This is a genomic window from Micrococcus sp. UYEF5 (assembly GCF_040546065.1).
Classification (GTDB): domain Bacteria; phylum Actinomycetota; class Actinomycetes; order Actinomycetales; family Micrococcaceae; genus Micrococcus; species Micrococcus luteus.
The window spans coordinates 1-111,555 of the sequence record NZ_JBEPNB010000006.1; the positions used below are offsets into that span (position 1 = coordinate 1).

The following is a 111,555-nucleotide window of genomic DNA, read 5'->3' on the forward strand; positions in this document are numbered from 1 at the left end:
GCTCTCCCGCCCGGGCGGCGACGCCCGCGCGGTGTGCTCGACGCTGTTCCCCCGGGCGGGGCCCCCCCCCCCCCCCCCCCCGCCCCCCCCCCCGGGGGGCCCCCCCCCCCCCCCGGCCCCCCCCCCCCCCCGGGGGCCCCCCCCCCCCGGGGGGGCCCCCCCCCCCCGCGCCCCCCCCCACCACTCTGTGTGTGGAGGGGGCGGCCTGCGGGTCGGGTCGGTTGGCCCCGGCTCAGGCCGCCAGGTCCACGTCCTTCGTCTCCTTCATGAACAGGCCGGTCAGGCCGGTGAGGCCGCCGACCACCATGAGGTAGATCGGGAACGCGCTGGTCCACCCCTGCGCCGTCAGCCACGTGATCAGGTACGGCGCCGTGCCGCCGAAGATCGCGGTGGCCAGTGAGAGCATGGTGGCCACGCCCTTGGCGCGCACCGCCGTGGGCAGCGCCTCGGACCAGACGGCGCCGTTGACGCCGAACAGCAGCGCCACCGCCAGCAGGGCGATGGTCTGCACGAGCAGGAACGAGGCGAAGGTGCCGTCCAGCATGCCGAACAGCGGGAACGGCAGCACCACGAAGAGCAGGCCGAAGGCGATGACCAGCGGACGGCGGCCGACCCGGTCGCCCAGCAGGCCCGCCCCGAGGATGGCGACCAGGAAGATCACCTGGGCCACGAGCGAGGCCGAGAGGGTGGTGGACTTGTCCATCTGATGGGCCACCTGCGCGTGCGTGGGCAGGTAGATCAGCCACGTGTAGAACATCAGGGAGCCGCCCGCGGAGACCAGGAAGATCGTCAGCAGGCCGCGCCACACCGCACCCGGCTCCCGGCGGGGGGCGTCGTCGGCGGTGGGCACCACCTGCTGCGCCGCCGTGAAGTGCTCCGACTCCGTCAGGCTCCGTCGCAGGTACAGCGCGTAGAGGCCGAGGACGCCGCCGATGCCGAACGCCACGCGCCAGCCCCAGGACGCCACCTGCTCGTGGGAGAGCAGCGTGTTGACGGCCAGGCCCACGAGTGTCGCCAGGATCGTGCCCACCACCACGGACACCCACGACGTCGCCCCGAACAGCCCGCGCCGGCCCTGCGGCGCCCGCTCCACGAGGTAGGTCACGGAGGTGCCCATCTCGCCGCCGTGCGCCAGGCCCTGCAGCAGACGGGCGATGACGAGGATCACCGAGGCGAGGACGCCCACCGTGCCGTAGGTGGGGGTGAAGGCGATGATCAGGCTGCCGAGCGCGGTGATCATCATCGCCGCGAAGAGGCTGCGCTTGCGGCCCACCCGGTCCGCGTAGGCGCCGAACACGTAGCCGCCGATGGGGCGGGCGACGAAGCCCACCGCGAAGACGGCCAGGGTGGCGAGCAGCTCGGAGGTGGGGTTGTCCGCGTGGAAGATCTGCGCCGCGAAGACCGGGGCGAAGATCGTGTAGACGTTCCAGTCGTACCACTCCAGCGCGTTGCCGAAGTTCACGGCCAGCATGTCCTTCAGGCTCCGGGGGCGGGCCCCGGGCACGGGAGCGGGCCGGGCCGCACCGGTGGCCGCGGTGCTCATGACCGCCCCTCGAGGCCGGCCTGGGCATCGCCGTCGGCGCCGGGCACCCGCATCTCGAAGGTCTCCCGCACCACGGTGTAGTCGAAGTAGCCCAGGCGGGCGATCGGCTGGATGCGCGGGATGTCGAGGCGGCCGTCGGAGGTGATGACGTCGTCGTCGATGTGGATGGTGTCCACGTGGGCGAAGACCACGTCGATGGTGCCGACGTTCGAGTCGCCCTTGATGCGGTGCGTCGAGTGGTAGCGGCACTCGAAGCGCACGGGGGACTCGGCGACCATCGGGATGGGGTGGTTGTCCGCGTAGACCTTGGTGACGCCGTGCTCCGCGATGCTGTCCCACTCGCTCTCGCCCGGCTCCAGGGCCATGGCGGAGACGTTGACGGCCTCGCGCAGGTCGTAGGTGGCCATGTTCCACACGAACCAGCCGGTCTGCTCCGCGTTGAGGACGGTGTCCTTGCGGCGTCCGTCCGGGTACTGGTTCGCGGAGAACATCACCATGGGCGGGTCGAAGGTGAGGTTCTGCCACTGGCTGTAGGGGGCGATGTTCTCCCGGCCGTCCGTGCTCACGGAGGACAGCCAGCCGATGGGCCGCGGCACGGTGGAGCTCTTGAAGGGGGAGAAGGGCAGGGGGTTGGCCTCGTGCTGCGGGCGGTACTTCACGGGTCCTCCATGTGATGCCGGTAACAGGATGTGGGCCACGCTACGCCGCATATTCCGGATATATCAAGGGGGTGCGGGAAGATGACTGCCTAGGCTGGGCCCATGAACAAGTCGGAGGAGGCCTACGCCCGCCTGACGCAGAAGATCGAGACCGGGGAGCTGCCACCGGGCGCCATCCTCAGCGAGGCGGCCCTCATCGACGCCGCCGAGACGGGGCGCACGCCCCTGCGCGAGGCCGTGCAACGCCTCATCCGAGACCACTGGCTCCTGGCCGGTGGGGGACGTGGCCTGCAGGTGCCCCCGATCTCCGTGGACGACCAGCTGGAGAGGCTGGAGGTGCGGCGGTCGCTCGAGGCGCTGGCCGTGGGACTGGCCTGCGCACGGGCGGACGAGGAGCAGCTGGCCGCCGTCGCAGCCCACGTGCGGCACCTGCGCACGGTGGAGGACCTGCCGGCGTACGTCGCCGCCGTCGGGCGCTCGCACGAACTCCTGCGCACGATCGCGAACAACCGCTATCTCGCCGATTCCCTGGTCCCGCTCCAGGGGCTGTGCCGCCGGTTCTGGCTCGCCACCACGAAGGGCCTGCCCGACGAGGTCGAACGCGGCCGGGCGTTCTACGTCCCGGCGCTGGAGGCGGTGACCCGGAGGGACTCGGCAGGAGCCCGGGCCGGGGTGCTGGCCCTGCACGACTTCCTGGCACGCTCGGCACTGGACTACGCCGCCCGACGCGCGGCCCACGGCAGCGCCGAGCCCCCGGCCCCGTGGGCGGAGGGACGCTGACGCCCGCGGCCCCCCGCGCCGGAAGGGACCCCCGGCCCGCTCAGGCCAGCAGCGACGCGTCCGTCCGGTGACGGCTGACGATCGTGTGGATCAGCCGGGCCGCGGCCTTCGCCGTGCGGCCGTCCACGTCCAGGGCGGGGTTGAGCTCCACGACGTCGGCCAGGGCCAGCTTCCCGGACTGGGTGGCCTCCAGCGCGCACGCGTGGATCACCTCGTACGGCACGCCGAAGCCGGCCGGTGCGCTCACCCCCGGGGCGACGGCGGCCGGCAGCACATCCAGGTCGATCGTCAGGTAGAGCACGTCCACCGCGTTGATGAACGAGCGCACCCAGCGGCGGACGCCGGTGACGTCGGCGGTCTGGGCCTGCTCGTCGGTCACCCACGTGACCCCGCGTTCGCGCGCGGTGTCGAACAGGGCCCGGGTGTTGTTGGCCTCGCTGATGCCCACCACCGCGTAGGAGAGCTGATGCTCCGCCCCCTCGGCGTCCCGCAGCGCCTGCAGGAACGGGGTGCCGGAGCTGGGCCGCGGCGCCTCGCGCAGGTCGAAGTGCGCGTCCAGGTTGAGGATGCCCACGCGCGTGCCCGCGCCCACGCGCGTGGAGCCGGTCAGGCCCGTGATCGAGGCGTAGGCGGTCTCGTGTCCGCCGCCGAGCACCACGGCCAGGTCGTGGGCGTTCAGCAGCCCGCTGACCACCGTGCCCAGCTCGGCCTGGCCCGCCTCGAGCTCGCCCGGGGCGTCGTCGTCGCCGCGGTCCACGGACACGTCGCCCGCGTCCACGAGCGCGCCCGTGCCCTCGAGGTACGCGAGCGAGGCGAGCGCACCGCGCAGCGCCTCCGGGCCGTCCTCGGCGCCCACGCGGCCGTGGTTCCGGCGCACGCCCTCGTCCGAGGCGAAGCCGACGAGCGCCGTGGACCGCGCGCCCGACGTCGGAGCGCCGGCACCGGGGTGGCGCTGCGTCGTCGTGGGCTCGCCGCGGCCGTCGGCGGGGCGGACGACCTGGTGCCAGCGCAGGTGCTCGGGGGTGTCGCCGTCGGTGCGGCCGGTCCAGGCGGGGGAGAGGGACGAGGAGGGGAGCTCGGAGGTCATGGGCCCATCCCACGCCATCGACGGGCGGGTGCGCAACGAGGGCCGGACGACGCCCGACACGGGGCGTCGTCCGCCTAGCGGTCCAGTTCCTGGCGCCGCGAGCTGATCACGCCGGTGACGAAGCCGGCGAGGTTGAGCCCGCCGTGGAAGCGGGCGTGCTCGATCTTCACACAGCGGTCCATCACGACCTCCAGGCCCGCGGCCTCGGCCTGACGCGCGGCGTCCTCGTTCCAGATGCCCAGCTGCAGCCACACGGTCCGGGCGCCCACGCGGGCGGCGTCCGCCACCACCTCGGGGGCGTCGGAGGACTTGCGGAACACCTCCACGAGGTCCGGGGTGACGGGCAGGTCGTCCAGCGAGGCGTACACGCGGTGGCCGAGGATCTCCTTGCCGGCCGCGGCGAGCACGGGATTGACGAAGTAGACGTCGTACGTGGTCGAGCTCAGCAGGTACGTGGCCACGAAGTACGACGCACGGGCCGGCTTGTCCGAGGCGCCGACGATCGCGATCGACCGGGTGCGCCGCAGGATCGCCAGGCGCTCGGGGGCGCCGGGGCCGGTCCAGGTGCGCTCGGGGTGGGCGGTGCTCATGGCTCAGGCCTCCTGCTCTGCGGGAACGACGGCGCCGTCGCGGGTGCGGCCGGTGGCCTCGGTCAGGGCCTGGTCCAGGTCCCAGAGGATGTCCTCGAGGTCCTCGATGCCCACCGAGATGCGGATGAGGTCCGCCGGGATGCCCGCGGCCACGAGCTGCTCGGCGGTGAGCTGCTGATGGGTCGTCGTGGCGGGGTGCAGCACCAGCGTCTTCGCGTCGCCGATGTTGGCCAGGTGGGAGGCCAGCTGCAGCGCGGAGATGAAGCGCGACGCCGTCGCACGCCCGGCCTCCGGACCGGAGGCGCCGTCGTCGGTGTCCGTGGCCGCCGGGGCCACGCCGAAGCTGAACACCGAGCCGACGCCCCGGGGCAGCAGCTGCTGCGCGCGGGCGTGGTGCGGGTGGTCGGGCAGGCCGGCGTAGCGGACCCAGGAGACACGCGGGTCCTCGTCCAGCCACTGCGCCACGGCCTGCGCATTCGCCAGGTGGGCGTCCATGCGCGGGGCCAGCGTCTCGACGCCGAGCAGCAGCTGGAACGCCGACTGGGGGGCCAGCGACGGGCCGAAGTCGCGCAGCTGCTCCGAGCGGAGCTTGGTGAGGAAGCCGTACTCGCCGAAGTTGCCCCACCAGGAGACGCCGCCGTACGAGGGCACGGGCTCGGTCATCGACGGGAACTTGCCGTTGTCCCATGGGAAGCGGCCGGACTCCACCACGACGCCGCCGAGCGTGGTGCCCTGCCCGCCGAGGAACTTCGTGGCCGAATGGATGACGATGTCCGCGCCGTGCTCGATCGGCCGGATCAGGTAGGGCGGGGTGAGGGTCGCGTCCACGACGAGCGGCACGCCGTGCCGGTGGGCGACGTCGGCCAGGCCCGGCAGGTCCACGACGTCACCGGAGGGGTTGGCGACGATCTCCGTGTAGACGGCCTTGGTGTTGGGCTGGATGGCGGCCTCGAAGTCCGCGGCCTCGGTGGAGTCCACGAACGTGGTCTCGACGCCGAACCGGCGCAGGGAGACGTCCAGCTGGGTGATCGTGCCGCCGTACAGCTTGGAGGACGCCACGATGTGGTCGCCGGCCCCGGCGAGGGCCGCGAAGGTGACGAACTCGGCGGCCATGCCGGACGCCGTCGCGACGGCGCCGATGCCACCCTCCAGCGTGGCGACGCGCTCCTCGAAGGCGGCGACCGTGGGGTTGCCGATCCGCGAGTAGATGTTGCCGTACTTCTGCAGCGCGAAGAGGTTCGCGGCGTCCTCGGCGGACTCGAACACGAAGGAGCTGGTCTGGTGGATCGGCACCGCGCGGGAGCCGTGGACGGCGTCCGGGACGGCGCCCGCGTGCAGCGCCTGGGTGCGGAAGCCGAACTCGTGGTCAGCCACGGGGGTCCTTTCGATGGAGGCTTCGGGACAGTCCGCCCCATTGTCCCGGGCGAGGCGCGCCGGGGGCAGGGTGGGCACGTCGCAGAGCGTCACGCGGCGCAGGCCGGTGCCGTGCAACGCGGGTTGAGTTATCACCGGTTACGCGGGCCTGGACCCGTGACAACTCAACCCGCGTTGGACGGGACCCGTGACAACTCAACCCGTGTTGGCCGCGGGGGCGGATCAGCGCGTGCGGGCGAGCCGACGCCGGACCAGCCCCACGATCCGCCCGAACCCAGCGCGCTGGTCCTCCCAGGTGCAGCGCAGGGTCGTCCATTCCCGCTCGAGGCAGTACGCGTCCCGACGGGCGTCCCTCGCCTGCTGCTGAGCCGTGCGGTGGCCGGCGCCGTCGTACTGGAGGGCCAGGCGCGCCGCCCGGTACCCGAGGTCCACGACGGGCGAGGCCGGGTCGGCCGGGTCGACAGCGACCTGCAGCTCCGGCTCCGGCAGCCCGGCCCGGATCAGCGCGAGCCGGAGGAAGGTCTCGGGCGGGGAGTCGGCCCCGACGCGCACCTCGGCCAGCGCGGCACGTGCGAGACGGACACCCGGCCGGCCACGGCAGCGGGCGAGCACCTCCGACAGCCCGGGCACGGTGGCCACGGGGTGCGCCCGGCCCGTCGGCGTCCACGGCGGACACACCAGGTGGTCGCCGGCCGCGATGAGCCAGTCCACCTCGTGGGGGCGGAGCATCCCGGCGAGGTCGAACCAGGTGCGCGCCGCCGTCGTGACGCGCTGGCCGTCGGGAAGCTCGAGCACGTGGTCGGAGGGCAGTCGCACCCGGTGGCTGACGACGCCGCCCAGGTCGGTCCGGTGCGTGCGCGCGGACCGGTCGAAGGTCAGGTGCAGTCCGGCTGGCCGCGTGAGGCGGGGCGGCAGCGGCAGTCCGTGCCAGAGGGCGGCAGAGACGTGGGAGACCACCCCGCCCGTGAGGCGGACCAGCGCGGCCGCGCCGTCCGGGGCGCACGGGTCGGGGATGCCCGCGGTGTGCACGCCGCGGCAGATCCGGGCGAGGTCTGCCGCGAGGGTGCGGCGCCACGGCAGGCCGGCGGCGTGCAGCTCGGCCGTCGTGAAGGCGCCCGCGGCGAGGGTGGACGGCAGGGGCGTGCGCGCGGTCATGGGGTGAGCCTGCCGCCCCCGGGCCCTGCGACGGACCGGACCGACGCGCCCTGGGGAGGGCCGCCGTCGTCGTGGTGGCTGTGCAGGAGCGGCCGACCCGCCGGTCATGGTGGCACCGGCGCGACGCGGGTTGAGTTATCACGGGTGCAAGCCGCCTGGACCCGTGATAACTCAACCAGCGTTGCAGGGGGGAGCGGCCGGCCCGTCGGTCACGGCGTGCGGTCCACGGACACCAGCTCCACGTCCTCGAGCCGCCCGTCCCGCACCACCGCGCGCATCAGCGTGCACACCGGCTGCCGCCGCCGGTCCGTGCAGGAGCCGGGGTTGAGCAGCCGCAGCCCCGGGTTCGCGGTCTCCGGCCCGGCCACGGTGTCCCACGGGATATGGCTGTGCCCGAAGACCAGCACGTCCGCGTCCGGGAACGCCGCGGCCATGCGGCGCTCGCGGCCGGCCGCCGGGCCCGTCTCGTGGACCATCGCGATCCGCACCCCGCCGATCTCCACGCGCGCCACCTCGGGCAGCCGCGCCCGCAGCCCCGGCCCGTCGTTGTTGCCCCACACGCCCACCAGCCGGGCGGCCCGTGCGTCGAGGTCGTCGAGCACGTCCTCGGTCACCCAGTCGCCGGCGTGGAGCACGACGTCGGCCCGCGCCACCTCGGCCCGCACCTGCGCGGGCAGGGCACGGGCACGCCGCGGGATGTGGGTGTCGGCGATCAGGAGCAGGCGGACGGCGACGTCGTCGGGCACGGTCCGCCTCACCGCGCGGCGAACGCGCTGAGCCAGAGCGCCAGCGGCAAGCCGACGATGAACACGGCCACGAATCCGCGCACCAGCCACCGGCCCGCCGGGGTGGCGAGGTTGACCGTCACACCCACGCCGTAGCCGGGGCGTTTGGCGGGGAAGACGGCCGGGTCCTCGGGGTCGCGCTTGAGCCCCAGGGGCGTCCACACCTCGTCCTCGGCGCGTTCCGCGGCCGTGGGCCGGTACCCGAGCTCCGCCGCGACGCGGTCCGACCAGCGCGTCCACCGCTGAATGCCGGCCCGCATCGTCGGGAAGATGCCCACCATGAGCACGGTCAGCGTGAGGGGCAGGACCCACCACGGCATTGCCCACGCCCCGGCGGCGAGCACCTCGACCGTCGTCGGGACCAGCACCAGCACGATGAGCACGCACGACCACCCGAGGCACTCCTGGACCCCGCGGTGCACCCCCGCCTGGCGCACGCGCCGCCACGGGGACAGCCCCGGATCCGTGGGGACGAGGACGGTGACCATCGCGGAGACCAGGGCCAGGAACCCCGTCACGCCGAGGCCGATCAGCGGCCCCGTCGCCACCGTGCCGAACGAGGCGTCCTCCCACGCATCCGGCCGCCCGTCGACGCCCCAGTGCGTGGGCACCCGCTCCGGCAGGCCCGGCAGGGCGACGAGGGCCCACCCCAGCAGCGCCAGGCACAGTGCGGCCGCGAGCAGGAACGGCAGCCCCGGACGCAGCCGGCCACGGCGCAGGGCGGCGCACTCGGCGGCGGGGACGTCGTCGGGAGTGGGACGGGACGGGTGGGGCATCGACCCAGGCTAGCCTCGGCCCCCGCCCGCCACACCCGGTGACCGGCTCGTCCAGACGGCGGCCGCGCACGCCGCGATCACCAGCAGCATCCCCGCCAGGTCCAGCGGGGTGAGCTCCTGCCCGCGCACGGCCCACGCGGTCAGCGCCGCTGCGATCGGCGAGAGGCACGTCAGCAGGGAGAACAGCGCGGTCGGCATGCGGCGCAGCACCTGCAGGTCGATCCCGTACGGCACCGCCGTGGACAGCAGCGCCACGGCCAGTCCGACGCCCAGCACCACGGGGGAGAGCAGGGCCGCCCCCGCCGTCGTGACGCCGACCGGCAGCGCGACGAGGGACCCGGCGGCCGTCGCCAGGGCCAGCCCCTGCACCCCCGGCAGGTGGAGCCCCGCGCGCCGCGAGAGCAGGATGTACCCCGCCCAGCACGCCGCCGCGGCCAGCGCGAGCGCCACCCCCACCGGGTCCAGCCCCGCCCCGCCGATCCCGCCGTCCGCGCTGAACCCCTCCCGGCCGAGCACCCCGATCCCGACGAGCGCGAGGGCGGCCCACGCCGCCGACCGCCACGACGGCCGCGCCGCCACGGACAGCGCCAGCGGCCCGAGCACCTCGAACGTCACGGCCACGCCCTGCGGGATCCGCGCGAAGGCCTCGTAGATGGTCAGGTTCATGCCGGTCATGGCCGCCCCCAGCCCGACGACGGCGGCCCACCCCCGGGGGCCCAGGCCGGCGAGGGCGGCGCGGCTCGGCCGGGTGACGAGCAGCAGCACGGCCGCGGAGAACACCACGCGCAGGGCGACCATCGCGGATGCGCCGACGTCGTCGAACAGCAGGCCCGCCACGGACGCGCCGAGCTGCTGGCTCAGCAGCGAGAGCAGGACGAGCAGGACGAGACGCACGGGCTCAGCCTAGGGGCGCGCCGCGCCACCCCGGCCCCAGCCGGCGCCCTCCCCGCGCCCGGCCCGCCGAATGTGACCGCGGCCGGCACACGGCCCCGGCGCCGCTCCTAGCGTGGGCCTCCACACGACCCAGCGACCCCCACGACCCGCGGCACCGCGCCCGGCGGGGTGCCCGCCTCCGGACCGAGGAGATCGACATGCCGCTCACCGACCCGACGGACGCGTCCGCGCCGCCCGCCGCCGTGCCCACCCCGCTCGGCACCGTCCCCCCGTTCGTGCGCCCCGCCGACCTGCCCCGCGACCTGGCCGGCCTGCGCCGGCACTTCGCCCCGGTGTTCGCACGGATCGCCGACGGCTCCCGCGAGCGCGACCGCCGCCGGATCCTCCCGTTCGAGGAGGTCCGCGCCCTCAACGAGGCCGGCTTCGCCACGCTGCGGGTCCCCGCGGAGGCCGGCGGGCCCGGTGTGGACGTGCGGACCGCCGTCGCCCTGCTGATCGATCTGGCGGAGGCGGACGCGAACGTCGCGCACCTCTACCGCTCGCACCTGGGCTTCCTCGACTCCCTCCGCTTCCAGCCCGCCGCCGTCCGCGAGCGCTGGCATGCCCGGATCCTGGCCGGCGCCACGGTCGGCAACGCGTCCACCGAGAAGGGCGGCAACGCGCTGGGCACGCTCAACACGGTCCTCACCCCGGCGCCCGTGGGCGACGGACCGTGGACCCTGACCGGCACCAAGTTCTACGCGACCGGCTCGATCTTCTCCTCGCACACGCGCGTCTCGGCCGCCCAGACCGACGCGGACGGGCGCCCGGCTCCGGGCCGGCGCTTCGCCGTCGTGCCGGTGGAGGCCCCGGGCGTGCGGCTGGACGACGACTGGGACGGCTTCGGCCAGCGCCTGACCGGCACGGGCACCGCGGTGTTCGACGGCGTCGCCGTGCCGCCGCAGGACGTGCTCGACCGTGTGCCCGGCAGTGCCGAGGCCGTCTACGAGGCGGCGTGGTTCCAGCTCATCCTGCTCGCGGTCCTCGCCGGGATCGCCCGGGCGGCCCGCCGGGACGCCGCCGACGCCGTGGCCGCCCGCGTGCGCACCTTCAACACGGGTCTGGGCCTGCCGTTCCGGGAGGACCCGCTGATCCAGGAGGCCGTCGGACGGATCGCGGCCAAGGCGTTCACGGCCGAGGCCGCGGTGCTCTCGGCGGCGGACGCCCTGGACGCGGCGCTCGCGGATCACGACGCCGGCCGCACCGGCTCCGGCGCCCCCGAGGAGGTGCCCGCCTCCTTCACGTGGGCCGAGCTGGCGGTGGAGCACGCCCAGGTGACCGTCCCGGAGCTGGCCCTGGGCGCCGCCCAGGAGCTGTTCCTCACCGGCGGGGCCTCCGCCACGAGCACCGCCAAGGGCCTGGACCGGCACTGGCGCAACGCGCAGACCGTGGCCACGCACAACCCCATCGCGTTCCGGGCCCGGGCGATCGGCGACTACTGGATCAACGGCACCGTGCCCGAGGGCCTCAACGCGATCGGTGACGCCCCGGCCGCCTCCGCGCCCGTCGGTGCCGACGCCCCCGGGGAGGCCGCCCGATGAGCTCCCTGCGCACCCACCGTCGCCGGGCCGCGCTCGGATCGTTCATCGGCACCACCATCGAGTGGTACGACTTCTACCTCTACGGCCTGGCCGCCGCGCTCGTGTTCAACGTGCAGTTCTTCCCCGGTCAGACCGCGTTCGGGGCGACCCTCGCCTCGTTCGCCACGCTCGCCGTCGGCGTCGTGCTGCGCCCGCTGGGCGGGATCGTGGCCGGCCACTTCGGGGACCGTGTGGGCCGCAAGGCCCTGCTGGTCATCTCGCTGCTGCTGATGGGCGGCGCCTCGATGCTCATCGGCGTCCTGCCCACGTTCGCCCAGGCGGGCTGGTGGGCGGTGGCCGGGCTCGTGCTGCTGCGCTGCCTGCAGGGTGTCTCGGCCGGCATGGAGTGGGGCGGGGCCGCCCTGATGTCCGTGGAGCACGCCCCCGCGGGCCGGCGCGGCCTGTTCGGCTCGTTCACGCAGGTCGGCTCCTCGGCCGGCATGCTCCTGGCCACCGGCGCGTTCTCCCTGGTCAAGCTCGTCACCACCGACGAGCAGTTCGCCGCGTTCGGCTGGCGCCTGCCGTTCCTCGCCTCGGGCCTGCTCGTGGTGGTCGGCCTGGCCATCCGCCTCGGCGTCGAGGACTCGGTGGAGTTCCGCGTGCACCGGGAGGCGGGGACCGTCAGCCGCGCGCCCGTCGTCGAGCTGCTGCGCCATCACGCCCGCCCCGTGCTCGTCACCGCCGGCCTCCGTCTGGGTCAGAACGGCCTCTACTACCTCGTCACCGCGTACCTGGTGAGCTACCTCGTGCTCCGCGGCGCCGACGACGGCGTCCTCGTCTCCGCCATCATGGTCGCCTCGGCCATCGGGCTGCTGAGCACCCCCTTCTGGGGCGCGGTCTCGGATCGCGTGGGCCGTGCCCGGGTGTCCCGGGCCGGGTACGCGCTCACGGCGGTGGCGGGCTGGGTGCTGTTCGCCGTCGTGGACGCGGGCGCGCTGGCGGTGCTGCCGCTCGTCGTCGTGCTGGTGATCAACGTGGCCCACGACAGCGTCTACGGTCCGCAGGCCGCGTGGTTCGCCGAGCAGTTCCCGGTGCGCGTGCGGTACTCGGGCGTGAACCTGGGCTATCAGCTCGGCACGGTGGTGGGCGGCGGGTTCGCCCCGTTCATCGCGGCGCTGCTGTACGAGGTCGGCGGCCACACGCCGTGGCTGATCGCCGCGTACCTGACGCTGCTGGCCACGCTCTCGCTGATCGCCACGCGCTTCGCCCGCGACCCCGTGGCCCGCCCCGAGACGGACCTCGTGGCCGACGACGCCGCCATCCTGGCCGCACAGGCGGACGGGCCGGCCGCCGTCGTGCCGGCCGACCATGCCCCCGTGACCCTGGAGACCCGATGACCGCGACCCCCGCCCCCACCCCGTTCATCCTCAGCGCGTTCGACATGGTGACGCCCGTGCACCAGTCGCCCGGGCTGTGGCGGCACCCCGAGTCCCGCGCCCACGAGTTCGACCGGCTGTCCTTCTGGACGGACCTGGCCCGCACCGTGGAGGAGGGCGGGTTCACCGCCGTGTTCCTCGCGGACATCCTCGGGCTCTACGACGTGCACGGCGGCGGCGTGGACGCCACGGTGCGCGGCGGCGTGCAGTGGCCGCTGCTGGACCCGTTCACGGTGGTCTCGGCGATGGCCGCCGTCACCGAGCGGGTGGGCTTCGGCGTCACCGCGTCCGTCACCTACGAGCAGCCCTACCTGCTGGCGCGCACGCTGACCTCGCTGGACCACTTCACGGACGGGCGCATCGCATGGAACGTGGTGACCGGCTACCAGGACTCGGCCGCACGCAACCTCGGCCTGGACCGGCAGCCCGGCCACGACGAGCGCTACGACCGGGCCGACGCCTACCTCGACGCCATGTACCGCCAGTTCGAGGGGTCCGTGGAGCGGACCGCCGTCGTGGCGGACCGCGAGTCCGGGGTGTTCGCGGACCCGGCGAAGGTGCACCCGATCGGCGTGGAGGGCCCGCACGTGCGCCTGCCCGGCGTCGCGCTCGCGCACCCCGGGCCGCAGGGCACCCCGTTCCTGTTCCAGGCCGGCGCGTCCTCGCGGGGGCGACGGTTCGCGCTCGAGCATGCGGAGGCGGTCTTCTACATCGGCCCGACGACGGCGCACGTGCGGCGGTTCGTCGAGCAGACCCGCGAGGGCCTGCGGGAGACCGGCCGCCCCGAGGACGCGATCCGCGTGCTGGCGATGGTGACCGTCGTCGTCGCGGACACGGACGAGGAGGCGCAGGCGCGGCTGGCCGCGTACCACCAGCACGTGGACGTCGAGTCCGCGCTCGCGCTGTTCGGCGGCTGGACGGGGGTGGACCTGTCCGGCCTGGACCCGGACGCCGAGCTGGAGCACGTGGAGAGCGAGGCCTCCCGGACGGCGCTGGCCGCGTTCACCACCCAGTCGCCGGACCGCCGCTGGACGGTGCGCGAGGTGGCGGAGTTCGTGAGCGTGGGCGGGCGAGGGCCGGTGATCGTGGGGTCCCCGGCCACCGTGGCGGACGAGCTCGAGCGCTGGCACCGCGAGACCGGCGTGGACGGCTTCAACATCTCCGCGGCCGTGCGCCCGACGGACCTCGAGCGGTTCGCCCGGCTCGTGAGCCCCGAGCTGCGGCGGCGCGGCGTGCTGCGTGAGCCCGAGGCGGGGCGGACCCTGCGCGAGAACGTGGCCGGCGCGGGACCGCTGCTGCCCGAGGACCACCGGGGGGCCCGGTTCCGCTGACCCCGAGGCCGCGGAAAACGTCACGCTGACGTGCGCTAATCCGCCTCGTCGTGGGAGAGTGGGGGACGCGCGCCCGCGCAGAACCCGCCCCGACCCCAGGAGGCCCGCATGGCCCGGCCCCAGACCGTCCTCACCGTGGTGGCCGCCCGTCGGCTCACCCCGCACCTCGTGCGCCTGACCCTCGGCGGCGAGCAGTTCGACGCCGTCCATGCCCGCTGGGCGGAGAAGGGCGCCACGGACCCTTACGTGAAGCTGCTCTTCGCCGACCCCGCGCTCGGCCTCGAACCCCCGTACGACCTGGACGCCCTCCGCGAGCGCCTCGCCCCGGAGCAGCTGCCGGTCCGCCGCACCTACACGGTGCGTCGCATGGACGCGGCCGCCCGCACCATGGACGTCGACTTCGTGGTCCACGGCGCGGACGACGACGGCGCCGCCCTCGGGCACGACGGCGGCCTGGCCGGGGCGTGGGCGGCGTCCGAGCCGGTGGGGCAGCAGGTCGCGTTCCTGGGTCCCGGCGGCGCCTACCGGCACGACCCCACCGCCGACTGGCACCTGCTCGCCGGTGATGAGGCCGCCCTGCCGGCGATCGCCGCCGCCCTCGAGGACCTCGCCGCCACGGACGCCGCGGCAGCCGGCGTCGCGCTGATCGAGGTGACCGACGCCCGGGACGAGGTGCCCCTGACCGCGCCGGCCGGCGTCGAGGTGCGCTGGCTGCACCGCGGCGGCCCCTTCACCCCGGAGACGACGCGGTTCGCCGCCGCCGTCGAGGACGCGGCGTGGCGGGACGGACGGGTGCACGCGTTCGTGCACGGCGAGCGGGAGCAGGTCAAGCGCGTCCGGGCGTACCTCACGGACGTGCGCGGTGTGGACCGGCGGCAGCTGTCGGTGAGCGCGTACTGGGCCTACGGCCGCGCCGAGGACGTGTTCCAGGCGGAGAAGCAGACCCCGGCGGGGCAGATCTTCGAGGACGGCACCACCGGCGGCTGACCTGCACAGGATCGGCACAACCGCAGCCTCGCTGTCCTTTAGGGCATGACGGGCCAGGGGTGGCGTGAGAGGGTCGACGGGACATCGTCCGGCGGTCCCCGGCCGCCGGCACGTCCGCACCTCTGTGAAGGAGTCCCCATGAAGACGCCCGCACGCCTCGCCGCCGGCATGCTCGCCGCCTCCGGTCTGCTGCTCACCGGCTGCGCCTCCGACCCGACGCTGGACGAGAGCTGGCCCGAGGTCCGCCAGAAGGTCGTGGATGCCGAGAGCCTGCGCCTGAGGATGGAGGGCACCGCCGCCGACAAGGAGGAGGACAAGGACGACGCGTCGGCCTCGGCGTCGCCCTCCGCCTCCCTGGGCACGGACGCCATCCAGTCCGCGAACGTGGACCTCGCCGGCGCCACCGACGACTCCCACCTCAAGGGCACCATGAACATGGACATGGGGGCGGCCACCATGGCCATCGAGGTCCTGCGCCGGGACGCCGACGTGTTCTTCAAGCTCCAGGCCGACGGTGACGACCTGCCCCAGGAGATGGGCATGTTCTCCACCCTCGTGGGCGACCGCTGGATCAAGACGAGCGCCGATCAGGCCGCGCAGATGGACATCTCACTGGAGGAGATCATGTCCGACCTCGAGGAGGACATGCCCGCCGCGGACGCCTTCGACGGCAAGGACCTGAAGGCCGAGGAGGTGGAGCTCGAGGGCAGGAAGTACCTCAAGTACGCGCTGCCCGAGGAGCACCACGAGTTCGGCCGGACGATGCTGATCGACCCGGAGAGCACGACCCTCTACCGTCTCGAGGACGTGAACTCGGAGGACGAGGACGTGGACGCGAACGCCACCTTCACCGAGTGGAACGCGGTCGAGGCGCCCGAGGCCCCCGCCTCGGAGGACGTCTTCGACCTGACCGAGCTGCAGGAGCTGGCCGGCTGACCCGCTGCGCGATCCAGGTGGGCCGGCGGGGCGCCACGGCATGATGTCCTCATGGACCGCACCGCCCCCACTCCGCCCGTGAACGCCCTCGCCCAGGACCTGCCGGAGGACATCGCCCGGGAGGCGATCGCCTTCCGCCGCCTCCTCCACGGGCATCCGGAGCTGGACCTGCACCTGCCCCGCACTCAGGCCGCCGTCCTCGAGCGGCTCGAGGCCCTGCGCGCTGAGGCGGGGGAGGATGCCGCCACCGGCCGCCCCGCGCTGGAGACGGGCGTCGGCCGGGCGCTGAGTTCCGTCGTCGTGGTGCTGCGCGGCGGGGCCCCGCTGCCGGAGGGGGCCCGGCGGCCGGTCGTGCTGCTGCGGGGGGACATGGACGCCCTGCCCGTCACGGAGGAGACTGGGCTGGAGTACGCCCCCTCGGTGCCGGGCACCATGCACGCCTGCGGCCACGACCTGCACACCGCCGGCCTCTACGGCGCGCTGGCCTGGCTGGTGCGCCGTCGCGGGGAGCTCACCGCCGACGTGGTGGCCATGTTCCAGCCCGGGGAGGAGACCGGCGGCGGCGCCCTGCACATGATCCAGGAGGGGCTGCTGGAGGCGGCCGGGCGGTCGGTGGACGCCGCCTACGCGATCCATGTCTCCTCGGGCACATACCCGCGCGGCGTCCTGCTCAGCCGCCCGGGGGCGATCCAGGCCGGCTGCGACGACCTGGTGGTGACGGTGCACGGTCGAGGCGGGCACGGCTCCGTGCCGCACCTCGCCCAGGATCCGGTGCCCGTGGCCGCCGAGATGGTGCTGGCGCTGCAGTCCGTGGTCACCCGGCAGTTCGACGCCTTCGACCCGGTGGTCGCGACCGTCGGGCACCTGAGCGCCGGCACGGCGGCCAACATCATCCCGGACAGCGCCACCCTCGCCTTCACCCTGCGGACCTTCTCCGCGCCCGCCCGAGCCCGGCTGCTCTCGGCCGTGGAGCGCATGGTGCACGGGATCGCCGCGGCGCACGGCATGAGCGCACAGGTCCGGACGGACTGCGCGTTCCCGGTGACGGCCAACGACGCGGACGCGGTGGCCTTCGTCCGCCGGACCGTGGAGGACCTCTACGGGGCCGACGCCTACCGGGAGCTGCCCGAGCCCGAGCCCGGCAGCGAGGACTTCTCCGAGGTCCTCCAGCGGGTGCCCGGCGCCTACGTCCTGCTCGGGGCGGTCCCGGAGGGCGTGGACCCGGACGAGGCCCCGGTCAACCACTCCCCGCAGGCCGTGTTCGACGACGCCGTGGTGCCGCGGGCCGCTCAGGTGCTGGCCGAGCTGGCGCTGCGGACGGCGCCGGTGCCGGCGTCCTGAGCGCGGCGGCGGGCCCGGAGCACCTCGGCGATCTGCCCGACGCACGGCTCGTTCTGCAGGCTCGTGGTGTCCCCGAGCGCGGTGCCCTGGTGCAGCTGCGTCAGCAGCCGCCGCATGATCTTGCCCGAGCGGGTCTTGGGCACGTCGGGGACGAAGACCACCTCGGCGGGCTTGGCCACCGGCCCGATCACCCGCCCCACGTGCCGCCGCAGCTCCTCGGCGCGGTCGGCGGCGGAGGCGCCGGGGCCGTCGTCGCCGGCCAGCCAGCCCTCGTGCGCCACGACGAAGGCGACGGCGGCGTGCCCGGTGGTCTCGTGCGGCACGGGGCACACCCCCGCCTCGATCACCTCCGGGTGCGCCACGAGGGCGGACTCGATCTCGATGGTGCTCAGCCGGTGCCCGGAGATGTTGATGACGTCGTCCACGCGCCCGAGGATCCAGACGTCGCCGTCCTCGTCCCGCTTGGCGCCGTCGCCGGCGAGGAACCAGCCCGCCTCGCCCTGGTCCGCGTAGTCCTCCCAGTACGAGTGGAAGTAGCGGGCCGGGTTCTGCCACACGGTCCGGGCCATCGACGGCGAGGTGCGGGTGACCACGATCCGACCCTGCAGGCCCTCGGGCGTGGGGGCGCCGTCGTCGTCGACCACGGCCACGTCCACCCCCGGCAGGGGCCGGGAGCCGCAGCCCGGCTTGAAGGCCGTGTCCGTGGGGCGCGGGGAGAGCACGGTGGCGCCCGTCTCGGACTGCCACCACGTGTCCACCATCGGCAGGTCCGGGGTGTCCCGGCCGATCTGGGTCCGCGCCCACGTCCAGGCCTCCGGGTTCACGGCCTCGCCCACGGTCCCGATCAGGCGGATCGAGGACAGGTCCGGGCCGCCGTCCGCGTGCGCCGGGATCCCGTCCGGATGCCAGCCCTTGAGCGAGCGGATCAGGGTGGGCGCCGTGTAGTAGCTCGTCACCCGGTAGCGCTCGATCACCTCGAAGTGCCGGCCCGGGTGCGGGGCGTTCGGCACGCCCTCGTAGATCACCTGCGTGACCCCGTTCGAGAGCGGACCGTAGATCTCGTAGGTGTGCGCGGTGACCCAGGCCAGGTCCGCGGTGCACCAGTGGACGTCGTCGTCGCGCCGTGCCGGGTCCGGGTGGGAGAACAGGAAGTCGTGCGTCCACGAGGCCGCGGCGAGGTACCCGCCGGAGGTGTGCACGAGCCCCTTGGGCTGTCCCGTGGTGCCGGAGGTGTACATGATGAACAGCGGGTGCTCCGCGTCGAAGGCGCGCGGGGTGTGGGTGTCCGGCTGGCGGTCCACGACGTCGTGCCACCACAGGTCCCGGCCCTCGGTCCACGGGATGTCCCGGTGGCCCGTGCGGTCCAGGACGAGGACGTGCTCGATCGCGTTGTCCCCGGACACGGCCTCGTCCGCGTTGGCCTTCACGGGGACGGCGGCACCGCGGCGGAACTGGCCGTCGGTGGTGACGAGCAGCTTGGCGCCCGTGTCCTCGACGCGGAACCGCAGCGCCTCCGCCGAGAACCCACCGAACACGAGCGAGTGCACGGCGCCGATCCGCGCGCACGCCAGCGTGATGACGATCGTCTCGACGAGCACGGGCAGGTACACGACGACGCGGTCGCCCGCCTCGATGCCCAGCTCCTCGAGGGCGTTCGCGGCCTGGGCGACCTCGCGCTGCAGCTGTGCGTAGGTGACGGCGCGGCGGTCGCCGGGCTCGCCCTCGAAGTACAGGGCGACCTTCTCCCCGCGCCCCGCCGCCACGTGCCGGTCCACGCAGTTCACGGCCACGTTCAGGGTGCCGTCCTCGTACCAGCGGATCTCCGGGCCGCGCTCGGCGGCCGGGTCCGGGGCGGTGAGGGAGCGCGTCCGGGTGAAGGGCCGCTCCCAGCTCAGACGTCGGCCGGCCGCCTCCCAGAACGCGAGCCGGTCCGACTCGGCCACCGGGCGGCCGTCGCCGCGCCCGCCGTGCAGCCGGTCCGCCGGGCGGCCGGGGTGGACGTCCGGGTCGGCGGCGTCGACGAGCGCCTGCGGGAGGGGGCCGGGCAGCGTGGCGAGGGCCGCGGCGGGCACGCCGTCGTTCGGTCCGCGGACGGCCCCGGAGGCGCCCTCCTCGGCCGGGTCGGGGCGGGCGGGGTCCTCGGTGGGCGTCATGGGCGGCGGTTCCTCCTGGTCGGCGGGTCCGACCAGGGTAGGGACGCCGACGACGACGCCGCGCCCGCCGTCGTCACCGGCGGTCATGCTCGGCCCGCCGGATCCCCGCGCGCGCCCGGCGCGGGCCAGGGCGACGGCGGCCGGTGTGGACCCCGTCCCACGGCCGGGGCGTCCCGGCCGCCGGGCCGCCCGCGCGTGTCAGAGTAGGTCCATGACCACCTACGCCACCCTCGCCGCCCGGTACGCCGACGCCTTCGACTCCGTCGCCCACGGCGAGCGGGCCCGCGAGGCGGGCCGGCACCTGCCGTTCGCCGCCCTCGGGGAGCTGCAGGCCGCCGGGTTCGGCAAGGTCGGCGTCCCCGTGGACGCGGGCGGCGAGGGCGGCGGCAGCGAGACCGTGCTGCGCCTGCTCATGGACCTGGCCGCCCGGGATGTGAACACCGCGCACGTCTGGCGCTCCCACCTCGTGTTCATCGCCACGGCCATGGACCAGGCGCCCGCCCGCCGGGAGCGGTGGCTGCGGCACATCGTGGCGGGGGACTGGGCCGGCTCCGCGCTGGCCGAACGCGCCGGCGGGGCCGCGCCGGGCCGTGCCGCCACCCTGGCCAGCCGGGACGAGGGCGGCACCTGGGTCGTGCGGGGGCAGAAGTACTACGCGACCGGCTCGGCGTTCGCCACGTGGACCGCCGCGACCGTGGGCATCGAGGGGGCGGACCTCGTCTCGCGCCGGAACTCGAAGCGGGCCGGGGGTGCGGTCCGCGAGCCGGACCGAGCCGTCGCCGTCGTGCGCGTGCGTCAGCCGCGCGTGGGCATCAAGGACGACTGGGACGGGTTCGGCCAGCGCCTGACCGCCACCGGGTCCGTGGTGCTCGACGACGCCGCGGCCGAGGAGCTGCTCGAGGTGCCGCGGCAGGACGGGCCCGTGCCCGTGCTCATGGAGGCGACCCTGCTGGCGCTGCAGGCCGGGATCGGCCGGGCGGCGCTCACGGAGGGCACGCAGCTGCTGCGGCAGCGGCGCCGCACCTTCAACACCGGCACGGCCGCGCTGCCCAAGGACGACCCCCAGCTCCTCGAGATCATGGGGCAGCTGGCCGGGCGGCAGGCCGCGGCCGAGCTGATGGTGCGCGAGGTCGGGCGTCTGCTCGACGAGGGGGAGGACGGCGCCCACGGGGCCGGCCCGGCGGAGGCCGACGTCGCGGCGGCGTCCGCCGAGGCGATGGCGGCCGCGTACCGGGCCCAGGCCGTGGTGCCGGAGGCCGTCCTCGAGGTGTGCACCCGCATCTTCGACACGCTCGGCGCGTCGGCGACGTCGGCCACGCTGCGCCTCGACCGGCACTGGCGCAACGCCCGCACCCTCGCCACCCACGACCCGGCGGCGTTCAAGGTGCGCATGGCCGGCGACTGGCTCGTGAACGGCACCCCGCCGACCGCCTACACGTCGGCCGGCGAGGTCCCCGAGGGGGACTGACCCGACGACCGGGCGGCCGGACGTGCCGGGCTCAGGCCCAGCGGCGCAGGGCCCGGCGCTCCAGCAGGCCGAGCAGCCAGTCGGTGAGCTTGCCGAGCACGGCGAGCAGGATGATCGCCAGGATCAGGCGGTCCGTGCGTCCGTTGTTCTGCGAGTCGGTGAGCAGGAAGCCCAGGCCCATCGAGGAGGCGATCAGCTCCGCGGCCACCAGGAACAGCCAGGCCTGGGCCAGGGCCAGCCGCAGGCCGGAGAACACGGCCGGCACCACGGCGGGCAGCTGCACCGTCCGCAGCAGGGACAGCCCGTGGTAGCCGAAGGCCCGACCGGCCTCCACCAGGTGCGGGTCCACATGGCGCAGGGCGGCGTAGACGGTGGTGAACACCGGGAAGAACGCGCCGATCGCGATGAGGGTGACCTTGGACTCCTCGCCGATCTGCATCCACAGGATCAGCAGCGGCACCCAGGCCAGCGAGGGCACCGCGCGCAGCGCCCCGATCAGCGGGGCGAACAGCGCGTCCGCCCACCGGGACAGCCCGAGCGCGGACCCCACGGCCAGCCCGAGTGCGGCGCCGAGCAGGAAGCCCAGCAGCACGCGCTGGGTGGAGATCCCCACGTGCAGCCACAGGTCGCCCCGCTCCAGCAGGTTGACGCCGGCGCTCAGCACCGCGCCGGGGGAGGGCAGCTGCACCGCGGAGAGCAGCCCGGCGGCCGTCACCGCCCACCACAGCATCAGGAGGACAGCGGGCGCGGCCAGCCCCACCACCGCCCGGGCGCCGGGCCGGTCCAGCACCCGGGGCCGCTGCCGTCGGCGCGCCCCTGTGTCGCCGTCGTCGTGACCCGACCGCTCGCGCGCCTCGGGGCCCGTCGTCGCGGCGGGGGTGGTCAGGGCGGTGCTCATCGGATGGCCTCCTCGGCGAAACGGGTGTCCAGGATGCTCGCCAGCGCGGCGTCCACCTGGTGCTGGTAGTCGACGGACCCGGTGCCGACCAGGATCCGTCCGACCCCCGTCAGGGCGTCGAGCAGCTCCTGGCCCGGCACGGGGCTGACGTCCGCGTTGGTGCGTTCGAGGATCACGGTGCGGGCGACGTCGGGAGAGATCTTCGCGGCCTCGGCCAGGATCCCGACGGTCTCGTCCGGGTGCTCGAGCGCCCAGGCGCGGGCGCGTTCGTACGTGTCCAGGACGGTCTGGGCGGTCTCCGGGTCCTCCTCGAGGAAGGACTCCGTGGCGTTGAGGACGGAGAACGTGTTCAGGGCGAGGTCCCGGTACAGGAAGCGGGCGCCCTCGGCCTCGGCCTTCGCCATGATCGGGTCGAGCCCGGACCACGCGGCCACCGATCCGCCGGCGAGGGCGGCGCGGCCGTCGGCGTGCTGCAGGTTCTGGATCTCGACGTCGGCCGGGTCCACCCCGGCGGCCTCGAGCGCCTGCACGGCGAAGAAGTACGGGTCCGTCCCGCGCGTGGCGGCCACCGTGCGGCCCGCGAGCTGGGCGACGTCCGTGATGTCCGAGCCGGGCGGGACCATGAGCGCGGACCACTCCGGTCGCGAGGCGACGCCCACGATGCGCGTGGGGGCTCCGTTGGCCCGGTTCAGCAGCGCGGCCGAGCCGGCCGTCGACCCGATGTCCACGGAATTCGAGCGCAGGAGCTCGTTGGCCTTGTTGGAGCCGGCGGAGAACACCCAGTTCACCCGGACGCCGCGGGGCGCGAGCGTCTCCTCCAGCCATCCCTGGTGGCGGATCACGAGGGAGAGCGGGTTGTAGGTGGCGTAGTCGATGCTCAGCGTGTCCGGACCGTTCACCGGCCCGGTCGTCGCCTCACCCTGCAGGACGCATCCGCTCAGGCCCAGGGGCAGGGACGCGGCCAGCAGGCCGAGCGCCGTGCGACGGGTCAGGCGTGCGGAGCCGGCGCCGCTCATCGGGCGTGGCTCTCGACGCCGAGGCCCTCGAGGAGCTCGGCGCGCAGCCGGGCCAGGCGGACGTCCGCGCGGTCGCGGGGACGGGCCCCCGGCACGTCCACGATCCGCCCCACGGTCGCTCCGGGGCGGGCCCCGCCGTCGGGCGCGGGGACGTCACGGGCGAGCAGCAGCACGCGGTCGGCGAGCTGCAGGGCCTCCTCCACGTCATGGGTGATGAGCAGGACGGTGGTGCCGGTGGCGGCGTGCACGTCCAGCAGCAGGTCCTGCATCTTCAGGCGCGTCAGGGCGTCGAGGGCGCCGAAGGGCTCGTCGAGCAGCAGCACGCCGGGGCGGCGCGCCAGGGCGCGGGCGAGCGAGGCCCGCTGGGCCATGCCGCCGGAGACCTCCCGGGGGCGGTGCTCCGCGAAGGGCGCGAGGCCCACGAGCTCGAGCAGCTCCTGCACGCGGTCCCGGCCCGCGGCGCGGTCCAGCTCCCGGGGCAGGCCGAGTTCCACGTTGCGGCGCAGGGTGCGCCAGGGCAGCAGGCGCGGCTCCTGGAAGCCGACGGCGGTGCGCTCGTCGTAGGGTCGCACGGGCGAGCCGTCGATCAGCAGCTCTCCGTCGAAGTCCGGGTCCAGGCCGGCCACGGCGCGCAGCAGCGTGGACTTGCCGCAGCCGGAGGCGCCGATCACGGCGAGCACCTCGCCGGGCGCCACGGTCAGGTCCACGTCGCGCAGGACGACGCGTGGTCCGTCCGCGGTGGGGAACGTGCGCCCGACGCCGCGGAAGACGACGTCGAGGCTGTGGCGGTCCTCGTCCCGGACCGGGGTGGAGGCGGTGGCACGGGAAGGCGCGTGCACGCTCATGGAGGGCTCCCATCGTCGCTTCGTCGTCGGTGTCGGACGGATACGGATGCCAGTAGACCACCGCGGGCCCGGTCGGCCGCGCGGTCGCCCGGCCGCCGGCGCCGGAGGGTCACACGGGCGTCACACCGGGGGCGCCGGGCCCCGCGCCGATCCCGCGCCGAGCCGGCGCCGAGCCAGCGCCGAGCCAGACGTTTCGGTCGTCTCCGTAGGGTGGAGGCAGCAGATTTCTCTGGCTCAGCGCTGGGGTGTCACTGGCTCAGCGCTGGGACGTCACTGGCTCAGCGCTGGGGTGCCGCTGGGCTGCCGCAGGGCCGCCACCCGCGGACGTGTCCTCCGTCACGGTCAGGGCATGTCACGAACCGGGCGCCGCACGCGTGGCCGGGCCCGGCGGGGCCGTCATGAACCCCTGGGCCGGACCGGCTTCCACCGCCGGCCGCGTCGGCGTTGCATGGTGCGGAACCGTCGCCCGCCCGGCCGCGCCCCTGCGACCGGGCGGCCCTGGAAAGGAGACCCATGAGCACCGCCGAGAACGCCGGGGCCGGAGCACCCACCCGCCCGGACGAGCACCGCGAGATCCTCTTCAACGCATTCGACATGAACTGCGTCGCCCACCAGTCCCCGGGTCTCTGGCGTCACCCCGACGACCACGCCCGGGACTACAACACCCTGGGCTACTGGACGCACCTGGCGCAGACGCTGGAGAAGGGCCTGTTCGACGGCCTGTTCATCGCCGACGTCCTCGGCCCGTACTCCGTGTACGGCGGCACCTCCGAGGCCGCCATCAGGACCGGCGCGCAGACCCCCGTGAACGACCCGTTCCTGCTCGTCTCCGCGATGGCCGCGGTCACCGAGCACCTCGGCTTCGGCGTCACCGCCGGCACCGCCTACGAGCACCCCTACCCGTTCGCCCGCCGCCTCGCCACGCTCGACCACCTCACGGGCGGCCGCGTGGGCTGGAACGTGGTCACCGGCTACCTGCCCTCCGCCGCCCAGAACATGGGCCAGGACGACCAGATGGAGCACGACGAGCGCTACGAGCACGCCGACGAGTACCTCGACGTCGTCTACAAGCTCCTCGAGGGCTCGTGGGAGGACGACGCCGTCGTCTACGACAAGGAGTCCGGCGTGTTCGCGGACCCGGCCAAGGTCCACGACATCGCCCACCAGGGCCGGTACTTCACCGTGCCCGGCCACGCCGTCACCGAGCCGTCCGTGCAGCGCACCCCCGTGATCTACCAGGCCGGCGCCTCGACGCGCGGCCGCGCCTTCGCCGGCAAGCACGCCGAGGCCGTGTTCATCAACTCCCCCACGAAGGAGCTGGCGGCCGCCACCGTGAAGAAGATCCGCCAGGCCCTGGTGGACGCCGGCCGTGACCCGTACGACGTGAAGATCTTCGCGATGCAGACGGTCGTCACCGGGGCCACCGACGAGGACGCGCGAGCCAAGTACGACGACCTGGCGCAGTACGTGGACCCGCTGGGCGGCCTCGTGCTCATGTCCGGCTGGATGGGCATCGACCTGTCCCAGTACGACCTGGACGAGCCGATCGGGGACGTGAAGTCGAACGCCATCCAGTCCACCGTGGAGACCTTCCAGAAGGCCTCCGGCACGGACGAGGAGTGGACCGTGCGCAAGCTCGCCGAGTGGGTGGGCATCGGCGGCTTCGGCCCCGTGATCGTGGGCGGCGGCGAGTCCGCGGCCCGCCAGCTCGTCGAGTGGGCCGACGAGACCGACGTGGACGGCTTCAACCTCGCCTACCACATCACCCCGGGCACCTTCGAGGACGTCGTGGAGTTCGTGGTGCCGGAGCTGCAGAAGCTCGGCCGCTACAAGACCGCGTACACGGACGGCACGCTGCGCCACAAGCTCTTCGGCCGCGGCGACCACCTGCCGCAGAACCACCACGGCGCATCCTTCGCCCTGCGCCGCCGGTAGGGTGACGCCAGTGGCCGCGGCGCCCTGCCTCGGCCGGCAGCAGCCCCAGGAGGAGAACATGCAGCGCAGACGTGCCGTCCGCGCGGCCGGGCTCGGCGTCGTGGGCGCCCTGGCCCTGGCCGGGTGCGCATCCGAGCCGCAGTCGGCGGGGGAGGCCTGGCATCAGGCCCGCACCCAGTTGGACGAGGCCGAGACCGTCCGACTCGAGACCGCCTACACCACCGGCCGTCAGGGCCCGCAGTCGGTCCGCTGGGACATCGCCGGCCGGCTCGACGGCGGCGACGCCGAGTCGAAAGGCGTCATGCAGGTCGGCCGCGACTCGCACATCACCATGGAGTCCCGCCAGGTCGGCGAGGACGTCTTCGTGCGGGTCGACGTGGACGGGTCCGACGTCCCGGACGACGTCCAGATGATGTACTCCGACCCACAGTGGCGCCGGGCCTCGGCCGGCGAGGGGCAGGAGCCGCCCCTGAAGTCCCTCCTCGACCAGGTGGGCCTCCCCGCGGCGGACGCCCTCGACGGCGCCCAGGTGCGCGCCGAGGAGGTCGACTGGGACGGCGGCACGGCCTACCGCTACGCCGTGCCCGAGGAGGTCGCCGACGCCGCAATGGTCGAGGGCGACGCCACCCGGGTGCACTCCTTCACGGTGGACGACGACGGCGAGCTGGTCGCGCTCACCGTCGACGACGGCCGGGCCACCCAGCAGTACGCCCTGAGCGACTGGAACCAGATCGAGCCGGCCGAGGCGCCGGAGGAGGTGGCCGAGTGAGGCAGCGCCAGACCCAGACCCGCCGCACCCGACGCGGCCTGTCCCTCGCCGCCCTCGGGGCGGCCGCCCTGCTGCTGACCGGCTGCGCCTCGGGCGACGACGCCCCCGGCGCCTGGGACCGTGCCCGCACCCAGCTCGAGGAGGCCGACTCCGTCCGCATGGTCACCGAGCTGCGGTCCGAGGCCCCGAGCAACGGGCGCGCGGTCCCGGACTCGGTGGACATCTCCGGTCCCGTGGACGGCTCGTCCATGCGGTACGTGTCCGTGTACCAGGACGACGGCCTGATCACCCGGGACGAGTCCCGGATCGTGGACGGCACCGCGTACTCCCGGTTCACGGTGGAGCGCGCCGGCACGAGCGGTGAGGACCGCCCCGCCTATGCGGAGCGCTGGACCGCCACCCCGTACGAGAGCGATCCCAGCGCCACCGGCATGGGCGCGATGGTGAGCTCGCTGCTGGGCTCCCTGCCGGAGTCGGGCGGCCTGGACGACGTCGAGGCGGACGCGGACGGCATCCGCCGCAGCGGTCAGGATGCGATCCGCTACGTGCTGGACGAGCCCGTCTCGGGCCCGCAGGAGGGCGTGGAGCTGACCGCGTTCACGGTGTCCAAGGAGGACGGCCGCCTGCTCACCGTGGAGACCGAGTCCGCCGGCACGAAGGCCGTGGTGACCCTCTCCGAGATGGGCGGGGTGGATCCGGTGCAGGCCCCGCCGGCCGACGAGGTCCTGAAGCAGGACGGCTGACCCGGCCCACGGCGACGGCGGCCCGCCTCCCCTCGGGGAGGCGGGCCGCCGTGTCTGCGCGGGTCAGCGCGTCAGCGGACCCTCGTCACCCAGCGGGGTGGACGGGTCCGAGATGGTGTCCGGCTCGGCACCGTGGCGGGCCGCCGAGGTGATGTTGTCGTTGTTGGACTCGGTCACGCGATCTTCGCGGACGTCGTTCTTCTTGTCGTTGCCCTGCATGGCATCCTCCACCTTCGTCGTGGCCTTCTGCACCGGATCGGACTTCTTCACCTCAGCGAACTTCTGCTGGGCGGTCTCCTGGACCTGGCCGACCTTCTCCTGGGTCTTGGGGTCGTTCCAGAGCTTCTGGGCGTTCTGGGTCATCTTCTCGAGGTTCTTGCGGCCCTCGGCGGAGCCGAGCAGGTAGCCGAGTGCGGCGCCGAGGCCCAGGGTGATGAGGCGCATGGGTGGTCTCCTTCATGTGTCGGGACCGCGCCGACCCTCTTGGACGGGCCGGGCGGCGCGCTGGCGCGCTGTCCTGGGATCACTCTGGTCATCGGAGCCCGCCGCGTCAACGACTGAGGCGCACGGCCACGACGATGGCGAGCACCACTCCCGTGCCCGCGACGACGGCCGAGCCCGAGAGCACGGCGTCTCCCGCGTGCGTCGGGACGGGGTCGTTCTCGCCGGTGAGGAGGGCCTCTTCCCGGTCGAGCCCCTCGACGGCGCCCAGGCCGCGGGGCGGGGAGGCTCGCGGGAGGGGTGTGTACACGATGAATCTACGGTGCGGACCTTCTTCAATTCTGACGAGCCCCCGAAACACGACGAGCCCCACTGCGCAGGGCTCGTGGTCGGAGGGGGAGGAAAGTCTTCTGCAACGGATCGGTCGCGGCGTCGGTAGTCCTGGTGTGAGCGCATTCGGCGCCTCGCCCCGCCTGCCCCGCAGGACCCTCGACGAACAGGAACGACACCATGCGCACGTCCCTCCCGGCCGCCGTCACCGCCGCCATCGGCATCGCCGTCCTCGCCCCCCTGTCCGCCGCCGCCATGGACGCCCCGTCCGGCGCCGAGCTCTCCGTGCTGCACGCCGTGCCCGAGACCCCCGTGGACGTCTACGTGAACGGTGCCCTCACCCTGGACAACTTCGAGCCCGGCGACCTCGCCGGTCCCCTGGAGCTCGCCGCCGGCGACTACGAGGTCGCCATCACCGCCGCGGACGCCATGGATGACTCCGCCCCGATCCTCGGTCCCGTCACCCTCACCCTCGCCGACGGCGGCGACTACACCGCCGCCGCCCACCTCGACGCCGCCGGCACGCCCACGGTGACCGCGTTCGAGAACGACACGAGCGCCGTCGCCGCCGGCGAGGGCCGCCTCACCGTGCGTCACATCGCCGCCGCCCCGGCCGTGGACGTCTGGGCCGGCGAGGACGTCGTCGTGCCCGGCCTGGAGAACCCGGACGAGGCCTCCCTCGAGGTGCCCGCCGGCACCGTCTCCGCCGCCGTGTCCGTGGCCGGCACCACCGACCCCGTGATTGGCCCCGCCGACGTCGAGGTCAAGGACGGCGTCACCACGATCGCCTACGCCTGGGGCTCCGCCGCCGACGGCACCCTCGCGCTGGCCACCCAGGAGGTCGCCGCCGACCACAGCGCGCCGGGCTCCGTCCCCGCGGGCATCGACGTCGCCCCCGCCCAGGACTCCACCGGGATGCTGGCCGCCGTCGGCGCCGGTGCGGCCGCCCTGGTCGCCGGCGCCGTCCTCATGGCCCGCCGCCGGGCGGCCCGTGCGTGATGAGGCCTGCGGGCGGGGTCCCTCCCGCCCGGAGATGGGGACCGTCGGCCGTGTGCCGGCGGTCCTCGCCCTCGCCGCCGTCGTCCTCACCGGCTGCGCGCCGTCGGCGGCGGTCTCCTCCCTCCCGTCCGAGCAGGGGCGAGGCTCCGTCGTCGCGATGACGCCGGGTCCCGCGGCGGGGACGGGAACCCCACCGGCCGCAACCCCCTCCGCGGCTCCGGTCGTCCCCGGGCGGACGCCGTCGTCGGGGATCGCCGTCCGGCGCGCCACCCAGAGCCCATCGGACGACGCCAGGATCCCCGTGCGCGTGGACTATCCGGCCATCGGGGCCACGCTGAGCGTGGTCTCGGTCGGGGTCACGGAGGACGGGGCGATGGAGTTGCCCGACGACAGCTCCGTCGGCGGCTGGTACCGCCACGGCTCGGCCCCCGGGGATCCTGAGGGGACGGCGGTGATCGCCTCCCATTCGGGTTCACCGCGCAATCCCGTGGGGGCCCTCTACGGGCTGCGGCAGGCCGCGGTCGGCGACGAGGTCACCGTCACGGATGCGGCGGGGACCGCCCGGCGCTATCGGGTGGCCTCCACCCAGAGTCTGGGGAAGGGCGAGCTGGACCTGTCCCCGTACTTCCGCCGGGACGGCGCCGCCGAGCTCGTCCTCATCACCTGCGGCGGCGAATGGCTGCCGGACGAGCGGGACTACACGGAGAACATCGTGACCATCGCCACTCCCGTCGAGGGCTGACCGGTAGCCTGTCGGAAGGTCTGGCCTGAATCGGGCCGCGCCGCGCCGACGCAGCACACCGCGGGAGAGGAGTCCCATGTTTGAGGACGACGGGCTCGACCGCCGCTTCGCCGCGGGGGAGGCCGTCGCCGTGCGCGAGGCGTACGAGCGCCACGGTCGCCTGGTCTTCTCCCTGTGTCTCGCCGCGCTGCGCAGCCGGGAGGACGCCGAGGACGCCGCCCAGCAGGTGTTCACGCGGGCGTGGCGCTCGCGGGACACCTACGATCCCGCCCGGCCGCTCGGCGGGTGGCTGACGGGCATCACCCGTCGCGTCATCGCCGACATGTTCGCCGGCCGTGCTCGTGAGGCGCGGAAGATGGAGGCGGAGGTCGTCCACCTCCCCCGCGCCGAGGGCGCGGAGGACGCGGTCAGCGACACCGTGGTGGCCGCCGTCGTCGTGCATGACGCCCTCGCCCTGTTGGGTCCGCCCCAGGACGAGGTGCTGCGCCTCGCCTTCCTGGAGGACCTGGCGCACCAGCAGATCGCCGAGCGCCTCGACATGCCGCTCGGCACCGTACGTTCCCACATCCATCGCGGCCTGGCCGCACTGAGAAGACGTCTGGAGGCCGCCGATGCCCGAGCGTGAGCATCCCCGCGGCCGACAGTCCGCGGAGGAGATCTCCGACCTCGCCGTCCGGCTGCACGAGCGCGTGCGCGACGGCGGCCCGCTCGCCGTGCCCGCCGACGTCGCGGCGTCGCTCCATCCGGAGGACGCGGCCGAGCTGGAGGCCATCCTGCGTGTGCTGGCCGCCCTCGACGGCCCCGCCCCGGACCTGGCCGACCCACCGCCGCACCTGTGGGGGCGGATCGCCGCTGAGCTGGGACCCGAGACGGAGGCCGTGGCTCACGACGGGCTATTGCAGGGGGAGGCCACGGGCGAGGATGTCGCGCCCGACGGCGTCGCGACCGTCCGTCCGATCGGCTCGGGTCCGTCCGCCGCCCGCGGCCGCTGGTGGCCGGTCGCCGCGGCGACGACCTCATCGGCACCGCCGTCATGGCGTCCGTGACCACCGACGGATCGCCGGCCCGCGCGGAGATGACGCGTGCCGCCGACGGGGAGATGCACCTGGCCGTGCATGTGCCCCAGGTGCCCGCCCCCGAGGACGGCTACCTGGAGGTCTGGATCCGCGACGAGGCCGCCAGCCGCATGATCTCGCTGGGCACGGTGACCCGCCAGGACACGACACTGACCGTCCCGGAGGGCGTCGACCTGGCGTCCTACCCCGTGCTGGACGTCTCGCATGAGCACTTCGACGGCGACCCGTCCCACTCGACGCTCTCCCTGTGGGTCGGTGAGATGCACCGGACCACCTGACGAGCCCTGAGATACGACGAGCCCTGCGCAGTGGGGCCTATCGGTACTGGATAGGCACCACTGCGCAGGGCTCGTCGCTTCTGTCCCAGGCTCAGCCGAAGTGCTTCGGCAGGGTGGCCTCCCAGGCCTCGCGCAGCTCCGCGATCGGCAGGGTGAAGGCGTCCTGGACCTCGAGGGCCGCGGAGTCGGCGTCCACCACGCCGATGCGCACGGCCGCGTAGCCGCGGGCCGTGGTCATGTCCGTGAACCGGACCTCCTCGGTGCGGGGCACGGCCACGACGGCGCGCGCCTGCGTCTCGGAGAACAGTGCGGTGAACAGGTCCACGCCGTCGCGGCGCAGCACCTCGTCCAGCACCACGCGGGCGCCCACGCCGAAGCGCAGCACCATCTCGGACAGGGTGGCCGCGAGGCCGCCGCCGGAGACGTCGTGGGCGGCGTCGATCATGCCGTCCCGGGACATGTTGACCAGCAGCTCGCCGAGCAGGCGCTCCTTCTTCAGGTCGACCTTCGGGGGCAGGCCGCCGAGGTGGCCGCGCAGGCGCGCGAACTCGGAGCCGTCCAGCTCGTCCGCGGTCTCGCCGAGCAGGTAGATCGCCTGGCCGTCGGCATCCGGGGCGAAGCCGGACGGGGTGCGGCGCAGGACGTCGTCGAGCTGGCCGAGCACCGCCACCGTGGGGGTGGGGTGGATCGGGGTGCTGCCCGTCTGGTTGTACAGGGACACGTTGCCGCCGGTCACCGGGATGCCGAGGGTCTGGCAGCCGTCCGCCAGGCCGCGCACGGCCTCCGCGAACTGCCACATCACGTCCGGGTCCTCGGGGGAGCCGAAGTTCAGGCAGTCGGAGACGGCCAGGGGCACGGCCCCGGCGGTGGTGACGTTGCGGTACGCCTCGGCCAGGGAGGCCTGCGCGCCCGTGTACGGGTCCAGGTAGGTGAACCGGTCGTTGCAGTCCGTGGCCAGGGCCACGCCCATGCCGGTCTCCTCGTCCACGCGCACCACACCCGCGTCGTCCGGGGCCGCCAGGGCGGTGTTGCCGCGGACGTAGCGGTCGTACTGGCGGGTGATCCAGGAGGTGTCCGCCAGGTTCGGGGAGCTCATCAGCTCCACGACGGCGGCGCGCAGCTCCTCGCCCGTGGCGGGCAGGTCCTGACCGGCCTCGGAGGAGCGGAACGTGTCCGCCTGGAGCTCGTCCTGCCAGGCCGGACGCGCGTACGGGCGCTCGTAGACCGGGCCGTCGTGGGCCACGGTGCGCGGGTCCACGTCGACGATGACCTCGCCGTCCCAGGTGATGATCAGGCGGCCGTCACCGGTGACCTCGCCCAGCCAGGAGTACTCGACGTCCCACTTGGCCATGACGGCCTCGAACGCGGCGACGTTCTCCGGCGTCACCACGGCCATCATGCGCTCCTGCGACTCGGACATGAGGATCTCGCCCGGGGTCAGCGTGGAGTCGCGCAGCAGCACGTCCGTCAGCTCCACGCGCATGCCGCCCTCGCCGTTGGAGGCGAGCTCGGAGGTGGCGCAGGAGATGCCGGCGGCGCCGAGGTCCTGGATGCCCTCCACGAGGGAGTCGCGGAACAGCTCGAGGCAGCACTCGATGAGCACCTTCTCGGAGAAGGGGTCGCCGACCTGCACCGAGGGGCGCTTGGCGGGCTTGCCGTCGCCGTCGAAGGACTCGGAGGCCAGCACGGAGGCGCCGCCGATGCCGTCACCGCCGGTGCGGGCACCGAACAGGACCACCTTGTTGCCCACGCCGGAGGCGTTGGCCAGGCGCAGGTCCTCGTGCTTGAGCACGCCCACGGCGAGGGCGTTGACGAGCGGGTTGCCCTGGTAGACCGGGTCGAAGCGGGTCTCGCCGCCGATGTTCGGCAGGCCCAGGGAGTTGCCGTAGCCGCCGATGCCGGCCACCACGCCGTGGAACACGCGGGCGGTGTCCGGGTGGTCGATCGCGCCGAAGCGCAGCGGGTCCATCACGGCCACCGGGCGGGCGCCCATGGAGATGATGTCGCGCACGATGCCGCCGATGCCCGTGGCCGCGCCCTGGTAGGGCTCCACGTAGGAGGGCGAGTTGTGGGACTCGACCTTGAACGTCACGGCCCAGCCGTCACCGAGGTCGGTCACGCCGGCGTTCTCGCCGATGCCCACCATCATGTGCTGCTTCATCTCGTCGGTGAGCTTCTCGCCGAACTGGCGCAGGTGCACCTTCGAGGACTTGTACGAGCAGTGCTCGGACCACATGACCGAGTACATGGCCAGCTCGGCCGCGGTGGGGCGGCGGCCGAGGATCTTCTTGATCTCGGCGTACTCGTTCTCCTTCAGGCCCAGCTCGGCCCAGGGCTGCTCGACGTCCGGCGTCGCCTGCGCGTCCGCGACCGTCTCGATGTTGAACTGCTGGCTCATGCATGGCCTCCACGGCTGGCGAGGGTGGTCAGGACGGAGGTGAAGAAGCCGAGGCCGTCCACGCCGGAGCGGGGGCCGGCGGCGGTGTCCGGGCCGAAGCCCGTCTCCACGGCGTGCTCCGGGTGCGGCATCAGGCCGACGACGTTGCCGGCCGGGTTCGCGATGCCCGCGATGTCCCGGCGCGAGCCGTTCGGGTTCCAGCCCTGATAGCGGAACACCACGCGGCCCTCGGCCTCGAGGGCGTCGAGGGTCGTCTCGTCCGCCACGTACTGGCCGTCCTGGTTCTTCAGGGGCACGGTGATGGTCTGACCCTGCTCGAAGTCGCGGGTCCACACGGTGTCCGCGCTCTCCACGACCAGCTCCTGGTCGCGGCAGATGAAGTGCAGGTGGTCGTTCTTGACCATCGAGCCCGGCAGCAGGTGCGACTCGGTGAGGATCTGGAAGCCGTTGCAGATGCCGAGCACCGGCAGGCCGTCCGCGTCGCCCTCGGGGCCGCCGGCCGCCGTCGCCACCGCGTCCATCATGGGGGCGAAGCGCGCGATCGCGCCGGCGCGCAGGTAGTCGCCGTAGGAGAAGCCGCCCGGGATCACGACGGCGTCCACGCCGGCGAGCGTCCGCTGCGGGTCCGCGTCGGCGTGCCACAGGGAGACGGGCTCGGCGCCGGCGAGGCGGACGGCGCGCAGCGCGTCCACGTCGTCCAGGGTGCCGGGGAAGGTGATGACGCCGATGCGCGCGCCGCTGAGCGGCGTCGTCGGCGTCGAGTAGTCGCCGATGAGGGGGAGCTCGGTCATCGGGCGCCCTCGGCCTCGTCCAGGACGGCCACGTTCACGACGTCCTCGATGACGGGGTTGGACAGCATCTCCTCGGCGGCCGTGCGCGCCTGGGCGAGGATCTCGTCGGTGACCTCGCCCTCCACGGTGAGCTCGAAGCGCTTGCCCTGGCGGACCTGGCTGAACTCGGTGAAGCCGAGGCGGGGCAGGGCCCCGTTGATCGCCTTGCCCTGCGGATCGAGGATCTCGGGCTTGGGCATGACGTCGACGACGATGATGGGCATGAACACGCTCCTGGGTGCGGGACGATGCCGCGGAGCAGGACGGTGTAGATGCCGTCTCACGCCCGGCCCGGGGCGCTCCGCGTGCTTGCCCGTCCAGTCTACTCGGCCGCCTGGACGCGGGATCGTGGGTGTGATGGGGGCGGCACGCGGCAGCCGGCCCGGCGTAGCCTGGCGGCATGAGACCTCAGCAGACCCGTGTGTCCCCGCTCGGCCGACGTCGGCCGATCAGCCCGCTCGGCCCCGCGCTGCTCGCCGCGGCGGCCGGCGTCGTGCTGACGGGAGTGCGCCGCATCACGGCCCGGTCCGCCCGGCGTCGCGCGACCGGGCGCCCGCGCCGGTGAGCCGTCCCGAGCCCTGCCCCTGCGGGTCCGGAGCCGGGCTCGCGGCGTGCTGCGGTCGCCTGCACGCGCGTTTCGCCCAGGACGGCGCCCTGACCGCGCCCACCGCCGAGGCGCTCATGCGCTCCCGGTACACGGCGTTCGCGCGGCTGGGCGAGGCCGGGACGGCAGAGGCGCGGGCGATGGCCGACTATCTCGCCGCGACCTGGGTTCCCGAGCACCGGCCCACCGCGGCCGAGCTGCTGCCGACCGAGGGGGAACAGGCGCCGCGGTTCACCCGCCTGGCGGTGCTGGACGTGCGGGACGGCGGGCCGTTCCAGGACGCCGGGACCGTGGAGTTCGTGGCCGTCGGCACGGGGGCCGAGGGGCGGTTCCGACTCCATGAGGTCAGCCGGTTCCGCCGTGAGGACGGGATCTGGCGCTACGTTAACGGTGACGTGCGCTGAGGCCGGGGCGGCGCGTCGGCCGGCGGTGACGCGTCAGAAGGCGGAGAAGATCCCGGCGCCCACGCTGAGGACCAGGCCCAGGATGGCGATCCACGCCACCAGGGTGACGATCGGGCGGGGGCGACGCGGGGCGTCGTCGTGCCAGTCCACGCCCTCCAGCTCCGGAGGGGTGCGCAGCTCTCGATCCATGACCCCAGCCTCTCATGCCCCACGCCGCCCCGGGCCCAACGCGGGTTGACTTGTCACGGGTGCTGGGCGCCCGGACCCGCGACAACTCAACCCGCGTTGCCGTCCGGGGTGAACAGGTCCTCGATCCGCCGCCCGAACACGGCCGCCAGGCGGAAGGCGAGCGGGAGCGAGGGGTCGTAGCGGCCCTTCTCGAGAGAGATGACGGTCTGCCGGGAGACGCCGAGCTCGTCGGCGAGCCGCTGCTGCGACCAGCCGAGGCGGGCACGCTCGTCGGGGATGGTGTTCTCCACGGCTCAGCCCCGGCGCTTCTGGAGCGCGTAGCGGACGGCCACCGAGGCGCCCGCGAAGAGGAGCAGCCCGGCGCCCACGAGGGGGAGGCTGGGCTGCCACCCCGCCAGGGCGACGACGAACGTGCCCAGGCCCAGCACCACGAGCAGGTCGCCGAACGCGCCGGACTGCGCCTTCTCGAGCCACCGGCCTTCGATGGTCTCCTCGGTGTCCCGGACGGCGCCGCGCAGGGTGGTGCGGTCCACGAGGAACAGCCAGGCGAGGGCTGCGCCGACCGGGAGCGCCGACGCCGCCATGACCGCGCCCGTGACCGCCGGGAAGCGGGGACCGGCGTCGCCCTGGCTCGAGGCCAGACCGTAGGACGCGGCCCCGATCAGCAGGGCGATGACGACGCCGGCCACGAGGCTGACGAGGATCAGTCGCCCGGACCCGCCGCCCAGACGGGCGGAGCGGCCCCAGCGGGGGCGGCGGTCGCGGGCGAGGTCGGTGGTGGTGTGCGGCGTGGTGGCCATGGCGGTCCCTCCGGGGCGGGGCCGGGGTTTGTCCCCGTCGTGTGAAGCAAGCTTGACAGTAAAGAGAGTTTGACGTCAAGTCTGCTTGACGGTGGCCCGACAGGGCGGCGGCGGAGCTGGGCCTCGCCGTGGACGCCTCCACCGCCGCCCACGATGCTGGCCGCATGGCCTTCGAGGTGCACCCGCTCACCGCCGACCGCTTCGACGACTTCGCGCACGTCGTCAACCCGAACCGCCGCGCCACGCACTGCTGGTGCCTGTCCCCCCGGCTCTCAGCGCCGCAGAGGCACGCGCCCGGCGACCCCCGCGAGGACACCATGCGGGCGCTCGCTGCGGGGGAGCCTGCGCCCGGCGTCGTCGGTACTCGGACGGCGAGCCCGTCGCGTGGTGCAGCATCAGCCCGCGCAGCGCGATCCCGCGGCTCGTGATGCGACACATCCGCGGGTGACCCGGCCCTCCGCCGTCCGTCCGCCCGTCCGGCCAACGCGGGTTGACTTGTCGCGGGTCTGGGCGGTGAATACCCGTGACAAGTCAACCCGCCTTGCCCGGGGTGCCGCGCCCTTGGCTCGCGTGGAGTCGTCCCCGCCCGCCCCGGCCCGTTCCTGAGGAGCCGCCATGTCCCTCCGTCTCTCTCACACCACGTGGGACGCGCTGGACCCCCACGCCATCGCCGAGTTCTGGCGCGCGCTGCTCGGCTGGGAGGTCGACGAGCCTCACCTCTACCGCCCGGGGTCGGACGAGTGCTCACTCGTCGGCCCTGACGGGCAGGTCGTCCTCTTCTTCCGCGTCCCGGACGCCAAGCGCGTGAAGAACCGCGCCCACATGGACCTGCGCGCGGCCGCCGGCTCGACGCGCGACGCCGAGATCGAGCGGGCGCTCGCCCTCGGCGCCGCGATGGTCGACGACCGCCGCGTCGACCTCGGCTGGGCCGTCCTCGCCGACCCCGAGGGCAACGAGTTCTGCATCCTCGACGGCTGAGCCGACCCCACGACGGCCCGGCGTCTCCGCGGGGGAGTCGCCGGGCCGTCGGGGCGGACCGGGTACCGGGTGCCCGGGCCGTCCGCGGCGGCGGTGGTGTGGCGGGAGTGGTTCGTGGTCATGGGGCCCTCCTGTGGTCGATGCCCTGGGCCGGTGGCCCGGCCCGCCTCGGAGGCTCTGTGGGGGCCGTCCGACCGGACGTTGTGAAGCAAGCTTGACAGTCAAGTGACCTTGTCGTCAAGGGAGCTTGACGCCGGGGCCCGCGCGAACTCCTCCCACGTCGTGGGCGGGGTCAGCCCGAGCCAGGCAGGCTCGAGACGGAACCCGAGGGCCGCGTTCATCCGCAGGGACGCCGCGTTGGACTCGGCGCCGCCGGTTCCCCACTCGCGCCCACCGCGGGCATGGGTCGCCAGGACGGTCGCCGCCTTGACGGCCTTCGCCACGCCACGGTTCTCGTGCTCGGCCGCGACCGCGGTGCGGTCGACCTCCCACCGGGCAGGGGAGCGGAACGTCAGGGTGAATCCGATGAGCACGCCTCCCTCGAAGGCCCCCACGGCGAGCCCCTCTGGGGTGGACAGTCGGGCCTCGAGGTCGTCCGGCAGCGGCTCGTGACGGGAGCCGTCGGTGTGCGGGAATCGGGGAGCCGCTTCCTCGTCGAGGGCGCGCAGGGCAGGCAGGTCGACGGCGGTCAGTCTCCGCACCTCGATTCCCCGCGCTTCGGCCGCCGCGATGTGGCCACGGTAGGGCGCCAGGTCGGCGTCGTCGTCGAGGTGGAGGCGCGCGCCCCAGGAGCGGGATCGCACGCTCCACCCGGCGTCGAGCAGCGCAGCGGCCTCGGCCGAGTCTTCGCGGTGCACGCGGGCGTCCGCCCGTGGGTCGGTCACGGGGGTGAGCATCGAGCACGGGATGTGCCCGGAGGCGGCCCCGCCCGGATAGACGTGCGGGAACTCGGCCGAGTGGGGATCGGAGGGGTCTCCCGGCTCGCGCCGCACCCGCAGGCCGGCCCCCGCCAGTTCGTCCTCGTCCAGGCCGCAGACGAACGCGTCCGGCCGGTCCGGGTAGATCGCCGCGCCGACGACTCCTACCTGGGCGGCGTCGTCGGAGGCGTGGAGGAAGCCGACGTCGTCGATCGAGGCGCCGCGCGTCGACGCCGTGTAGCGGCCGGTGCGACGCGCGGCGGCCCAGTCCTCCGGGAGGGTGATGTGCAGGATCATGGCGCGAGGCTATCGGCCTCGGCGTCGACGCCACCCCTCCGGCTGCCCATCGCGGGTTGAGTTATCGGGGGTGTGGGGCGGCGGCACCCGCGACAACCCAACCAGCGTTGCAGGGCCGCCCCGGGCGCGACGACGGCCCGGCGTCTCCGCGGGGGAGTCGCCGGGCCGTCGGGGGCGAGCCGGGTGCCGGGGTGCCCGGGCCGTCAGTCCTCCAGGAAGGCCTCGACGTCCGGGGTCACCGCGCGGGAGTCGATCAGCTGACGCTCGATCGCGTCGTGGGTGATCCGGTTGGCCTCGCGCACGGCGTCGGTGCGCATCGAGATCTTGATGTCGCCCTTGTGCGTCGGGGTCCCGGCCACCTGGACCGGCTGGGTCTCGAGCGGCAGCGGGACGGCGTCGCACAGCGACTTCTCGGCCGGCTGGGCGCCGGTCAGGAAGTAGTCACGGATGGGCGCGTCCACGCACTCGGTGCGGTACGGGAACAGGCCGTGGGTGCCCTCGTTGTCCACGGAGATCAGGGACGTGTTGCGCAGCACGCCGGCGGCGCGGTGGCCGCCCTCGTACGGGGTCGCCGCGTCCAGCTCGGACTGCACGATCACGGTGTTCGGGGCGCCCTTGCCACCGGGCTGGGCGGGCATGGAGGTCTGGGCGGGCCAGTACATGCACTCCGACGGGCCCATCAGCACACCGATCCACGGGGCCTTGCGGCCGAGGTCGTCCACCCACGAGGTCCAGTATCCCTGCGAGGTGTTCCACTGGCCGTCCTGGCAGCGGATCGCCGAGAACGCGCCCTCGAAGGTGACGGCGTCACCGGCCTGGGTGGCGGCGACGAGCTGCTCGCGCTCGCCCACGGTCTCCAGGCCGCGGGCGGCGAAGCGGTCGAAGGAGTCGCGCTCCTCGGCCGGCAGCGACGCACGGGCCTCGGCCAGGATGCGCTCGATCTGGGTGCGCTGCCCCGCGGGGTCCGTGGCCGCGGCCTCGGACTCCATGATGCGGATGTAGGCGGCGATGACGGACCCGGCGTCGAGGTACTGGGACGTGTCGTACATGGCCGGCAGCAGGAACGAGCCGGCGACGATCATGCCGAGCTGGGTGCGGGTGCCGCCCACGTCCTCCCAGCGCTGCCGGATCTGCATCGGGTCGTCCCCGAGGCCGAAGATCTCGTCGTGCCGGGCCACGTAGGGGAGCATCGCGTCCTGGAACTGGCGGTCGCGGGAGCGCGGCTGCAGGTCCCAGGTGGTCTGGAGCCCGTCGCGGGAGATGTCGACGGCGGAGTCCAGCAGGAACCGGTGCGCGTGCTGGGGGAAGACGCGCTGGTACCAGCTGCCCAGCCACGTGCCGTACGAGTAGCCGATGTAGGAGGTCTTCTCCTCGCCCAGGACGGCGCGGATGAAGTCCATGTCGTACACGGTCTGCTCGGTGGTGATGTACGGGGTGAGCTCGTTCTCGAGGCAGGCGTCGACCTGGGCCTTCGTGTCCTGCCACACGTCGTGCTCGGGGTTCGGCGTGTAGGTGCACTCCAGGGCGGTGGACTGGCCCACGCCGCGGGGGTCGAAGCCGATGAAGTCGTACTGTTCCGCGAGCTCCGGGGCGCGCTCGGCCATGGCGGGGCCCCAGGGCAGGCCGGAGCCGCCCGGGCCGCCGGGGTTGACCAGCGCGATGCCCTGGCGGTCGGGGTTGCCCTTCGAGGTCTCGGTCTTGGCCACGCGCAGGGTGATGGTGTGGCCGTCCTCGGGGTTCTTCCAGTCCCGCGGCACCGTGACGTCGGAGCACGCGGTGCCGGGGATCGCGTTGAACCGGGCGTTGAGGCTCTCGCTGCCGAAGTCGCAGGCCTCCCAGTCCAGCGTCTGGCCCACGAGGTGCGGCGCGAGCGCGGCGGCGTCGTTGACCTTGTTGCCGCGCGTGGCGGAGAGGTCGTTGGAGCGGGCCTGGCCCTGCGATGCGGACCCGTTGCCGTTGCCGTTGCCGGTGCCCGGCGCGGAGAGCGCGGGGGCGGCGGCCGCGACGGCGAGCGAGACGGCCGCGACGGCGGCGGCGAGCGTGGTGCGGCGGCGAGCTGGAACGGTTCTGGTCACGTCAGGTCCTCGAGTCGTTCGGCGCGGAGAGGGCCGGGGCGGTCACCGGATGACGCGAGTGATGCGCCTCACAGCCTGTAGAGCGGCCATCCTAATCATGGACGTGCGCTGGAAGTCCACTCGGCGTCCGGCCCGGTCCCAGGGGCCGCCCCCACGGCCTCGTCCAGCACCGCCAGCAGCCGCACCCGCAGCGCCTGCCCCCGCTCGGCGAACTCGCGCTGCCGCCGCGCGTACTCGGCACGCCCGGTCGGCTCCTCGATCCGCACGGCCGCGTAGCCGCCGCACCCGTCGGAGAGGTCGTCCACCCCGGTCAGGTCGTACGGCGAGGCCTCCATGTCCAGCCGGCGGATGTCCCACGCGAGGTCGAAGCAGTCCGCGAGCAGGCCCGAGGCGACCACCGGCACCAGCTTGTACGCCCACTTGTACAGGTCCATCCCCGCGTGCAGGCAGCCGGGCTGTTCCATCTCCCGCATCCCGGCGCGCGTGGGCAGGACGCCGTCGTCGCCCTCGTTGCGGTCGCGGGCCTCGGGCGCGAAGAACCGGAACGCGTCGAAGTGCGTGCACCGGATCCGCGAGCCCTCCACCACCGCGTCCGTCCCCTCGGCCCCGAGCCGCAGCGGCAGCTGGGAGTGCCGCACCCCGTGCACGTCCGAGCGGTACGCCATCGCCCACTCGTGCAGCCCGAAGCAGCCCAGGCGCGGCGCCCGCTCCGCCGTGCGCGCGAGCAGTTCCCGGGTGAACGCCACCCCCGACGCGCGGTCGGCCAGCACCGCCGCCACGTCCACCAGCCAGCCGCCCACCGGGTGGCCGTCGACGACGGCGCCCGGCACCTCACCGGCCTCGACGCGCCGGTAGTGCTTCCATTCGGCCCGCGGGGTCGTGCCCAGCTCGGCCGCCTCGGCGCGAGCCGCGGCGCCGTCGTCGTCCGCGAGGAGGACCCCCGGCCCGGGGTGCCAGCGCTGCAGCGCGGCGGGGGAGTGCGTGTAGTAGCCGAAGAGGAAGTCCTGCACCGGGTGCTTCTCGCCGCGCATTCGCAGGGCCACCAGCGGGTCCGTGCGTCGGGCGATGCGCTCGCGGTGCGCCCGCGCGTGGGCCCGCCACACGTCGGCGGGCAGGGCGACGACGGCGGTCGGCGGGGGCGCGGGGGCGGTGCGTGGCTCGGGCATGGCCCCACCATCCTCCCCCGTGGCGCTCCTCGGGAGCGAGCGGGTCCGCGACGCCGACGCGGGGAGCGCACTCCGGCGGCCCCAATTCGACGGTCCTGGACGTTGCCTGGCAAAGATCTGGTCAAACGCCCTACCGGACGGTAGATTGCACATGTCTCGCTGTGGTGCCCATCACATGGGCGCCGATCTCCCCGTCCCCCGGCGTCATCCCCGCCGGCGTGCCACGGGTGAGAGCTGGGCGGACCTTGATGAGAAAGGCGGAGGCAATGCCTCAGAACCCCACCCCTGCCCGGCGCCGTCGGGCCCTGGCCGCGGCCGTCGCCGGCGCGAGCCTCGTGGCCGCTCCCGCGCTCGCGGTGTCGGCCACCGCCGTCGAACTGCCCGACGGCAGCACCGTCTCCAGCCCGCAGGGCGAGGTGCAGGTCCAGCAGCAGTTCGAGGACGGCCGCTACTTCGTGGTCCTGAAGGACCAGCCGTCGGTGACCGCCCCCGAGGCCGGCGCCGTTCCGGGCGCCGCCCCGAAGGCGAAGTTCGACCCCTCGCACCCGCGCGTGAAGAACTACGAGGCCAAGCTCCAGCGCCAGCAGGCGAAGGTCGCGAAGACCCACGGCGCCAAGGCCGAGATCTCCTTCCAGCGCGCCGTGAACGCGTTCGTCGCCGAGCTGACCGCCGAGGAGGCCCAGGCGATCGCGAAGGACCCGGCCGTGCTCGGCGTCGCACCGGACGAGCAGGTGGCCCCGGACTACAGCTCCACCGAATTCCTCGGCCTGCCCGGCAAGAAGGGCACCTGGAAGTCCGTGTACGGCAAGGCCGAGAACGCGGGCAAGGGCGTGGTGGTCGGCGTCATCGACTCCGGCATCCACCCGGACAACCCGTTCATCGACGGTCAGCCCGTCCAGCCGCTCAAGGGCAAGGCCAAGGTCGGCGTGCCGTACCGCACCGCGGACGGCCAGATCGCCGTGCTCAAGGCGGACGGCACCACCGCCACGGCCGAGTGCGAGACCGGCCCGGACTTCCCGGCGTCGTCGTGCGACTCCAAGCTGATCGGCGCCTACGCCTTCTCCGACGACTTCGAGCGCTTCGTCCCGGTGGACGAGCGGGCCCCGGAGGAGCGCATCTCCCCGCTGGGCGTGTTCTCCCACGGCACCCACGTGGCCACCACCATCCTCGGCAACACCGGGGTGGAGCAGACCATCGACGACGACTCCTTCGGCGAGGGCGCGGGCGTGGCCCCGGCCGCCCACCTGATCTCCTACAAGATCTGCTGGGAGGACACCGACCCGAACACCGGCGGCTGCTACACCTCCGCCTCCGTGGCCGCCGTCGAGCAGGCCATCGAGAACAACGTGGACGTGCTGAACTACTCGATCTCCGGCTCCAACACCTCGATCGTGGACCCGGTGGCCATGGCCTTCAAGTCCGCCGCCGAGGCCGGCATCTTCGTGGCCGCCTCCGGCGGCAACTCCGGCCCCGGCCCGAACACCGTGAACCACGGCTCCCCGTGGCTGACCACCGTGGCCGCGGAGACGTTCTCCAACGAGCTCACCGCCACCGTGCAGTTCTCCGACGGCACGCAGCTCCGGGGCGCCTCCTCGGCCCGCACCGGCGTGGGCCCGGCCGAGGTCATCCACGCGTCCGAGGTCGCCGCCGGCGACGCCGAGGCCGCGCGTCTCTGCCTGCCCGGCGGGCTCACCGAGGAGGCCGCCGGCAAGATCGTGCTCTGCGAGCGCGGCGGGAACGCCCGCACCGAGAAGTCGCAGGTGGTGGAGGAGGCCGGCGGCGTCGGCATGATCCTCGTGAACACCCCGTCCGGCTCGCTGGACGCGGACATCCACGCGGTGCCGACCGTGCACATGAACGACAACGGCGTGATCGAGAAGGTGAAGTCCTCCGACCTCACCGCCACGATCGTCCCGGGCGACACCACCGGCCTGCCGGAGGACCCGCTGCCCCAGATCGCCGGCTTCTCCTCCCGCGGCCCGGCCAACGCCGTGAACCAGGAGCTCCTGAAGCCCGACCTCGCCGCCCCCGGTGTGAACGTGATCGCCGGCGTCTCCCCGCTGGACCCCGACTACCACGGCAACACGTTCGGCCTGATGTCCGGCACGTCCATGGCCTCGCCGAACCTGGCCGGCATGGCCACGCTGCTGATCGGCAAGTACCCGGCCTGGTCCCCGATGGCCGTGAAGTCCGCCCTCATGACCACCGCCGGCGACGTGTACAACGCCGACGGCACCGTGAACACGGACAACTTCGCCACGGGTGCCGGCTCCGCCGATCCGGCCGCCGCCGCCCGTCCGGGCCTGGTCTACGACTCCGGCAAGGAGCAGTGGGACGCGCTGCTGCGCGGCGACATCGCCGGCCGTGACGTGAACGTCCCGTCCCTGGCGATCCCCGACGTCGTCGGCTCGGCCACCGTGACCCGCACCGTGACCGCCCTGGAGAACGGCCGCTGGCGGTTCTCTGCGAACGTGCCCGGCTTCGAGGTGACCGCCTCCCCGGCCGTGCTGGACCTGAAGGCCGGCCAGTCCGCCGACGTCGAGCTGACCGTCACCCGCACCGACGCCGCCGTGAACACCTGGACCCACGGCTCCATGTCCTGGACCACCGCCAAGGGCAAGGCCGTCCCGGAGGTGACCTCCCCGGTCACCGTGAAGGCGAAGTCCGCGACCGTCACCTCCGCCGTCGAGGGCTCCGGCGCCACCGGCTCCGCCGACGTGGAGATCACCCCCGGCGTGACCGGTGAGCTGACCCCGCAGGTCCTGGGCCTGGGCAAGGTGGACTCCACCGTGGCCGCCGCCACCGCGAGCAACTCGCTCGAGTCCAGCGCACTGGCCGTGTCCACGGTGACCGTGGAGGAGGGCACCCAGTCCCTGGTGGCCTCGATCAACGCGGGCGCCGCCGGCGCCGACTGGGACCTGTACGTGATCACCCCCGAGGGCAAGCAGCTCTCCCGGGCGACCGCGGACGAGTCCGAGACGCTGACGATCGCCGACCCCGCCCCGGGCGCCTACACCGTGGTCGGCCACCTGTACGCGGCCAACGGCGGCAAGGACACCGGCACCCTCGAGACGCTCAAGCTGCGCGAGGACGCGGGCAACCTCACGGTCTCCCCGAACCCGGTGCCCGTGACCTCGGGCAAGGCCACCGAGGCGACCCTCTCCTGGTCCGGCCTGACCTCGGGCACCTGGAAGGGCCTCGTCACCTGGGACGCGGGCATCACGACCGACGTGACCGTCCAGGTCCCGTGACCGCCGACCCCCTCCGTCCTCGCTGACGGAACGGGAGGAACCGCCCGCACGACGCCGGCCCCGCACCTTCACGCTGAAGGTGCGGGGCCGGCGTCGTTGGTGGGTGGGGCAGCGGCGGGTGCGGCGTCAGCGGCCGGTGCCGCCGTAGACCGTGGCCTCCTCCTCGGCGTCGAGGCCGAAGGCGGCGTGCACGGCGCGGACGGCGTCGTCGAGCTTGCTCTCGGCGGTGACCACGGAGATGCGGATCTCCGAGGTGGAGATGAGGTCCACGTTCACGCCGGCGTCGGCGAGGGCCTTGAAGAAGGTGGCGGAGACGCCCGGGTTGGAGCGCATGCCCGCGCCGATCAGCGAGAGCTTGCCGATCTCCGGGTCCGAGACGATGTCCTGGAAGCCGATCCGGTCCTGGGCGGCGCGCAGGGCGGCCATGGCGTCCTTGCCCTCCACGATCGGCAGGGTGAAGGAGATGTCCGTGCGACCCGAGCCCTCGCGGGAGATGTTCTGCACGATCATGTCGATGTTCACGTTGGACACGGCGATCACGCGGAAGATCTCGGCGGCCTTGCCGGGCACGTCGGGGACGCCGACGATCGTGACCTTGCCCTCGGAGCGGTCGTGGGCGACGCCGGAGACGATGGGCTGTTCCATGGGAGCGCCTTCCTGAAGGGTGATGGTGTCGTTCGGGTCGGGCATGATCCAGGTGCCCTCATGGTCGGAGAAGGAGGAGCGCACGTGCAGCGGCACGCCGAAGCGGCGCGCGTACTCCACGGAGCGCAGGTGCAGCACCTTGGATCCGGAGGCCGCCATCTCGAGGGTCTCCTCGGAGGAGAGCTCGGTGAGCTTGCGGGCGGTCGGCACGACGCGCGGGTCGGCCGAGTAGACGCCGTCCACGTCCGTGTAGATCTCGCACACGTCCGCGCCGAGCGCGGCGGCGAGGGCGACGGCCGTGGTGTCCGAGCCGCCGCGGCCCATGGTGGTGATGTCCTTGGACTCGGGGCTCATGCCCTGGAACCCGGCCACGATGGCCACGCGGCCGGCGTCGAGGGCCTCCTGCACGCGGTGGGGGTTGACCTTGACGATCCGGGCCCGGCCGTACGAGGTGTCCGTCAGCATGCCGGCCTGGGAGCCGGTGTAGGAGCGGGCCTCGACGCCCTCGGCGTGGATCGCCATCGCCAGCAGGGACATGGAGATGCGCTCGCCGGCCGAGAGCAGGATGTCCATCTCGCGCGCGGGCGCGTCCTGCGTGAGCTCGGCGGCGAGGTCGAGCAGCTCGTCCGTGGTGTCGCCCATGGCCGAGACCACGACGCACACGCGGTTCCCGGCCCGGACCGTGTTCGCGACGCGGCGGGCCACGCGCTGGATGCCGGCGGCGTCGGCCACGGAGGAGCCGCCGAACTTCTGGACGATGAGACTCATGGGTCGCTCCGGACGGGGTCGAGGGTCGGTTCGGGCCAAGTCTAGGGGCGCGCACCCGCGCGGGTCCGCCAGGTGAACCCCTGTTCCGGATGCTGGACCCGGCGCCCGCGGCCGGCCATGACGACGGCGCCCGCGGCCCCGCCTGCGACCCCGGTCGGGCTGGGATCGGCGCCGGGATCATCCCCCGGGTGGATCCGCGTCCGTGCACGGCGCGGCAAGGATGGGGCCATGACCGCTCCAGCACCCCCGCCCGCCTCACCCGTCCTGGGGGTGGCCGCCCACGACGGGATCGTGGCCCACGGCCTCGCCCGCTCGTTCGGCGCCGTCCATGCGGTGCGGGACGTCTCCCTCACCGTGCCCACCGGCTCCGTGACGGCCCTCGTCGGCCCGAACGGCTCGGGCAAGACCACGCTCCTGCTGATCCTGGCCACCCTGCTGCGCCCGGACGCCGGCGCCGTGTCCGTGGCCGGGGTGGACGCGGTGCGCGAGCCCGTCGAGGCCCGGCGGCGGCTCGGCTGGATGCCCGACACCCTGGGTGTGTGGGAGGAGCTGACCTGCCACGACATCCTCGCCAGCCTGGGCCGGCTCTACGGCATGGGGAAGGCGGAGGCGTCGGCACGCGCGGACGAGCAGCTCGCGTGGGTCGAGCTCACGGAGTTCGCCCACCGGCCCGCCCGCGTGCTCTCCCGCGGCCAGCAGCAGCGCCTGTCCCTGGCTCGGGCCACCGTGCACCGGCCCTCCGTCCTGCTCCTGGACGAACCCGCCAACGGCCTCGACCCGGCCGCCCGCATCCGGCTGCGGGACGACCTGCGCGCCATGGCCGCAGCCGGCACCGCCGTGCTCGTCTCCTCCCACGTGCTCGCCGAGCTCGAGGAGATGTCCGACCGCGCCGTGTTCCTCCATGAGGGCGCCACGGTGGCCACCCAGGAGTTCCGCGCCGCCGACGACCTCGCCCGCCCCTACCGGATCGCCGGACCCGATCCGACGGCCCGGGACACCCTCGTCCGCGCCCTCGAGACCCGCGGCCTGACCGTCACCGCGGCCACCGGCGCCGGCGCGGGCCAGCGTCGGGACGGCGTCGTGGTGCAGCTGCGGGGCGAGGCCGCCGCGGCCGCGCTGCTCGCGGACCTCGTGCGCGAGGGTGTGCTCGTCAGCCACTTCGCCCCGGAGGGCTCCCGCCTCGAGAACGCCTACCTGGGCCTCCATCTGGAGGGCCCCCGCACCGAAGGAGACCGGCCGTGAGCACCGCCGTCGCGACCTCGATCCACGACCGCCGCCCGCCGCAGCCGCAGCCGGGGGGACGCCTCGGCGCGGCCCAGGCCGTGGCCACCGTGGTGGGCATGGAACTGCGTCAGCGGCTGCGCTCGCGCGGCTGGTACGTGCTGTTGGGCGTCTTCTTCGTGGTGGTGGGGGCGGTGACCCTCGGCGCCCTCGGGCTGCGAAGCCTGGGCATGACGGAGATGGAGGCGTCCGGCCTGGAGCCGGAGCTGGCGGAGCAGCAGATGCGCGCCCTGGGGCGGACGCTCTTCGACGGCGTCCTGCTCTTCGTCCTCACCCTCTCGCTGCTGGTCTCGCCCGCCCTGGCGGCCAACGCGATCTCGGGCGACCGTGCCGGCGGCACCCTGGCCATCACCCAGGTCACCCTGCTGCGGACCGGGCACCTGATGGCGGGCAAGTGGCTGGCCGCGTGGATCGCCTCCGCCGCGTTCCTCGCGGCCGCGCTGCCGTGGCTCGCGGTCGCGGCCGTGGTGGGGCGCGTGTCCCCGTGGGCCGTGCTGGTGGGGCTCGTGATGATCCTCGTGGAGTTCGGCATGATCGCGGGGATCGGCGTCGCCGTGTCGGCGATCACCGGGCGCACGCTGTTCGCCGTCGTGGTGACGTACCTGATCGTGGCGGCGCTGACGATCGGCACCCTGGTGGCCTTCGGGCTGTCCCTGCAGTTCCTGCAGACCGAGGTGCGGGCCAACGACGCCGAGTACGGCTCCATGACGGCGGAGCCGTTCACCGAGGCGGAGCTCGAGAAGATGACCCCGGAGGAGGAGGAGCAGGCCTGGGCCGAGTGGGAGGCGACGCACCCGGAGCTGTACGACGGGATCGCCGACCGGTGCGTCGGCCCGGTGACCACCCGGACGATCCCCGACCCGCGGCGCAGCGGATGGCTGCTCGCGGCGAACCCCTACGCCGTCCTCGCGGATGCCTCCCCCTGGGAGGGCGGGCTCCTCGAGAACGGGACCCGGGCGGATCCCGGGCCGCTCAACCTGCTGTCCGTGGGCCTGCGCTGGACCCAGCGCGACCCCGTCCGGGACGTCGAGTGCCTCGACGGCGAGCTGCGCGGTCTCGACAGCACCGGCGTGCCGGACCGGCAGGGCACCTGGCCGGTGTGGCCGCTCGGTCTGGCGATGCAGGGTGTGCTGGTGGCCGGGCTGGGCTGGTGGGGGCACCGTCGCCTGGACACCCCGGCCGGGCGGCTGCCCGCCGGCACGCGCGTGGCCTGAGCCGGGCCGGCGTCGGGCGGGACCTGCTCGACGCCGGCCGGTGTCAGCCGCTGATCAGGCGGCGGCCCTCGAAGGCACGGCCGAGGGTGACCTCGTCCGCGTACTCGAGGTCCCCGCCGACGGGCAGACCGGAGGCCAGACGCGTGACGCGGATGCCCGTGGCGCCGAGGAGCCGGCCGAGGTAGGTGGCCGTGGCCTCGCCCTCGAGGTTGGGATCCGTGGCGAGGATGACCTCCTGCACGGCCTCGTCCTGCAGCCGGGTGAGCAGCTCGCGGACGTGCAGCTGCTCGGGGCCGATGCCGGCGATCGGATTGATGGCGCCGCCGAGCACGTGGTAGCGGCCCTGGAAGGCGCGGGTGCGCTCCATGGCCATGACGTCCTGCGACTCCTCGACCACGCAGATCTGGGAGCGGTCCCGGCGCTCATCCCGGCAGAGCGAGCACACCTCGTCCTCGGACACGTTGAAGCAGACCGAGCACAGCCGCACCCTGTCCTTGACCGTGCGGATGGCGTCCGCCAGCCGCAGCATGTCCTCCCGGTCCGCCTCCAGCATGTGGAAGGCGATGCGCTGGGCGGACTTCGGCCCGATGCCCGGCAGGCGGCCGAGCTCGTCGATCAGGTCCTGCACCGCGCCCTGGTACATCCGTCTCCCTCGTCCGATGGTGCGTCTCGTGGTCCGTGCGCCCCGACGCGGCGCCGTGGTCCGGCGCCGCGTCCATCATGCCCGCGGCCCCGGACGGCGTACGGGCGCGTTCGCCTCAGGCGTCGTTGGGGCGTTCCTCGAGCAGACGGCCGCCGAGCACCCGTTCGACGACGGCTCGGCCCACGAGGCCCGAGTCCTCGAGCGGGACGTCGTCGTCGCTGGCGACCTCGTCCTCCCACCCCACACCGGACGTCGCCGGGGCGGCGGGGCCGGTGTCGGCGGGCCGGGTCGGGCCGCGGCCCTGGGCGGCCTCGCGGGCGGCGTGGATGGCCGCGGCCCGCGCGTCCAACGAGGGCGGCGCCGAGGCTCCCCCGGCGGGCTCGACGTCGGCGGGGCGCGCCCCGAGCGAGGCCGCGCTCGGCCGGCCCCCGGCGGGGGAGCCCGGCGAGGCGTCCGGGTCGGGGCCACCGGGAGCGCCGGGGCCGCCGCTCGAGCCCGCGTTCACCGGAGGCTCGAGGGGCCCACCGGCCCGCAGCCGCTCCATGAGCCGCGGGTACATGCTCGCCGGATGGCCCGAACCCGGGAAGTCCGAACCGGTCGGGCCGGCAGCCGCGCGCGGCGCGGCGTCTGCGTCGTCGGCGGGCACGCCCGGGTCAGGGGTCGCGTCGGCCGTGGGCGAGCCCGTGGGGCGCCGCTCCTCGTCCGAGGACGGGCCGGCGCCCGAGGCGGCCGGGTGGAGATCGCGTCGCTCCGTGGCCGCTGCGTCGTCGTCCGGGGCGGGCGACGGCGTGGCAGGCCGGGCGGAGTCACCGTCCGCGGCCGCGCCCGCGCCGTCGTCGAAGCCGGCGGGACGGGTCGCGCCGAAGCGCTTCGCGAACTCGGCGCGCAGCTCCGCCTCCGGACGGGCGAACACGGGGATCGAGTGCTCCTCCTCGCGGACCAGCGGCCCCGGGTCGTAGGCCCGACGGACCTCCTCGGCGCTCGGCTCGCTCTCGCCGGGGGTCGGGGCGTCGGGCTGGACCGGGGAGTCCTGGCCGGCGTCCGGCGCGGCGCCGCCGGGGGCCGGTGCGGCCTGCGGCGGCGCGCCCCAGTCCTCGACCGACGGCACGGGGCCGTCCCAGCCGGCGGCGCCGACGGGCCGCTCCTCGGCGTCCCGGGCCGGCGGGGTCCAGCCCTCGGGGCCGTCCGAGTCGTCCTGCTCCGCGTCCGGGTCGAACGCGGGCAGCGAGTCCCACGGGTCCTCCTCGGGCGGGGGAGCGTCGTCCCAGGCGGGCGGCTCCTCGTCCGGGCCGCCCCAGCCGTCCGCCGGCGGGGCGGGGGCGGGCGTCGTCGACGACGTCGGCGCCGGCCCCCAGGAGGTGGCGGGAGCCGCGGGCGTCCAGGCGGGGGACGGCTCCGGCGTCTGACGCTGCTGCGTGGCCCGGGGCGGAGCGGCCGGCGGCGCCGGATCGTCCTCCGCGGTGGAGGGTGCGGCGGAGCGCGGCGGGGTGGGGCGGGAGGACTCCGGCTCGCGTGGGGCCTGCCCCGGTGCCGGAGCGGGCCGGTTCGGCTGCGCCGTCGGTCGGTCGGGCCGGCCCTGCTGCGGGGCCGGACGCTCAGGCCGGTCCGTCCGCGCCGGGCCGGCCGGGCGAGCGCCGGACTGTGCGCGGGCGTCCCCGGTCGGCGCGTCCCCACCGAGGATCAGATCGAGCCGCGGGCGGATGCCGAGCACCTGGTGGACGGCCTCGCCGAGCACGCGGTCACCGCCCCGGCCGAGCAGCGACTGGCGGGGCCCGTCCTGCTGGAAGCCGATCGTCAGCAACGAGCCGTCGTAGCCCGCGACGCTCGCGTTGTCCTTCACCAGCATCCACACCAGGCGTGAGGCGTCCTCGAGGGCCGTGAGGATGTCCGGCCAGGCCCGGCGGATCATCTCCACCTGGCTCGCCGCCGGGGCGGGCGTGGGGCTCGACGGCGCGGCCGTCTCCTCCGGCCCGTGGGCGGGGGCCGGCGCGGCACCGGTGCGCTCCTGGGCATGGGACCGGCCCTCAGGCTCGGGCCGGCCCTCAGGCTCGGGGCGGCTCCCGGCCTCCGGGCGGCGCGTGTCCCCGGAAGGGGCCCCGACCTCAGCCGGTTCGGGCCGCTTGGGCTGCGGCGCCTGCTGCGGACGCTCGGACCCCGTGGCCCCGGCGGCGGCGTCCCCCTCCGGCGCCTCTGCCACGGACTGCGGGGCAGGCGGCGTCCAGCGCTCCGGCGGGGCGGTGGACGCGGTCGGCGCGGGCTCCTCCGGCCGCCGCATGGCGGCCCGGGCGAGCGCGGCACCGGTCAGAGTGCCGGAGCCCTCCGCGTTCTCGGCCGATCCGCCGCCGTCCGCGGCGGGCGTGCCGGACCGGGCCGGCGTCGTCGTGCCCTCGGAGGCGCCGTCCTCGATGGGCGCGGCGCCACCGAGCTCGAGGCGCCGTTCGAGGGCCTCGAGGCGGGCGGCCAGGCCGCGGTGCGTCTCGTCCGAGGCAGGCAGCAGCAGGCGCGCCATGAGCAGCTCGAGGTGCAGGCGGGGACTGGTGGCCCCCACCATGTCCGTCAGCGCGAGGTTGGTGATGTCCGCGAGGCGGGAGAGCTCCGCGCGGGAGAGCTGCGCGGCCTGCGCCGACAGACGCCGCACCTGGTCCTCCGGCATGCCGTGCAGGATCGCCCCGGCCTCCTCCGGCAGGGCACGGGCGATCACGAGGTCGCGGAAGCGGTCCAGCAGGTCCTCGACGAAGCGGCGCGGGTCCTGGCCGGACTGCACCACGCGGTCCACCACGCGGAACACGGTGGGGGTGTCGTCCGCGGCGACGGCGTCGATCACGTCGTCCAGCAGGGCTTCCGGGGTGAAGCCGAGCAGGCTCACCGCGAGCTCGTACGAGACCTGGCCCTCCTGGGCGCCCGCGATCAGCTGGTCCAGCACGGAGAGCGTGTCACGCACCGAGCCCGTGCCGGCGCGCACCACGAGCGGCAGCACGCCCTTCTCCACGGACACGCCCTCCTCCGCGCACAGCTGCTCGAGGTAGGCGATGAGCGGCTCCGGCGGCACGAGCCGGAACGGGTAGTGGTGGGTGCGGGAGCGGATGGTCCCGATGACCTTCTCCGGCTCCGTGGTGGCGAAGATGAACTTCAGGTGCTCCGGCGGCTCCTCCACGATCTTGAGCAGCGCGTTGAACCCCGCCGCGGTGACCATGTGCGCCTCGTCGATGATGAGGATCTTGTAGCGGTCCCGGACCGGGGCGAACGTGGCCCGCTCGCGCAGGCCGCGGGCGTCCTCCACACCGCCGTGCGAGGCCGCGTCGATCTCCAGCACGTCCAGCGAGCCCGGCCCGCCGGTGGCCAGGTCCCGGCACGAGTCGCACTCGCCGCACGGCGTGGGCGTGGGGCCCTGGGCGCAGTTCAGGCAGCGCGCGAGGATGCGGGCGGACGTGGTCTTGCCGCAGCCTCGCGGGCCGGAGAAGAGGTAGGCGTGGTTCACGCGGTCCTTCGCCAGTGCGGTGCGCAGCGGGACCGTGACATGGTCCTGCCCGATCACGTCCTCGAAACGGTCCGGGCGGTAGCGGCGATACAGGGCGGTGCTCACCCTCGAAAGCCTATCCGGCGGGCGGACGGGCTAAGGGAGCCGGGGAATGCGCACGCCCGCCGGCCCGTTCCCTGGCCCATGACCACCACGCACATGCACACCGACGCCGAGGACACGATCCACCCCACGCAGCCGGCCCCGGACGCGGGACCGCTGAGTCAGGCCGAGATCGACCGCCTCTTCGCGGACCGCCACACGACGCAGCTCTTCTCGGACGAGCCCGTCGACCTCGCGCTGATCGAGCGGGCCTACGCGGACCTCCGCTGGGCGCCGACCGCCATGAACAACCAGCCGCTGCGGCTCGACGTCGTGGACAGCCCCGAGGCCCGCGCCCGCCTGGCTCCGCTGATGATCGAGTTCAACCGGGAGAAGACGGAGCGCGCCCCGCTCACGCTGATCGCCTCCTACGACCTCGACTGGCACCGCCACATGGGCCACCTCGCCCCGTTCCGGGAGGGCTTCGAGGAGGATGCCGAGGGCAAGCCGGGCATGCGCGAGGGGATGGGCCGCACGAACGCGCTCATCCAGGTGGGCTACCTGCTCGTGGCCTTGCGCGCCCACGGGCTCGAGGTCGGCCCCATGGCCGGGTTCGACGCCGCCGCCGTGGACGCCGAGTTCCATGCGGACCGTGCCTGGAAGTCCCTCCTGGTGATCAACGTGGGCCACGCCGCCGCAGACGACGAGAAGGCGCAGCAGCCCCGCCAGGGCCGCCTCGACTTCGACCAGGCCGCCCAGGTCCTCTGACCGGGGCCGGGCCTGCGGCGGACCAGGGCGCCGGCCCGCTCAGAGCCCGGTGAACACCCACGGATCACGCGGCAGGGCGGCCGGGTCGAACGCGGGCACGGCGGCCGCCAGCGGTCCCGCGGGCAGGCCGAGGGACTCCAGCAGCCGGTCCCGCACCCGCTCGGGGGTCCACGCCGGGTCCTGCGCGGAGAGGTCCTCGAGGGTCACGGCGCCGTCCCGCTTGGCCAGCCGCCGCCCCTCCGCGTTCAGCACGAGCGGCACGTGCAGGTACTCCACCGCGGGCGTCGGCTCCCCGCGCGCGGCGCACAGCGCCTCGGCCAGCCAGCGCTGGCGCGGGGCCGAGTCGAGCAGGTCGTCGCCGCGGACCACCTGGTCCACGCCCTGCGCCAGGTCGTCCACGACGACGGCCAGGTTGTACGCGTACGCCCCGTCGTTCCGGCGCAGCACCAGGTCGTCGACCAGGCCCGTGACCTCGCCGTGCAGCACGTCCACGGCGGTGGCGCGCGGGGTCTCGCCCGCCGGCAGGCCCGCGACCTTCGCCGCATCGATCCGCAGGGCGGCGGGGCGCACCCGCCGTCGCTCGGCCCGCTCGGCCTCGGTCAGGCCGCGGCAGGTGCCCGGATAGAAGCCGGGCGGACGCAGCGGCACGGTGCCGCCGGAGGCGGGGGCACCGTCGTCGGGCCTCGGGTGCGGGGCCGACGTCGCCTCGGCGATGTCTTTGCGGGAGCAGAAGCACTCGTAGACCGCGTCCGTGCCGTGCGCGGCGCGCAGGGCGGCCACGGCGGCGTCGTACAGGGCGGTGCGCTCGGACTGGCGCACCGGCTCGGCGTCCCAGTCCAGCCCGACGGCGGCCAGGTCCGCCCGCTGGTCAGCCTCGGCCCCGGAGCGGACGCGGTCCAGGTCCTCGACCCGCAGCAGGAAGGCACGGTCCGTGGCGCGCGCCGCGAGCCACGCGACGAGCGCGGTGCGCAGGTTGCCCAGGTGCAGGCTTCCCGTGGGGGAGGGGGCGTAGCGTCCGGCGGGCATGGGATCTCCTGGGGAAAGTGAAGACCCCTCACGCACCTGCCAGAGCCCACCTACCCTTGCTACCTTCCGGTCCTGGGGGAGTTCAGCGAGATGACACCACGTGAGGGGCCGTCGAAGAGTCTAGCAGGGTGGCGGCGGGCGCGGCGATTCGGGCCGCGGGGAGGCTCGGGCCGAGCTCGCGCCTCCCGCGGAGGATTGGCGCGGCCCAGGACGATCTGGTTATGATGGAACCTGCCCTCGCGCGGTCCGCCGCATGGGGGCGCACCAAGGAGGATTCGCCTAGCGGCCTATGGCGCACGCCTGGAACGCGTGTTGGGTTAACAGCCCTCGGGGGTTCAAATCCCCCATCCTCCGCGGGCAAGCCCCGGGACCCCAGTGGTTCCGGGGCTTTTCGCATGTCCGGGGCCGCTGTCGTCGCGGGCCGCGCGCCCGGACTCCCGATCCGCCACGCTGGATGCGAGACGCGGGTCACATTTGCGCGTATCCTTCTCCCCAGTCGTCCGGGACCGCCGGCGGCCGCCGCTCGGAGCTCGCACCGCACCGGCCATCCCCACCCCGATCTGGAGACCCCATGTCCTTCGCAGATCTCATCACCGCCGTGAACGACGTCATCTGGTCCCCGGCCCTGATCTGGCTCTGCCTGATCGTCGGCCTCTACTTCACCATCCGGACCCTGTTCCTGCAGTTCGTGAACATCCCGGACATGGTGAAGCAGCTCCGCGAGGGCCAGGACTCCGCGGACGGCACCTCGTCCCTCCAGTCCCTCATGATGTCGCTCGCCGGCCGCGTCGGCATGGGCAACATCGGCGGCGTCGCCACGGCCATCGCGTTCGGCGGCCCCGGCGCCGTGTTCTGGATGTGGGTCATGGCCCTGCTCGGCGCCGCCACATCCTTCATCGAGTCCACGCTCGGCCAGATCTACAAGGAGCGCGACCCGGACACCGGCGAGTACCGCGGCGGCCCGGCGTACTACTTCGAGAAGGCCTACAAGCACACGGCCGCCGCCCCCGCCTTCAAGGCGTACGCGATCCTGTTCGCCGTCGTCACCGTCTTCGCCACCAGCTACTTCCTGCCGGGCGTGCAGGCCAACGGCGTGGCCGCGGCCGTGGGCGAGGCGTGGGCCGTGCCCGCCTGGGTCGTGGCCCTGGCCATGGTCATCCTGCTGGCCTTCATCGTCCTGGGCGGCGTGAAGCGCATCGCGACGTTCGCCGTCTACGTGGTGCCCGTGATGGCCGTGCTGTACATCATCCTCGCGCTGATCGTGCTGTTCCTGAACTTCGACCAGATCCCCGAGGTCTTCGGCTCCATCTTCGCCAGCGCGTTCGGCGTGCACGCCGTGTTCGGCGCGATCCTCGGCCTCGCCATCCAGTGGGGCGTGAAGCGCGGCGTCTACTCCAACGAGGCCGGCCAGGGCACGGGCCCGCACGCCGCCGCGGCCGCCGAGGTCTCGCACCCAGCCAAGCAGGGCTTCGTGCAGGCGTTCGCCGTGTACATCGACACGCTCTTCGTCTGCTCGGCCACCGCGTTCATCATCATCTCCACGGGCGCCTACCGGGTGTACTCGGACGGGTCCGGCTCCGGCCTGCTGTTCGAGGGCATCGTCTCGCCGACGGCCTCCGAGGGCCCGGCCTTCGTCCAGACCGGCTTCGACGCCATGTTCTCCGGCTTCGGCCCCACGTTCGTGGCCGTGGCGCTGGCGTTCTTCGCCTTCACCACGATCGTGGCGTACTACTACATGGCCGAGGTCAACATCGTGTTTCTCACGCGCAACCTGCGCAACGGCATGGTCCGCCGCGTCGCGCTGCGCTTCCTGCAGGCCCTGATCCTCGTGTCGGTGGCCTACGGCGCCGTCGCCACCACGGGTGCGGCCTGGGGCCTCGGCGACATCGGCGTGGGCTCCATGGCCTGGCTGAACATCCTCGGCATCCTGGTGCTGCAGGGCCCGGCCCTCAAGGCCCTCAAGGACTACCGCGCACAGAAGCGCCAGGGTCTCGACCCGCAGTTCGACCCGCGCCCGCTCGGCATCCGCAACGCGGACTTCTGGGAGCACCGCGCCGACGGCCTGATCACCCAGGGCGTCGCCGGCACGGCCGAGCACCCGATCGTCGCCGAGGGCGGCGCCCACCGCGCCTGACCTACCGGCGGGGCTGGGCTCTCCCCGCCCCACCACGACGACGGCCCGGACGCCGCCAGCGTCCGGGCCGTCGTCGTGCGCGGCAGGTCAGAAGAGCTGGCGCAGGTTCGCCTTCGCGAGGTCGAGCAGCTTGGTGCCCTTGCCGTCCAGGACGGTGCGCATGGCGTAGAGCGCGAAGCCCTTGGCTTGCTCGAACTCGATGCTCGGCGGGATCGTCAGCTCCTGACGCTCGGTCTTGACCACCAGCAGCGCCGGCCCGTCGTGGGCGAGGAACTCGCGCATCACCGCGGGCAGGTCCGTCGTGTGGTCCGCGCGGAAGCCCTTGATGCCGATCGCCTCCGCGATCGCCGCGAAGTCCGGGTTCTCCAGGCTCGTCCCGTAGGGGACGAACCCGGCGGCCATCATCTCGAGCTCCACGAAGTTCAGCGAGTCGTTGTCGAACACGAGCGTCTTCACGGGCAGGCCGTTCTGCACGAACGACATCAGCTCGCCGAGCATCATGGCCAGCCCGCCGTCGCCGGCCATCGCCACCACCTGGCGGGTGGGGTCGACCGCCTGGGCGCCGACCGCCTGGGTAACCGCGTTGGCCATGGAGCCGTGGGACAGGGAGCCGATGATCCGGCGGCGCCCGTTCATCGTCAGGTACCGGGAGGCCCAGACCACCGGGGAGCCGACGTCGGGCAGGAACACCACGTCGTCGTCGGCCAGCTCGTCGAGGAGGCGGGCCACATACTGCGGGTGCACGCGTCCACGGCCCGGGGTGGCCAGCTGGTCGAGGTCCTTGCGGGTCTTGGCGTAGTGCTTGAGCGCCTTGTCCAGGAACGCCGACGACGAGTTCCCGCGTAGCAGCGGCAGCAGGGCCTGGGCCGTCTCCTTCACGCCGCCCACGAGCGGCACGTCCACGGCCACCCGTCGGCCGATCTGCTCGCCGCGCACGTCCACCTGGATGACCGTGGCGTCCTCGGGGTAGAACTGCCGGTACGGCAGGGAGGAGCCGAGGATCAGCAGCGTCTCGGCCTCCTTGAGCGCGTGGTAGCCGGAGGCGAAGCCGAGCAGGCCGGTCAAGCCGACGTCATACGGGTTGTCGTACTCGATCCGGTCCTTGCCGCGCAGCGCGTGGACGATCGGGGCCTGCAGGCGCTCCGCCAGGGCCACGACCTCGTCGTGGGCGCCGGCCGCACCCGCGCCGGCCAGGATGGTGATCCGCTTGGACGAGTCCAGGGCCTCGGCGGCCTCGCGCAGCACGGAGTCGGCCGGGATGACGCGGGACGGCGTGTGACGGATCACCTCGGGCTTCGCGGAGAGCTCGGTGAGGGCCACGTCGCCCGGGATCACGAGCACGGCCACGCCCCGCTGCTCGACGGCGGCCCGCATCGCGGTGCGCAGCATACGGGGCATCTGGTCCGCCGAGGAGACGTGCTCCACGTAGACGGAGCACTCGCGGAACAGGTCCTGCGGGTGGGTCTCCTGGAAGTAGCCCGAGCCGATCTCCTCCGACGGGATGTGCGCGGCGATCGCGAGCACCGGGGTGCGGGAGCGCTGCGCGTCGAACAGGCCATTGATCAGGTGGAGGTTGCCCGGACCGCACGAGCCCACGCAGACCGCGAGCTCGTCCGTGAGCTGGGACTCGGCGGAGGCGGCGAAGGCCGCGGTCTCCTCGTGCCGGGTGTGCACCCACTGGATGCCGCCGTGGGAGCGCAGGGCCTCGGTCAGCCCGTTGAGGGAGTCCCCGGGCACGCCGTACATGCGGCGCACGCCCGAGGCGTGGAGGGTCTCGACGATGTTCTGGGCGACGGTGGCCACGGTGGAACCTCTCTCTGGTCGGGAGGCGCCCGGGCCGGTTCGGCAGGGGCGCGGCATTCCCTTCCACGCTAGGGGTCGAGGTCCAGGCCCGGGGAGGGTCGGCCGTCCGCAGAGGGGGCGTCCGGCCTGGTCAGCGCAGCAGGTCGCGCTCCACCCAGCGCAGCAGGGACTCGCCCGCCCGCTCGTGGACGTCGTCGGCGTCGCCGATGCCGCGTTCGGCGAGGATCGCCGCCGTCACCACGCCGTAGGGCTTCTCGGGGACGCCGTCGGCGGGCCGCACGTCCATGTGCTCCACGGCGAGTCCGCGCTCGTGCAGCCGGTCGGCCATGGCGTAGTCGCTGCGCGAGTCGCCCGCGGTGAGCCAGCGTTCGGGCACCGGGGTGCCCGCCTCCGCCAGCAGGTCGAAGCAGCGCTCGACGCCCAGGTCCTTGCCGGAGGAGCGGTGCTCGACGTCCACCGAGATCACCGAGGGGGCCACGCGCACCTCCTCGGCGAGTCCGCGCTCGGCGAGCAGATCCTCGACGCCCGCGGCGACGTCGTCGCGCACCCGCTCGTACTCCGTCTGGTCCGCGCCGACCGTCTTCTCGAGGGAGACCATGGCCAGCTTGGTGCGGTCGGTGAACTGCAGGTCCCCGGCGCGCTCATCGTTGAGGGCCCAGATCGCGTCACGGGTGTCCGCGTCGATGGCCATGTCCGGGTCGGTGCGGAGCCAGTCCGGGGCGGTGCCGTCCACGGTGACGTCGGGCAGGTCCCCGGAGGGCACCGCGGAGAACGGGAACCACACGGCGCCCTTCTCGCAGATCGCGTGGAAGGGAGCGTCGTCCGGGAGGCCCGCGTCGCGCAGCGGGGCGATCAGGTTGTGCAGGAGGAAGTCCGTGGAGCGGCCCGTGTTGAAGCCGACCGGCACCCCGCGCCTCGCGAGGCGGACGAGCACGTCGATGATCCCCTCCGGCACGGTCCGGGTCTCGGTGGAGGCCACGGGGGCGTCCACGTCCAGCAGGAGTCCTATCGGGGAGGAAGTGCGCATGCCCCCACCCTAGGCCGCGGTGGCCCGTGCCCGCGATGGGCCCGGCGGCTACGCTGACCCTGAGACCCGCCCCGCCCGGGGCACACCCCCGACGATCACCCCACGGGAGCACCCATGAGCACCGCCACCGACCTCGGCCCGTCCCGCAGCCCCTTCGGCCCCGACGCCGCGGCGCGCGTCCCCAGCTCGGGGACGGGGCTGTCCTCGACGGGCGGCCGGGTGGCCATGCTCGTGGTCGTGATCCTCGCGGTCGTGGCCGCGTTCCTGGGCTCCGGCGTCGTCGGCGGCCTGACCCCCGTGGCCGAGGCCGCGGGCGGCTGGCTCGGCCCGGACGCCACCTGGGTCTCCCCGGCGACCCCCGCGTTCGGCATCTGGTCCGTGATCTACGCGGGGCTGCTGGCGTACGCCGTGTGGCAGTTCCTCGCCTCGGCCCAGTCCGCCCGTCACGACCGCCTGCGACCGTGGATCCTGGTCTCGGTGCTGCTCAACGCCGCGTGGATCTGGACGGTGCAGGCCGGGCTGCTGGGGCTGAGCGTCGTGGTGATCGCGCTGCTGCTGACGTGCCTGGCGTGGATCCTGGTGCTCCTCGAATCCGTCCGCGCGCACAGCTGGGGGGAGCGGATCCTCCTGGACGGGGTGCAGGGCCTGCATCTGGGCTGGGTCTCGATCGCCGCCGTGGCGAACCTGGCCGCGTGGCTGGCCTCGACCGGCGTCGTCGGCGATCCGGGGCAGTCGTCCCTCTGGGCGAAGGTGATGCTCGTGGTGGCCGTGCTGATCGGCGCGTTCACGGCCGTGTACAACGGCGGCCGCCCGGCTCCGGCGTTCGCGCTCGCGTGGGGTCTGGTGTGGATCGGCGTCGGCCGCGCGGACGGCACGGGGCTGCTCTCGGGCAGCCTCGCCCTCCTGGCGTGGGGCGGCGCGGCGATCGTCCTGCTGTGCTGGCTGGCCGCGCTGCTGCTCTCCCGCCGGTCCGCGACGGGCGAGGCCCGCGACCTCGTCCTCGACGCACTCGACGGCGGCGGCGACCCCATCGACGGCCGTCGCTGACCCCCGTCGTCATTGACGGAACGGGGACCGATGCTGTCGTGACGTGCGGCAACACCTGTGCCTCCCACATGCGATGATGTGGTGATCCGAAGGCCCCGCCTCACGGCGGGGCCTTCGTCATGTCCCCGTCCCTTCCCCTCCAGGATCCTCGTGCCCCTTGCCCGTCTGCGCGCGGCGCTCCCCGCGGCCGCACTGTCCCTGCTCCTGCTCACCGGCTGCACCGCCACCGACGACGGCGTCACCCCGGCGAGCGATGCCGACACCTCCGCGTCGGTCAGCACGATGCCGACGACGCCCACCCCCTCCGTCGACGCGGCTGCGACGAGCCGTGCCGCTGCGTCGTCGCTGGCCGCCTCCTCCGCCGCGCAGAGCTCGCGCGCCGCAGCGTCGTCCTCGAGCGGGGCCGCCGAGTCGCGTGCCGCTGAGGGCTCCCGCAGTGCCGAGCCGGCGGCGCCCGCCGCCCCGGCCGACGTCGAGGGAGACGTGGTCACGGTCGAGTCGATCTCGGACGGCGACACGCTCCGCGTGACCCTCGGCGAGGTGTCCACGCGGGTGCGCCTGCTCAACATCGACACCCCCGAGACCCACCACCCCTCGAAGCCGGTCGAGTGCATGGGACCGGAGGCGACGGCGGCGCTGAAGTCGATGATCAGCCCCGGCGACACGGTGGTGCTGCGGTACGATCGCCGGCTCTACGACCGCTACGACCGCCTCCTCGCCGGCGTGTACGCCGACGGCGTCCTGCTCAACGCCGAGATGGCCCGCCTGGGCTACGGCGAGCCGGCGGTCTTCGACGGCAACGACCGTTTCCTGCCCGAGGTCGAGGCGGCGTGGGAGGAGGCCCGGGCGAACGGCGTCGGCAGGTTCTCCGGGGAGTGCGGCACCGCGGCCGAGCCCATCCCGGAGGCGGCCCCGGCCCCCGCCCCGGAGGCGGCCCCCGCGGCCGGCGACGCGGGGCCGGTGAGCGGAGCCGACTCCGTGTGCCCGGACTCCCACCCGGTCAAGGCCAACGACAACTCGGGCATCTACCACATGCCCGGTCAGCAGCACTACGGCAAGACCAACGCGCGCCACTGCTACGCCTCCGCCTCCGCGGCGCAGGCGGGCGGCTACCGCGCGGCCCGGCGCTGAGGGCCCCGCGCACGACGACGGCCGCCCACCTCGCCAGGTGAGCGGCCGTCGTTGTCGGTGCGGAACGTGCGCTCGGCGCCGCGCCGGGCGCGGTCAGCGGCCCTCGTGGACCGCCCGCAGTTCGTAGCCGCGCTCCTCCACGGCCGTCTGCTTCTCGGCGCGCTTCTCCACCCCGGCCACGTCCTTCGGGGGCAGCTGCACCCGAGCCTCGGCGGGCAGGCCGGCCTCGAGCTGGCGGGCACGCTCCACCTCGGCGTCGACCTCCAGGCCGAGCAGCAGCACGATGTTGAAGATCCACAGGGCGAACAGCAGCGCCATGACCGTGCCGATCGCACCGTACGCCGAGTAGCCGGCGAACTGCGTGAAGTACACGGACAGGGCCACCGCGGCCAGCACCATGCCCACCAGCGCCACGATGTTGCCGGGGCCGAAGAGGTGGAAGCGCGGCTTCTGGACGTTCGGGGTGGTGTAGTACAGGGTCGCGATCAGCACCAGCAGGATCACGACGACGACAGGCCACTTCGCCCACGCCCACACCGGCAGGAACGTGTCCGAGAGGAAGTTCACCACGCCGGTCATGCCGAGCGGCCCGGCGATCGGCTGGAGGAAGCCGTCCACGAGCGAGCGGTTCAGCGCCAGCGAGAGCAGCACGACCACGATGCCCACGATCAGGATGAGCGTGGTGAGCAGGTTGGTCAGCGTCAGCTTCACCAGGCCGCGGCCCTCCTCGTAGCCGTACACCGTGTTGGCCGAGCGGTTGAACGCCTTCACGTACGCGGAGGCGGACCACAGGGCGGTCGCGATGCCGATGATGAGGGCGATGATCCCGCCGCCTGAGCCGGCCGAGTCGCTCATGGTGGTCACCAGGTTCGTGACGAGCGGCTGGTAGTCGCTCGGGACCAGGCCGGTCAGCTCCCCCAGCAGATCGTCGATGGCCCCGCGGTTGGAGGCGAGCACGAGGGACAGGATGGAGAACACGGCCAGCAGGGAAGGAGCCAGCGAGAGCACCAGGTAGTAGGTGAGCTTCGCGGCCAGGTCGGTGCCGCCGTCGTTGCCGAACTCCTTGAGCGCGCGTGTGAGCGCGTACTTCCAGCCGGCGCCGTCGAGCTTCACGCCCTTGAGCCTCTCGGCACGCTGGTCGGGATCGATCTTCGCGGCCTCCAGGGTCGCGTCCACAGGATGAATGGCCACGTCGGTCCTCTCGCGCTCGGGGGCAGGGTGCGGGTCGGGCCCCACGGTAGCGGACGGGTGCCCCGTCCGTCCCGACCGGAGCGGCGCTGGGCCGCGGACCCGGGCGATCAGCACTCGATGACGTTCACGGCCAGGCCGCCGCGCGAGGTCTCCTTGTACTTGGACTTCATGTCCGCGCCGGTGTCGCGCATGGTCGTGATGGCCTGGTCCAGGGTCACCCGGTGCGAGCCGTCCCCCAGCAGCGCCAGCCGGGCCGCGTTGATGGCCTTCACCGACGCGATCGCGTTGCGTTCGATGCACGGCACCTGGACGAGGCCGCCCACGGGGTCGCACGTCAGCCCGAGGTTGTGCTCGATCCCGATCTCGGCCGCGTTCTCCACCTGGTCCACGGTGCCGCCGAGCACGGCGCACAGGGCGCCCGCCGCCATGGAGCAGGCCGAGCCGACCTCGCCCTGGCAGCCGACCTCGGCGCCGGAGATGGAGGCGTTGCGCTTGTACAGGATGCCGATCGCCGCCGCGGTGAGCAGGAACTCGACCACCTTGTCGTCCCGCTCCTGCTGCGTGGCGCCCTCGGGGAGCACGAAGCGCATGTAGTAGAGCATGACGGCCGGGATGATGCCCGCGGCGCCGTTCGTGGGCGCGGTGACGATGCGCCCGCCCGAGGCGTTCTCCTCGTTCACCGCGAGCGCGAAGAGGTTGACCCACTCCATGGCCCACATGGGGTCGGTGCGGTCGGTGGTCTGGAGCAGGTGCTCCCGCAGCGCGGGGGCCCGACGGCGGACCTGCAGTCCGCCGGGCAGGATCGGCTCGGTGCGGGTCACGCCGTTGTGGACGCATTCCTCCATGACGGCCCAGATGGCCAGCAGCTGGGTGCGCAGCTCGTCGAGGTCGTGGCGGGTGGCCTCGTTGGCGAGCATGAGCTCCGCGATGCTCAGGCCGGCCTCGCGGCAGCGGGCGGCGAGCTCGGCGCCCGTGGAGAAGGGGTACGGTTCGCCGGTGTCGCCGTCGTCGGTGCGGTTGACGTCCTTGGTGGCGTCCAGCTCGGCCTCGAGCTCGTCCGAGGTGACCACGAAGCCGCCGCCCACCGAGTAGTAGTCGCGGGTGTGGAGCTGTTCGCCGGCGTCGTCGTAGGCGGTCAGGCGCATGCCGTTCGGATGCCCGGGCAGGGACTCGCGCATGTGCAGCGTCAGGTCCGCCTGCCGGTCGAAGGCGATCTCGTGGCGCCCGTCCAGGGGCAGCCGACCGCCCGTGACGATCTCCGCCACGAGCCCGGTGCAGGCGTCCGGGTCGATGGTCTCGGGGTCCTGGCCGGCCAGGCCGAGCAGCACCGCGGTGTCCGAGCCGTGGCCCACTCCGGTGGCCGCCAGCGAGCCGAACAGCTCGGCGTGCACGCGGGCCGTGCGCTCGAGGACGCCGTGCTGGCCCATGCTGTCCGTGAAGCGGCGGGCGGCGCGCATGGGTCCCACGGTGTGGGACGAGGACGGGCCGATGCCGATCGAGAACAGGTCGAGGACGCTGAGCGCCATGCAGTGCTCCTAGGGTGCGAGCGGGACGCGCGGTGGCCGGGGGTGGGGGCCGGACGCGCGGAGCCGGGTGATCCGGTGCAGACCAGACTAGGGGCACGGGGCCCGGCAGGCCATGGGGTCGCGGCTCGTGGTCCGCGCTGCTCTCCGGCCCGTCGCCCACCGCACGGACCGGAGACGGGAGCGCTCAGAGGATGTTGTCCTTGGACTCCTCCACCTGCGCGGCCGCACGGAACGCCGTCAGGTCACGCAGATACTCGTCCGCGTGGGGGAACACGGGCCCCTGCCCGGCCACGAGCATGACCCCCTCGAGGGGCTCGAACCGGGAGCGGCCCGCGTGGACGTCCTCGCCGGCGTCGACCAGGGTGCGCAGCTGCCACCACGTGGGGGCCATCAGGTTGACCTTACCGACCCGGAAGCGGCGCAGCAGCTCGGCGGGGGACGCCCAGCCGTGGCTGGCCGCCTCGGAGGACATCCGCTCGGGGGACTGGCCCTGCGGCAGGTGGACGGCGAAGAAGAACGTGTCGTAGCGGCGCGGGCCCCCGTGCGGGGTGATCCACCGGGACCACGGCACGAGCGCGCCGGCGTCGGGGCGCAGCCCCTCGCGGTCGAGCAGCTCCCCGAAGTCCACCTCGTGGCGCTCGACGGCGTCGCGCAGCTCGTCGGGGAACGCGGCCACCCGGGCCGGGTCCACGGGGGTGCCGGTGACGGCGTCCCGGGCCAGGAGCACTCCGGTCTCCTCGAACGTCTCGCGGACGGCGGCGGCCAGCACGCGGCCGGCGCCCTCGGCGGGGTCGAGCTCCGTGAGGGTGCCGTGGGCGTCCACGGGTTCGCGCGGCAGCCCCAGGCGCCGGCCCCAGTCGGCCAGATCCGTGCCCTCCCACAATCGGTCCGACAGGTCGTCCGCGGGGTCCACGCGGCCGCCGGGGAAGGCCGTGGCGTGGGCGCTGAAGGCCATGGTCCCGGCGCGGCGGACGGTGAACACCGAGATCTCGCCGCCGGCCCCGGGCCGGACCAGCACGAGGGAGGAGGCGGGCACCGCCGGGACCCGGGGCCGGTCCTCGGCGGCCGGCGGCTCGGCGGGCGGGGCGGCGGGGCTCACGGTGCCTCCTCGGTTCGGGCGATCATGGTCCGGACGCACGGGCCGACGACGGCGGCCCCGGCCGCTCCCGCGCGGGGGTCATGCGGCCCGGATGTGCGCGGACCCGTAGTCTGTAGCGTAAGTCACCGTGCTCGGGGCGGAGGCCCCGGGGCGAGACCGTGAGCCGAGGAGGAGAGGCCGTGAAGATCCTGGTGCTGGCCAAGCAGGTGCCGGACACGTGGCAGGAGCGTGAGCTGAGCCTGGAGACCGGCTGGGTGGTGCGCGACGGCGCGGCCGAGCCCGTGCCGGACGAGATCAGCGAGCGGGTCATGGAAGTCGCCCTGGGCTGGCGGGACGCCGGCGCGGACATCGAGGTCGTGGCCCTGACGGTGGGCCCCGAGGACTCCTCGAAGACCCTACGCAAGATGCTGGCCATGGGCGCGGACTCCGCCGTGCAGATCACCGACGACGCACTCGTCGGCTCGGACGCCGTGCAGACGGCTCGCGTGATCGCCGCGGCCGTCGAGAAGGAGGGCGCCGACCTCGTGCTCGCCGGCACGGTGTCCACGGACGGCGGCACCGGCGTGGTGCCGGCCATGGTCGCCGAGCTCCTGGAGCGGCCCTACCTGCCGCACGCCGAGGCCCCCGAGCTGGCCGACGGCGAGCTGATCGGCACCGTGGCGACCTCGGACGCGGACGTGCGCGCCGCCGTCGCCCTGCCCGCCGTGGCGAGCCTGACGGAGAAGACCGCCGAGCCGCGGTTCCCGAACTTCAAGAACATCATGGCGGCCAAGAAGAAGCCGCTCACCGTGCTGTCCCTGGCCGACCTCGGCATCGCCGCGGGCCCGGCCGAGGCCGCCTACCGCTCCGTGATGGTCTCGGCGGACACGCGTCCCGAGCGCGCCGCGGGCGAGAAGATCACCGACGACGGCACCGCCGCCGAGCGGCTGGTGGAGTTCCTCGCGGGTCGGGGGCTCGTGTGAGCGCGAACGTGGAGGAGACCGAGATGACGACGCAGACCGACGCCGCGAACAGCGGCCAGACCGTGCTGGTGCACGCCGAGATCGGCGCGGACGGCGCGCTCCGCCCGGTCGTGGCCGAGCTGCTCGGCGCGGCCGCCTCCGTGGGCGTGCCCGAGGCCGTCCTCGTGACCGATGCGGAGGGCAGGGACGCCGCCGTCGCCCGGCTGGGGGAGTACGGCGCCACGCGCGTCCACGTCCTCGTGGCCGACGACGCCGCCACCACCCTCGGCGACGCCGCCGTGCAGGCCCTCGCCGCCGCGGCCGCCCGCACCGCGCCCGTGGCCGTGCTGCTCTCCGGCAGTCCTGAGTCCCGCGCGGTGGCCGGCCGCCTGTCCGTCCGCGCCCGCGGCCCCGTCTGCGCGGATGCCGTGGGGCTGCGCTGGGCCGACGACGAGGTCATCGCCCGCCACTCCGTGTTCGGAGGCGACTACCTCAGCGAGTCCACCGGCGAGGGCGGCCCCCGGATCATCACCATGCGCCCCGGCGCCGTCGCGGACCGGGCCCCGGCCGTCGAGGCGCCCGAGGTCGTGGAGCTGGCCGCCGCCGAGCTGGGCCCGGTGACCGCCGGCGCCCGGGTGCTCGAGGTGAACGCCCGCACGCAGAACTCCGCCCGTCCGCCGTTGCGCGGCGCCAAGACCGTCGTCGCCGGCGGACGCGGCGTGGGCTCCGAGGAGGGCTTCGCGATCGTCGAGCAGCTCGCCGACGAGCTCGGCGCCGCCGTGGGCGCCTCGCGTGCCGCCGTCGACTCCGGCTACACCGCGGCCGAGCGCCAGGTGGGCCAGACCGGCGTGATCGTGTCCCCGAACCTGTACATCGCCCTCGGCATCTCCGGCGCCATCCAGCACCTGGCCGGCATGAAGACCGCCAAGACCATCGTGGCGATCGACAAGAACGAGGACGCCGAGATCTTCGAGCACGCCGACTTCGGCGTGGTCGGGGACATCTTCCAGGTGGTCCCGCAGGTCATCGAGCAGCTGCGCACCCGCCGCGGCTGAACCGGTGCGGGCGCGGTCCGCTGCGGACCGCGCCCCTCGGACGAGGAGAAGCATGCCCAAGCAGCGAATGGCCGGCTACGTCCCCCTGAAGGGCGCCCCGGCCGAGACCGAGCCCGCCCCCGCCCCGGCGCAGGACACCACGACGGCGGCCCCCGCCCCGGTGGTCGCGCCCGCCGCCCCGGTGGCGCCGACCGCGTCGGCGTCGGCCCTGACGCCCCTGTCCGCGCGACGCCGCATGGCCGGGTACGTCCCGTTCGCCCGCGAGGCCGAGTGGCTCGGCGGTGCCCCCACTCCGGCCGCGGGATCGACCCCGGCCGCCGCCCCCGAGCCGATCGCCGCCTCGGCGTCCCCGACGCGGGCCCCCGCACCCGCGGAGACCGAGCCCGTCGTGCCGGACGTGGCGGCCGCCGTCGCCGCCGCCGCGACCGGTGCGCCCGCCGCGCCCGTGGAGTCCGACCTCGTGCCGCTCGCGGAGCGGCGACGCATGGCCGGGTACGTGCCGTTCGCCCGGGAGGGGGAGTGGTTCACCGAGCTGGCCGCCGTGGGCGCCCCCACCGCGCCGGAGACGGTGGCGCAGGAGGTCGTCGCACCGGAGCCGGCCACCGCCGAGTCCGCGGCCGAGCCCGCCGCCGCGGCGCCGGCCCGGCCGGTCGTCGCCGAGCCGGCCGATGCGGCACCGGCCGTCGCCGCCCCCGTGGCCGCGGCGCCGACCGCGGAGCCGGCCCCCACCGCGCCGGACACCCGTTCGGCCCCGCCGGCCTCCGCCGCGCAGCCGCCCCGGGCCGCCCCCGGTGCCGCCCCCGGCACGCCCGCTCGGGCCGCGGAGACGGACGCCGCCGAGTCCGCCGCCCCGTCCCGTCTGCGCAAGGCGCTGCCGGCGGTGGCCGGCGTCGTGGTGCTGGCGCTGCTCGCGGTGCTGGCCGGACGCTGGCTGCGGAGCCTGGACCCGGTGGCGGACTTCATCGCGACCTACGACGGGCACCCGGTCCTGCCCGAGGGCACCCCCGAGGGGATGCCCTGGTGGATGGGCTGGCAGCACTTCCTGAACATGTTCCTGATGGTGCTGATCATCCGGACGGGCCTGCAGATCCGCCACGAGACACGGCCTCCGGCCAACTTCACGCCGACGAAGGACGGCCTGTTCTCCGCGCGGGGCAACACCCCGAAGAAGTTCTCGCTCACCATCTGGATGCACCAGGCCCTCGACGCGCTGTGGTTGCTCAACGGCGCGATCTTCGTGGTGCTGCTGATCGTCACCGGCCACTGGGCGCGGATCGTGCCCACGGACCCGCACGTGTTCCAGCACGCCCTGTCCGCCGGCATCCAATACCTGTCCCTGGACTGGCCCACGGAGAACGGCTGGGTGCACTACAACGCGCTGCAGATGCTCTCCTACGCGCTGGTGGTGTTCGTGGCCGCCCCGCTCGCCGCCCTCACGGGCTGGCGCATGTCCTCGTGGTTCCCCACGGAGGCCAAGGGACTGAACAAGGCGTTCCCCATGGAGGTGGCCCGCAAGGTGCACTTCCCGGTGATGGTCTTCTTCGTGGCGTTCATCCTGGTGCATGTGTTCCTCGTGGCCTTCACGGGCCTGCTGACGAACCTGAACCACATGTACACCTCGCGCGGCGGCGCCACCGACGCGTGGGGCCTCGTGGTGTTCCTCGTGAGCGTGGCGGTCACCGCCGCCGCCTGGTTCTTCCTGAAGCCCGCCTTCACGGCCCCCGTGGCCTCCCGCTTCGGCACCGTGGGCCGCTGAGCCGGCCCCACGACGGCGACGCCTCCTCCTCCCCGGACTTTCGAACGTGATGTCGGGGGAATGAGCGCTTTTGAACGTGGGATAGGGCCTCTCTCACGTTCGAAAGCGCTCGGGCGCTCGGGCGTGCGGGGCGTCAGCTCCGGGCAGCTCGGAAGGTGACCTGCACCTGGACCATCGGCTTGTCGGCCACGGGGACGCCGTCGGCGCCGACCGGCACGAGGTCCACGTCCACGAGGCGCAGGGACCGGCCCGCGTGCCGCACCCGCGTGAGGGCGACCATCTCGCCATGCCCCGGGCGCACGAACACCACGCGAACGGCCTGGACGTCGTAGCGCTCGCGGTCCGGCATGGCCGCCTGCGCGGCGGTGACCGCCCGCAGCGTCATGGCCCCGCCGTGGACCGCGCCCGACGGGTTGGCCAGCTCCGGCTTCGGGGCGAAGCGGGCGCCCGCGCTCGCCGCGGCAGCGACGGCGGGGCGCACGTCCGGATCGGCCGTCGGCAGCGACTCGGGGCGGGCGGCCAGCAGCCCCGGCATGGGCACGCGGGTCTCGGCCCCGCGGGGCAGCCGCCCGGCCGCGACGAACTCGGCCATCCGCTCCGGCGCTCCGGCCGGCACCGACTGGAACCAGCCGGTCGCCTCGACCACGCGACGCCCGTCCGCGTCCTCGAGCCACGCGCGGGCCACGCCGCCGGCGGCATCCCAGGCCAGCGGGCGGGTCCAGCACTCCAGCAGCGGGCCGTCCTCGTCCCCGGCCGCGACCGCCGCGTCGAAGGCGGGCAGCGGGCCGAGCACGTTGACCTGCAGCTCGGTGGTGACCACGGTCTCGATGTCCCGGGCCGCGTGGTGCACGGCCACCGCGGTGGCGTTGTCCATGACCACGGTGGCCGCCGCACCGGTGGGCCGGCCGTCCAGGTCGAGGCACCACGGGCCGACCTCGAACGCGGCCGGGTTGAGGGCGCCGTCCCGCTCGGTCATCAGCGCGTGGCGGCGGATGCCGAACAGCTGTTCCGTGCGGCCGGAGGCGTGGGAGCGGGGGCCGGTGGGCGAGTCCGCGGTGGGGCTGGTGGTGGTTTGCACGGGGAGCACGCTAGCCCACGGCCCGGCGGCGACACGGCTGATCATTGGATGTCCTATTATCGTGGTGACGACAGTCACACCCTGTCGCCGCCCGCGGTGTCACCCCCGCCCCACCCCGTCGTGGACCGCCCGCGCGGCCGGCCCGAGTCCCAGGAGGACGAACCCATGTTCCCCATCACCGACGACCAGAAGGCCCTGGTCGACGCCGTCCGCGACTTCGCCGAGCAGCGCGCCGCCCCGCACGCCCTCGACTGGGACGCCGAGAAGCACTTCCCGGTGGACGTCCTCGCCGAGGCCGGCGAGCTCGGCCTGGGCGGCATCTACGTGGGGGAGGAGCACGGCGGCACCGGCCTGGAGCGCACGGACGCGATCCTGATCTTCGAGGAGCTCGCCAAGGCGGACCCGGCCTTCGCCGCCTACATCTCCATCCACAACATGGTCGCCTGGATGATCGACTCCTTCGGCAGCGACGAGCAGCGCGCCCGCTGGATCCCCGACCTCGTGGGCATGGAGCACCTGGCCAGCTACTGCCTCACCGAGCCCGGCGCCGGCTCGGACGCGGCCGCGCTGAAGACCCGCGCCGTCCGCGACGGCGACCACTACGTCCTCAACGGCGTCAAGCAGTTCATCTCCGGTGCCGGCGCGTCCGACTGCTACGTGGTGATGTGCCGCACCGCGGACACGGGCGCCCGGGGGATCTCTGCCGTCGTGGTCCACAGGGACACCCCCGGCCTGTCCTTCGGCCCCAACGAGAAGAAGATGGGCTGGCACACCCAGCCCACGCGCCAGGTGATCTTCGAGGACGTCCGCGTGCCCGTGGCCGACCGCCTCGGCGAGGAGGGCGACGGCTTCCGCATCGCCATGAAGGGCCTCAACGGCGGCCGCCTGAACATCGGCGCCTGCTCGATCGGCGGCGGCCTGGCCGCCCTGGACAAGGCCACCCGCTACCTCAAGGAGCGCAGCGCGTTCGGCGAGCCGCTCACCACCAAGCAGGCCCTCGTCTTCGAGCTCGCGGGCATGTCCGTGAAGCTGGAGACCGCCCACACGATGCTCATGCGCGCCGCGGACGCCCTGGACCGCAACGACCCGGACACCGTGCGCCTGTGCGCCATGGCCAAGCTCGTGGCCACCGAACACGGCTACGAGGCCGCCGACACCGCCCTGCAGCTGCACGGCGGCTACGGCTACCTGCACGAATACGGCGTGGAGAAGCTCGTCCGGGACCTGCGCGTGCACCGGATCCTCGAGGGCTCCAACGAGATCATGCGCATGATCGTGGGCCGCGGCCTGATCGGCTGACGTCGGGGGCCCCACCCGGTCGCCCCACCCAGCACGGCGCCCCGCGGTCCCCACACGGGACCACGGGGCGCGGTCTGTCGGGGCGGGCTCAGCCGAGCTGCAGCGGGTCCACCCCGGACACGGGCTCGAAGTGCCCGGCCACGTCCTCGGTCGAGACGTCCTCGAGCCGGGCCGGGCTCCACGTCGGATCCTTGTCCTTGTCCACGAGCAGCGCGCGGATGCCCTCGCCCATGTCCGGCTCGCGCATCAGGTGGGTGGCGATCGTGAACTCCTGGCGCAGTGCGTCGGCCACGGTCAGGTCCGCTCCGCGCGCGGCCAGCCGGCGCTGGGCCTCGTGGGCCACGGCGACGGCGGTCGGGGACTTGGTGCGGATGGCCTCGGCGGCCTGCCCCGCGGCCTCGGCGTGCTCCCCGCCAGCGGCGGCGCGCTCGTCCAGGGCGGCGAGGACCTCGGCGGCCGTCTCCCGGTCGTAGGCGTCCTCGATCCACTCCCGGCCGGCCACCAGCGCGGAGGCGGGCCGTGCGTCCTCGGCCACCGCGAACCGGGCCAGCGCCTCGTCGGCGGCGGCGAAGGCGGCCTCGTCGCGCGCGCCCGCGTCCGCGGCCGGGCCGAGGGCGCCGAACGCCGCGGCGAGGGCCTGCTCGAGCTCGTCCAGCCGGGCGGACTCCACGAAGATGTCCGCCAGGCCCAGGGCCACCGCGTCGGAACCGGAAGCGTGCGCCGAGGTCGCGGCCAGGTGCCGGCCCGCCTGGAAGGGCGCGCGGGCGAGGTGGAACGAGCCGCCGACGTCGGGGGTGAACCCGATCGCCGTCTCGGGCATGCCGGCGCGGGTCCGCTCGGTGGCCACGCGGTGCGAGCCGTGCGCGGACACGCCCATGCCGCCGCCCAGGACGACCCCGTCCATGAAGGCCACGTACGGCTTGGGGTAGGCCGCGATGCGCTCGTTCATCGCGTACTCGTCGCGGAAGAACTGCTCGGCCTCCGCGAACCGCCCGGCCAGGAGGGAGGAGCGCAGGGAGACGACGTCGCCGCCGGCGCACAGCCCCTTCTCGCCGGCACCGCGGATCAGCACGCCGCGCACGGCGGGGTCCGCGGCCCAGTCGGTCAGGGCCGCGTCGATCGCCCGGACCATGTCCTGCGTCAGCGCGTTCAGGGCGCGCGGGCGGTTCAGCGTGATGCGGCCGAGGCCGTCGCGGACCTCGAGGAGCACCTCGTCCGCCGCGCCGTCCTGCCCGGCCGCGGGGGCCGTCGTCGCCGTGGTCTGCGCGTCGCTCATCGGTGCTGCCACCCCGCCTCGCGCTTCGCCGCGAACGCGTCCATGCCCTCCTTCTGGTCCGCCGTGGCGAACGCGGCGTGGAACACGCGGCGCTCGAAGGCGATGCCCTGGGCGAGCGTGGTCTCGAACGCGGCGTTGACGGCCTCCTTGGCCATCCAGGAGGCCGGCTTGGACTTGGACGCGATGGTCGCGGCCACCTCCAGCGCCTCCTCGAGGGCCTTCTCGTCGGCCACCACGCGGGAGACGAGCCCGATGCGCTCGGCCTCCTCCGCCCCGATCATGCGGCCCGTGAGGATCATGTCCATGGCCTTCGCCTTGCCCACGGCGCGGGTCAGGCGCTGGGAGCCTCCCATGCCGGGGATGACGCCGAGGTTGATCTCGGGCTGGCCGAACTTCGCGCCCTCGCCGGCCACGAGCACATCGGCCATCATGGCCAGCTCGCAGCCGCCGCCGAGGGCGTAGCCGGTCACGCACGCCACGATGGGGGTGCGGGCACGGGTGAGCCCGTCCCAGCCGGCGAACCAGTCGGCCGCGTACATCTCGGAGAACTCCTTGGTGGCCATCTCCTTGATGTCCGCGCCGGCGGCGAACGCCTTGGGGGAGCCGGAGAGCAGGATCGCCCCGATCTCCGGGTCGGTGTCCAGCTCCTGCACCGCCGCGACGACGGCACGCATCGTCGCCTCGTTCAGCGCGTTCAGGGCCTTCGGCCGGTTCAGGCGGATGTGGCCGACCCGGCCCTGCCGCTCGACGATGATCGGCGACTCGGCGCCGTCCGGGGTGGTCTGCTCGCTCATGCCTCGCTCCTGTCCGTGTGTGATGCTCGGATGTCCTCGATGATGCCGGAAAAGTCGCGGGCGGCGCCTTCTCCGGCGGCGTACTCGGCGTATTTGGCCTGCGCGAGGCGGCCCAGGTCGGCCGCCACGCCCTGCTCGTCCAGGGCCGCGAGCGCGAGCCCGAGGTCCTTGGCCATCAGGGCGCCGGCGAAGCCGGGCTGGAAGTCCCGGTTCGCGGGGGAGCCGGGGACGGGGCCGGGCACCGGGCAGTTGGTGGTCAGGGACCAGCACTGCCCGGAGGCCTTGCTCATCACGTCATACAGGGCCTGGTGCTGCAGGCCCAGGCGCTCGCCCAGGACGAAGGCCTCGGCGACGGCGATCTGCGTGACCCCCAGCACCATGTTGTTGCAGATCTTCGCGGCCTGGCCCAGGCCGGCGGCCCCGCAGTGCACGATCCGCGCGCCCATGACCTCGAGCAGCGGCAGCACCTCGGCGTACACCTCGTCCGAGGCGCCCACCATGAAGGCGAGGGTGCCGGCCTCGGCGCCCACCTGGCCGCCCGAGACCGGCGCGTCGGCCGCCCGCATGCCCGCCGCCTCCGCCGCCGCGGCCGCCTCGCGGGCCTCGGCGACATCGATGGTCGAGCAGTCCAGGAACACGGTGCCGGGCCGGGCGGCGGCGAGCAGGCCGCCGTCGCCGTCCTCACCCCGGTAGACCTCCAGCACCAGGCGTCCGTGGGGGAGCATGGTCAGCACGACGTCGGCCTCCGCGGCCGCCGCGGCCGTGTCCGTGACGGTCTCGACGCCGGCCGCACGGGCCTTCTCGAGGGCCTCGGGGACGAGGTCGAAGCCGAGCACGCGGTGGCCCGCGGCGGCGAGGTTGGCGGCCATGGGGCCGCCCATGTGGCCGAGGCCGAGGAACAGAACGGTGGTCATGGGGTCCTCCTGGTCGGGACGGGCTGCGGGGCGGTCACGAGCCGGCCGGCATCACGAAGCTGGCGCCCTCGCGCACGCCGGAGGGCCAGCGCGTGGTGACGGTCTTCGTCTTGGTGTAGAACTTCAGCCCGTCCGTGCCGTGCTGGTTCAGGTCGCCGAAGCCGGAGGCCTTCCAGCCGCCGAAGGTGTAGTAGGCGATCGGCACGGGGATCGGCACGTTCACGCCGACCATGCCGGTGTCCACGCGGGTGGAGAAGTCGCGGGCGGCGTCGCCGTCGCGGGTGAAGATGGCCACGCCGTTGCCGAACTCGTGCTCGTTCACGAGCGTGAGCGCCTCCTCGTAGTCCTTCGCGCGGACCACGGAGAGCACCGGGCCGAAGATCTCCGCGCGGTAGATGCTCATCTCCGGGGTGACGCGGTCGAACAGGGTGGCGCCCACGTAGAAGCCGTCCTCGTGGCCCTCGACGACGACGCCCCGGCCGTCCTCGACCAGGTCGGCGCCCGCCTCGACGCCGGCCGCGATGTAGCCCTCGATGCGCTCCTTCGCGTCCTTCGAGACGACGGGGCCGAAGTCCGAGGACGCCTCGAGCGACGGGCCGACCCTGAGGTCCTTCACGCGCTCGCGGAGCAGCGCGATCAGGCGGTCGGCGGTCTCCTCGCCGACCGGGACGGCCACGGAGATCGCCATGCAGCGCTCGCCGGCGGAGCCGAAGGCGGCGCCGACCAGGGCGTCGGCGGCCATCTCGAGGTCCGCGTCCGGCATGACCACGGCGTGGTTCTTGGCGCCGCCGAAGCACTGAGCGCGCTTGCCCATGCGGCCGGCGTGCGCGTAGATGGACTGCGCGATCGGGGTGGAGCCGACGAAGCCGACGGCCTTGACGCGTGGGTCCTCGATGAGCGCGTCCACGGCCGCCTTGTCGCCGTGCACCACGTTGAGGGCGCCGGCGGGCATGCCGGCCTCGAGGGCCAGCTCGGCCAGGCGCACCGGCACGGAGGGGTCGCGCTCGGAGGGCTTGAGGACGAACGCGTTGCCCGCCGCCAGGGCGATGCCGGCCTTCCACAGCGGGATCATCGCCGGGAAGTTGAAGGGCGTGATGCCCACGGCCACGCCGAGCGGCTGGCGGATGGAGTGCACGTCGATGCCGGTGCCCGCGTCGGCGGTGAACTCACCCTTGAGCAGGTGCGGGGCGCCCGCGGCGAACTCCACGACCTCGATGCCGCGCTGGATGTCGCCCTTGGCGTCCGGGAAGGTCTTGCCGTGCTCCTGGGCGAGCACGGTGGCCAGCTCGTCCATGTTCTCGTTGATCAGGTCGACCCAGCGCAGCAGGATGCGGCCGCGGCGCTGCGGATTCAGCGCCGACCACGCGGCGAAGCCCTCCTCGGCGGAGGCCAGGGCGGCGTCGATCTCCTCGGCGGAGGCCAGCGGCACGCGGCCCGCCACGCTGCCCGTGGCCGGGTGGTGGACGTCGCTGTGCCGGCCGGAGGCGCCCTCGCGCCGCTCGCCGTGCACGAAGTGGGGGATCACGGGGGCGGTCTCGGTGGGCGCGGTCTTCTCGGACATGGTAGCTCCTCGCGGGTCCAGGCGGAAGGGCGGACATCGTTCGGCGCCGCCCACGGCGGGCGTGGCAGGCCCGGCCGTGCGTGTGATCTGGGTTACTCATCCGCTAATCTAGGATGAGAACGTAGGACATGCAACTATCGAACTCGGGGGGTATCCCGAGGAGGAAGGGAGGGTCCGTCCATGGACCTGTCGAACCAGAGCGCGATCGTCACCGGCGGGGCCTCGGGCCTCGGCCACGCCACCGCCCGCCGCCTGGCCGACGCGGGCGCCGCCGTCGTGGTGGTGGACCTGCCGGACCGCGAGCGCGAGACCGTCCGCGCGGACGCCGTGGCCGCCCTCGGCCCCCGCGCGCGCTTCGTGACGGGCGACGTCACCGACGAGGGCACCGCCCGGGAGGCTGTGGCCGCCGCGCTGGAGGCCGGGCCGCTGCGGGTGCTGGTCAACTGCGCCGGCGTGGCGACACCGGGCAAGCTCGTGGGCCGCGACGGGCCGCTGTCCGCCGAGGTGCTGAGCCGGGTCCTGGCGATCAACACGGTCGGCACCGTGGCGATGATGGCCCAGGCCGCCGCCGCGATGAAGGCGCAGGAGCCGCTCGGCGAGGACCGCGGCGTCATCGTCAACACCGCCTCCGTGGCGGCCTACGACGGGCAGATCGGCCAGATCGCGTACTCCGCCTCCAAGGGCGCCGTGGTCGCGCTGACCCTGCCCGCGGCCCGCGAGCTCGCCTCCTCGCAGATCCGCGTGGTCACGATCGCCCCCGGTCTGATGGAGACGCCCATGATGGCCGGCCTGCCCGAGGCCGCCCGCGAGGCGCTGTCCACCAAGACCCCGCATCCGGCCCGCCTCGGCCGACCCGAGGACTACGCGCTGCTCGTCGAGCAGATCGTGTCCAACCCGTTCCTGAACGGCGAGGTCATCCGGCTCGACGGCGCCGTGCGCCTCGAGCCCCGCTGAGCCGGACGGTCCGGAGGCCGGAGGGCGCGTCAGGAGGAGGTGTGCTCCGCCGTCGCGGGCGCGCCGGCGTCGGGGCCGTCGACCTGGAAGTCCCCGGCCGACGCCCGGAACCGGCCGAGGACGTCGATGAGGGTGTCCACGTCCGCCGGGTCGAAGCCGGAGCGGCCGAAGACCTCGGCGTTGAGCGTCTCCGTGGCGGCGACGGCGACGCGCCGGCCCTCGTCCGTGAGGGCGAGCACGAGCGCGCGACGGTCCGACTCGTGGGGGGTGCGCTCCACCAGCCCGGCGGCCTCGAGCCGGTCCACCGCATTGGTCACCGAGGTGGGGTGGACCTGCAGGAGCGCGGACGCCTTGGACATCCGCATCCGGTTCTCGCGCGAGAAGTTCAGCAGCGCGAGCAGCTCGTACCGCGCGAAGGTGAGCCCGTAGGGCTTGAGCGCGGCCTGCGTCCGACCCAGCAGGATCTGCTGGGCCCGCATGATCGAGGTGATGGCGGCCATCGGGCGGGCGACGTCACCCCATCCGTGACGCTCCCAGTTCCGGGCGGCCTCCCGGATGGGGTCCTGGGCGAGGGGTGGCTTCTTCATGGCGCTCCAGACTAGCGGCGCACCGGGGGTCCCCCGCCACCGCCGGACACGGACGGGGCGGTGGCGGGGAACGGCCGGTCAGCGCTGCAGGTCCAGGTCCTCCTCCCGGAACTCGGTGCCGTAGCCGTCCGGGGCGGCGCCCGTCTGGGCGCGCTCGACCTCGGCCTTGCGCAGCTCCACGCGGCGGATCTTGCCCGAGATGGTCTTCGGCAGCTCGAGGAACTCGATGCGGCGGATGCGCTTGTACGGGGGCAGCTGGGTGAGCGTGAACTGCAGGATCGCCCGGGCGGTCTCCGCGGTGGGCTCGTGGCCCGGGGCGAGGGTGACGAAGGCCTTCGGCACGGCCAGGCGCAGCTCGTCCGGGGTGGGGACGATCGCGCCCTCCATCACGGCCGGGTGCTTGACCAGCACCGACTCCAGCTCGAACGGGGACACCTTGTAGTCCGAGGACTTGAAGACGTCGTCCGCGCGGCCCACATAGGTCAGCACGCCGTTCTCGTCGCGGCGGGCGATGTCGCCGGTGTGGAAGACGCCGTCGCGGAACACCTCGTCCGTCTTCTCCTGGTCGCCGTAGTAGGACTTCAGCAGGCCCACCGGACGCGGGTCCAGGCGCAGGCAGATCTCGCCCTCCTCGGCCTCCTGGCCCGTGAGCGGGTCGAGCAGGGTGACGTCCATGCCGGGCAGCGGGCGGCCCATCGAACCGATGACGACCTTCTGGCCGGGGGTGTTCGCGACCTGCAGGGTGGTCTCGGTCATGCCGAAGCCGTCGCGGATCGTGGTGCCCCACGCCTTGTGCACCTGGTCGATCACCTCGGCGTTGAGCGGCTCGCCCGCGGAGATGGTCTTGGTCGGCGGGGTCGTCAGCTGCGCCAGGTCCGCCTTGATGAGCATGCGCCACACGGTGGGCGGGGCGCAGAAGCTCGTGACGCCGTAGCGCGCCATGTTGGCCATCAGGGCCGCGGGGTCGAACTTGCGCGCGTTGTGCACGAAGATCGTGGCCTCCGCGATCCACGGGGCGAAGAAGTTGGACCACGCGTGCTTGGCCCAGCCCGGGGAGGCCACGTTGAGGTGCACGTCGCCCGGCTCCAGGCCGATCCAGTAGAGCGTCGTGAGGTGGCCGACCGGGTACGAGGTGTGGGTGTGCTCCACGAGCTTCGGCTTCGAGGTGGTGCCCGAGGTGAAGTAGAAGAGCAGCGTCTCGTCCGCGGGGGTCGGCTCGGCCGGGGCCAGCTCGGTGGCGGCGTCGGCGGCGTCGTCGTAGGAGAGCACGGTGTGGCCGGCGACCTCCGGGGCGCGGCGCGCCGGGCCCTCCGCGAAGACGCCCGGCACGTGCACCAGGTGCAGGCCCTCGCCGACGCCGGCGAACTTGGCCAGGTCCTCGGCGCCGGCCACGGCCCACGCGGCGCCGGCGCGCGTCACGCGGTCCTCGAGGTCCCCGGAGGTCATCTGCGTGGTGGTGGGCACCATGACCACCCGCAGCTTGATGCAGGCGAGCATGAACTCCCACAGCTCCACCTGGTTGTTCAGCATGAGGAGGAGGCGGTCGCCGCGGCGCAGGCCCTGCGCGGAGAGCCAGTTCGCCACCCGGCTGGAGGCCGCGGAGAGCTCGGCGAAGGTGCGTTCGGTGCTGCGCCCGTCGTCCTCGGTGATGATCAGCGCCGGCACGTCCGCGCGGGCCGGGTCCTGGGCCAGGCGGTCGAACCAGTCGAAGCCGAAGTTGAAGTGCTCGAAGCGGGGCCACTCGAACTCGGCGCGGGCGCGCTCGTCGTCGGTCTGGCACTCGACCAGCAGGTCGCGGGCCACGCGGAACACCTCCGTCGGCGACGGGGCGGCGACGGCGGTGGGGTCCTGGACGGTCATGGGTCCCTCCTCGGGATGGCTGCTGAACGGATCCTTGGCCGGGGGCCTGTGATCTGGAACACTACTGGCAGACCTGGATAGTAGGAAGTCCTACAGTCGGATTCGCGGCGAAACCGCCCGCCGTCGTCGGACCGCCCCCGAAGGAGAGCCATGACCGCCATCGCCGACCGCCCCGTCCCCGCCCCTGGCGCGCCCGCCGTCACCCCCGGCCTGCCCCACGTGGACCTGCTGCGCCTGCGGGACCGCCTCGAACCGGTCGAGCGTGCCCGGCTCGACGCGATCGAGGACCACCTGCAGACCCGCGTGCGGCCGCACCTGACCCGGTATTGGGACGCCGAGGAGTTCGCGTTCGACCTGCTGCCGGGCCTGGCCGAGCTGGGTCTGGGACGCCTCGTCCTGGACGGCTCGTCCTCGCTGTTCCAGCAGCTCGTGCACGCGGAGATCGCCCGTGTGGACCTGTCCCTGTCCGCCCTCGTGGGCATCCACAACGAGCTCAACCTCGGCATGATCGCCGGCCTGGGCTCAGAGCGTCAGAAGGCCACGTGGCAGGGGCGCCTCGAATCCTTCGACGCCCTGGGCGCGTTCTGCCTCACCGAGCCGGACCACGGCTCGGACATCGCCGGAGGCCTCGCCACCACCGCCACCCGCGACGGCGACGAGTGGGTCATCCGCGGCGCCAAGCGCTGGATCGGGGCCGGCACGATCGCCGACGTCGCGCTCGTCTGGGCACGCGACACCGCCGACGGCGAGATCAAGGGCTTCGTGGTGCCCACCGACACCCCCGGCTACGAGGCCACCAAGATCAGCGGGAAGATGGGCCTGCGGATCATGCAGAACGCGGACATCACCCTGGACGTGCGCCTGCCCGCGGACGCGATCCTGCCCGGCGCCACCACCTTCGCCGCCACCCGCGCCCTGCTGCGCGACTCGCGCATGTGGGTCGGCTGGCAGGGCGTCGGCGCGCAGATGGGCGTGCTGGACGTGCTGCGCTCCTACGCGCTGCGGCGGGAGCAATTCGGCCGCCCGCTGGCCGCGTTCCAGCTGATCCAGGCCCAGATCGCCGAGGTCGCCGGCAACCTCGCCGCGTCCGCCGGCATGATGCTCCAGGTGGACGCCCTGCGGCAGGAGGGGCGGATGGAGATGATGCACGCGGCCATGGCCAAGGCCACCTCGACCCGGCTGGCCCGGTCCTCGGCGGCGCTCGCCCGCGACGCCCTCGGCGGCAACGGCCTGCTCACGGAGCACGAGATCGCCAAGATCATGGGGGACGTGGAGGCCATCTACTCCTACGAGGGCTCCTACGGCATGAACACCCTGATCGTGGGGCGGGCCCTCACCGGCGTCTCGGCCTTCGTGTGAGCCACGCGTCCTGCAGGTCCTGGACCAGCGGGCGGTGGGCGATGAGCAGCAGCACGCCAGCCACCGGGATGACCACCTCGAAGCCCAGCCAGAGGTAACCGGCCGCGCCCGCCACCCCGCCCAGGAAGAACAGGGCCACGAGCAGCGCCAGCAGTCCCACGCGCCGCGGTTCCCCGACGACGGGGGCCGCGGCCCCGGGGCCGTTGCGGTACAGGATCTTGCCGAGCTCGACGCCGATGTCCGTGACCATGCCCGTCACGTGCGTGGTGCGGATCGGCCACGCCCCGATGCGGGTGATCAAGGCGTTCTGCAGGCCCATGGTGAAGCACAGCACGGCCACCACGACCAGCGGCCGGTGCGCATCGCGGACGTGCTCGGCGAGCAGGCCGAACACCAGCATGCCGACGCCCTCGAGCAGGAGGATGTTGGCGTACCGCGACCGGAGGCCGTTGACCCGGCCCCAGTTGAACACCAGCGCGCAGACGACCGCGCCCAGGATGAACATGGCCAGCGCGAGCAGGCCCGTGCCGACCAGACCCGGGGCGTGGAGGACCGCCGCGTCCGCCATGGACGCCACGATCCCCGTCATGTGGGACGTGTACGTGGCCACGGCGACGAAGCCCACGGAGTTGAGGATCCCCGCGATCGCGGTCAGCACCAGCGCCAGGTGGGTGTTGCGACGCACGGTGCGCTCGGGGGCGCACAGGTTGAGCACCCCGCCACCCTACGACCGGACGCCGCCGTCGGCGCCGACGCGGGAGGCGCCGTCGTCGACGCCTCCCGTCACCGTGCCCGGGCTCAGTAGCTGGAGTAGCCGTCCTCCGACAGGGTGTGCTTCTCGTCGCCGGTGATGGCGGGGTTGAACACCGAGATCAGGTGCATGTCCTCGGTGCCGCCGCGCAGGTCGTGCGGCTCGTGGTCCGGCAGGACGTAGATGACACCCGGCGTGATCTCGTGGACGGTGCCGTCCGGCTCCACCACGGAGCCGTTGCCCGCGATGCAGTAACAGGCCTCCTGGTGGTTGCGGTACTGGAGCTTCGAGGACGATCCGGCGCGCACGATCGTGTGGGCGACGGCGAAACCCATCTCGTCCTTCGCGGTGATGAGGCGTTCGGAGGTGCCTCCGCCCCACTCGACCTTCTCGACGTCGTTCCGGCTGCGGGTGTACATGGGTGGATCGCTCCCTCGGTCGGCTCCGGGGCGGAGGAACACGCCCGCCCGTCCTCGCCACAGTAGGCACGGGCGCGTGGGGCGACTCAACCCCTCCCGGGCGCCCGTTTCATCAACGAAAGCCTTCGACACGCCCCGTCCGGCCCCTCCCGGGCGCCCTGTGACGCGGCCTACACGTGTGGGATACTGACGGCACGCCGCATGCCCCGCGCGGGAGAGCGTCGGCGCGCGTCCTGCCCCGGCCGGCCGCGTGAGCAGGCCGCCGAAGGAGCAAACCCTCCCCGGGAATCTCTCAGGCATCCGTACCGCGTGGGGTCAGGCGCTCTGGAAAGCGTCTCACTCCGCCGCGCCCGCGTCCGGACCGAGACCACCGACGGTGCAAGCCGCCCACCCGGGCGTCGGAAACTCTCAGGTCCATGACAGAGCGGGGAGGAGCAGAGCCACGCCGTGACCACGGCAGGATCCCCCCGGAGGTACCCCGTGACCAGCCCCCAGACCACCGAGAGCACGACCGCGCTGCCCCACGAGCGCGTCGAGCCTAAGGACACCGCCTCGGCCCCCTTCGTGGCCCGCCACATCGGCCCGCGCCCCGCGGACGTCGAGCACATGCTGCAGACCCTGGGCTACGACTCGCTCGAGGCCCTCGTGGACACCGCCGTCCCCGCCGGCATCCGCCAGCCGAAGCCCCTCGAGCTGCCCGCCCCGCTGACCGAGTCCGCGGTCCTGGAGCAGCTGCGCGAGATCGCCGGCCGCAACGTCATGAAGACCCAGATGATCGGGCAGGGCTTCTCGGACACCGTCACCCCGGGCGTCATCCTCCGCAAGGTGCTGGAGAACCCGGCCTGGTACACGGCCTACACGCCGTACCAGCCGGAGATCTCCCAGGGCCGCCTCGAGGCCCTCCTGAACTACCAGACGATGGTCCAGGACCTCACCGGCCTGGACATCGCCAACGCCTCCCTGCTGGACGAGGCCTCCGCCGCCGCCGAGGCCGTGCTCCTCATGCACCGCGCCAACCGCCGCAGGACCGACGGCGTCACCCTCCTCGACGCGGACCTCTTCCCGCAGACCCTCTCCGTGGTGCGCCTGCGCGCCGAGGCCGTGGGCATCGACGTGCGCGTGGCCGACCTCTCCGCAGGCATCCCGGAGGACGTCCGCGCCGAGGTCGAGGAGAAGGGCCTGTGCGGCGTCGTGCTGCAGCAGCCCGGCGACTCCGGCCGCATCCACGACCACGCCGCCGTCATCGCGCAGGCCAAGGAGGCCGGCGCCCTCGTGACCGTCGCCGCGGACATCCTCTCCCTCGCCCTGATCACTCCGCCCGGGGAGCAGGGTGCGGACATCGCCGTCGGCTCCACGCAGCGCTTCGGCGTGCCCCTGTTCTTCGGCGGCCCCCACGCCGCCTACATGGCCGTGAAGGAGGGCCTGCAGCGCAGCATGCCGGGCCGCCTCGTGGGCGTCTCCTACGACGACGCCGGCAAGCCCGCCTACCGCCTCGCCCTCCAGACGCGCGAACAGCACATCCGGCGCGAGAAGGCCACCTCCAACATCTGCACCGCCCAGGCGCTGCTCGCGATCGTCGCCTCGATGTACGCCGTCTACCACGGCCCCCAGGGCATCGCCCGCATCGCCCGCCACGCCCACGCCCAGGCCGTCCGCCTGGCGGAGGCGCTGCGGGCCGGTGGCGTCGAGGTCGCCGAGGAGCACTTCTTCGACACGATCACCGTCCGCGTGCCCGGCCGGGCCGAGCAGGTCCTGCAGGCCGCCGAGGAGAACGGCGTGAACCTGCGCCTGGTGGACGCGGACACCCTGCGGATCGCAGCCGATGAGACCACCGTCGACGCCGACCTCGTGGCCGTCCTGACGGCGTTCGGCCTGGACGCGGGCTCCCTGCCGGCCTCTGCGCACGAGGGCGCCGTGGCCACCCCGGCCGTGCCGGAGTCGCTGCGCCGCTCCTCCGCGTTCATGATGCACCCGGTGTTCAACACCCACCACTCGGAGACGAAGATGCTGCGCTACCTGCGCCGCCTCTCCGGCTACGACCTGGCGCTGGACCGCACCATGATCCCGCTGGGCTCGTGCACCATGAAGCTCAATGCCACCGCGGAGATGGAGGCCATCTCCTGGCCCGAGTTCTGCTCCATCCACCCGTTCGCGCCCGACCACCAGACCGAGGGCTGGCGGTTCCTGATCGCGGATCTGGAGGCCAAGCTCGCCGAGATCACCGGCTACGCGGGCGTCTCGGTGGCCCCGAACGCCGGCTCGCAGGGCGAGTTCGCGGGCCTGTGGGCCATCCGCCAGTACCACCTGGCCCGCGGTGAGGGTGAGCGGGACATCTGCCTGATCCCGGCCTCCGCCCACGGCACCAACGCGGCCTCGGCCGTGCTGGCGGGGCTGAAGGTCGTCGTCGTCGCCACCGCCGACGACGGCACGATCGACGCCGCCGACCTGGACGCCAAGATCGCGGCGAACGAGGGCCGCATCGCGGCCATCATGATCACCTACCCCTCCACGCACGGCGTCTACGACGCCGACGTCAAGGAGGTCTGCGCCACGGTGCACGCCGCGGGCGGCCAGGTGTACATCGACGGCGCCAACCTCAACGCGCTCGTGGGCCTGGCCCAGCCGGGCGAGTTCGGCGGAGACGTCTCCCACCTGAACCTGCACAAGACGTTCTGCATCCCGCACGGCGGCGGGGGCCCGGGCGTGGGCCCCGTGGCGGTGGGCGAGCACCTGGTGCCGTACCTGCCCTCCCGCGAGGCCCTGATGACCGCGGCCCCGCACGGCTCGGCCGGCGTGCTGCCCATCTCCTGGGCCTACATCCACCTGATGGGCGCCGAGGGCCTGCGCTCCGCCACCGCGCACGCGCTGCTGGGCGCCAACTACATCTCCCGCCGCCTCGCGCCCCTCTACCCGACGCTGTACACGGGCAACGACGGCCTCGTGGCGCACGAGTGCATCCTCGACCTGCGCGAGCTCACGGCCCGCACGGGCGTGACCGCCGAGGACGTGTGCAAGCGCCTCATCGACTACGGGTTCCACGCCCCCACCCTGGCGTTCCCCGTGGCCGGCACGCTCATGGTGGAGCCCACCGAGTCCGAGGACCTCGAGGAGATCGAGCGGTTCATCGAGGCCATGGAGGCCATCCACGCCGAGATCACCGCCGTCACCCCGGAGACCGTGGCGGACTCCGTCCTGCGCCGCGCCCCGCACACCCTCAACGTCCTGATGGCCGACGAGTGGGATCGCCCCTACTCGCGCGCCCAGGCGGGCACGCCGGTGCCGAGCCTGCGTCTGGACAAGTACCTGCCGCCGGTGGGCCGCATCGACGGCGCCTACGGCGATCGCAACCTCGTGTGCTCGTGCCCGCCGCCCGAGGCGTTCGAGGACGCCGTGGCCGACACCGCCGACGAGGACTGAGAGGATCACCCCCATGAGCGATTCGACGCGCAACTCCCCGCTGCACCCGGTCCACGAGGCCGCGGGCGCCACGTTCACGGACTTCGGCGGCTGGAACATGCCCCTGAAGTACGGCTCCGAGCTGGCCGAGCACAAGGCCGTCCGCACCTCCGCCGGCCTGTTCGACCTCTCCCACATGGGTGAGATCCGGGTCACCGGCCCGGAGGCCGGGGCCATGCTGGACCACGCCCTCTCGAGCGTCCTCTCCACCCTGAAGCCCGGCCGCGCCAAGTACGCCCTGTGCCTGACGGACGCCGGCACCGTCCTGGACGACACGATCGTCTACCGGATGGACGACGGCGAGGCCGGCTCCAAGCCCGACTACCTGGTGGTGCCCAACGCGGGCAACATCGCCGCGGTCCACACCGCGCTGAACCAGCGGGCGTCGGGCTGGGACGCCGCCGTCGAGGACGAGTCCTCGACCACCGCCCTCGTGGCCGTGCAGGGCCCGCAGGCCGAGACGATCCTCGCCCGGGCCATGCCGGAGGCCGCGGCGCAGCTGGCCGAGCTGAAGTACTACGGCCACCTGACCCTGACCGTGCCCACGGACGCCGGCGACGTCACCGCCGTCGTCGCCCGCACCGGCTACACCGGTGAGGACGGCTTCGAGCTGTTCCTGCCCGCCGCCTCCACCGCCGAGGCCGGCGACCGCGGCTCCGCCGTGTGGCACACGATGCTCTCGGCCGCGGACGAGGCGGGCGTGGAGCTGACGCTGTGCGGGCTCGCCTCGCGGGACTCGCTGCGCCTCGAGGCGGGCATGCCGCTCTACGGCAACGAGCTGGACACCGGGCACCAGCCGCACGCCTCCGGCGTCGGCTTCGCGGTGCCCGCGAGCAAGGAGGCCGACTTCGTCGGCCGGTCCGCGCTGGTCGGCAAGGACGACGTCGAGGAGGTCGTCGTGGGGCTGCAGGGCGCGGGTCGGCGTGCCGCCCGGCACGGCTACGCCGTGCTGGACGAGTCCGGCGAGCGGGTGGGCGAGGTGACCTCGGGCGCCCCCAGCCCGACCCTCGGACACCCCATCGCCCTGGCCCGCGTCCGCCGCGACGTGGCCGCCGAGGGCACGTCCCTGCAGGTGGACCTGCGCGGCCGCGGTGAGCCGTTCACCGTGGTGGCCACCCCGTTCTACCGCCGGGAGCGCTGAGCCCGACGCAGCCGTCCCTCGGCCCACCGCTCGGCGGTCCCGGGGCCCTTCGCTAGACTCGGGCTCCGGGCCGTCGTCGCGGCCCCCCGTCCCACCGTCCACCTGCAGGAAGTCCGCATGACTCACGTCGCCGCCCGTGCCCGGGTCCCCCTGAAGGGGCTGCTGGTCTTCCTCGCCGTCGCCGCTGTGCTGCTCCTGCTGGGCATCGCCACCGTCCTCCGCGGCGTGGCCGCCGACGCCGCCCGCGTGGACATCGTCTCCGTGCTGGACGGCAACACCGTGGTGGTGAACCAGGGCGGCACCGAGCGGACCGTGGTCCTCGCCGGCGTCACGAGCGCGGGCCGCAACCCCGAGGGCCTCAAGGTCGGCCCCGACCTCTGCATGGGGGAGGAGTCCTACGCCTGGCTGCGTGATCGGCTGCCGCAGGGGGCGACCGCGAGCATGACCACCTCGGACGAGGGCGCGCCCGAGGGGATGGAGAGCGCGGTCATCTCGATCGGCGGCGGCACCGTCAACGTGGCCATGGCGGAGGCCGGCATGGCCGCCCCCACGGAGGTCGCCGTCAGCGAGGGCCTGGCGGAGGAGATCGCGCAGGCCAATCAGGAGGCCGTGGGCCGTGGCGTGGGGCTCTACGACATCGAGGAGCCCTGCACGTACCAGAACCTGCTCTACGAGGCCCAGTTCGCCCTGGAGCAGATCCCGGAGGACGCGGAGGCGTCCCTGACGAAGATCGACGAGCGATCGGTGGAGTACGCGGCCGGCCTGGACCAGGTGCGCCTGGTGCAGCAGGAGGTCCGGGCCCTCGACCCGGAGAACGGCACGTTCGCCGACCTCGCCTACGGCCCGGCCAAGGACTCGCTCCTGGCCGAGGCGGACCCGGTGGTGGAGCACGGGATGCAGGTCCTGAAGGACCTCAACACGCGGCGCAACGAGATCGCGGCCCGCGGCTGACCCCGCCGCGCTCAGTCCAGGGCGAGGGTGACGAGCCCGAGCTGGGCCGCCCGGATGATCAGCTGGACGCGGTCGCGGACCTCCAGCTTGGCCATGATCCGCGTGAGGTTGGCCTTGACCGTGGACTCGGAGACGAAGAGGTTCGCGGCGATCTCCGGGTTCGACTGACCCCGGGCCAACAGCCGCAGCACGCCCAGCTCCCGCTCGGTGAGGTCGGAGCCGTCGGGGCTGCCGGGCTGCACCGGGGTGGGGCCCACCGTCGGCCGGTCCCGCTCGATCGAGGCGAGCAGCTTGGTCGCCACGGCGGGGGAGAGCACGGACTCGCCGCGATGGACGGCCTGAATGGCGCCCAGGATGGCCGGCGGCTCCGCGTCCTTGAGGAGGTAGCCGCCCGCTCCGGCGCGCAGGGCCGGCACGAGGTAGTCCTCGGACGTGAACGTGGTGATCGCCAGGACCCGGATCGCGGGGTGGGTGTCCTTGATCCGGCGTGTGGCCTCCACCCCGTCCATCAGGGGCATCTGCATGTCCATCAGGACCACGTCCGGCTCGATGGCGGCGCACGCCTCCACGGCTTCGACGCCGTTGGCGACCACACCCACGCAGGTCATGCCGGGGGCAGAGTCGACGAGCACGCGGAGCGCGCCGCTCATGAGCGGCTGGTCGTCGGCGATCAGGATGCGCAGCTCTTCGGACACGCAGGTCAGCGTAACCGGTGCTGTGGCGCATGCCACCTTGTCGGCGTCGGGGCGAGGCCGGGGTGCCCGCCGGCCGTCATCTGCGCCATGCCGCGGCGCGGCCTGTGCGCGGCGTGCACCATTTGTGACGGGCATCATACATACTGGGGCCATGAAGACTCGCGCTCTCCTCGCTTCCGCTCTCCTGCTCGCCTCCACCCTCGTCGGCGCTCCGGCCGCCGCCGCCTCGGCGGCCTCGGCCGAGGACGACGTCGTCACGACCCTGGGCCTCGGCAAAGGCACTGCGGAGTGGACGTGCCGCCACTTCGGCATCTGGTGCGACTGACCCCGGGGCGGTCCGCCCCCGATGCCTGATTCGAGCCCATCGACCCCCTCCGTCCGGAGCGGCGCGCCCTCCCGGGCGCGCCGCTCTTCGGCGTGGCGTCAGGCGCGCAGCCTGCGGTGGCGCGCGTTCTGGGCCGCGGCGCCGCTGAGCCGCGTCTATCTCGCCTTCGGGTCGGCGTTCCTGCTCGCCTCGACCGCGTCCGACATCGGTCTGTTCGGCCCGGGCCACGGCGCCATCCCGGTCCTGGACGGGATCGCCATCGCGTCGGCGACCAGCGCCTTCCTCGCCCAGTGGTGGCGCAGCACGGTGGGCTTCGCCCTGCTCCTGCCCGGGGCCGTCGCGACCGTCGTCGGCGGTTCCGAGGTGCTCTTCGCCGTCGTCGCGCCCGTGGTCCTCGGGGCCGTCGCGGCGACCGCCCGTTCCTGGGGGTTCGTCGTCACGGCCGCCGTCCTGGCACTGACCTGGGGCGTCGCCCAGCCGTTCGCGGTGGGTCAGTCGAACGCGACGTGGTTCATCCTGCTGCTCATGTCCATGGGCCTCGGCGGCGGGCTCTTCATCCGCGAGAGCTTGGCCCGGCGGGAGCGGGATCGCCGCCGGGTGTTCGAGGCGGAGGAGCGGGCCCGGCTGGCCGCCGAGGCCGAGCGTCGCTCCCTGGCCCGCGACCTGCACGACGTGGTCGCGCACAACCTCACGATCATCTCGATGCAGGCTCGGACGGCACGCTACCTCGGCGCCCCGGAGGCGGCTCAGGGCGTGCTGGACGTGGTGGGGGACTCCGCGAAGGACGCGCTGCGGGACCTGCGGCGCATGCTCTCCATCCTCCAGGAGGACGGGATCGTGGACCCGAGCGGTGAGCCGGGCGCCGCGGGGGGCGCGGACGGGGCGACGTCCGCGGATCCGGTGCTGTCCGTGGCCCAACTGGCCGAGGAGCTGCGCAGTCTCGGAATGACGGTGGAGACGGACGTCCGCTGCGACCAGAACGCGATGCCGATCTCCGTGCGCTCCACCCTGCACCGGGTGCTCCAGGAGGCCACCACGAACGTCGCCAAGCACGCCGGCGAGGGCGCGCGCGTGTGCATCGAACTCCGCGACGCGGGGCCGGACGTGGTGCTCGAGGTGGAGAACACCGTCACCGAGCGGTCCGGCCCGCCGCAGTGGAACTCCTCCGGTGTGGGCCTGAACTCCATGCGGGATCGCGTGGCCACCTTCGGCGGCACGATCGAGGCCGGGCCGGGGGGCTGGGGGTGGCGGGTGCGCGCGGTGCTCCCCAGGTGCGTCTGACGAGGCCGACGCCGTCGCAGCGGCGGACCAGACCCATGTGACCTGCATCACATCAGGGCCCGAAAGTCTGCACCTTCCGCCACTGTCGGGGGCGCCGTCGTCCCTCCTAGAGTGGGTCATGCCCCATTGAGACGGTGCACAGTGCGAATCACGAGCCGGGATACATGCCTGAGGGGATGCGGGCCCCGGACGCGGTTCCGAGAAGGACGATGGCCATCCGGCCATCGTCCTTTCTCGTTGTCGGGCGTGCTCAGGCCGGCTCGGCGGGCGACGGCTCCGGGGTGACCGTGCGGACGAGGGGACGGGCCGCGGTCCGGCCCAGGGCCATGAGCACGGCGGCCGGGAAGCCGATCACCGGGATGAGCATCGGCAGGATGCCCGCAGCGCCCTGCGTGAGCACCACCAGGCCGTAGAGCATGCCGATCAGCGCGTACGCCAGCACGTGGACCCACTGGTTGAGCACGTGCCGGAACGCCCAGTTCACGAGCAGGCACAGCGGCAGCCCCACCACCAGCCCGGCGACCCCGACCACCGTCAGCAGCGGTGTCAGGCTGCCGAAGGCCTGCAGCCCCGGGACCACGGCCAGGATCGCCACCACGGCGGCCATCACGAGGTTGGGCAGCAGCCAGGCCACGAGGAACCCGTTCAGTCCCATGCGCAGCTGCGGGCGGGGGCCGGAACGGGCCGCGCGGCGACGGGCACGGGCGGCGGACGCGACCGGGGCGGGGGTGGTCATGGCGGGGACTCTCCGGGAGGGGGATCGACGACGTCGGGCGGGTCCCCACTGTAGTGGGCCGGGCTGGACGGGCCCCGGGAGAGTTCCCGGTCAGGCGCGCCGGTCGCCGTCCACGTGGAAGGTCAGGTCCTCGACGCCGGGGAAGGACTCGATCTCCTGGAACGCGTCCCAGGCGTCGCTGTCCGCCTCGGCGTCCGCGGGCAGGGTCACCGTCAGGGCGCCGATCTCCCCGTCGATCACCTGCAGGCGCAGCTCGAGTTCGTGTCCTCCGGCGGAGCCGGAGGCGAAGCGGCCGCGGACGGGCCAGACGCAGTCGTTCGGCACCGCGCGACGGATGTCATCGTCGGTCTGGACGACGAGCGGCACCCAGTCCGGGACCTCGCCGGCTTCACGGATGGCCTCGGCCACCGAGGTGACGGTGCGCGCGTGCGGCAGCTGGGAGCGCAGCGCCTCAGCCCCGGGCAGGTCCCGGCCCTCGGCCAGCGCCGGGTCGAGCAGGGTCTCGAGCAGCACGCGCACCTCCACCGGCAGCTCGGCGGTGGCCTCGGGCTCGACCTCGTCGACCGTGTCCTCGTCCAGGCCGGCGGGGCCGGTGACGGCGAGTTCGACGGCGTCGCGGCGGGTCCGGCGGGCGTCCTCGTTGGCCAGCAGCATCGCCAGGGAGGCCGCTGCGGCCAGCGCGACGCGCGGGGCGGGGACGCCGACCCGCTGGAGCCCGCGCACCACGGCGCCGTCGATCCGGTCGTTCAGGCCGGTGGCACGCAGCGCGACCGCCGCGACCGCGCCGCCGACGGCCAGTCCGCCGAGCCCGCGCAGGGCACGCGCGGCGGGGGAGGGGGCCACCTCGCCGTCGGCGATCGCGGCGGTGTGGAGGGCGCCGGCGGTCTCGGCCGCGAGGAACGTGCCGCTGACGGCGGCCTCGAGCTCTGCGAGGGCCCGGCGCTCGCGCCCTCGGCGGGCGTGCGGATCCAACAGGGTGAGCCCGCCGACCGCGGCCGCCGCCGCCAGCCCGTAGAGCCGGCCGCCCGGGGCGAGGGCGCGCTGGCGCAACGCGGGGACGACGGCCTCCGCGTCGTCGACGGGAACGGACGACGCCGAGTGGTGGACCTCGCCGGGGACGGAAGGGGCGGGGGAGGGGAGCTTCATGCCCCCAGTGTGGCGCACCGCCCGGCTCAGGACGAGTCAGCGGCCCACGTGCGCGCTCAAGCGGAGCGCAGGCCGCCCTGCCACAGGGCGGCGAACGGCGTGCGGCCCTCCACCGCCTGCGCGATGCCGGCTCGCACGAACTCCTTGGCGCGGCGCGCGGCCTCGAGCGTGGTGGCACCCTTGGCCAACTCGGCGGTGACGGCGGCGGCGAGCGAGCAGCCCGCACCAGAGACGCCGGACTGGCCGATCTTCGGGGCGGAGAGCACCTCCACGGTGTCCCCGTCCACGAACACGTCCACGGCGTCCGGGCCGGGCAGGTGCATCCCGCCCTTGGCCAGGACGGCCGCGCCGGAGATCTCGTGGATGCGCCGAGCGGCCGCCGTCAGGTCCTCGACCGAGCGCACGGTCATGCCGGAGAGCTGCTCCGTCTCGAAGTGGTTCGGGGTGGTGAAGGTGGCCAGCGGCAGCAGCTCGGCCTTGAGCGCCTGGTCCGTGTCCAGGGCGTGGCCCGGCTCCTGGCCCTTGCAGATGAGCACGGGGTCCAGGACCACGTGGTCCCACTCGGCGCGGCGCAGGGCCGCGGCCGAGGTGCGGATGAACTCCGGGGAGCCCTGCATGCCCAGCTTCACGGTGCGCAGCCGCTCCGGGTAGTCGCCCTGGATGGCGTCGAGCTGCTGCTGGAGGATCTCGGTGGGCACGGGGAAGAAGCGGTGGTTCCAGTCGTCCTCCGGGTCGAAGGAGACGATGCAGGTCAGCGCCACGATGCCGAAGACGCCGAGTTCCTGGAACGTCTTGAGGTCGGCCTGGGCGCCGGCGCCGCCGGTGGCCTCGGACCCGGCGATGGTCAGGGCGAGCGCGGGGGCGGAGGCGGAGTGCTGGGGGGAGTGAGCGGTCTGGGGCATGCGCCCATGGTAGGACCGACCCCGGACGGGAAGCGCCCGACGGCCGGCGGTGTTCACCGGGGAACGAGGGTCCTCGGACCCGGAGCGTCCGCCCGGGCGCCCCGAGCGACCCGCGAAGGACGGGGACGGACGTGCTCGAGTTCCTCACCGGCACGGGCCTGGCCACCTCGGCCGGGCTCAACGCCTACATCCCCCTGCTCGCCCTGGGTCTGCTGGACCGGTTCACGGGGCTCGTCGACCTGCCCGCGGGGTGGACGTGGCTCTCCGCCGACGCCTCCCTCTGGATCCTCGGCGCCCTGCTCGCGCTCGAGCTCGTCGCGGACAAGATCCCCGGGGTGGACGCGGTCAACGACGTCGTCCAGACGGTCGTGGGAGCCGACACGGTCACGGTGGGGGCCGCCGCGCCCGTGCTCTCGGCGGCCGAGGACGTCTCGGCGGCCGGCCTCGTCGCGGCCGCGCTGTTCCTGCCGGTGCTGGTCGCCGTGCTGGTGGTCGCCGTCGTCGTGGGCCTGTGGCTGCTGGCCCGGCGGTTCCGCGACCGGCGGACGCGAGGCCGTGCCGCGGCCGTCCCGGGTGGGCCAGAATGGACGGCATGATCCTCATCAACCTGAAGTTCACCGTCCAGCCCGAGCGTGCCGACGAGTGGATGGACGCCGTCGCGAAGTATACCGCGGACGTGCGCTCTGAGCCCGGCAACCTGTTCTTCGAGTGGTACCGCCCGGTGGAAGGCGGCCCGAACGAGTACTTCCTGCTCGAGGGGTTCACGGACGAGGGTGCGCAGGCCCACGTCGCGTCCCCGCACTTCCAGGAGGGCCTGGACGCGATGCGCCCGCTGCTGGCGAGCACGCCCCAGATCATCTCCGAGCAGGTCGGTGCGGAGGGCTTCGGCCCGATGGGCGAGCTGCAGATCGACTGAGCCCGCCCCCGGCCAGAGGAGGCGACGGCGCCCGCGTCACGAGCGTGACGCAGGGCGCCGTCTCTGTATCCGGGGTCACACCCTGGCTACGGTGAGCGCATGAGCGCCGAGCAGAACAGCACCCAGACCCCCGGCCACCGCACCGCCCACGTCCCTGCCGGCCAGGATCTCGGCCACCGCTGGTCCACCCGCGAGGCCGATCACGACGATCCGGCCGACCGCCGCGCCGTCCGCCAGATCGCCGAGCTCGCCTTCGCGTCCACGGCCGAGGCCGACCTCGTCGAGGCGCTCGCCGGCGGCGCGGAGGGCTGGCTGCCCCAGTACTCCCTCGTGGCCATGACCGCCGCGATCCCCGGCACGGACCTGCAGTCGGACCCGATGGGCTACGGCACCCTGGTCCGGGCCCACATCGACGACGCCGAGGTGCTCGCGCTCGCCCCGCACGGCGTCCTGCCCGAGCACCAGGGCGAGGGCGCCGGCACCGCGCTCGTCAACGCCCTGCTGCAGGCGACGCAGGCCGACGGCGAGGAGGTCGTGGTGGTCTACGGCTGGCCCGAGTACTACGCGAAGTTCGGCTTCCACCGGGCCTCCGAGCACGGCGTGCACGCGGCCTTCGCCCGGCAGCCCGAGGCGCTGCAGGTCCTCACGCTCCAGGACGGGGCCGAGGTGCCGGCCGGCGAGTTCCGCTACCCGCCCGCGTTCGGGGCGGAGAACGCGCAGGTCGCCGGCCGCTGAGAGCCCGGTCTCAGTCCAGGAGTCGGCGCACGGCGGCGAGCGTCCGTTCGGCCTCGGCCGGCTCGGCCGTGAGCCGCGCGATGACCTCCGCGAGGTCCGCGCGCAGGCCGGCCTCGGCGTCGTCGGCCGGGACGTGGAGCCACGCCCGCAGGGCGCGGTTGTGGACGGCCACCACGGCCGCCGCCAGCCCGACGGCGACCCCGCCGCGCACGGGCGTGTCCGGCAGGGCCGTGGCGAGCCAGCCGGAGAACAGCTCCGTGTAGCGGTGCGAGGTGAGCAGCTCGCGCGTGCGCAGCGCCTGGGAGCCGCGCAGCAGGCGGGAGCGCGCCCGGGCCCGGTCCGGATCGGCGGTGTGATGCCGGAAGACCTGGAGGACCGCCTCCTCCAGGGCCTCCCGCACGCCGAGGGAGGTGCCGCGCAGGAAGTCGTCCAGGCGGGCGAGCAGCGCCGCGTGGTCGGCGAAGACCACCTCCTCCTTCCCGCCGAGGTGGCGGAAGAAGCTGGCCCGGCTCATGCCGGCCTGGCGGGCGAGCTGGTCGGCCGTGACGGCGTCGTAGCCCTCGCGGTCCAGCAGGTGGATCAGGGCGGTGAGGGTGTCCTCGGCGGGCGTCGTCATGCGGGCCATGGTGCCACGGGCGCGGAGAGGAGGTGAGACTGCGTCTGATTCTGTGAGATGGCGTGTCAGTTGGTGTAGGGTGATGGCGGACACACCCATCTCTCCGACCCCGCCCGGGAGGCCACCATGACCGAGACCCTGCCCACTGTCGAGCCCGAGTACGACGTCGCCACGCCGCTGGACACCGACTTCTACCTCGCACTCACGGACGTCTCCGACGCCGAGAAGGACGTGTGGCGTCGGGCCCGCGCCTTCGCACTCGAGCCGGACGTGCTGCCCCGGATCCGGGAGGCGTGGGACCGCCACGAGTACCCGCTGGACCTCGTGGCCCGCCTGGGGCAGGCCGACCTGCTGCGCGACGGCGTCCCCGTGGACGGGCTGCCCGACGTCTCCCGCGTGGCAGCGGGCCTGGCCACGATGGAGCTCTCGCGCCTGGACGGCTCGATCGCCACGATGACGGGCGTGCAGGGCGGTCTGGCCATGCGCTCGATCCAGCTGTGCGGCAGCGAGGAGCAGCGTGCCGAGCACCTGCCGGCCATGGCGCGCGGCGAGCTCTACGGCGCCTTCGCGCTCACGGAGCCGACCCACGGCTCCGACTCCGTCTCGCTGGAGACCCGCGCCGAGCGCGTCGACGGCGGCTGGCGGCTGCACGGGCACAAGAAGTGGATCGGCAACGGGGCCGCCGGCGGCGTGACCGTGGTGTGGGCGCGCAGCGCCGAGGACGAGAAGGTCCGCGGGTTCATCGTGCGCCAGGAGTCCGAGGGCTACACGGCCGAGGTCATCAAGGGCAAGGTCGCGCTGCGGGCCATTGACCAGGCCCACATCACCCTCGACGGCGTGTTCGTGCCCGACGCCGACGTCCTGCCCGAGGCCCGCTCCTTCAAGGACACCTCCCGCGTCCTCTTCGCCACGCGCGTGGGCGTGGCGTGGTCCGCCCTCGGGAAGGCCGTGGGCTGCTACGAGGCGGCGGTGCAGTACGCGGGGCAGCGCGTCCAGTTCGGCCGGCCGCTGGCCGCCGCCCAGAGCGTGCAGACCCGTCTGGCCGAGATGCTCTCCCAGCTCACCCAGGTGCAGCTGCTCGTGCTGCGCGCGACCCGGCTCGAGGACGAGGGCCGGCTCACCGGGCCGATGGCGTCCATGGCCAAGTACTCGGCGACGCGCGCCGCGCGGTCCATCGCCGCGAACGCGCGCGACCTGCTCGGTGGCAACGGCATCCTCATCCAGAACGAGGTGGCCCGCCACTTCGCGGACATCGAGGCGATCCACACCTACGAGGGCACCGAGACCGTGCAGGGGCTGATCATCGGCCGCGAGATCACGGGGGTCGGCGCGTTCGTGTGAGATGACGCGAGCGGGGGCGGCGGCGTGAGCCAGAGATTTCTGCTGGTGCGCACGCCCCCCTGCCGCCGATTCGTCTGGCTCGGCGGCCGATTCGTCTGGCTCACGCAGGCAGAGGGAGCCGCAGGTGGGCGGCGAGGTCGCGCAGCAGGGCGTCGAGGCCCCGCTGGGTGACGACGCTGGCGGTCACGCGCAGCACGATCCACCCCTCGGCCTGCATCCGGCGGTCGCGCTCGATGTCACGGCGCCACTGCTGCGGGTCCGTCCGGTGATGATCGCCCTCGTACTGCACGCAGACGCGGGCCTCCCGCCACACCAGGTCTGGCCGGACGGTGGACCCGTCGCTCAGCATCAGCAGCGGATTCACCTCCGGCTCCGGCACACCCGCGTCGGCCAGCGCCAGTCGGAGGAGCGTCTCGGCCCTCGAATCCGCGCCGTCCCTGAGCAGCGGCAGGGCCGCTCGCAGGGTCCGCGTCCCTCGCCTCCCGCGCACCCGCAGCACCTCCGCCTCCAGATCACGCACGGTGCACCGCGGATGCTCGCCGGGGCGACGCCGGCCGGCCGGGCCGTCCGCCCGTTGCAGCAGGCTGTCCCCGGCGGCGACGACGTCGGCCAACGGCAGACCCAGCTGCGCCAGCGCCGCCCAGGTGGCGGCCGGCGTCGTGATCCGCACCCCGGCACGCACCAGCACGGGGTCCTGCGGGTGCAGCTCATGCCCGACGACGCCGCTGCGGCGCGGCGCCCCGCCCTCGGCCCGCGTGCGCGCCAGATGGATGGGGCCGCGCTCCCACTGCCGCGGCAGCCACATCCCCCAGAGGCGAGCGGCGGTGGCGTGGGTGGCCGCGGTGCCGGGGTTCGTCCGCTGGAGGGCGCGGACGACGTCGGCCAGTGAGGGCTGACCCCCGGCGGTGTGCCGCAGCCCGTGGTGCGGGGCGTCGAACCGGGGGCCGCGCAGCTGCGAGGCCGTCAGGCCGGCCTGCAGCCCCGCGGCGACCGGGAAGACGGGGCTGAGGGTGGCGTCGTCGTGCGGAGGAGGGGCGACCATGCCGCCACCTTCTCCTTCCATGGGCGGCCCCGGCGCCGCGACCGCGAGGGCCGTGGAGGGCGAGCCGGGTCGGCGGCCCTGTGCAGGAGCCGCTGAATCGTCTGGCTCACGTCTTCCGCACGTCCGAGCGGCGCTGAGCCAGACGAATCGGTCGCGACAGCCCCCTCAGAACAGCAGAAACGTCTGGCTCGCGCCCGTCGCAGCGGGCTGGCTCGCGCCCGTCGCAGCGTGCCGGCGCACCCAGCACCGCTCAGCCCTTCGGGGCGTAGTACCGGCCGAGGGTCTCGGCCTTGAGCTCCGCGAGCGTGCCGTCCTGCATGGCCGCGCGGATCCGGTCCACGAGCGAGACCGTGAACCGCTCGTTGTGGATGGAGAGGAGCGTGTGCGCCACCATCTCCTTCGCCTTGAACAGGTGCCGCAGGTACGCGCGGGAGTAGTGGGCGCACGTGTAGCAGTCGCACTCGGGGTCCAGCGGGCCGAAGTCGCGGCGGTACTTCGCCCCGGGCAGGTTGTAGCGCCCGTCGCGGGTGTAGAACGCACCGGTGCGGGCCACCCGGGTGGGGGAGACGCAGTCGAAGGTGTCGGCGCCGTTCTCGACGGCGATGAACAGGTCGTCGGGCTCGGAGATGCCGAGCAGATGGCGCGGCTTGTCCTCGGGCAGCTCCTGCGCGCACCAGCCCACGATGGTCCCGAGGTTCTCCTTCTCCAGGGCCCCGCCGACGCCGTAGCCGTCGAAGCCGGAGGTCACGCCGTCGAGCTCCCCCGCGGCCGGGAACTCTGCCCGCATCGCTGCGAGGTCGCGGCAGGCCTTGCGGCGCAGGTCCTCGTACTGGGCCCCCTGGATCACGCCGAACAGCGCCTGGTACGGCCGCGCCGCGCGGACCCCGGTGAGGCGGGCGTGCTCGTCGAGGCAGCGCTGGGCCCAGCGGCGGGTGCGCTCGAGCGCCTCCTCCTGGTAGCCGCGGGAGTTGTGCAGGGTGGTCAGCTCGTCGAAGGCGAACATGATGTCCGCGCCGAGGTTGTGCTGGATGCCCACGGACACCTCGGGGGTGAACCGGTGTCGGTCCCCGGTCAGGTGGGACTTGAACCAGACGCCGTCGTCGTCGACGTTGGCCAGGCGCTCCTTGCCGGGGGCGACGGCGTCGTCGGCGCCCTGCCCCTCGGGCGCGCCGGGGCCCTTCATGTCGATGACCTTCTTGAATCCCGAGCCCAGGGACATCACCTGGAAGCCGCCGGAGTCCGTGAAGGTGGGGCCGGGCCAGTTCATGAACGCGCCGAGGCCGCCGGCCTCGTCGAGGAGGTCGTCCCCGGGCTGCAGGTACAGGTGGTAGGCGTTGGCCAGGAGGGCCTGCGCGCCGAGCTCGGCCATCGACTCCGGCAGCACCGCCTTGACCGTGGCCTGTGTGGCCACCGGGATGAACGCCGGCGTCTGGATCCGCCCGTGCGGGGTGGTGATGACGCCGGTGCGGCCGAGCGGGGCGCCGTCCGCACCGCCGGTCTCCAGCCGGTGCGTCACCTCGAAGCCGAACTGCGAGGGATGCGCGGGGGCACCGGAGGCGGGCTGCGGCGTCGGGGCGGCGGGGGTCTCAGGCATGGGACCCAGGGTAGTGCGCAGGCACCGCAGGCCGCCCCGGCTCAGCCCAGCACCTCCCGCGCCACCGCGCTCGCCACCACCAGGTCCTGCCAGGGCATGCCCGTGGTGACGAACAGGGCGGGCGCGCCCTCCCGACGACGCGCGGTCCCGGCCACGAGCTCGGCCAGCGTCACCGTGTCCTCGATCCCGGCCAGCGCGCCGGAGTCGATCGCGAGGGTCACGTCCCCGGCCTCGCGGGCGGCCGAGTCCCGCGACTCCACCGCCACGGTCGCGCGGCGGGCCAGGGCGTCGTCGGTCTCGCGGGCGTCCGTGGTGTGCGAGCCCATCGCCACGACCGTCGCGTGCTCCGGCACGAGCGTCCCGTCGAACAGCGGGGCCGTCGCGGCCGTGCACGTCACCACGACGTCCGCCTCCGCCACGGCCTCCGGGCCCGCGGCGCTCGCGGTCACGCCCAGCTCCGCTTCGATGCGCGCGGCCAGGGCGGCGGCCCGGTCGGCGTCGCGGCCGACCACGGACACCCGCTCCAGCCCGAACACGTCCTGGAACGTGAGCGCGTGCTCCCACGCCTGCACGCCCGTGCCGAACACGACCAGGTGCCGGGGCGAGGCGTCCGCGAGCAGCCGCACCCCGAGCGCGGACACCGCGGAAGTGCGCAGGCCCGTGAGCTCGACGCCGTCCAGCACGGCCCGCGGGGCCTGGCCGGGGGTGCCCGGGGCGCCGAACAGCACGTAGACGCCCTGGATGACGGGCAGTCCGCGCTCGGGGTTGTCCGGCGTGAGGGTGAGCAGCTTGGTGCCGACCTCGGCCCCGCGCGTCGAGGGCATCTGCAGCAGCTGCCCGGCGGCGGTGGCCACGCGGGTGCGGGGGGCGTCGGCCTCCGGGTCCAGGCCGGCGGCGAGGGCCGCCTCCAGCGCGTCGACGGCGGCGCGCGGGCTCAGGGCGGCGCGCACGGCGGGGCCGTCGATCCAGGGCAGGGAAGCGGTGGCGCGGTGCGTGTCCATGCGGCCACGCTACGGGGTGGGCCGGGCGGCTCAGCCGAACAGCGTGCGGAAGTTCGCCAGGATCCGGCGGGGGTGCTCGGGGTCGACGGCGGCCAGCCCCGCCACCGTGGGCTCGTACTCGCCCGGGGCGAAGTACCCGTGCTCGCGGTAGATCTCAAGGCGCTCGAGGATACCGGCCTGGTCCAGCTCCGGGTGGAACTGGGTGGCGTACTGGCGGGTGCCGAGCCGGAACATCTGCACGGGACAGTCGGCGCCCGCGGCGAGCAGCACCGCGCCGGGCGGGAGCGCGCTCATCGCCTCCTTGTGGCCGACGTACGCCGCGAACGTGCGCGGCACCCCGGCCAGCAACGGATCCGCGGCACCCTCGTCGGTGAGCGTGACCTCGACGGGCGCGGCCGATTCGCCGTACGCGTTGTCCACGACCCCGCCGGCGTGCCGGCCCAGTGTGCCGACGCCGTAACAGCAGCCGAGGAACGGCAGGTCGCGGCGCCGGACGACGTCGAGCATCCGGCCCAGCTCCGCCTCCACGGCGCGCTGCACGGGGGACTTGGTCTCCTCGGGATCGGTGCCCGTGAACGGACTGCCGGGCAGGATCACGGCGACGACGTCCGCGAGCTCCGCCTCCCAGTCCACGCCGTGCGTGGCCACGTCCGGGCGCTGCACGACGCGGTCGAGGGGCAGCACCCGCAGCCGGCCCTCCGAATAGCCACCCAGTCGCTGGACGGCCTCGACCTCGGCAGCCGCGGCGTCGTCTTCGGGGCGCGTCTGGACGAGGAGGAACGGCCGCGGATGCGGGCTCGGGACGGCGTCGGTCGGGGTGGTCATCTCGGCAGACTAGCGGGGCATCGGGCCGGGAGGGCGTGGCGGCGTCGTGGGGCGTCGTCGGGGGCGGGCCGCGGTCAGCGGCCGGCCCAGGGGTGGGCGTCGGAGGCCCACGGCAGGGGGCGGACGCGTTCCTCGGGCAGCGGGTCCGTGGCCAGCCGGCCGTAGCGGTGCACGTCGAGCCGCCGCCCGCCCGCGCGGAGGCGGCCGCGCTGCGTGCCCTCGTGACGGAGCCCGGCGGCCCGGGCGACGGCCCCCGCCGTCGGGCTGTCCGCCCGGTGGGCCAGTTCGATCCGCTCGAGCCCGCCCTCGGCCAGTTCGGCGTCCGCCACGGTGGTCGCCGCACGCGACATGATCGCGTCCCCGCGCCAGCCCTGATGCAGCCAGGCGGTGAGCGCGCCGGTGCCGTGCGCCTCGTCGCGCACGACGGCGACCAGGCCGATCAGCGTGTCCGTCCCGCGCTCCACCACGGCGACGGCGTCCGTCCCCTCCGCCTGGACCAGTCCGTCGACGTAGGCGCGGGCGGAGGCCTCGTCGGTGACCTCCCCGGGGTCGGCCATGCCGACGGTGCCCGCGTGGAAGGCCGCCAGGACGGCGGGCGCGTCCGTGGAGCGGAGGGGGCGGAGCTGAGCGGGTGCGGAGCCGGTCATGTCGGGCGCATAGCCCCGACAGGGGCTGGAGAGTGAGGTGCGCCACACGAACCGCACCCCGGAGGGCGTGTCACCGGGGACGGGGCCGGCTCTCGACGCCCGTCCCGCGGCTGGGCCTCACCGGCGCGTGGCTGCCTTCGCCTCGAGCTCGTCGGCGAGGGTGCGCAGCGTGCCGAGCTCCCGGGCGATCCGGGAATCCAGGTCGGCGTCCGTGAGCGTCTCCGAGCCGCCGCGGGCACGCAGGTAGAGCAGCTGGCCGAACCGGGCCCGGCGCCACTGATACTCGGCCTCGGCGTCGCGGGCCTGCAGGGCGCGGGAGATCTCCCGGTCGTAGAGCGGCGGCTCGTTGAGCTGACGCTGGCGCACTTCGAGCACGCGGGACGCCCGGCCCGGCTCGGAGGGGACCTCGTCCGCCTCGAGCAGGCGCCGACCGAGGTTGGCGGCGGCGATGTGCTCGCCCTCCTCGCGCAGGATCAGCGACGCCAGGGACAGCGCGGCCTGGATGGACTTCCACCGCCCCACGGCCCCGTCCCACGGCAGGTTCGTCAGCAGGCCCAGGGTGGCGAGCGTGCCCTCGGTGTCCTCGTGCAGCAGGTAGAGCCGCTCGGCCATGCCGAACACGTCCTCCAGCTGGGAGCCGGAGCGCAGGTTCAACCCGTGGGAGAGCCGGGCCGCGGTGGCGGTCAGCTCGGTGTCGTCGAGGTGGCGCTTGCCGACGGCGACGATCCGCTCCTCGGGGGACCCCGCGTCCACGGGGGAGAAGGTGGTGTCCGGGACGGCCCTGCGCTCCTCCGGGCGGTCCGTGCGGACCCGGATCACGGAGCCGTGGGCGATCTTGACCTCCCGGCCGCCCTCGAGGGTGGCGATCACGAGCGCGGGGGTGCCGAAGTCGTCCCGCATCACCCGGGTCGAGGCCACGGGCGGGGCGGGCTCGCCGCGGCGGGTCAGGAAGCTGTCCCCGGGCTGCACGTCCTGGGACTTCAGATGGCGGAGGTAGCCGCCGACGACCGGTGCCATGCTCAGCGCCCCCATCCCACGTGGGCGAGGGCCTGGCGCACCAGGTCCCCGCGGCCACCGATGAACTCGGCCTGGATGTCCTCGCCGAGGGCCTCCTCGGGGGTGAGCCAGGTCAGCTCGAGCGCGTTCTGGCGCGGCTGGCACTCACCCGTCACCGGCACCACGTAGACCAGGGCCACGGCGTGCTGGCGGTCGTCCGTCAGCCCGGTCTCGGACGGCGCCGGGAAGTACTCGGCGACGGTGCAGGGGACCACCGACGGCGGCAGCTGCGGGAACGCGAGCGGGCCGAGGTCCTTCTCCAGGTGGCGCATCAGCGCGGCGCGGATGGTCTCCCGGTACTGGACGCGGCCGGAGACGAACGTCCGCTGGAACGTGCCGGTCTCGTCCGCCACGTAGAGCAGGCCGATCTCGGTGACGTAGCCGAGGGAGTCCAGCCGCACCGGGATGGCCTCCACATACACCATGGGCAGCCGACGCCGGGCCTCGTAGAGGTCCTCGTCGGACAGCCAGCCCGGATTCGGGTCGGGGGTGCGCACGCTCATGGTTCTGTTCTACCGGAGTTCCGCGCCGGGGGCACACCGGGTCCCGCGTGTTCCGCTCACCACTTGGCGCGGAAGTACTGCCGGGCCATCGGCACCTGCTCCGAAGGGACGTCGAGGGCGAGGGCGGCCGCGGTCGGCCAGTTCGGGTTCGCCAGGGCGGCGCGACCCACACAGACGGCGTCGGCGCGGTCCTCGTCCACCACGGCCGCGACCTCCTCGGCGCCGGTCAGCGAGCCGACGGCGGACACCACGATCCCCTCGGTGCCCTCCTTCACGGCGGTGGCCAGCGGCACCTGATAGCCCGGGCCCTGAGGGCCCTCGTAGGTGTCCCCGATGCCCGCGGAGGACAGGTCGAACCAGTGCACCTGCCCCTGCAGCTCCTGCGCCAGGCGGACGGTCTCCTCGATGCTCCAGCCGCCCTCGACCCAGTCCGAGCCGGAGATGCGGATGCCGAGGACCTTGTCCGCGGGCCACACCTCGCGCACGGCCGCCACGACCTCCTTGAGGAAGCGGGTGCGGCCCTCGAAGTCCCCGCCGTACTCGTCGGTCCGGGTGTTGGTCAGCGGCGAGAGGAACTGGTGGATGAGGTAGCCGTGGGCGGCGTGCAGCTGCACGGCGCCGAAGCCGGCACGGTCGGCGCGCTCGGCGGCGTCGGCGAAGGCCTGGACGGTCTCCCGGATCTCGTCCACCCGCATCGCGTGGGTGCGGATCTCCATGGAGTTGGTGGCCACGCCGGAGGGGGAGAGGGTCTCCCAGGAGTCGGGGCCCTCGAGGATCGGCTGCCCGGCGGGCGCGCCCGGGTGCATGGGGACGGTCGAGGCCTTGGCGCCGGCGTGACCGAGCTGGATGGCGGGCAGGGCGCCCTGGGAGGCGATGAACTCGGCGATCGGCGCCCACGCGTCCCGCTGCTCGTCGTTCCACAGGCCGGTGTCCCACGCGGAGATGCGTCCCTCGGGGGTGACGGCGGTGGCCTCGGCCACCACGATCCCGAAGCCGCCGGCCGCGCGGGCGCCCAGGTGCTGGAAGTGCCAGCCGTGGGGGACGCCGTCGCGCGCCTCGCACGAGTACTGGCACATCGGCGGCAGGATCAGGCGGTTGCGTACGCGCACGCCGTTGATCTCGATCGGTTCGAAGATCGCGGGCACGGCGGGGGCGTCGGTCTGCGGGGTGGCGGTCTGAGTCATGCACCCCACCCTACGAGCGGGTCCGGACACGGGAGGGCTCGCGTCCGCCGCGGGCGGAAGGGCGGGCCGGCCCGTGCGACGAGAGAAGTCGTCACCGCTGCTGCGTCCACCCCTACCCTGGGCCCATGCCCTCCTACCGCGCCCGCCTGCAGATCGGCGACCTCCTGCCCGGCCACCGGCCCGAAGAGGTCATGGACCTGGCCGAGGCCGCCGTCCAGGCCACGCACGTGCTCGCGGCCAAGGACATCGAGGTCGTCGCGCGCGTCCCGCGGATCGTGCTGCGCTTCGCGGTGCCCGGCTCGCACCGGGCCGGCGAGGACGCCGAGGCCGCCGAGGTGGCGCGGCGGATGGCGGAGGCGGTGTCCGGCGTCGCCGTGACGGGCCGGCTGGACGTGCTCCGGCGCGACGGCGGCCGGTGGGTCCCGGTGCCCGCCGGGCCCGGGCGCTGAACGGGGACGGGCTCAGGCGCCGGCCGGGTGCGGCCGGCGGGCGGCGTCGCGCTCGATCTGGCGGGCCCAGGAGCGGCGCACGGCCGCGGCGGTGACCAGCAGCAGCGCCCCGAAGGTGGCCGCGAGACCCACCCACACGCTCTGCTGCGCCCCGAGCGGGCTGGGCAGCAGGCGGGGCAGGGCGAGGCAGAGCAGGGTCCAGGCCATGCCCAGGGCCACACCCATGCGGCCGCGCCCCCCGAGCACGAGGCGCAGGGCCGCCAGCAGCAGGGCCACCAGCACCAGCAGGGCGAGCAGCTCGGTCGGGAACCAGTCGACGTGCACACCCCAGGCGTGGAGGGCGGCGCCCACCGCGGTGGGTGCGCCGGCGAGGAGGGTGCCCAGCAGCACGCCGAGCGCGCCGTCCTCGGCCACCCGTGCGACGCGGCGGGCCGCCGGGCGGGCGCCGAGCCGCCGGACCACACGGAGCATGAGGACCAGGGCGAGCAGCCACGGGACGACGTCGAAGCCCCCGGGGGCCAGGACGGCCAGGGGGAACCACAGCGCCAGCGCCAGCAGGGTCCCCGCGACCGCGCCTCGGATGCGGCGGTGCCGCGGCGACGCGCCCTGGCCCGGCCCCCACTGCCGGAGCACGTACATCCCGGTCAGCAGCCACAGCACCGGCCAGATCGCCGGGTGCAGCGGGGACAGCCCGAACACGCTCGCGCCGGGGCCGTGTCGGCCGTCGGCGGTGAGCGGGTACGCGCCGGCATCGAGGGCGCCGAGCCCCGGGACGCGCCCGGCCAGACCGAGGCCCCACGCACCGGAGAGCACGAACAGCGCCCACACGACGGTCAGCAGCGCCTGGCCGCGTCGGTCCGCAGCGGTCGGTGAGCCGGCCGGCTCCTCGGGCGGCGCGGGGGTGTAGCCGGGGATCAGGGGCAGGGCGCCCGTGACCGGCCCCGCCGAGGAGTGGGCGGTGGCCTCGGCCCGGACGGCCTGCGCCTTCGTGGAGAGCCGCTGCCGCCGCCGCCACTCGGGCAGGGCCACCCGGGCCCGGGCGAAGAGCTCCTCATCGGTGAGCCGCTCCTCCGGGTCGGACAGCAGCGGCCGGTCGGCGGCGGCCGGGAAGACCTCGGGGCCCTCGAGCTCGCGCGCGGCCCGGGCCAGCGCGCGGGACTCCCGCTCCTCGTGCTCGCGGCGGCGGCGGGCGGCGTCCTCCGCCGCACGGCGCTCGGCCTCCCGGGCGCGGTCCTCGAGGAGCCGGGCCTGGGCGAGGGCGCGTTCGGCGTGCAGCACGGTGTGGGCGCGGACGCGTGCGGCCTGGCGACGACGTCGCTCGGCCTCGAGGCGGGCGGCCTCCTCCGCCTCGCGACGGCGCCGCTCGGCCTCCTCGGCCCGACGGCGCCGCTCGGCCTCGACGCGTTCGGCCTCGAGGCGACGGCGTTCGGCCTCGGCCGCCTGCCGACGGCGCTCCGCCTCCGCCTCCGCCTCGAGCCGGAGCCGCTCCCGCTCGGCGAGCGCGGCCTCCTCGCGGGCCCGCCGCTCCGCCTGCACGCGGGCGCGCTCGGCGGCGACCTCCGCCTCCCGGCGGCGCCGTTCCTCCCGCTCCCGGCGGCGGGCCTCCGCCTCGGCGGCGGCACGTGCCTTCTCCTCGGCCGCCACCCGACGGCGCCGCTCGGCTTCACGCCGACGGCGCTGCTTCTCCTCCTCGCGGCGGCGGCGGGCCACCCGCGCGGCCTGGGCCCGGCGGGCCTCCTCGTCGAGGCGCGCCCGCCGGCGCTCCTCGGCCGCAGCGCGGCGACGTGCGGCCTCCGCGGCCTTCTCCGGGTCCCGCCCCGGGGCGGGGAGGATGCGCTCGACCGTGCCGACGAGCGGATCGGCGAAACGGGCGAGGTCCGGGCTGCCGAGGCGGTCCAGGATCTCGCTGAGGTCCCGGCGTGGGCGCTGTTCGGCGGGAGCGCCCGGAGTGCGCAGGCGGTCCATGGCGCGGTGCACGTCCGCGCGGCGGTCCTCGCGCACGCGGCGCTCGGCGGCGGTCTCGGGTCGGCCCGAGCGCAGGGCGCGCTCGTGACGGCGCAGATCGCGGCGGGAGATCTCCCCGGGCGCGGCCAGGGCGCGGCGAGGGCGCGCGGCGGGAGCACGCGTCGCGTCGTCGTCGGGACGGGGCGCCGAGGCGCCCCGGAGGCGCTCGAGGGCGGCGCGGGACTCGGAGGACGCGTCCTGCATGCTCACCCCTTCCGGCCCCGGCGACGGTGGGCCATGATCCCCGCGATCATCAACCCTGCAAGGGTACCGAACACCATGCCGACCACCGCGGACGCCCACCACGGCAGGCCGGTGGCCCGGCCGGTGATCCAGCCGAGCCCCACCATGGACGAGGACCACGCGAGCGAGCCCGCCCCGGACAGCCACAGGAACACGGGCCAGCGGATCCCGCCGATCCCGGCCGCCGCCATCGACGCCGTCCGTCCGCCCGAGACGAACCGCAGCACGGACAGCCCCGCCAGGCTGCCCGCCGGGCCCACCCGCACCAGCAGGCTCCGGATCCCCCGGTGGATCCGACGCCACCACGCCCAGCGGTCCAGGCGGTCGGCGAGGCCGTGGCGGAACAGCGCGTAGAGGCCGACGTCCCCGGCCCAGCAGCCCAGCCACGCCGCCAGCACCGCGGCCACGGGGGAGACCCGGCCCTCGGCTACGAGCGCCCCCGAGCCGATGACCACCACCTCCGACGGGACGGGCGGGATCGGGGCGTCCAGGGCCACGAGCAGCGCGGTGAGCGGGTGGAACCACGCTCCGAGCGCGTCCATCAGGGCGGCCGGGTCCCCGCCCGTCACCGCGGTCGCTCCTGCAGCTGGGCGGGGGAGGTGAACTCCCGCTCCTCGCCCGTCACCGGGTCCGTGAAGCGCAGCGACCGGGAGAGCAGCTGCAGGGGCCGTGCGACGTCGTCCGGGGCGAGGTCGAGCAGGTCCGGGTAGAACGGGTCGAACGCGATGCCCAGGCCCAGGGCGGCCAGGTGGATGCGCAGCTGGTGGGTGCGCCCCGTGCGCGGGGTGAGCCGCAGGTGCGCCACCCGCCGGCCGGCCAGCGTCCCGGCGGAGACGCCGACGCCCAGCAGCTCCACGCGGGACTCCGCGTTCGCCCCGGCGTGGGGCCGGTTCGAGCGCCGGGTCCGGACGGGGGCGCCCGCGCGCCGCCCGGAGGCCGCCGCGGGGATCTCCTCCACCACGGAGCGCAGGACCCCCTTGTCCTTGCGGATCCGGCTGCGCACCGTCAGCGGGAACCGCCCCAGGATGGGGTCGGTCGGGGCGCCGGGGCCGCGGGCGCCGTCGTCGGGGGCGTCCGGCAGGAGCGCCACGGCCTCGTAGGTCTTGGCCACGGCACGCCGCTCGAAGAGCAGGTGGTAGGCGCCGCGGGTGGCCGGGTTCGCGGAGAACATCACGACGCCGGCCGTCGCCCGGTCGAGCCGGTGCAGGGGCACGAGGTCATCGAGGCCGAGCTCGTTGCGCAGCCGCACCAGCGCGGTCTCCTGGACGAAGCGGCCACCCGGGGTGGTGGGCAGGAAGTGCGGCTTGTGGATGACCACGAGGTGCTCGTCGCGGTGCAGGAGCGTGTGCGTCACGGGCAGCGGGGCCTCGTCGGGGACGTCCCGGTAGTACCAGAGGTCGTCGTGCACGCCCAGCGGCGTCGTCGGCGTCAGTGCGGTGCCGTCCGCCGCCACGACCTCGCCGCGGGCGAAGCGCGCGCGGATGCCCTCCGGGTCCACGTGACCGAACCGGTGGAGCACGTAGTCCTGCGCGGTGGGCCAGCCGGAGGTGGGCAGGCGCAGGCGCGTGGCGTTGACGCCGTTGCGCGGGGGGAGGGGAGAGGGGACGGCCACGGGTCCATCCTCCCAGCCCGGCGCGGCTGCGTCCGACCGGCGCCGCTCAGTCCGACCGGCCGGGCCGGCCGGAGCCGGTGGTCTCGTCCTCGGCCGGGCCGCGGTCCTGCGGGGTGAGCACCACGACCTCCTCGGCCGGCGCGGCGCGCCCCGTCACCTCGTGCGCCGGGACCGCCCCGCCGACGTCGACCACCACGGTGTCCAGCACCGCGCCCGCGGGGACCTCGCAGTCGCCGAGCAGGAGGCTGCCGCGCACCGTGGCGCCGGCCGCCACGACCACCCCGGGGCCGACCACGCTGTCCGATACCTCGCCCGCGATCCGGCACCCCGGGCTGAGCAGCGAGCCGGAGACGCGGGCGTCCGGGGCCACCCACGCCGGCGGCGCCTGGTGGGGGTTGGTGATCAGCGGCCAGCCCTCGGCGGCGAGGTCCAGGCCGGTGCCGTCGAGGATCTCCCGGTGGGCGCGGACGTACGCGTCCAGGGTGCCGATGTCCCGCCAGTACCCGACGAGGCGGTGCTCCCGCACGCGTCCCCGCGCCACGAACGCCGGGATGATGCTCTCCCCGTAGTCGCCGAGGGAGGAGCCCACGGGGTCGCCGTCCTCATTGGTCTCGCCCTCGTCCTTGGTGGCCGCCTCGTCCTCGCCCGCCACGAGGTCGCCGACCACCTCGGAGAGCGCGGCGACGTCGAACACGAACACCTCGGTGGCCACGAGTGTGCCCGCCGGGTCCTCCGGCTTGTAGGCGTAGTCGGTGACGGCGCCGTCGTCGTCCACCTGCACGACCCCGAAGCGCGAGGGGTCCTCGTCCGTCTCGGTGGTGATCACGGTGAGCTCGGCGCCGGAGCGGGTGTGCTCGGCCAGCACGGGGCGCAGGTCCAGCTGGTACAGGTGGTCGGCGGAGAGCACGACGACGGTCTCGGCGCCGAACTGCTCCAGCAGGGGCAGCTGCTGGGCGATCGCGTGGCCGTTGCCGCGGGCGAAGCCCTCCTCGGCGCGGCCCTGCGCGGGGGGCAGGAGCCGCAGGCCGTGGCGGGTGCCGTCGAGATCCCACGGCCGGCCGCCGGCCAGGTGCTGGTTGAGCGTGAAGGGGCGGTACTGCTCCACGACCCACACGTCCCGCAGGCGCGAGTGGGCCAGGTTGGACAGGACGACGTCGATCAGCCGGTACTGGCCCGCCAGCGGCACCATCGGCTTGGCGCGGGCCGCGGTGAGCGGCATGAGGCGGCCGCCGGTGCCGCCGGCCAGCACGAGCGCGACGACGGCGCCCTCCGGGTCCTTCGGGAACGGGTCGGCCATGGCTCCTCCTCGGGTCGGGGCGGGTTCAGCGTAGGGAGCGGGGAGGACACGCGGCCACCGTTCGGGCGCGTCCGGGTCAGCGCTGGCAGTGCGGACACCACCACAGCCGCCGCGCGTCGTCCTCGGGGGAGCCGTAGTCCTCCTGGCGGACGGGGCCGCGGCAGCGCAGGCACGGGGTGCGGTCGTGCCCGTAGACCCAGTACGACGGCGTCCCCCCGCCACGCGCGCCGGGCGTCCGGCCGGGTGCCGTGTCGGGTGACGGACCGGCCGGGACCAGCACCTCGACCCCGAAGGGTCGCGCCGGGTTCGGACGCACGCCCGTGGTCCGGCGCCGGGCGCCCGCGGCGGGGGCGGCGGGCGGGACGTTGGCGCGCAGGAGGTCCCGGGCGAGCAGCACGAGTCCGGCGACGTCCTCGACCTCGCCGATCGGCCGGTGCGGGTCGATGCCGGCCAGCAGGAGGGTCTCGCAGCGGTAGATGTTGCCGATCCCGGAGACGAGCCGCTGGTCGAGCAGGGCCAGGCCGACCGGCCGCTCGGGCCGGGCCGTGAGCCGCCGCATGCCCTCGGCGAGCAGCGCGGCGCCGTCGTCGGGCGTGTCCCAGGCCGGGTCCAGCAGGTCGGGGCCGAGGTGGCCGAGGACGGCGGCCTCGTCGGCGGTGGGCACGAGGGTGAGCAGGCCCAGCTGGGCGCCGAGCACACGGTGCTCCGCCGTCTCCAGCACCGCCCGCACCTGCCAGGCGGGGGCGCCCCACCGCGCGTCGACGGCCGAGACGAGCCAGCGCCCCTCCATCTTCAGGTGCGAGATCAGCGTGAGCGGCCGGGCCCCTGGACGGGCCGCGGGCGGGGTCAGCCGCATCAGCAGGTACTTGGCGCGCGGCAGGACCTCGGCCACCGTCCAGCCGGTCAGGTCCGCGGTGGCGTGGCGGGGCACGCGCAGGTCCGCGTGCGTCAGAACCCGGCCCTCGAGCACGGGGCGGAGCCGGTGCGCGACGCGGACGAGGGAGTCGCCTTCAGGCACGGGCCGTCACCGGCTCAGGCCGCGTTGAGCTGCCAGGTCACGCCGAAGCGGTCCCCGACCCACGCGAAGCGGCGGGAGAAGCCGTCGTCGTCGGGCGGCATGTAGTCACGGCCACCGCCGGCGAGGAGCGCGTCGTGGATCGCGTCCACCGCGGTGGCGTCCGGCAGCTCGACGAACAGGCTGATGGCCGGGGTGAACGTGAACCCGTGCGGGATGAAGGAGTCGAAGAACCGCAGCCGTTGGCCGGCGATCTCGAGCTCGCCGTGCAGGACCTTGCCCGCCCATTCGGCGCCGCGCGGGGAGGAGTCGTCGAAGAGGTCCCGGCGGACCTCGGTGACCGGCAGGTGCTCCACGAACGCGGTGAGGTAGGCGTCCATGGCCGCACCGGCGTCACCCTCGAACAGGAGGAACGGGGTGACGGAGGGGTCCGAGGGGTGCGGCAGGGAGTCCTCGAGGGCCTCGGGGGCGGGGGACGTGCCCGTGGGGGCGGTGCCCACGTCCTCGGGCGGGGCGGCGTCGATGCTCATGGGCCGAACCT

At 74.2% G+C, this 111,555-nt stretch carries 103 protein-coding genes, 1 tRNA gene, 1 other RNA gene and 1 riboswitch; of the genes, 43 read left to right on the forward strand and 62 right to left on the reverse strand.

All coding sequences use genetic code 11. From position 1 onward, the window contains the following. Positions 1-232 precede the first annotated feature (232 nt). Both ABIB16_RS07175 and ABIB16_RS07180 read right to left on the reverse strand, forming a co-directional pair. On the reverse strand, positions 233-1,543 hold the full coding sequence (locus tag ABIB16_RS07175) for an MFS transporter (RefSeq protein WP_041104434.1): 1,311 nt from the start codon (positions 1,541-1,543) through the stop codon (positions 233-235). Continuing rightward, positions 1,540-2,202: a flavin reductase family protein gene (locus tag ABIB16_RS07180; protein WP_282963269.1), complete on the reverse strand. Its 663-nt coding sequence runs from the start codon at positions 2,200-2,202 to the stop codon at positions 1,540-1,542. Before ABIB16_RS07180 ends, ABIB16_RS07175 begins: the two co-directional genes overlap by 4 nt. Before the next feature lie 102 nt (positions 2,203-2,304). Here ABIB16_RS07180 and ABIB16_RS07185 point away from each other — a divergent pair, with 102 nt between their 5' ends. Next, positions 2,305-2,982 (forward strand): GntR family transcriptional regulator, encoded by a 678-nt coding sequence (locus ABIB16_RS07185; protein ID WP_041104439.1) that lies wholly within the window; start codon positions 2,305-2,307, stop codon positions 2,980-2,982. A gap of 40 nt (positions 2,983-3,022) precedes the next feature. Here ABIB16_RS07185 and hutG read toward each other — a convergent pair whose 3' ends face one another. The 7 genes from hutG to ABIB16_RS07220 form a co-directional block, all read right to left on the reverse strand. After that, positions 3,023-4,069, reverse strand: a complete 1,047-nt coding sequence (gene hutG, locus ABIB16_RS07190) for a formimidoylglutamase (protein WP_134416799.1) — start codon at positions 4,067-4,069, stop codon at positions 3,023-3,025. A gap of 74 nt (positions 4,070-4,143) precedes the next feature. After that, entirely contained in the window at positions 4,144-4,659 is a 516-nt protein-coding gene (locus ABIB16_RS07195; protein WP_282963270.1) for a CoA-binding protein, read from the reverse strand. A gap of 3 nt (positions 4,660-4,662) precedes the next feature. Then, positions 4,663-6,033: an O-acetylhomoserine aminocarboxypropyltransferase/cysteine synthase family protein gene (locus tag ABIB16_RS07200; RefSeq protein ID WP_354436159.1), complete on the reverse strand. Its 1,371-nt coding sequence runs from the start codon at positions 6,031-6,033 to the stop codon at positions 4,663-4,665. Between the two features lie 222 nt (positions 6,034-6,255). After that, positions 6,256-7,188 carry a hypothetical protein gene (locus tag ABIB16_RS07205; RefSeq protein ID WP_354436160.1) on the reverse strand — a complete coding sequence of 311 codons (933 nt, stop codon included), beginning with the start codon at positions 7,186-7,188 and terminating at the stop codon, positions 6,256-6,258. A gap of 209 nt (positions 7,189-7,397) precedes the next feature. Next, entirely contained in the window at positions 7,398-7,934 is a 537-nt protein-coding gene (locus tag ABIB16_RS07210; RefSeq protein ID WP_354403252.1) for a metallophosphoesterase family protein, read from the reverse strand. Positions 7,935-7,942: 8 nt separating this feature from the next. Continuing rightward, positions 7,943-8,749 (reverse strand): DUF1648 domain-containing protein, encoded by an 807-nt coding sequence (locus ABIB16_RS07215; RefSeq protein WP_354403253.1) that lies wholly within the window; start codon positions 8,747-8,749, stop codon positions 7,943-7,945. A 9-nt stretch (positions 8,750-8,758) separates the two neighbouring features. Next, on the reverse strand, positions 8,759-9,643 hold the full coding sequence (locus ABIB16_RS07220) for an EamA family transporter (RefSeq protein WP_354436161.1): 885 nt from the start codon (positions 9,641-9,643) through the stop codon (positions 8,759-8,761). 197 nt (positions 9,644-9,840) lie between these two features. Between ABIB16_RS07220 and ABIB16_RS07225 the strand changes: the two genes are divergently transcribed. The 6 genes from ABIB16_RS07225 to ABIB16_RS07250 all read left to right on the forward strand — a co-directional run bounded on the left by ABIB16_RS07225 (position 9,841) and on the right by ABIB16_RS07250 (position 17,233). Then, positions 9,841-11,223 carry an acyl-CoA dehydrogenase family protein gene (locus ABIB16_RS07225; RefSeq protein WP_084776571.1) on the forward strand — a complete coding sequence of 461 codons (1,383 nt, stop codon included), beginning with the start codon at positions 9,841-9,843 and terminating at the stop codon, positions 11,221-11,223. Next, complete coding sequence (locus ABIB16_RS07230; RefSeq protein WP_354436162.1) at positions 11,220-12,599, forward strand: MFS transporter; 1,380 nt, start codon at positions 11,220-11,222, stop codon at positions 12,597-12,599. The genes ABIB16_RS07225 and ABIB16_RS07230 overlap by 4 nt, the downstream gene beginning before the upstream one ends. Further along, positions 12,596-13,969: an LLM class flavin-dependent oxidoreductase gene (locus ABIB16_RS07235; RefSeq protein ID WP_354436163.1), complete on the forward strand. Its 1,374-nt coding sequence runs from the start codon at positions 12,596-12,598 to the stop codon at positions 13,967-13,969. Before ABIB16_RS07230 ends, ABIB16_RS07235 begins: the two co-directional genes overlap by 4 nt. 108 nt (positions 13,970-14,077) lie before the next feature. Beyond that, on the forward strand, positions 14,078-14,956 hold the full coding sequence (locus ABIB16_RS07240; RefSeq protein ID WP_061867576.1) for a siderophore-interacting protein: 879 nt from the start codon (positions 14,078-14,080) through the stop codon (positions 14,954-14,956). A 138-nt stretch (positions 14,957-15,094) separates the two neighbouring features. Then, positions 15,095-15,892: a hypothetical protein gene (locus tag ABIB16_RS07245; RefSeq protein ID WP_354436164.1), complete on the forward strand. Its 798-nt coding sequence runs from the start codon at positions 15,095-15,097 to the stop codon at positions 15,890-15,892. A gap of 51 nt (positions 15,893-15,943) precedes the next feature. Further along, positions 15,944-17,233: a M20 metallopeptidase family protein gene (locus ABIB16_RS07250; protein ID WP_237069330.1), complete on the forward strand. Its 1,290-nt coding sequence runs from the start codon at positions 15,944-15,946 to the stop codon at positions 17,231-17,233. On the opposite strand, the gene acs is transcribed toward ABIB16_RS07250, so the two are convergent. Further along, positions 17,182-19,386, reverse strand: coding sequence for an acetate--CoA ligase (gene acs, locus ABIB16_RS07255; RefSeq protein ID WP_354436182.1), 2,205 nt, complete (start codon positions 19,384-19,386; stop codon positions 17,182-17,184). The genes ABIB16_RS07250 and acs overlap by 52 nt on opposite strands. A 211-nt stretch (positions 19,387-19,597) precedes the next feature. On the opposite strand from acs, the gene ABIB16_RS07260 reads away from it, so the two are divergent. After that, the gene (locus tag ABIB16_RS07260; protein WP_061867573.1) at positions 19,598-20,854 is read left to right on the forward strand and encodes an acyl-CoA dehydrogenase family protein; all 1,257 of its coding nucleotides are present in this window, start codon (positions 19,598-19,600) and stop codon (positions 20,852-20,854) included. Between the two features lie 31 nt (positions 20,855-20,885). Here the strand turns inward: ABIB16_RS07260 and ABIB16_RS07265 are convergent, their stop codons facing one another. The 3 genes from ABIB16_RS07265 to ABIB16_RS07275 are packed head-to-tail and all read right to left on the reverse strand — an operon-like array spanning position 20,886 to position 23,613. Further along, positions 20,886-21,752: an ABC transporter permease gene (locus tag ABIB16_RS07265; RefSeq protein ID WP_049147884.1), complete on the reverse strand. Its 867-nt coding sequence runs from the start codon at positions 21,750-21,752 to the stop codon at positions 20,886-20,888. Continuing rightward, positions 21,749-22,768 carry an aliphatic sulfonate ABC transporter substrate-binding protein gene (locus ABIB16_RS07270; protein ID WP_061867572.1) on the reverse strand — a complete coding sequence of 340 codons (1,020 nt, stop codon included), beginning with the start codon at positions 22,766-22,768 and terminating at the stop codon, positions 21,749-21,751. The genes ABIB16_RS07265 and ABIB16_RS07270 overlap by 4 nt, the downstream gene beginning before the upstream one ends. Beyond that, the gene (locus ABIB16_RS07275) at positions 22,765-23,613 is read right to left on the reverse strand and encodes an ABC transporter ATP-binding protein (protein WP_061867571.1); all 849 of its coding nucleotides are present in this window, start codon (positions 23,611-23,613) and stop codon (positions 22,765-22,767) included. Before ABIB16_RS07275 ends, ABIB16_RS07270 begins: the two co-directional genes overlap by 4 nt. Before the next feature lie 513 nt (positions 23,614-24,126). Between ABIB16_RS07275 and ABIB16_RS07280 the strand changes: the two genes are divergently transcribed. From ABIB16_RS07280 to ABIB16_RS07290, 3 genes are read left to right on the forward strand one after another with little or no spacing between them, the layout of a single operon-like run. Next, complete coding sequence (locus tag ABIB16_RS07280; RefSeq protein ID WP_061867570.1) at positions 24,127-25,548, forward strand: LLM class flavin-dependent oxidoreductase; 1,422 nt, start codon at positions 24,127-24,129, stop codon at positions 25,546-25,548. Between the two features lie 58 nt (positions 25,549-25,606). Beyond that, positions 25,607-26,317, forward strand: coding sequence for a Tat (twin-arginine translocation) pathway signal sequence (locus tag ABIB16_RS07285; RefSeq protein WP_231862101.1), 711 nt, complete (start codon positions 25,607-25,609; stop codon positions 26,315-26,317). Continuing rightward, positions 26,314-27,060 carry a hypothetical protein gene (locus ABIB16_RS07290; protein ID WP_061867568.1) on the forward strand — a complete coding sequence of 249 codons (747 nt, stop codon included), beginning with the start codon at positions 26,314-26,316 and terminating at the stop codon, positions 27,058-27,060. The genes ABIB16_RS07285 and ABIB16_RS07290 overlap by 4 nt, the downstream gene beginning before the upstream one ends. 63 nt (positions 27,061-27,123) lie before the next feature. On the opposite strand, the gene ABIB16_RS07295 is transcribed toward ABIB16_RS07290, so the two are convergent. Further along, positions 27,124-27,504, reverse strand: a complete 381-nt coding sequence (locus tag ABIB16_RS07295; RefSeq protein ID WP_044658681.1) for a YtxH domain-containing protein — start codon at positions 27,502-27,504, stop codon at positions 27,124-27,126. Positions 27,505-27,610: 106 nt separating this feature from the next. Then, positions 27,611-27,811, reverse strand: a complete 201-nt coding sequence (locus tag ABIB16_RS07300) for a P-type ATPase actuator domain-containing protein (protein ID WP_036384100.1) — start codon at positions 27,809-27,811, stop codon at positions 27,611-27,613. A gap of 200 nt (positions 27,812-28,011) precedes the next feature. Between ABIB16_RS07300 and ABIB16_RS07305 the strand changes: the two genes are divergently transcribed. The 5 genes from ABIB16_RS07305 (at position 28,012) to ABIB16_RS07325 (ending at position 30,926) form a co-directional block, all read left to right on the forward strand. Further along, positions 28,012-28,830 carry a DUF4397 domain-containing protein gene (locus ABIB16_RS07305; RefSeq protein WP_061867567.1) on the forward strand — a complete coding sequence of 273 codons (819 nt, stop codon included), beginning with the start codon at positions 28,012-28,014 and terminating at the stop codon, positions 28,828-28,830. Between the two features lie 307 nt (positions 28,831-29,137). Continuing rightward, positions 29,138-29,572 (forward strand): class F sortase, encoded by a 435-nt coding sequence (locus ABIB16_RS07310; protein ID WP_158604212.1) that lies wholly within the window; start codon positions 29,138-29,140, stop codon positions 29,570-29,572. A 76-nt stretch (positions 29,573-29,648) separates the two neighbouring features. Next, complete coding sequence (locus tag ABIB16_RS07315) at positions 29,649-30,197, forward strand: RNA polymerase sigma factor (RefSeq protein WP_061867565.1); 549 nt, start codon at positions 29,649-29,651, stop codon at positions 30,195-30,197. After that, complete coding sequence (locus ABIB16_RS07320; RefSeq protein WP_061867564.1) at positions 30,184-30,618, forward strand: hypothetical protein; 435 nt, start codon at positions 30,184-30,186, stop codon at positions 30,616-30,618. The genes ABIB16_RS07315 and ABIB16_RS07320 overlap by 14 nt, the downstream gene beginning before the upstream one ends. Beyond that, positions 30,615-30,926 (forward strand): anti-sigma factor domain-containing protein, encoded by a 312-nt coding sequence (locus ABIB16_RS07325; RefSeq protein ID WP_152540298.1) that lies wholly within the window; start codon positions 30,615-30,617, stop codon positions 30,924-30,926. Before ABIB16_RS07320 ends, ABIB16_RS07325 begins: the two co-directional genes overlap by 4 nt. Positions 30,927-31,017: 91 nt before the next feature. On the opposite strand, the gene purL is transcribed toward ABIB16_RS07325, so the two are convergent. The 3 genes from purL to purS are packed head-to-tail and all read right to left on the reverse strand — an operon-like array spanning position 31,018 to position 34,378. Next, the gene (purL, locus tag ABIB16_RS07330; protein ID WP_230260706.1) at positions 31,018-33,324 is read right to left on the reverse strand and encodes a phosphoribosylformylglycinamidine synthase subunit PurL; all 2,307 of its coding nucleotides are present in this window, start codon (positions 33,322-33,324) and stop codon (positions 31,018-31,020) included. Then, the gene (gene purQ, locus ABIB16_RS07335; RefSeq protein WP_222958866.1) at positions 33,321-34,115 is read right to left on the reverse strand and encodes a phosphoribosylformylglycinamidine synthase subunit PurQ; all 795 of its coding nucleotides are present in this window, start codon (positions 34,113-34,115) and stop codon (positions 33,321-33,323) included. Before purQ ends, purL begins: the two co-directional genes overlap by 4 nt. Continuing rightward, complete coding sequence (purS, locus tag ABIB16_RS07340; RefSeq protein ID WP_002856633.1) at positions 34,112-34,378, reverse strand: phosphoribosylformylglycinamidine synthase subunit PurS; 267 nt, start codon at positions 34,376-34,378, stop codon at positions 34,112-34,114. The genes purQ and purS overlap by 4 nt, the downstream gene beginning before the upstream one ends. Positions 34,379-34,554: 176 nt before the next feature. On the opposite strand from purS, the gene ABIB16_RS07345 reads away from it, so the two are divergent. Both ABIB16_RS07345 and ABIB16_RS07350 read left to right on the forward strand, forming a co-directional pair. Further along, positions 34,555-34,719 (forward strand): hypothetical protein, encoded by a 165-nt coding sequence (locus ABIB16_RS07345; protein WP_155643109.1) that lies wholly within the window; start codon positions 34,555-34,557, stop codon positions 34,717-34,719. Next, on the forward strand, positions 34,716-35,162 hold the full coding sequence (locus ABIB16_RS07350; protein ID WP_049148014.1) for a YchJ family protein: 447 nt from the start codon (positions 34,716-34,718) through the stop codon (positions 35,160-35,162). The genes ABIB16_RS07345 and ABIB16_RS07350 overlap by 4 nt, the downstream gene beginning before the upstream one ends. A 33-nt stretch (positions 35,163-35,195) precedes the next feature. Here the strand turns inward: ABIB16_RS07350 and ABIB16_RS07355 are convergent, their stop codons facing one another. The 3 genes from ABIB16_RS07355 to ABIB16_RS07365 form a co-directional block, all read right to left on the reverse strand. Next, positions 35,196-35,351 carry a hypothetical protein gene (locus ABIB16_RS07355; RefSeq protein ID WP_010079551.1) on the reverse strand — a complete coding sequence of 52 codons (156 nt, stop codon included), beginning with the start codon at positions 35,349-35,351 and terminating at the stop codon, positions 35,196-35,198. 86 nt (positions 35,352-35,437) lie between these two features. Beyond that, positions 35,438-35,641, reverse strand: coding sequence for a helix-turn-helix transcriptional regulator (locus ABIB16_RS07360; RefSeq protein WP_002856639.1), 204 nt, complete (start codon positions 35,639-35,641; stop codon positions 35,438-35,440). Between the two features lie 3 nt (positions 35,642-35,644). Further along, the gene (locus ABIB16_RS07365; protein ID WP_020621444.1) at positions 35,645-36,151 is read right to left on the reverse strand and encodes a hypothetical protein; all 507 of its coding nucleotides are present in this window, start codon (positions 36,149-36,151) and stop codon (positions 35,645-35,647) included. A 615-nt stretch (positions 36,152-36,766) separates the two neighbouring features. Here ABIB16_RS07365 and ABIB16_RS07370 point away from each other — a divergent pair. Continuing rightward, a complete protein-coding gene (locus tag ABIB16_RS07370) occupies positions 36,767-37,129 on the forward strand; it encodes a VOC family protein (protein WP_020621445.1) in 363 nt (120 codons plus the stop codon). Between the two features lie 221 nt (positions 37,130-37,350). Here ABIB16_RS07370 and ABIB16_RS07375 read toward each other — a convergent pair whose 3' ends face one another. From ABIB16_RS07375 to ABIB16_RS07385, 3 genes are all read right to left on the reverse strand, one after another. Further along, positions 37,351-38,343, reverse strand: coding sequence for a GNAT family N-acetyltransferase (locus tag ABIB16_RS07375; RefSeq protein WP_044658687.1), 993 nt, complete (start codon positions 38,341-38,343; stop codon positions 37,351-37,353). 203 nt (positions 38,344-38,546) lie between these two features. Next, positions 38,547-40,418, reverse strand: coding sequence for an alpha/beta hydrolase (locus tag ABIB16_RS07380; protein WP_061867560.1), 1,872 nt, complete (start codon positions 40,416-40,418; stop codon positions 38,547-38,549). Between the two features lie 95 nt (positions 40,419-40,513). Continuing rightward, positions 40,514-41,584: a hypothetical protein gene (locus tag ABIB16_RS07385; RefSeq protein WP_061867559.1), complete on the reverse strand. Its 1,071-nt coding sequence runs from the start codon at positions 41,582-41,584 to the stop codon at positions 40,514-40,516. Positions 41,585-41,850: 266 nt separating this feature from the next. On the opposite strand from ABIB16_RS07385, the gene ABIB16_RS07390 reads away from it, so the two are divergent. After that, the gene (locus ABIB16_RS07390; RefSeq protein ID WP_061873247.1) at positions 41,851-44,835 is read left to right on the forward strand and encodes a S8 family serine peptidase; all 2,985 of its coding nucleotides are present in this window, start codon (positions 41,851-41,853) and stop codon (positions 44,833-44,835) included. Positions 44,836-44,961: 126 nt separating this feature from the next. Here ABIB16_RS07390 and ABIB16_RS07395 read toward each other — a convergent pair whose 3' ends face one another. Beyond that, positions 44,962-46,248: an aspartate kinase gene (locus ABIB16_RS07395; protein ID WP_126860144.1), complete on the reverse strand. Its 1,287-nt coding sequence runs from the start codon at positions 46,246-46,248 to the stop codon at positions 44,962-44,964. A gap of 228 nt (positions 46,249-46,476) precedes the next feature. Here ABIB16_RS07395 and ABIB16_RS07400 point away from each other — a divergent pair, with 228 nt between their 5' ends. Both ABIB16_RS07400 and ABIB16_RS07405 read left to right on the forward strand, forming a co-directional pair. Continuing rightward, on the forward strand, positions 46,477-47,490 hold the full coding sequence (locus ABIB16_RS07400) for an ABC transporter ATP-binding protein (protein ID WP_061873249.1): 1,014 nt from the start codon (positions 46,477-46,479) through the stop codon (positions 47,488-47,490). Beyond that, positions 47,487-48,743, forward strand: coding sequence for an ABC transporter permease (locus tag ABIB16_RS07405; RefSeq protein ID WP_061867555.1), 1,257 nt, complete (start codon positions 47,487-47,489; stop codon positions 48,741-48,743). The genes ABIB16_RS07400 and ABIB16_RS07405 overlap by 4 nt, the downstream gene beginning before the upstream one ends. Before the next feature lie 43 nt (positions 48,744-48,786). Here the strand turns inward: ABIB16_RS07405 and recR are convergent, their stop codons facing one another. Both recR and ABIB16_RS07415 read right to left on the reverse strand, forming a co-directional pair. Further along, complete coding sequence (recR, locus tag ABIB16_RS07410; RefSeq protein ID WP_002856659.1) at positions 48,787-49,386, reverse strand: recombination mediator RecR; 600 nt, start codon at positions 49,384-49,386, stop codon at positions 48,787-48,789. Between the two features lie 115 nt (positions 49,387-49,501). Continuing rightward, positions 49,502-52,969: a DNA polymerase III subunit gamma and tau gene (locus ABIB16_RS07415; RefSeq protein WP_061867554.1), complete on the reverse strand. Its 3,468-nt coding sequence runs from the start codon at positions 52,967-52,969 to the stop codon at positions 49,502-49,504. A 78-nt stretch (positions 52,970-53,047) separates the two neighbouring features. On the opposite strand from ABIB16_RS07415, the gene ABIB16_RS07420 reads away from it, so the two are divergent. Then, positions 53,048-53,713 (forward strand): malonic semialdehyde reductase, encoded by a 666-nt coding sequence (locus ABIB16_RS07420; protein WP_049146682.1) that lies wholly within the window; start codon positions 53,048-53,050, stop codon positions 53,711-53,713. Between the two features lie 39 nt (positions 53,714-53,752). On the opposite strand, the gene gluQRS is transcribed toward ABIB16_RS07420, so the two are convergent. Both gluQRS and ffs read right to left on the reverse strand, forming a co-directional pair. Beyond that, positions 53,753-54,739: a tRNA glutamyl-Q(34) synthetase GluQRS gene (gene gluQRS, locus ABIB16_RS07425; protein WP_061867553.1), complete on the reverse strand. Its 987-nt coding sequence runs from the start codon at positions 54,737-54,739 to the stop codon at positions 53,753-53,755. Between the two features lie 16 nt (positions 54,740-54,755). Beyond that, an RNA gene (gene ffs, locus ABIB16_RS07430) (signal recognition particle sRNA small type) lies at positions 54,756-54,852 on the reverse strand. A 155-nt stretch (positions 54,853-55,007) separates the two neighbouring features. Here ffs and ABIB16_RS07435 point away from each other — a divergent pair. Further along, positions 55,008-55,093 (forward strand) — tRNA-Ser (locus ABIB16_RS07435). Between the two features lie 217 nt (positions 55,094-55,310). Beyond that, positions 55,311-56,873, forward strand: a complete 1,563-nt coding sequence (locus ABIB16_RS07440) for an alanine/glycine:cation symporter family protein (RefSeq protein WP_061867552.1) — start codon at positions 55,311-55,313, stop codon at positions 56,871-56,873. An 87-nt stretch (positions 56,874-56,960) separates the two neighbouring features. On the opposite strand, the gene poxB is transcribed toward ABIB16_RS07440, so the two are convergent. Further along, the gene (gene poxB / locus ABIB16_RS07445; protein WP_049146688.1) at positions 56,961-58,676 is read right to left on the reverse strand and encodes a ubiquinone-dependent pyruvate dehydrogenase; all 1,716 of its coding nucleotides are present in this window, start codon (positions 58,674-58,676) and stop codon (positions 56,961-56,963) included. A 130-nt stretch (positions 58,677-58,806) separates the two neighbouring features. Next, complete coding sequence (locus ABIB16_RS07450) at positions 58,807-59,703, reverse strand: HAD family hydrolase (protein WP_049146689.1); 897 nt, start codon at positions 59,701-59,703, stop codon at positions 58,807-58,809. Between the two features lie 114 nt (positions 59,704-59,817). On the opposite strand from ABIB16_RS07450, the gene ABIB16_RS07455 reads away from it, so the two are divergent. Next, a complete protein-coding gene (locus ABIB16_RS07455) occupies positions 59,818-60,750 on the forward strand; it encodes a TspO/MBR family protein (protein WP_041102773.1) in 933 nt (310 codons plus the stop codon). A gap of 150 nt (positions 60,751-60,900) precedes the next feature. Further along, positions 60,901-61,881: a thermonuclease family protein gene (locus tag ABIB16_RS07460; protein ID WP_061867551.1), complete on the forward strand. Its 981-nt coding sequence runs from the start codon at positions 60,901-60,903 to the stop codon at positions 61,879-61,881. 93 nt (positions 61,882-61,974) lie between these two features. On the opposite strand, the gene ABIB16_RS07465 is transcribed toward ABIB16_RS07460, so the two are convergent. The 3 genes from ABIB16_RS07465 to ABIB16_RS07475 all read right to left on the reverse strand — a co-directional run bounded on the left by ABIB16_RS07465 (position 61,975) and on the right by ABIB16_RS07475 (position 65,697). Continuing rightward, a complete protein-coding gene (locus ABIB16_RS07465) occupies positions 61,975-63,072 on the reverse strand; it encodes a YihY/virulence factor BrkB family protein (RefSeq protein WP_227717929.1) in 1,098 nt (365 codons plus the stop codon). Between the two features lie 107 nt (positions 63,073-63,179). Then, positions 63,180-64,598 carry an L-serine ammonia-lyase gene (locus ABIB16_RS07470; RefSeq protein WP_061867550.1) on the reverse strand — a complete coding sequence of 473 codons (1,419 nt, stop codon included), beginning with the start codon at positions 64,596-64,598 and terminating at the stop codon, positions 63,180-63,182. A 184-nt stretch (positions 64,599-64,782) separates the two neighbouring features. Further along, a complete protein-coding gene (locus tag ABIB16_RS07475) occupies positions 64,783-65,697 on the reverse strand; it encodes an NUDIX hydrolase (RefSeq protein WP_061867549.1) in 915 nt (304 codons plus the stop codon). A gap of 179 nt (positions 65,698-65,876) precedes the next feature. Here ABIB16_RS07475 and ABIB16_RS07480 point away from each other — a divergent pair, with 179 nt between their 5' ends. From ABIB16_RS07480 to ABIB16_RS07490, 3 genes are read left to right on the forward strand one after another with little or no spacing between them, the layout of a single operon-like run. Continuing rightward, complete coding sequence (locus ABIB16_RS07480; RefSeq protein WP_061867548.1) at positions 65,877-66,659, forward strand: electron transfer flavoprotein subunit beta/FixA family protein; 783 nt, start codon at positions 65,877-65,879, stop codon at positions 66,657-66,659. After that, entirely contained in the window at positions 66,656-67,693 is a 1,038-nt protein-coding gene (locus ABIB16_RS07485) for an electron transfer flavoprotein subunit alpha/FixB family protein (RefSeq protein ID WP_061873250.1), read from the forward strand. The genes ABIB16_RS07480 and ABIB16_RS07485 overlap by 4 nt, the downstream gene beginning before the upstream one ends. Before the next feature lie 52 nt (positions 67,694-67,745). Continuing rightward, the gene (locus ABIB16_RS07490) at positions 67,746-69,449 is read left to right on the forward strand and encodes a cytochrome b/b6 domain-containing protein (protein WP_244294710.1); all 1,704 of its coding nucleotides are present in this window, start codon (positions 67,746-67,748) and stop codon (positions 69,447-69,449) included. 133 nt (positions 69,450-69,582) lie between these two features. On the opposite strand, the gene ABIB16_RS07495 is transcribed toward ABIB16_RS07490, so the two are convergent. Then, complete coding sequence (locus tag ABIB16_RS07495; RefSeq protein ID WP_354436165.1) at positions 69,583-70,527, reverse strand: PaaI family thioesterase; 945 nt, start codon at positions 70,525-70,527, stop codon at positions 69,583-69,585. Positions 70,528-70,692: 165 nt separating this feature from the next. Between ABIB16_RS07495 and ABIB16_RS07500 the strand changes: the two genes are divergently transcribed. Next, complete coding sequence (locus ABIB16_RS07500) at positions 70,693-71,826, forward strand: acyl-CoA dehydrogenase family protein (protein WP_354436166.1); 1,134 nt, start codon at positions 70,693-70,695, stop codon at positions 71,824-71,826. Between the two features lie 88 nt (positions 71,827-71,914). Here ABIB16_RS07500 and ABIB16_RS07505 read toward each other — a convergent pair whose 3' ends face one another. Genes ABIB16_RS07505 through ABIB16_RS07520 form a run of 4 tightly spaced genes read right to left on the reverse strand, consistent with a single transcriptional unit; the run spans position 71,915 to position 76,371 of the window. Beyond that, positions 71,915-73,102, reverse strand: coding sequence for an enoyl-CoA hydratase/isomerase family protein (locus ABIB16_RS07505; protein ID WP_354436167.1), 1,188 nt, complete (start codon positions 73,100-73,102; stop codon positions 71,915-71,917). Then, the gene (locus tag ABIB16_RS07510; RefSeq protein WP_100059002.1) at positions 73,099-73,896 is read right to left on the reverse strand and encodes an enoyl-CoA hydratase; all 798 of its coding nucleotides are present in this window, start codon (positions 73,894-73,896) and stop codon (positions 73,099-73,101) included. The genes ABIB16_RS07505 and ABIB16_RS07510 overlap by 4 nt, the downstream gene beginning before the upstream one ends. After that, a complete protein-coding gene (gene mmsB / locus ABIB16_RS07515) occupies positions 73,893-74,810 on the reverse strand; it encodes a 3-hydroxyisobutyrate dehydrogenase (protein ID WP_061867542.1) in 918 nt (305 codons plus the stop codon). The genes ABIB16_RS07510 and mmsB overlap by 4 nt, the downstream gene beginning before the upstream one ends. 34 nt (positions 74,811-74,844) lie before the next feature. Beyond that, positions 74,845-76,371 (reverse strand): CoA-acylating methylmalonate-semialdehyde dehydrogenase, encoded by a 1,527-nt coding sequence (locus tag ABIB16_RS07520; RefSeq protein WP_061867541.1) that lies wholly within the window; start codon positions 76,369-76,371, stop codon positions 74,845-74,847. A 180-nt stretch (positions 76,372-76,551) separates the two neighbouring features. Between ABIB16_RS07520 and ABIB16_RS07525 the strand changes: the two genes are divergently transcribed. Continuing rightward, positions 76,552-77,325, forward strand: a complete 774-nt coding sequence (locus ABIB16_RS07525) for an SDR family NAD(P)-dependent oxidoreductase (protein WP_354436168.1) — start codon at positions 76,552-76,554, stop codon at positions 77,323-77,325. 29 nt (positions 77,326-77,354) lie between these two features. Here ABIB16_RS07525 and ABIB16_RS07530 read toward each other — a convergent pair whose 3' ends face one another. Further along, complete coding sequence (locus tag ABIB16_RS07530) at positions 77,355-77,912, reverse strand: MarR family winged helix-turn-helix transcriptional regulator (protein ID WP_354436169.1); 558 nt, start codon at positions 77,910-77,912, stop codon at positions 77,355-77,357. Between the two features lie 78 nt (positions 77,913-77,990). Then, a complete protein-coding gene (locus ABIB16_RS07535; RefSeq protein WP_354436170.1) occupies positions 77,991-79,772 on the reverse strand; it encodes an AMP-binding protein in 1,782 nt (593 codons plus the stop codon). A gap of 150 nt (positions 79,773-79,922) precedes the next feature. Between ABIB16_RS07535 and ABIB16_RS07540 the strand changes: the two genes are divergently transcribed. Then, entirely contained in the window at positions 79,923-81,131 is a 1,209-nt protein-coding gene (locus tag ABIB16_RS07540) for an acyl-CoA dehydrogenase family protein (RefSeq protein ID WP_078025381.1), read from the forward strand. Here ABIB16_RS07540 and ABIB16_RS07545 read toward each other — a convergent pair. Together ABIB16_RS07545 and ABIB16_RS07550 are read right to left on the reverse strand one after the other, a co-directional pair. Beyond that, positions 81,106-81,846, reverse strand: coding sequence for a YoaK family protein (locus ABIB16_RS07545; RefSeq protein WP_020624812.1), 741 nt, complete (start codon positions 81,844-81,846; stop codon positions 81,106-81,108). The genes ABIB16_RS07540 and ABIB16_RS07545 overlap by 26 nt on opposite strands. An 83-nt stretch (positions 81,847-81,929) precedes the next feature. Beyond that, a complete protein-coding gene (locus tag ABIB16_RS07550; RefSeq protein WP_020624813.1) occupies positions 81,930-82,301 on the reverse strand; it encodes an ectoine synthase in 372 nt (123 codons plus the stop codon). A 201-nt stretch (positions 82,302-82,502) separates the two neighbouring features. After that, positions 82,503-82,619, forward strand: a riboswitch (glycine riboswitch). Positions 82,620-82,781: 162 nt separating this feature from the next. Here ABIB16_RS07550 and gcvP point away from each other — a divergent pair. From gcvP to ABIB16_RS07565, 3 genes are all read left to right on the forward strand, one after another. Beyond that, on the forward strand, positions 82,782-85,718 hold the full coding sequence (gcvP, locus tag ABIB16_RS07555) for an aminomethyl-transferring glycine dehydrogenase (protein ID WP_354436171.1): 2,937 nt from the start codon (positions 82,782-82,784) through the stop codon (positions 85,716-85,718). Between the two features lie 13 nt (positions 85,719-85,731). After that, positions 85,732-86,898, forward strand: a complete 1,167-nt coding sequence (gcvT, locus tag ABIB16_RS07560) for a glycine cleavage system aminomethyltransferase GcvT (RefSeq protein WP_192594012.1) — start codon at positions 85,732-85,734, stop codon at positions 86,896-86,898. A gap of 117 nt (positions 86,899-87,015) precedes the next feature. Continuing rightward, the gene (locus ABIB16_RS07565) at positions 87,016-87,849 is read left to right on the forward strand and encodes a thermonuclease family protein (RefSeq protein ID WP_225348902.1); all 834 of its coding nucleotides are present in this window, start codon (positions 87,016-87,018) and stop codon (positions 87,847-87,849) included. Between the two features lie 11 nt (positions 87,850-87,860). On the opposite strand, the gene ABIB16_RS07570 is transcribed toward ABIB16_RS07565, so the two are convergent. Then, entirely contained in the window at positions 87,861-88,544 is a 684-nt protein-coding gene (locus ABIB16_RS07570; RefSeq protein WP_102708203.1) for a response regulator, read from the reverse strand. A gap of 151 nt (positions 88,545-88,695) precedes the next feature. Here ABIB16_RS07570 and ABIB16_RS07575 point away from each other — a divergent pair, with 151 nt between their 5' ends. Together ABIB16_RS07575 and ABIB16_RS07580 are read left to right on the forward strand one after the other, a co-directional pair. Beyond that, positions 88,696-88,869 (forward strand): hypothetical protein, encoded by a 174-nt coding sequence (locus tag ABIB16_RS07575; RefSeq protein WP_002856694.1) that lies wholly within the window; start codon positions 88,696-88,698, stop codon positions 88,867-88,869. 21 nt (positions 88,870-88,890) lie between these two features. Then, a complete protein-coding gene (locus ABIB16_RS07580) occupies positions 88,891-90,150 on the forward strand; it encodes a sensor histidine kinase (RefSeq protein ID WP_256836155.1) in 1,260 nt (419 codons plus the stop codon). 250 nt (positions 90,151-90,400) lie between these two features. On the opposite strand, the gene ABIB16_RS07585 is transcribed toward ABIB16_RS07580, so the two are convergent. The 3 genes from ABIB16_RS07585 to ABIB16_RS07595 all read right to left on the reverse strand — a co-directional run bounded on the left by ABIB16_RS07585 (position 90,401) and on the right by ABIB16_RS07595 (position 92,934). Next, positions 90,401-90,886 carry a hypothetical protein gene (locus ABIB16_RS07585; RefSeq protein WP_020624818.1) on the reverse strand — a complete coding sequence of 162 codons (486 nt, stop codon included), beginning with the start codon at positions 90,884-90,886 and terminating at the stop codon, positions 90,401-90,403. Between the two features lie 90 nt (positions 90,887-90,976). Continuing rightward, positions 90,977-92,032, reverse strand: coding sequence for a hypothetical protein (locus ABIB16_RS07590; protein ID WP_041102815.1), 1,056 nt, complete (start codon positions 92,030-92,032; stop codon positions 90,977-90,979). A 56-nt stretch (positions 92,033-92,088) separates the two neighbouring features. Next, a complete protein-coding gene (locus tag ABIB16_RS07595; RefSeq protein WP_256836156.1) occupies positions 92,089-92,934 on the reverse strand; it encodes a hydroxymethylpyrimidine/phosphomethylpyrimidine kinase in 846 nt (281 codons plus the stop codon). A 131-nt stretch (positions 92,935-93,065) separates the two neighbouring features. Between ABIB16_RS07595 and ABIB16_RS07600 the strand changes: the two genes are divergently transcribed. The 3 genes from ABIB16_RS07600 to ABIB16_RS07610 all read left to right on the forward strand — a co-directional run bounded on the left by ABIB16_RS07600 (position 93,066) and on the right by ABIB16_RS07610 (position 94,585). Next, positions 93,066-93,530, forward strand: a complete 465-nt coding sequence (locus tag ABIB16_RS07600) for a DUF4126 domain-containing protein (protein ID WP_060775707.1) — start codon at positions 93,066-93,068, stop codon at positions 93,528-93,530. Further along, a complete protein-coding gene (locus ABIB16_RS07605) occupies positions 93,527-93,850 on the forward strand; it encodes a putative quinol monooxygenase (protein WP_010079505.1) in 324 nt (107 codons plus the stop codon). Before ABIB16_RS07600 ends, ABIB16_RS07605 begins: the two co-directional genes overlap by 4 nt. A 99-nt stretch (positions 93,851-93,949) precedes the next feature. Continuing rightward, positions 93,950-94,585 (forward strand): GNAT family N-acetyltransferase, encoded by a 636-nt coding sequence (locus tag ABIB16_RS07610; protein ID WP_095353572.1) that lies wholly within the window; start codon positions 93,950-93,952, stop codon positions 94,583-94,585. Positions 94,586-94,595: 10 nt separating this feature from the next. On the opposite strand, the gene ABIB16_RS07615 is transcribed toward ABIB16_RS07610, so the two are convergent. Continuing rightward, positions 94,596-95,201 carry a TetR/AcrR family transcriptional regulator gene (locus tag ABIB16_RS07615; RefSeq protein WP_095353596.1) on the reverse strand — a complete coding sequence of 202 codons (606 nt, stop codon included), beginning with the start codon at positions 95,199-95,201 and terminating at the stop codon, positions 94,596-94,598. 126 nt (positions 95,202-95,327) lie between these two features. Here ABIB16_RS07615 and ABIB16_RS07620 point away from each other — a divergent pair, with 126 nt between their 5' ends. Continuing rightward, on the forward strand, positions 95,328-96,542 hold the full coding sequence (locus tag ABIB16_RS07620; RefSeq protein WP_217564892.1) for an acyl-CoA dehydrogenase family protein: 1,215 nt from the start codon (positions 95,328-95,330) through the stop codon (positions 96,540-96,542). A gap of 100 nt (positions 96,543-96,642) precedes the next feature. Here the strand turns inward: ABIB16_RS07620 and ABIB16_RS07625 are convergent, their stop codons facing one another. The 8 genes from ABIB16_RS07625 to ABIB16_RS07660 form a co-directional block, all read right to left on the reverse strand. Further along, entirely contained in the window at positions 96,643-97,584 is a 942-nt protein-coding gene (locus tag ABIB16_RS07625) for an endonuclease domain-containing protein (protein ID WP_354436172.1), read from the reverse strand. Positions 97,585-97,834: 250 nt separating this feature from the next. Continuing rightward, entirely contained in the window at positions 97,835-99,178 is a 1,344-nt protein-coding gene (gene tgt, locus ABIB16_RS07630; RefSeq protein ID WP_237069362.1) for a tRNA guanosine(34) transglycosylase Tgt, read from the reverse strand. A 41-nt stretch (positions 99,179-99,219) separates the two neighbouring features. Continuing rightward, complete coding sequence (locus tag ABIB16_RS07635; protein WP_134415953.1) at positions 99,220-100,179, reverse strand: ornithine cyclodeaminase family protein; 960 nt, start codon at positions 100,177-100,179, stop codon at positions 99,220-99,222. 30 nt (positions 100,180-100,209) lie between these two features. Continuing rightward, positions 100,210-101,004 (reverse strand): glutamine amidotransferase, encoded by a 795-nt coding sequence (locus ABIB16_RS07640; RefSeq protein WP_163721422.1) that lies wholly within the window; start codon positions 101,002-101,004, stop codon positions 100,210-100,212. Positions 101,005-101,078: 74 nt separating this feature from the next. Next, positions 101,079-101,651 (reverse strand): GNAT family N-acetyltransferase, encoded by a 573-nt coding sequence (locus ABIB16_RS07645; RefSeq protein WP_163721420.1) that lies wholly within the window; start codon positions 101,649-101,651, stop codon positions 101,079-101,081. Between the two features lie 117 nt (positions 101,652-101,768). Further along, entirely contained in the window at positions 101,769-102,668 is a 900-nt protein-coding gene (locus ABIB16_RS07650) for a DUF6707 family protein (protein ID WP_225348910.1), read from the reverse strand. A 2-nt stretch (positions 102,669-102,670) separates the two neighbouring features. Beyond that, positions 102,671-103,210, reverse strand: a complete 540-nt coding sequence (locus ABIB16_RS07655) for an NUDIX hydrolase family protein (protein ID WP_036316089.1) — start codon at positions 103,208-103,210, stop codon at positions 102,671-102,673. A gap of 56 nt (positions 103,211-103,266) precedes the next feature. Next, positions 103,267-104,394 (reverse strand): NADH:flavin oxidoreductase/NADH oxidase, encoded by a 1,128-nt coding sequence (locus ABIB16_RS07660; protein ID WP_036339859.1) that lies wholly within the window; start codon positions 104,392-104,394, stop codon positions 103,267-103,269. Positions 104,395-104,519: 125 nt separating this feature from the next. Between ABIB16_RS07660 and ABIB16_RS07665 the strand changes: the two genes are divergently transcribed. Next, positions 104,520-104,843, forward strand: a complete 324-nt coding sequence (locus ABIB16_RS07665; protein ID WP_101963066.1) for a hypothetical protein — start codon at positions 104,520-104,522, stop codon at positions 104,841-104,843. Between the two features lie 12 nt (positions 104,844-104,855). On the opposite strand, the gene ABIB16_RS07670 is transcribed toward ABIB16_RS07665, so the two are convergent. The 6 genes from ABIB16_RS07670 to ABIB16_RS07695 form a co-directional block, all read right to left on the reverse strand. After that, positions 104,856-107,051, reverse strand: coding sequence for a hypothetical protein (locus ABIB16_RS07670; protein WP_230260189.1), 2,196 nt, complete (start codon positions 107,049-107,051; stop codon positions 104,856-104,858). A gap of 2 nt (positions 107,052-107,053) precedes the next feature. Further along, positions 107,054-107,659 carry a DedA family protein gene (locus ABIB16_RS07675; protein ID WP_049145112.1) on the reverse strand — a complete coding sequence of 202 codons (606 nt, stop codon included), beginning with the start codon at positions 107,657-107,659 and terminating at the stop codon, positions 107,054-107,056. Further along, positions 107,656-108,702 carry a pseudouridine synthase gene (locus ABIB16_RS07680; protein WP_237069366.1) on the reverse strand — a complete coding sequence of 349 codons (1,047 nt, stop codon included), beginning with the start codon at positions 108,700-108,702 and terminating at the stop codon, positions 107,656-107,658. The genes ABIB16_RS07675 and ABIB16_RS07680 overlap by 4 nt, the downstream gene beginning before the upstream one ends. A 46-nt stretch (positions 108,703-108,748) precedes the next feature. After that, entirely contained in the window at positions 108,749-109,999 is a 1,251-nt protein-coding gene (locus ABIB16_RS07685; RefSeq protein WP_163721414.1) for a glucose-1-phosphate adenylyltransferase family protein, read from the reverse strand. Between the two features lie 76 nt (positions 110,000-110,075). Beyond that, positions 110,076-111,017, reverse strand: a complete 942-nt coding sequence (locus ABIB16_RS07690) for a DNA-formamidopyrimidine glycosylase family protein (protein ID WP_237069367.1) — start codon at positions 111,015-111,017, stop codon at positions 110,076-110,078. A gap of 14 nt (positions 111,018-111,031) precedes the next feature. Beyond that, positions 111,032-111,544, reverse strand: coding sequence for a VOC family protein (locus ABIB16_RS07695; RefSeq protein WP_354436173.1), 513 nt, complete (start codon positions 111,542-111,544; stop codon positions 111,032-111,034). Positions 111,545-111,555 lie beyond the last annotated feature (11 nt).

Bases quoted from the DNA above. Each gene is read 5' to 3' on its own strand.
- ABIB16_RS07670 (WP_230260189.1), bottom strand. From the start codon at position 107,051: ATGCAGGACGCGTCCTCCGAGTCCCGCGCCGCCCTCGAGCGCCTCCGG.
- ABIB16_RS07605 (WP_010079505.1), top strand. From the start codon at position 93,527: ATGATCCTCATCAACCTGAAGTTCACCGTCCAGCCCGAGCGTGCCGAC.
- mmsB (WP_061867542.1), bottom strand. From the start codon at position 74,810: ATGACCACCGTTCTGTTCCTCGGCCTCGGCCACATGGGCGGCCCCATG.
- ABIB16_RS07195 (WP_282963270.1), bottom strand. From the start codon at position 4,659: ATGAGCACCGCCCACCCCGAGCGCACCTGGACCGGCCCCGGCGCCCCC.
- ABIB16_RS07685 (WP_163721414.1), bottom strand. From the start codon at position 109,999: ATGGCCGACCCGTTCCCGAAGGACCCGGAGGGCGCCGTCGTCGCGCTC.
- ABIB16_RS07580 (WP_256836155.1), top strand. From the start codon at position 88,891: ATGCCTGATTCGAGCCCATCGACCCCCTCCGTCCGGAGCGGCGCGCCC.
- ABIB16_RS07595 (WP_256836156.1), bottom strand. From the start codon at position 92,934: ATGCCCCAGACCGCTCACTCCCCCCAGCACTCCGCCTCCGCCCCCGCG.
- ABIB16_RS07235 (WP_354436163.1), top strand. From the start codon at position 12,596: ATGACCGCGACCCCCGCCCCCACCCCGTTCATCCTCAGCGCGTTCGAC.
- ABIB16_RS07260 (WP_061867573.1), top strand. From the start codon at position 19,598: ATGACCACCTACGCCACCCTCGCCGCCCGGTACGCCGACGCCTTCGAC.
- ABIB16_RS07265 (WP_049147884.1), bottom strand. From the start codon at position 21,752: ATGAGCACCGCCCTGACCACCCCCGCCGCGACGACGGGCCCCGAGGCG.
- ABIB16_RS07365 (WP_020621444.1), bottom strand. From the start codon at position 36,151: ATGGCCACCACGCCGCACACCACCACCGACCTCGCCCGCGACCGCCGC.
- ABIB16_RS07320 (WP_061867564.1), top strand. From the start codon at position 30,184: ATGCCCGAGCGTGAGCATCCCCGCGGCCGACAGTCCGCGGAGGAGATC.
- gluQRS (WP_061867553.1), bottom strand. From the start codon at position 54,739: ATGCCCGCCGGACGCTACGCCCCCTCCCCCACGGGAAGCCTGCACCTG.
- ABIB16_RS07665 (WP_101963066.1), top strand. From the start codon at position 104,520: ATGCCCTCCTACCGCGCCCGCCTGCAGATCGGCGACCTCCTGCCCGGC.
- ABIB16_RS07505 (WP_354436167.1), bottom strand. From the start codon at position 73,102: ATGAGCGACGCGCAGACCACGGCGACGACGGCCCCCGCGGCCGGGCAG.
- ABIB16_RS07250 (WP_237069330.1), top strand. From the start codon at position 15,944: ATGGACCGCACCGCCCCCACTCCGCCCGTGAACGCCCTCGCCCAGGAC.
- ABIB16_RS07185 (WP_041104439.1), top strand. From the start codon at position 2,305: ATGAACAAGTCGGAGGAGGCCTACGCCCGCCTGACGCAGAAGATCGAG.
- tgt (WP_237069362.1), bottom strand. From the start codon at position 99,178: ATGCCTGAGACCCCCGCCGCCCCGACGCCGCAGCCCGCCTCCGGTGCC.
- ABIB16_RS07585 (WP_020624818.1), bottom strand. From the start codon at position 90,886: ATGACCACCCCCGCCCCGGTCGCGTCCGCCGCCCGTGCCCGTCGCCGC.
- ABIB16_RS07245 (WP_354436164.1), top strand. From the start codon at position 15,095: ATGAAGACGCCCGCACGCCTCGCCGCCGGCATGCTCGCCGCCTCCGGT.
- ABIB16_RS07370 (WP_020621445.1), top strand. From the start codon at position 36,767: ATGTCCCTCCGTCTCTCTCACACCACGTGGGACGCGCTGGACCCCCAC.
- ABIB16_RS07540 (WP_078025381.1), top strand. From the start codon at position 79,923: ATGACCGCCATCGCCGACCGCCCCGTCCCCGCCCCTGGCGCGCCCGCC.
- ABIB16_RS07565 (WP_225348902.1), top strand. From the start codon at position 87,016: ATGACTCACGTCGCCGCCCGTGCCCGGGTCCCCCTGAAGGGGCTGCTG.
- ABIB16_RS07650 (WP_225348910.1), bottom strand. From the start codon at position 102,668: ATGGCACCGGTCGTCGGCGGCTACCTCCGCCATCTGAAGTCCCAGGAC.
- ABIB16_RS07315 (WP_061867565.1), top strand. From the start codon at position 29,649: ATGTTTGAGGACGACGGGCTCGACCGCCGCTTCGCCGCGGGGGAGGCC.
- ABIB16_RS07345 (WP_155643109.1), top strand. From the start codon at position 34,555: ATGAGACCTCAGCAGACCCGTGTGTCCCCGCTCGGCCGACGTCGGCCG.
- ABIB16_RS07295 (WP_044658681.1), bottom strand. From the start codon at position 27,504: ATGCGCCTCATCACCCTGGGCCTCGGCGCCGCACTCGGCTACCTGCTC.
- ABIB16_RS07500 (WP_354436166.1), top strand. From the start codon at position 70,693: ATGTTCCCCATCACCGACGACCAGAAGGCCCTGGTCGACGCCGTCCGC.
- ABIB16_RS07645 (WP_163721420.1), bottom strand. From the start codon at position 101,651: ATGACCGGCTCCGCACCCGCTCAGCTCCGCCCCCTCCGCTCCACGGAC.
- ABIB16_RS07275 (WP_061867571.1), bottom strand. From the start codon at position 23,613: ATGAGCGTGCACGCGCCTTCCCGTGCCACCGCCTCCACCCCGGTCCGG.
- ABIB16_RS07270 (WP_061867572.1), bottom strand. From the start codon at position 22,768: ATGAGCGGCGCCGGCTCCGCACGCCTGACCCGTCGCACGGCGCTCGGC.
- ABIB16_RS07455 (WP_041102773.1), top strand. From the start codon at position 59,818: ATGAGCACCGCCACCGACCTCGGCCCGTCCCGCAGCCCCTTCGGCCCC.
- ABIB16_RS07400 (WP_061873249.1), top strand. From the start codon at position 46,477: ATGACCGCTCCAGCACCCCCGCCCGCCTCACCCGTCCTGGGGGTGGCC.
- ABIB16_RS07575 (WP_002856694.1), top strand. From the start codon at position 88,696: ATGAAGACTCGCGCTCTCCTCGCTTCCGCTCTCCTGCTCGCCTCCACC.
- ABIB16_RS07525 (WP_354436168.1), top strand. From the start codon at position 76,552: ATGGACCTGTCGAACCAGAGCGCGATCGTCACCGGCGGGGCCTCGGGC.
- ABIB16_RS07470 (WP_061867550.1), bottom strand. From the start codon at position 64,598: ATGGCGCTCAGCGTCCTCGACCTGTTCTCGATCGGCATCGGCCCGTCC.
- ABIB16_RS07625 (WP_354436172.1), bottom strand. From the start codon at position 97,584: ATGGTCGCCCCTCCTCCGCACGACGACGCCACCCTCAGCCCCGTCTTC.
- ABIB16_RS07285 (WP_231862101.1), top strand. From the start codon at position 25,607: ATGCAGCGCAGACGTGCCGTCCGCGCGGCCGGGCTCGGCGTCGTGGGC.
- ABIB16_RS07590 (WP_041102815.1), bottom strand. From the start codon at position 92,032: ATGAAGCTCCCCTCCCCCGCCCCTTCCGTCCCCGGCGAGGTCCACCAC.
- ABIB16_RS07225 (WP_084776571.1), top strand. From the start codon at position 9,841: ATGCCGCTCACCGACCCGACGGACGCGTCCGCGCCGCCCGCCGCCGTG.
- purL (WP_230260706.1), bottom strand. From the start codon at position 33,324: ATGAGCCAGCAGTTCAACATCGAGACGGTCGCGGACGCGCAGGCGACG.
- ABIB16_RS07550 (WP_020624813.1), bottom strand. From the start codon at position 82,301: ATGTACACCCGCAGCCGGAACGACGTCGAGAAGGTCGAGTGGGGCGGA.
- ABIB16_RS07450 (WP_049146689.1), bottom strand. From the start codon at position 59,703: ATGCGCACTTCCTCCCCGATAGGACTCCTGCTGGACGTGGACGCCCCC.
- ABIB16_RS07620 (WP_217564892.1), top strand. From the start codon at position 95,328: ATGACCGAGACCCTGCCCACTGTCGAGCCCGAGTACGACGTCGCCACG.
- ABIB16_RS07175 (WP_041104434.1), bottom strand. From the start codon at position 1,543: ATGAGCACCGCGGCCACCGGTGCGGCCCGGCCCGCTCCCGTGCCCGGG.
- ABIB16_RS07640 (WP_163721422.1), bottom strand. From the start codon at position 101,004: ATGACCACCCCGACCGACGCCGTCCCGAGCCCGCATCCGCGGCCGTTC.
- ABIB16_RS07305 (WP_061867567.1), top strand. From the start codon at position 28,012: ATGCGCACGTCCCTCCCGGCCGCCGTCACCGCCGCCATCGGCATCGCC.
- ABIB16_RS07530 (WP_354436169.1), bottom strand. From the start codon at position 77,912: ATGAAGAAGCCACCCCTCGCCCAGGACCCCATCCGGGAGGCCGCCCGG.
- ABIB16_RS07660 (WP_036339859.1), bottom strand. From the start codon at position 104,394: ATGACTCAGACCGCCACCCCGCAGACCGACGCCCCCGCCGTGCCCGCG.
- ABIB16_RS07510 (WP_100059002.1), bottom strand. From the start codon at position 73,896: ATGAGCGAGCAGACCACCCCGGACGGCGCCGAGTCGCCGATCATCGTC.
- ABIB16_RS07615 (WP_095353596.1), bottom strand. From the start codon at position 95,201: ATGACGACGCCCGCCGAGGACACCCTCACCGCCCTGATCCACCTGCTG.
- ABIB16_RS07205 (WP_354436160.1), bottom strand. From the start codon at position 7,188: ATGACCGCGCGCACGCCCCTGCCGTCCACCCTCGCCGCGGGCGCCTTC.
- acs (WP_354436182.1), bottom strand. From the start codon at position 19,386: ATGACGCCCACCGAGGACCCCGCCCGCCCCGACCCGGCCGAGGAGGGC.
- ABIB16_RS07535 (WP_354436170.1), bottom strand. From the start codon at position 79,772: ATGACCGTCCAGGACCCCACCGCCGTCGCCGCCCCGTCGCCGACGGAG.
- ABIB16_RS07440 (WP_061867552.1), top strand. From the start codon at position 55,311: ATGTCCTTCGCAGATCTCATCACCGCCGTGAACGACGTCATCTGGTCC.
- ABIB16_RS07695 (WP_354436173.1), bottom strand. From the start codon at position 111,544: ATGAGCATCGACGCCGCCCCGCCCGAGGACGTGGGCACCGCCCCCACG.
- ABIB16_RS07390 (WP_061873247.1), top strand. From the start codon at position 41,851: ATGCCTCAGAACCCCACCCCTGCCCGGCGCCGTCGGGCCCTGGCCGCG.
- ABIB16_RS07215 (WP_354403253.1), bottom strand. From the start codon at position 8,749: ATGCCCCACCCGTCCCGTCCCACTCCCGACGACGTCCCCGCCGCCGAG.
- ABIB16_RS07420 (WP_049146682.1), top strand. From the start codon at position 53,048: ATGACCACCACGCACATGCACACCGACGCCGAGGACACGATCCACCCC.
- purQ (WP_222958866.1), bottom strand. From the start codon at position 34,115: ATGACCGAGCTCCCCCTCATCGGCGACTACTCGACGCCGACGACGCCG.
- ABIB16_RS07520 (WP_061867541.1), bottom strand. From the start codon at position 76,371: ATGTCCGAGAAGACCGCGCCCACCGAGACCGCCCCCGTGATCCCCCAC.
- ABIB16_RS07490 (WP_244294710.1), top strand. From the start codon at position 67,746: ATGCCCAAGCAGCGAATGGCCGGCTACGTCCCCCTGAAGGGCGCCCCG.
- ABIB16_RS07610 (WP_095353572.1), top strand. From the start codon at position 93,950: ATGAGCGCCGAGCAGAACAGCACCCAGACCCCCGGCCACCGCACCGCC.
- ABIB16_RS07385 (WP_061867559.1), bottom strand. From the start codon at position 41,584: ATGCCCGAGCCACGCACCGCCCCCGCGCCCCCGCCGACCGCCGTCGTC.
- recR (WP_002856659.1), bottom strand. From the start codon at position 49,386: ATGTACCAGGGCGCGGTGCAGGACCTGATCGACGAGCTCGGCCGCCTG.
- ABIB16_RS07635 (WP_134415953.1), bottom strand. From the start codon at position 100,179: ATGGACACGCACCGCGCCACCGCTTCCCTGCCCTGGATCGACGGCCCC.
- ABIB16_RS07230 (WP_354436162.1), top strand. From the start codon at position 11,220: ATGAGCTCCCTGCGCACCCACCGTCGCCGGGCCGCGCTCGGATCGTTC.
- purS (WP_002856633.1), bottom strand. From the start codon at position 34,378: ATGCCCATCATCGTCGTCGACGTCATGCCCAAGCCCGAGATCCTCGAT.
- ABIB16_RS07655 (WP_036316089.1), bottom strand. From the start codon at position 103,210: ATGAGCGTGCGCACCCCCGACCCGAATCCGGGCTGGCTGTCCGACGAG.
- ABIB16_RS07355 (WP_010079551.1), bottom strand. From the start codon at position 35,351: ATGGATCGAGAGCTGCGCACCCCTCCGGAGCTGGAGGGCGTGGACTGG.
- hutG (WP_134416799.1), bottom strand. From the start codon at position 4,069: ATGACCTCCGAGCTCCCCTCCTCGTCCCTCTCCCCCGCCTGGACCGGC.
- gcvT (WP_192594012.1), top strand. From the start codon at position 85,732: ATGAGCGATTCGACGCGCAACTCCCCGCTGCACCCGGTCCACGAGGCC.
- ABIB16_RS07240 (WP_061867576.1), top strand. From the start codon at position 14,078: ATGGCCCGGCCCCAGACCGTCCTCACCGTGGTGGCCGCCCGTCGGCTC.
- ABIB16_RS07375 (WP_044658687.1), bottom strand. From the start codon at position 38,343: ATGATCCTGCACATCACCCTCCCGGAGGACTGGGCCGCCGCGCGTCGC.
- ABIB16_RS07395 (WP_126860144.1), bottom strand. From the start codon at position 46,248: ATGAGTCTCATCGTCCAGAAGTTCGGCGGCTCCTCCGTGGCCGACGCC.
- ABIB16_RS07280 (WP_061867570.1), top strand. From the start codon at position 24,127: ATGAGCACCGCCGAGAACGCCGGGGCCGGAGCACCCACCCGCCCGGAC.